Annotated in this window: 107 protein-coding genes (1 of these 107 cut by a window edge); 91 read left to right on the top strand and 16 right to left on the bottom strand. The window is 46.5% G+C overall.

What is annotated here, in order from left to right; translation table 11 throughout:
* From AB4Z29_RS08410 to AB4Z29_RS08330, 17 genes are all read left to right on the top strand, one after another.
* On the top strand, nt 1–300 hold the 3' portion of the coding sequence (locus tag AB4Z29_RS08410) for a cyclic-phosphate processing receiver domain-containing protein (RefSeq protein WP_441942616.1). 39 nt of this gene lie to the left of the window's left edge; only the last 300 of its 339 coding nucleotides appear in the window; the start codon falls outside the window, past its left edge; it ends in the stop codon at nt 298–300.
* A gap of 83 nt (nt 301–383) precedes the next feature.
* Nucleotides 384–1,400: an SAM-dependent methyltransferase gene (locus AB4Z29_RS08405; RefSeq protein ID WP_441942615.1), complete on the top strand. Its 1,017-nt coding sequence runs from the start codon at nt 384–386 to the stop codon at nt 1,398–1,400.
* A gap of 95 nt (nt 1,401–1,495) precedes the next feature.
* Complete coding sequence (locus tag AB4Z29_RS08400) at nt 1,496–3,250, top strand: sensor histidine kinase (protein ID WP_441942614.1); 1,755 nt, start codon at nt 1,496–1,498, stop codon at nt 3,248–3,250.
* Entirely contained in the window at nt 3,243–4,799 is a 1,557-nt protein-coding gene (locus AB4Z29_RS08395) for a response regulator transcription factor (RefSeq protein ID WP_441942613.1), read from the top strand. Before AB4Z29_RS08400 ends, AB4Z29_RS08395 begins: the two co-directional genes overlap by 8 nt.
* Nucleotides 4,800–4,915: 116 nt before the next feature.
* Nucleotides 4,916–6,250: an ABC transporter substrate-binding protein gene (locus tag AB4Z29_RS08390; protein ID WP_441942612.1), complete on the top strand. Its 1,335-nt coding sequence runs from the start codon at nt 4,916–4,918 to the stop codon at nt 6,248–6,250.
* 150 nt (nt 6,251–6,400) lie between these two features.
* Nucleotides 6,401–7,309, top strand: coding sequence for a carbohydrate ABC transporter permease (locus tag AB4Z29_RS08385; protein WP_441942611.1), 909 nt, complete (start codon nt 6,401–6,403; stop codon nt 7,307–7,309).
* 2 nt (nt 7,310–7,311) lie between these two features.
* Nucleotides 7,312–8,148, top strand: coding sequence for a carbohydrate ABC transporter permease (locus AB4Z29_RS08380; protein WP_441942610.1), 837 nt, complete (start codon nt 7,312–7,314; stop codon nt 8,146–8,148).
* Between the two features lie 35 nt (nt 8,149–8,183).
* Nucleotides 8,184–9,215 carry a glycoside hydrolase family 88/105 protein gene (locus tag AB4Z29_RS08375; RefSeq protein WP_441942815.1) on the top strand — a complete coding sequence of 344 codons (1,032 nt, stop codon included), beginning with the start codon at nt 8,184–8,186 and terminating at the stop codon, nt 9,213–9,215.
* A 128-nt stretch (nt 9,216–9,343) separates the two neighbouring features.
* A complete protein-coding gene (locus AB4Z29_RS08370) occupies nt 9,344–10,960 on the top strand; it encodes a serine/threonine-protein kinase (protein ID WP_441942609.1) in 1,617 nt (538 codons plus the stop codon).
* An 86-nt stretch (nt 10,961–11,046) separates the two neighbouring features.
* Nucleotides 11,047–12,606 carry an ABC-F family ATP-binding cassette domain-containing protein gene (locus tag AB4Z29_RS08365; protein WP_441942608.1) on the top strand — a complete coding sequence of 520 codons (1,560 nt, stop codon included), beginning with the start codon at nt 11,047–11,049 and terminating at the stop codon, nt 12,604–12,606.
* Between the two features lie 201 nt (nt 12,607–12,807).
* The gene (locus AB4Z29_RS08360) at nt 12,808–13,506 is read left to right on the top strand and encodes a response regulator transcription factor (protein ID WP_183560806.1); all 699 of its coding nucleotides are present in this window, start codon (nt 12,808–12,810) and stop codon (nt 13,504–13,506) included.
* Nucleotides 13,503–14,861, top strand: coding sequence for a HAMP domain-containing sensor histidine kinase (locus AB4Z29_RS08355; protein ID WP_183560804.1), 1,359 nt, complete (start codon nt 13,503–13,505; stop codon nt 14,859–14,861). The genes AB4Z29_RS08360 and AB4Z29_RS08355 overlap by 4 nt, the downstream gene beginning before the upstream one ends.
* Before the next feature lie 23 nt (nt 14,862–14,884).
* Nucleotides 14,885–15,745: a carbon-nitrogen hydrolase family protein gene (locus AB4Z29_RS08350; RefSeq protein WP_441942607.1), complete on the top strand. Its 861-nt coding sequence runs from the start codon at nt 14,885–14,887 to the stop codon at nt 15,743–15,745.
* 36 nt (nt 15,746–15,781) lie between these two features.
* On the top strand, nt 15,782–16,462 hold the full coding sequence (locus tag AB4Z29_RS08345; protein WP_441942606.1) for a GNAT family N-acetyltransferase: 681 nt from the start codon (nt 15,782–15,784) through the stop codon (nt 16,460–16,462).
* Entirely contained in the window at nt 16,459–17,130 is a 672-nt protein-coding gene (locus AB4Z29_RS08340) for a GNAT family N-acetyltransferase (RefSeq protein ID WP_441942814.1), read from the top strand. The genes AB4Z29_RS08345 and AB4Z29_RS08340 overlap by 4 nt, the downstream gene beginning before the upstream one ends.
* The gene (locus AB4Z29_RS08335; protein ID WP_441942605.1) at nt 17,127–17,903 is read left to right on the top strand and encodes an MBL fold metallo-hydrolase; all 777 of its coding nucleotides are present in this window, start codon (nt 17,127–17,129) and stop codon (nt 17,901–17,903) included. Before AB4Z29_RS08340 ends, AB4Z29_RS08335 begins: the two co-directional genes overlap by 4 nt.
* Before the next feature lie 438 nt (nt 17,904–18,341).
* A complete protein-coding gene (locus AB4Z29_RS08330; protein WP_441942604.1) occupies nt 18,342–20,315 on the top strand; it encodes an endonuclease MutS2 in 1,974 nt (657 codons plus the stop codon).
* Nucleotides 20,316–20,396: 81 nt separating this feature from the next.
* Here AB4Z29_RS08330 and AB4Z29_RS08325 read toward each other — a convergent pair whose 3' ends face one another.
* On the bottom strand, nt 20,397–21,035 hold the full coding sequence (locus AB4Z29_RS08325) for a thiamine diphosphokinase (RefSeq protein WP_441942603.1): 639 nt from the start codon (nt 21,033–21,035) through the stop codon (nt 20,397–20,399).
* Nucleotides 21,036–21,261: 226 nt separating this feature from the next.
* On the opposite strand from AB4Z29_RS08325, the gene AB4Z29_RS08320 reads away from it, so the two are divergent.
* Nucleotides 21,262–21,903, top strand: coding sequence for a trimeric intracellular cation channel family protein (locus tag AB4Z29_RS08320; protein WP_441942813.1), 642 nt, complete (start codon nt 21,262–21,264; stop codon nt 21,901–21,903).
* Nucleotides 21,900–22,391, top strand: coding sequence for a low molecular weight protein-tyrosine-phosphatase (locus AB4Z29_RS08315; protein WP_441942602.1), 492 nt, complete (start codon nt 21,900–21,902; stop codon nt 22,389–22,391). The genes AB4Z29_RS08320 and AB4Z29_RS08315 overlap by 4 nt, the downstream gene beginning before the upstream one ends.
* 151 nt (nt 22,392–22,542) lie before the next feature.
* Here AB4Z29_RS08315 and AB4Z29_RS08310 read toward each other — a convergent pair whose 3' ends face one another.
* Nucleotides 22,543–23,280, bottom strand: a complete 738-nt coding sequence (locus AB4Z29_RS08310) for an alpha/beta hydrolase (RefSeq protein WP_441942601.1) — start codon at nt 23,278–23,280, stop codon at nt 22,543–22,545.
* A gap of 290 nt (nt 23,281–23,570) precedes the next feature.
* Between AB4Z29_RS08310 and pdhA the strand changes: the two genes are divergently transcribed.
* The 10 genes from pdhA (at nt 23,571) to AB4Z29_RS08260 (ending at nt 36,128) form a co-directional block, all read left to right on the top strand.
* Nucleotides 23,571–24,638 carry a pyruvate dehydrogenase (acetyl-transferring) E1 component subunit alpha gene (gene pdhA, locus AB4Z29_RS08305; RefSeq protein ID WP_441942600.1) on the top strand — a complete coding sequence of 356 codons (1,068 nt, stop codon included), beginning with the start codon at nt 23,571–23,573 and terminating at the stop codon, nt 24,636–24,638.
* Nucleotides 24,639–24,658: 20 nt separating this feature from the next.
* Nucleotides 24,659–25,636: an alpha-ketoacid dehydrogenase subunit beta gene (locus tag AB4Z29_RS08300; RefSeq protein WP_441942599.1), complete on the top strand. Its 978-nt coding sequence runs from the start codon at nt 24,659–24,661 to the stop codon at nt 25,634–25,636.
* 15 nt (nt 25,637–25,651) lie between these two features.
* Entirely contained in the window at nt 25,652–26,986 is a 1,335-nt protein-coding gene (locus AB4Z29_RS08295) for a dihydrolipoamide acetyltransferase family protein (RefSeq protein WP_441942598.1), read from the top strand.
* Between the two features lie 3 nt (nt 26,987–26,989).
* Entirely contained in the window at nt 26,990–28,405 is a 1,416-nt protein-coding gene (gene lpdA / locus AB4Z29_RS08290) for a dihydrolipoyl dehydrogenase (protein ID WP_441942597.1), read from the top strand.
* Between the two features lie 100 nt (nt 28,406–28,505).
* The gene (locus AB4Z29_RS08285) at nt 28,506–28,994 is read left to right on the top strand and encodes an acyl-CoA thioesterase (protein WP_441942596.1); all 489 of its coding nucleotides are present in this window, start codon (nt 28,506–28,508) and stop codon (nt 28,992–28,994) included.
* Between the two features lie 56 nt (nt 28,995–29,050).
* Nucleotides 29,051–30,010, top strand: coding sequence for a thymidylate synthase (locus AB4Z29_RS08280; RefSeq protein WP_441942595.1), 960 nt, complete (start codon nt 29,051–29,053; stop codon nt 30,008–30,010).
* Nucleotides 30,011–30,046: 36 nt separating this feature from the next.
* Nucleotides 30,047–30,538, top strand: coding sequence for a dihydrofolate reductase (locus AB4Z29_RS08275; protein ID WP_441942594.1), 492 nt, complete (start codon nt 30,047–30,049; stop codon nt 30,536–30,538).
* Nucleotides 30,539–30,782: 244 nt separating this feature from the next.
* The gene (locus AB4Z29_RS08270; RefSeq protein ID WP_441942593.1) at nt 30,783–32,270 is read left to right on the top strand and encodes a glutamate synthase subunit beta; all 1,488 of its coding nucleotides are present in this window, start codon (nt 30,783–30,785) and stop codon (nt 32,268–32,270) included.
* Nucleotides 32,271–32,484: 214 nt separating this feature from the next.
* On the top strand, nt 32,485–33,633 hold the full coding sequence (locus AB4Z29_RS08265; protein WP_441942592.1) for a hypothetical protein: 1,149 nt from the start codon (nt 32,485–32,487) through the stop codon (nt 33,631–33,633).
* Between the two features lie 236 nt (nt 33,634–33,869).
* Entirely contained in the window at nt 33,870–36,128 is a 2,259-nt protein-coding gene (locus tag AB4Z29_RS08260) for a DNA topoisomerase 3 (protein WP_441942591.1), read from the top strand.
* Nucleotides 36,129–36,217: 89 nt separating this feature from the next.
* On the opposite strand, the gene AB4Z29_RS08255 is transcribed toward AB4Z29_RS08260, so the two are convergent.
* Entirely contained in the window at nt 36,218–36,952 is a 735-nt protein-coding gene (locus AB4Z29_RS08255) for an HAD family hydrolase (RefSeq protein WP_441942590.1), read from the bottom strand.
* Nucleotides 36,953–37,096: 144 nt separating this feature from the next.
* Here AB4Z29_RS08255 and AB4Z29_RS08250 point away from each other — a divergent pair, with 144 nt between their 5' ends.
* Nucleotides 37,097–37,234, top strand: coding sequence for a hypothetical protein (locus AB4Z29_RS08250; RefSeq protein WP_441942589.1), 138 nt, complete (start codon nt 37,097–37,099; stop codon nt 37,232–37,234).
* Between the two features lie 64 nt (nt 37,235–37,298).
* Here the strand turns inward: AB4Z29_RS08250 and AB4Z29_RS08245 are convergent, their stop codons facing one another.
* On the bottom strand, nt 37,299–37,523 hold the full coding sequence (locus tag AB4Z29_RS08245) for a hypothetical protein (protein ID WP_441942588.1): 225 nt from the start codon (nt 37,521–37,523) through the stop codon (nt 37,299–37,301).
* Nucleotides 37,524–37,681: 158 nt separating this feature from the next.
* Between AB4Z29_RS08245 and AB4Z29_RS08240 the strand changes: the two genes are divergently transcribed.
* The 10 genes from AB4Z29_RS08240 (at nt 37,682) to AB4Z29_RS08195 (ending at nt 46,701) form a co-directional block, all read left to right on the top strand.
* On the top strand, nt 37,682–38,407 hold the full coding sequence (locus tag AB4Z29_RS08240; RefSeq protein ID WP_441942587.1) for a phosphonate ABC transporter ATP-binding protein: 726 nt from the start codon (nt 37,682–37,684) through the stop codon (nt 38,405–38,407).
* Complete coding sequence (locus AB4Z29_RS08235) at nt 38,404–38,916, top strand: GNAT family N-acetyltransferase (RefSeq protein WP_441942586.1); 513 nt, start codon at nt 38,404–38,406, stop codon at nt 38,914–38,916. Before AB4Z29_RS08240 ends, AB4Z29_RS08235 begins: the two co-directional genes overlap by 4 nt.
* 15 nt (nt 38,917–38,931) lie before the next feature.
* Nucleotides 38,932–39,543: a DUF3298 and DUF4163 domain-containing protein gene (locus AB4Z29_RS08230; protein WP_441942585.1), complete on the top strand. Its 612-nt coding sequence runs from the start codon at nt 38,932–38,934 to the stop codon at nt 39,541–39,543.
* Between the two features lie 64 nt (nt 39,544–39,607).
* On the top strand, nt 39,608–40,204 hold the full coding sequence (locus AB4Z29_RS08225; RefSeq protein WP_441942584.1) for a response regulator: 597 nt from the start codon (nt 39,608–39,610) through the stop codon (nt 40,202–40,204).
* 451 nt (nt 40,205–40,655) lie between these two features.
* Nucleotides 40,656–41,336, top strand: coding sequence for an MOSC domain-containing protein (locus tag AB4Z29_RS08220; RefSeq protein ID WP_441942583.1), 681 nt, complete (start codon nt 40,656–40,658; stop codon nt 41,334–41,336).
* A gap of 5 nt (nt 41,337–41,341) precedes the next feature.
* The gene (locus AB4Z29_RS08215) at nt 41,342–42,325 is read left to right on the top strand and encodes a phosphotransferase (RefSeq protein ID WP_441942582.1); all 984 of its coding nucleotides are present in this window, start codon (nt 41,342–41,344) and stop codon (nt 42,323–42,325) included.
* The gene (locus AB4Z29_RS08210) at nt 42,322–43,245 is read left to right on the top strand and encodes a polysaccharide deacetylase family protein (RefSeq protein ID WP_441942581.1); all 924 of its coding nucleotides are present in this window, start codon (nt 42,322–42,324) and stop codon (nt 43,243–43,245) included. The genes AB4Z29_RS08215 and AB4Z29_RS08210 overlap by 4 nt, the downstream gene beginning before the upstream one ends.
* A gap of 15 nt (nt 43,246–43,260) precedes the next feature.
* Complete coding sequence (locus AB4Z29_RS08205) at nt 43,261–44,220, top strand: AAA family ATPase (RefSeq protein ID WP_441942580.1); 960 nt, start codon at nt 43,261–43,263, stop codon at nt 44,218–44,220.
* Between the two features lie 10 nt (nt 44,221–44,230).
* Complete coding sequence (locus AB4Z29_RS08200) at nt 44,231–45,373, top strand: DUF58 domain-containing protein (RefSeq protein ID WP_441942579.1); 1,143 nt, start codon at nt 44,231–44,233, stop codon at nt 45,371–45,373.
* Nucleotides 45,374–45,573: 200 nt separating this feature from the next.
* The gene (locus AB4Z29_RS08195; RefSeq protein ID WP_441942578.1) at nt 45,574–46,701 is read left to right on the top strand and encodes a DUF4129 domain-containing protein; all 1,128 of its coding nucleotides are present in this window, start codon (nt 45,574–45,576) and stop codon (nt 46,699–46,701) included.
* A gap of 128 nt (nt 46,702–46,829) precedes the next feature.
* Here AB4Z29_RS08195 and AB4Z29_RS08190 read toward each other — a convergent pair whose 3' ends face one another.
* Both AB4Z29_RS08190 and AB4Z29_RS08185 read right to left on the bottom strand, forming a co-directional pair.
* Nucleotides 46,830–48,194 (bottom strand): NtaA/DmoA family FMN-dependent monooxygenase, encoded by a 1,365-nt coding sequence (locus AB4Z29_RS08190; protein ID WP_441942577.1) that lies wholly within the window; start codon nt 48,192–48,194, stop codon nt 46,830–46,832.
* Between the two features lie 135 nt (nt 48,195–48,329).
* Nucleotides 48,330–49,220: a LysR family transcriptional regulator gene (locus tag AB4Z29_RS08185; RefSeq protein ID WP_441942576.1), complete on the bottom strand. Its 891-nt coding sequence runs from the start codon at nt 49,218–49,220 to the stop codon at nt 48,330–48,332.
* Nucleotides 49,221–49,373: 153 nt separating this feature from the next.
* On the opposite strand from AB4Z29_RS08185, the gene AB4Z29_RS08180 reads away from it, so the two are divergent.
* The 9 genes from AB4Z29_RS08180 to AB4Z29_RS08140 all read left to right on the top strand — a co-directional run bounded on the left by AB4Z29_RS08180 (nt 49,374) and on the right by AB4Z29_RS08140 (nt 59,533).
* A complete protein-coding gene (locus AB4Z29_RS08180; protein WP_441942575.1) occupies nt 49,374–50,036 on the top strand; it encodes a carboxymuconolactone decarboxylase family protein in 663 nt (220 codons plus the stop codon).
* A 23-nt stretch (nt 50,037–50,059) separates the two neighbouring features.
* Nucleotides 50,060–51,250, top strand: coding sequence for an amidohydrolase (locus AB4Z29_RS08175; RefSeq protein WP_441942574.1), 1,191 nt, complete (start codon nt 50,060–50,062; stop codon nt 51,248–51,250).
* Nucleotides 51,251–51,391: 141 nt separating this feature from the next.
* Entirely contained in the window at nt 51,392–53,002 is a 1,611-nt protein-coding gene (locus AB4Z29_RS08170) for an ABC transporter substrate-binding protein (protein ID WP_441942573.1), read from the top strand.
* Nucleotides 53,003–53,947 carry an ABC transporter permease gene (locus AB4Z29_RS08165; protein WP_441942572.1) on the top strand — a complete coding sequence of 315 codons (945 nt, stop codon included), beginning with the start codon at nt 53,003–53,005 and terminating at the stop codon, nt 53,945–53,947. It abuts the gene before it with no gap.
* A gap of 21 nt (nt 53,948–53,968) precedes the next feature.
* Complete coding sequence (locus tag AB4Z29_RS08160) at nt 53,969–54,907, top strand: ABC transporter permease (RefSeq protein WP_441942571.1); 939 nt, start codon at nt 53,969–53,971, stop codon at nt 54,905–54,907.
* A gap of 14 nt (nt 54,908–54,921) precedes the next feature.
* Nucleotides 54,922–55,920, top strand: a complete 999-nt coding sequence (locus AB4Z29_RS08155; protein WP_441942570.1) for an ABC transporter ATP-binding protein — start codon at nt 54,922–54,924, stop codon at nt 55,918–55,920.
* Nucleotides 55,921–55,944: 24 nt separating this feature from the next.
* Nucleotides 55,945–56,910, top strand: coding sequence for an ABC transporter ATP-binding protein (locus AB4Z29_RS08150; RefSeq protein WP_441942812.1), 966 nt, complete (start codon nt 55,945–55,947; stop codon nt 56,908–56,910).
* Nucleotides 56,911–56,931: 21 nt separating this feature from the next.
* The gene (locus AB4Z29_RS08145; RefSeq protein ID WP_441942569.1) at nt 56,932–58,293 is read left to right on the top strand and encodes an LLM class flavin-dependent oxidoreductase; all 1,362 of its coding nucleotides are present in this window, start codon (nt 56,932–56,934) and stop codon (nt 58,291–58,293) included.
* Nucleotides 58,274–59,533, top strand: coding sequence for an acyl-CoA dehydrogenase family protein (locus AB4Z29_RS08140; RefSeq protein ID WP_441942568.1), 1,260 nt, complete (start codon nt 58,274–58,276; stop codon nt 59,531–59,533). The genes AB4Z29_RS08145 and AB4Z29_RS08140 overlap by 20 nt, the downstream gene beginning before the upstream one ends.
* 54 nt (nt 59,534–59,587) lie before the next feature.
* Here the strand turns inward: AB4Z29_RS08140 and AB4Z29_RS08135 are convergent, their stop codons facing one another.
* Nucleotides 59,588–60,562 carry a YpdA family putative bacillithiol disulfide reductase gene (locus tag AB4Z29_RS08135; RefSeq protein ID WP_441942567.1) on the bottom strand — a complete coding sequence of 325 codons (975 nt, stop codon included), beginning with the start codon at nt 60,560–60,562 and terminating at the stop codon, nt 59,588–59,590.
* A gap of 214 nt (nt 60,563–60,776) precedes the next feature.
* Between AB4Z29_RS08135 and AB4Z29_RS08130 the strand changes: the two genes are divergently transcribed.
* From AB4Z29_RS08130 to AB4Z29_RS08120, 3 genes are all read left to right on the top strand, one after another.
* Nucleotides 60,777–61,319 (top strand): ADP-heptose synthase, encoded by a 543-nt coding sequence (locus AB4Z29_RS08130; protein ID WP_441942566.1) that lies wholly within the window; start codon nt 60,777–60,779, stop codon nt 61,317–61,319.
* A gap of 313 nt (nt 61,320–61,632) precedes the next feature.
* Nucleotides 61,633–63,378 carry an ABC transporter ATP-binding protein gene (locus AB4Z29_RS08125; RefSeq protein WP_441942565.1) on the top strand — a complete coding sequence of 582 codons (1,746 nt, stop codon included), beginning with the start codon at nt 61,633–61,635 and terminating at the stop codon, nt 63,376–63,378.
* 15 nt (nt 63,379–63,393) lie between these two features.
* Nucleotides 63,394–65,214, top strand: coding sequence for an ABC transporter ATP-binding protein (locus tag AB4Z29_RS08120; RefSeq protein ID WP_441942564.1), 1,821 nt, complete (start codon nt 63,394–63,396; stop codon nt 65,212–65,214).
* 16 nt (nt 65,215–65,230) lie between these two features.
* Here AB4Z29_RS08120 and xerS read toward each other — a convergent pair whose 3' ends face one another.
* Nucleotides 65,231–66,325, bottom strand: a complete 1,095-nt coding sequence (gene xerS / locus AB4Z29_RS08115) for a tyrosine recombinase XerS (protein WP_441942563.1) — start codon at nt 66,323–66,325, stop codon at nt 65,231–65,233.
* A 218-nt stretch (nt 66,326–66,543) separates the two neighbouring features.
* A complete protein-coding gene (locus tag AB4Z29_RS08110) occupies nt 66,544–67,173 on the bottom strand; it encodes an NAD(P)-dependent oxidoreductase (protein ID WP_441942811.1) in 630 nt (209 codons plus the stop codon).
* Between the two features lie 317 nt (nt 67,174–67,490).
* On the opposite strand from AB4Z29_RS08110, the gene AB4Z29_RS08105 reads away from it, so the two are divergent.
* The 13 genes from AB4Z29_RS08105 to AB4Z29_RS08045 all read left to right on the top strand — a co-directional run bounded on the left by AB4Z29_RS08105 (nt 67,491) and on the right by AB4Z29_RS08045 (nt 77,536).
* Nucleotides 67,491–68,147 (top strand): cell wall hydrolase, encoded by a 657-nt coding sequence (locus AB4Z29_RS08105; RefSeq protein WP_441942562.1) that lies wholly within the window; start codon nt 67,491–67,493, stop codon nt 68,145–68,147.
* 169 nt (nt 68,148–68,316) lie between these two features.
* A complete protein-coding gene (locus AB4Z29_RS08100) occupies nt 68,317–69,036 on the top strand; it encodes a DsbA family oxidoreductase (protein ID WP_441942561.1) in 720 nt (239 codons plus the stop codon).
* Nucleotides 69,037–69,058: 22 nt separating this feature from the next.
* A complete protein-coding gene (locus AB4Z29_RS08095) occupies nt 69,059–69,274 on the top strand; it encodes a hypothetical protein (RefSeq protein ID WP_441942560.1) in 216 nt (71 codons plus the stop codon).
* 3 nt (nt 69,275–69,277) lie between these two features.
* On the top strand, nt 69,278–69,691 hold the full coding sequence (locus AB4Z29_RS08090) for a VOC family protein (RefSeq protein ID WP_441942559.1): 414 nt from the start codon (nt 69,278–69,280) through the stop codon (nt 69,689–69,691).
* Nucleotides 69,692–69,799: 108 nt separating this feature from the next.
* The gene (locus AB4Z29_RS08085) at nt 69,800–70,885 is read left to right on the top strand and encodes a lactonase family protein (RefSeq protein ID WP_441942558.1); all 1,086 of its coding nucleotides are present in this window, start codon (nt 69,800–69,802) and stop codon (nt 70,883–70,885) included.
* Nucleotides 70,886–70,931: 46 nt separating this feature from the next.
* Nucleotides 70,932–71,147 carry a cold-inducible protein YdjO-related protein gene (locus tag AB4Z29_RS08080; RefSeq protein ID WP_441942557.1) on the top strand — a complete coding sequence of 72 codons (216 nt, stop codon included), beginning with the start codon at nt 70,932–70,934 and terminating at the stop codon, nt 71,145–71,147.
* A gap of 142 nt (nt 71,148–71,289) precedes the next feature.
* Nucleotides 71,290–72,630, top strand: a complete 1,341-nt coding sequence (locus tag AB4Z29_RS08075) for an ATP-binding protein (RefSeq protein WP_441942556.1) — start codon at nt 71,290–71,292, stop codon at nt 72,628–72,630.
* On the top strand, nt 72,627–73,259 hold the full coding sequence (locus AB4Z29_RS08070) for a response regulator (RefSeq protein ID WP_441942555.1): 633 nt from the start codon (nt 72,627–72,629) through the stop codon (nt 73,257–73,259). Before AB4Z29_RS08075 ends, AB4Z29_RS08070 begins: the two co-directional genes overlap by 4 nt.
* A 137-nt stretch (nt 73,260–73,396) precedes the next feature.
* Nucleotides 73,397–73,858: a thiol-disulfide oxidoreductase DCC family protein gene (locus tag AB4Z29_RS08065; protein WP_441942554.1), complete on the top strand. Its 462-nt coding sequence runs from the start codon at nt 73,397–73,399 to the stop codon at nt 73,856–73,858.
* Nucleotides 73,855–74,754, top strand: a complete 900-nt coding sequence (locus AB4Z29_RS08060) for a DoxX-like family protein (RefSeq protein WP_441942553.1) — start codon at nt 73,855–73,857, stop codon at nt 74,752–74,754. The genes AB4Z29_RS08065 and AB4Z29_RS08060 overlap by 4 nt, the downstream gene beginning before the upstream one ends.
* 30 nt (nt 74,755–74,784) lie before the next feature.
* The gene (locus AB4Z29_RS08055; RefSeq protein WP_441942552.1) at nt 74,785–75,462 is read left to right on the top strand and encodes a DUF4166 domain-containing protein; all 678 of its coding nucleotides are present in this window, start codon (nt 74,785–74,787) and stop codon (nt 75,460–75,462) included.
* Between the two features lie 132 nt (nt 75,463–75,594).
* Entirely contained in the window at nt 75,595–76,470 is an 876-nt protein-coding gene (locus tag AB4Z29_RS08050) for a radical SAM/SPASM domain-containing protein (RefSeq protein WP_441942551.1), read from the top strand.
* A 223-nt stretch (nt 76,471–76,693) separates the two neighbouring features.
* On the top strand, nt 76,694–77,536 hold the full coding sequence (locus AB4Z29_RS08045) for an undecaprenyl-diphosphate phosphatase (RefSeq protein ID WP_441942550.1): 843 nt from the start codon (nt 76,694–76,696) through the stop codon (nt 77,534–77,536).
* Nucleotides 77,537–77,576: 40 nt separating this feature from the next.
* On the opposite strand, the gene AB4Z29_RS08040 is transcribed toward AB4Z29_RS08045, so the two are convergent.
* Both AB4Z29_RS08040 and AB4Z29_RS08035 read right to left on the bottom strand, forming a co-directional pair.
* Nucleotides 77,577–78,806: a voltage-gated chloride channel family protein gene (locus tag AB4Z29_RS08040; protein ID WP_441942549.1), complete on the bottom strand. Its 1,230-nt coding sequence runs from the start codon at nt 78,804–78,806 to the stop codon at nt 77,577–77,579.
* Nucleotides 78,807–78,888: 82 nt separating this feature from the next.
* Nucleotides 78,889–79,239, bottom strand: a complete 351-nt coding sequence (locus AB4Z29_RS08035) for a DUF5658 family protein (protein ID WP_441942548.1) — start codon at nt 79,237–79,239, stop codon at nt 78,889–78,891.
* 100 nt (nt 79,240–79,339) lie between these two features.
* On the opposite strand from AB4Z29_RS08035, the gene AB4Z29_RS08030 reads away from it, so the two are divergent.
* The 7 genes from AB4Z29_RS08030 (at nt 79,340) to AB4Z29_RS08000 (ending at nt 88,243) form a co-directional block, all read left to right on the top strand.
* Nucleotides 79,340–80,950, top strand: coding sequence for a glycosyltransferase family 2 protein (locus AB4Z29_RS08030; RefSeq protein WP_441942547.1), 1,611 nt, complete (start codon nt 79,340–79,342; stop codon nt 80,948–80,950).
* A gap of 141 nt (nt 80,951–81,091) precedes the next feature.
* Nucleotides 81,092–83,032, top strand: coding sequence for an ATP-dependent DNA helicase (locus AB4Z29_RS08025; protein ID WP_441942546.1), 1,941 nt, complete (start codon nt 81,092–81,094; stop codon nt 83,030–83,032).
* A 200-nt stretch (nt 83,033–83,232) separates the two neighbouring features.
* Nucleotides 83,233–83,370 (top strand): hypothetical protein, encoded by a 138-nt coding sequence (locus AB4Z29_RS08020; protein WP_441942545.1) that lies wholly within the window; start codon nt 83,233–83,235, stop codon nt 83,368–83,370.
* Nucleotides 83,367–84,821: a spore germination protein gene (locus AB4Z29_RS08015; RefSeq protein ID WP_441942544.1), complete on the top strand. Its 1,455-nt coding sequence runs from the start codon at nt 83,367–83,369 to the stop codon at nt 84,819–84,821. Before AB4Z29_RS08020 ends, AB4Z29_RS08015 begins: the two co-directional genes overlap by 4 nt.
* A 19-nt stretch (nt 84,822–84,840) precedes the next feature.
* On the top strand, nt 84,841–85,959 hold the full coding sequence (locus tag AB4Z29_RS08010; RefSeq protein WP_441942543.1) for a spore germination protein: 1,119 nt from the start codon (nt 84,841–84,843) through the stop codon (nt 85,957–85,959).
* Nucleotides 85,934–87,148, top strand: coding sequence for a Ger(x)C family spore germination protein (locus AB4Z29_RS08005; RefSeq protein ID WP_441942542.1), 1,215 nt, complete (start codon nt 85,934–85,936; stop codon nt 87,146–87,148). Before AB4Z29_RS08010 ends, AB4Z29_RS08005 begins: the two co-directional genes overlap by 26 nt.
* A gap of 165 nt (nt 87,149–87,313) precedes the next feature.
* On the top strand, nt 87,314–88,243 hold the full coding sequence (locus AB4Z29_RS08000) for a tyrosine-type recombinase/integrase (protein ID WP_441942541.1): 930 nt from the start codon (nt 87,314–87,316) through the stop codon (nt 88,241–88,243).
* Between the two features lie 95 nt (nt 88,244–88,338).
* Here AB4Z29_RS08000 and AB4Z29_RS07995 read toward each other — a convergent pair whose 3' ends face one another.
* Nucleotides 88,339–89,139 (bottom strand): hypothetical protein, encoded by an 801-nt coding sequence (locus AB4Z29_RS07995; protein WP_441942540.1) that lies wholly within the window; start codon nt 89,137–89,139, stop codon nt 88,339–88,341.
* A 101-nt stretch (nt 89,140–89,240) separates the two neighbouring features.
* Nucleotides 89,241–90,080 carry a sugar phosphate isomerase/epimerase family protein gene (locus tag AB4Z29_RS07990; RefSeq protein WP_441942539.1) on the bottom strand — a complete coding sequence of 280 codons (840 nt, stop codon included), beginning with the start codon at nt 90,078–90,080 and terminating at the stop codon, nt 89,241–89,243.
* 223 nt (nt 90,081–90,303) lie between these two features.
* Here AB4Z29_RS07990 and AB4Z29_RS07985 point away from each other — a divergent pair, with 223 nt between their 5' ends.
* Nucleotides 90,304–90,726: a GNAT family N-acetyltransferase gene (locus tag AB4Z29_RS07985; RefSeq protein WP_441942538.1), complete on the top strand. Its 423-nt coding sequence runs from the start codon at nt 90,304–90,306 to the stop codon at nt 90,724–90,726.
* A 44-nt stretch (nt 90,727–90,770) separates the two neighbouring features.
* Here AB4Z29_RS07985 and AB4Z29_RS07980 read toward each other — a convergent pair whose 3' ends face one another.
* Nucleotides 90,771–91,571, bottom strand: coding sequence for an AraC family transcriptional regulator (locus tag AB4Z29_RS07980; protein ID WP_441942537.1), 801 nt, complete (start codon nt 91,569–91,571; stop codon nt 90,771–90,773).
* 180 nt (nt 91,572–91,751) lie between these two features.
* On the opposite strand from AB4Z29_RS07980, the gene AB4Z29_RS07975 reads away from it, so the two are divergent.
* From AB4Z29_RS07975 to AB4Z29_RS07920, 12 genes are all read left to right on the top strand, one after another.
* On the top strand, nt 91,752–92,756 hold the full coding sequence (locus AB4Z29_RS07975) for an aldo/keto reductase (protein ID WP_441942536.1): 1,005 nt from the start codon (nt 91,752–91,754) through the stop codon (nt 92,754–92,756).
* Between the two features lie 225 nt (nt 92,757–92,981).
* The gene (locus tag AB4Z29_RS07970) at nt 92,982–94,421 is read left to right on the top strand and encodes an SWIM zinc finger family protein (protein ID WP_441942535.1); all 1,440 of its coding nucleotides are present in this window, start codon (nt 92,982–92,984) and stop codon (nt 94,419–94,421) included.
* A gap of 21 nt (nt 94,422–94,442) precedes the next feature.
* Nucleotides 94,443–96,251: a hypothetical protein gene (locus tag AB4Z29_RS07965; protein WP_441942534.1), complete on the top strand. Its 1,809-nt coding sequence runs from the start codon at nt 94,443–94,445 to the stop codon at nt 96,249–96,251.
* Nucleotides 96,227–97,318, top strand: a complete 1,092-nt coding sequence (locus tag AB4Z29_RS07960) for an ATP-binding protein (protein ID WP_441942533.1) — start codon at nt 96,227–96,229, stop codon at nt 97,316–97,318. Before AB4Z29_RS07965 ends, AB4Z29_RS07960 begins: the two co-directional genes overlap by 25 nt.
* Complete coding sequence (locus AB4Z29_RS07955) at nt 97,315–99,639, top strand: DUF5682 family protein (RefSeq protein ID WP_441942532.1); 2,325 nt, start codon at nt 97,315–97,317, stop codon at nt 99,637–99,639. Before AB4Z29_RS07960 ends, AB4Z29_RS07955 begins: the two co-directional genes overlap by 4 nt.
* 1 nt (nt 99,640) lies before the next feature.
* Nucleotides 99,641–100,858 carry a VWA domain-containing protein gene (locus AB4Z29_RS07950; protein WP_441942531.1) on the top strand — a complete coding sequence of 406 codons (1,218 nt, stop codon included), beginning with the start codon at nt 99,641–99,643 and terminating at the stop codon, nt 100,856–100,858.
* A 108-nt stretch (nt 100,859–100,966) separates the two neighbouring features.
* Nucleotides 100,967–102,043, top strand: a complete 1,077-nt coding sequence (locus AB4Z29_RS07945) for a D-alanine--D-alanine ligase family protein (protein WP_441942530.1) — start codon at nt 100,967–100,969, stop codon at nt 102,041–102,043.
* 6 nt (nt 102,044–102,049) lie between these two features.
* The gene (gene alr, locus AB4Z29_RS07940; RefSeq protein WP_441942529.1) at nt 102,050–103,222 is read left to right on the top strand and encodes an alanine racemase; all 1,173 of its coding nucleotides are present in this window, start codon (nt 102,050–102,052) and stop codon (nt 103,220–103,222) included.
* A complete protein-coding gene (locus tag AB4Z29_RS07935) occupies nt 103,174–104,022 on the top strand; it encodes a D-alanyl-D-alanine carboxypeptidase family protein (protein ID WP_441942528.1) in 849 nt (282 codons plus the stop codon). Before alr ends, AB4Z29_RS07935 begins: the two co-directional genes overlap by 49 nt.
* Nucleotides 104,015–105,040: an acyltransferase family protein gene (locus AB4Z29_RS07930; RefSeq protein WP_441942527.1), complete on the top strand. Its 1,026-nt coding sequence runs from the start codon at nt 104,015–104,017 to the stop codon at nt 105,038–105,040. Before AB4Z29_RS07935 ends, AB4Z29_RS07930 begins: the two co-directional genes overlap by 8 nt.
* A 312-nt stretch (nt 105,041–105,352) precedes the next feature.
* Nucleotides 105,353–105,736 carry a zinc ribbon domain-containing protein gene (locus tag AB4Z29_RS07925; RefSeq protein ID WP_441942526.1) on the top strand — a complete coding sequence of 128 codons (384 nt, stop codon included), beginning with the start codon at nt 105,353–105,355 and terminating at the stop codon, nt 105,734–105,736.
* A 10-nt stretch (nt 105,737–105,746) separates the two neighbouring features.
* A complete protein-coding gene (locus AB4Z29_RS07920) occupies nt 105,747–106,187 on the top strand; it encodes a DUF1801 domain-containing protein (protein WP_441942525.1) in 441 nt (146 codons plus the stop codon).
* Between the two features lie 94 nt (nt 106,188–106,281).
* On the opposite strand, the gene AB4Z29_RS07915 is transcribed toward AB4Z29_RS07920, so the two are convergent.
* Nucleotides 106,282–107,469, bottom strand: a complete 1,188-nt coding sequence (locus AB4Z29_RS07915; RefSeq protein ID WP_441942524.1) for an ROK family protein — start codon at nt 107,467–107,469, stop codon at nt 106,282–106,284.
* Nucleotides 107,470–107,817: 348 nt separating this feature from the next.
* Between AB4Z29_RS07915 and AB4Z29_RS07910 the strand changes: the two genes are divergently transcribed.
* Together AB4Z29_RS07910 and AB4Z29_RS07905 are read left to right on the top strand one after the other, a co-directional pair.
* Nucleotides 107,818–108,465: a GntR family transcriptional regulator gene (locus AB4Z29_RS07910; protein ID WP_441942523.1), complete on the top strand. Its 648-nt coding sequence runs from the start codon at nt 107,818–107,820 to the stop codon at nt 108,463–108,465.
* A 45-nt stretch (nt 108,466–108,510) separates the two neighbouring features.
* Nucleotides 108,511–109,680 carry a helix-turn-helix domain-containing protein gene (locus AB4Z29_RS07905; protein ID WP_441942522.1) on the top strand — a complete coding sequence of 390 codons (1,170 nt, stop codon included), beginning with the start codon at nt 108,511–108,513 and terminating at the stop codon, nt 109,678–109,680.
* 169 nt (nt 109,681–109,849) lie between these two features.
* Here the strand turns inward: AB4Z29_RS07905 and AB4Z29_RS07900 are convergent, their stop codons facing one another.
* Nucleotides 109,850–110,755 (bottom strand): RraA family protein, encoded by a 906-nt coding sequence (locus AB4Z29_RS07900; RefSeq protein ID WP_441942521.1) that lies wholly within the window; start codon nt 110,753–110,755, stop codon nt 109,850–109,852.
* A 231-nt stretch (nt 110,756–110,986) separates the two neighbouring features.
* Between AB4Z29_RS07900 and AB4Z29_RS07895 the strand changes: the two genes are divergently transcribed.
* From AB4Z29_RS07895 to AB4Z29_RS07880, 4 genes are all read left to right on the top strand, one after another.
* The gene (locus AB4Z29_RS07895) at nt 110,987–111,949 is read left to right on the top strand and encodes a carbohydrate ABC transporter permease (protein ID WP_441942810.1); all 963 of its coding nucleotides are present in this window, start codon (nt 110,987–110,989) and stop codon (nt 111,947–111,949) included.
* The gene (locus tag AB4Z29_RS07890; protein WP_183560658.1) at nt 111,946–112,776 is read left to right on the top strand and encodes a carbohydrate ABC transporter permease; all 831 of its coding nucleotides are present in this window, start codon (nt 111,946–111,948) and stop codon (nt 112,774–112,776) included. The genes AB4Z29_RS07895 and AB4Z29_RS07890 overlap by 4 nt, the downstream gene beginning before the upstream one ends.
* A gap of 69 nt (nt 112,777–112,845) precedes the next feature.
* Nucleotides 112,846–114,162: an ABC transporter substrate-binding protein gene (locus AB4Z29_RS07885; protein ID WP_441942520.1), complete on the top strand. Its 1,317-nt coding sequence runs from the start codon at nt 112,846–112,848 to the stop codon at nt 114,160–114,162.
* A 26-nt stretch (nt 114,163–114,188) separates the two neighbouring features.
* On the top strand, nt 114,189–115,187 hold the full coding sequence (locus tag AB4Z29_RS07880; RefSeq protein WP_441942519.1) for a mannonate dehydratase: 999 nt from the start codon (nt 114,189–114,191) through the stop codon (nt 115,185–115,187).
* Nucleotides 115,188–115,343: the final 156 nt, after the last annotated feature.

Below are 115,343 nucleotides of genomic sequence, written 5' to 3'. Positions count from 1 at the left end.
AAAGGATTCGTTCTGGCCATAAATGCCGAGGAATGCAAGCAGCTTCTTGATCTTGAGCAAGTTGGCATTCTATCGCTTGATTACGATCTAGGCTGGGCGCAGCCAACAGGCTATGAAGTGGTTCGCCACATCGTGGAAACTGGCCGTTACCCGGAGCAAATCTACTTACACACTTCAAGCAGCGCTGGTCGGATGCAGATGTATGACATGCTCATGAACAGTGCTCCTATTGATACGAAGCTGCATAACGGTCCGATGCCTGATACTTTGTTAAATCAAATTGCCGGACGATTATCGTAACATACCCGGGGAGTCGGGAGAGAAAAGCTCCCTTCCTTTCCCAAGGTAATGAGTAATTCATAAATGAAAGAGGTTTAACATACGTGAGTCAATGGATCGGAACAGCCAATCAAACTTATGCACCTTATGCGATGGAGGAGCTTCGTCGAATTGTTGATGGAGTAACCTTCGCGCAGCTTGCGGCAGGAGAGGTTTTTTTATGGACGAGCCCGCTCGACCGTGATGAAACTCTGCAAGCTATCCTCCAGCAGGAGCCGATCTTTCTACGCCATATGCAGCCTGTTGATCGTACAATCGATATTACAGGCAATGCGAACGACCTTGAGGATTTGTCCAACATGGTGCGGAATGCCGTCTTGTCCTTTGAGAACAAGCGGGTTGCCGTTCATATTAGACGCACCTCCAAAACAACGTTTATGTATACAGCCGCTGATACGAAGGCCGTTTTGGATGCTGTCCTTGAAGAAATTGACGCAGAGCCTGTCGTACAGCAGCCAGATATTATTATTGCTATTTATGCTGCTGCTGAAAAGCTGTATGTAGGTTTTGGCGCTCCTGCTGACATGCTTTCGGATTGGCCAGGCGGTGCGGTGCGTTTCCAGCGCGAAGAGGGACAAGTATCCCGCGCGAAGTTCAAGCTGCTTGAGGCAGAGCGGGAATTCAACCTAAATTACGCCGGCTTTCAAAATGCGCTTGATGTAGGCGCGGCACCAGGCGGGTGGACATCACTCCTTTTGGAGCGTGGCTTACGGGTAACAGCCATAGACCCAGCCGAATTGCACCCCTCATTAATGGCGTATCCAACACTTACCTATTTGAAGCGAAATGCCTCAGAGGTGAAATTCAATCCTGGTTCATTCGATCTGTTAGTCTGTGATATGAGCTGGAGCCCGATGCTGATGTGCAAGCTCGTTCTGGATCTGGAGCCTGCGCTTAAAAGCGGGGCAACTGCGATCATTACGGTGAAGCTCATGCATCGCAAGCCGTTGCAAACCATCAGAGATGTGATTTCAAGACTATCAACGGAATTTAGACTTCAGAAGGCAAAGCAGCTGTTCCATAACCGTGAAGAAATTACATTATATTTAATCAAGAAATAATAAGCCGCGCCCGCCAACAGGCAGGGCGCTGTTTTTTAACGAAATTGCTGATCCTATGAACAGGACTTGAGGATGCTGGAAGGAGGAATTACAGCTTGTTATATTTGAAAGCGCTTTATATGAATCTTCGAATTAAGTATAAAATGTTTGTGCTAATCTCTGTTATTATGCTGGTTGTTGCCGTCTTAGCAATCATCATTCAACAATATGCATTTGACTTCTATGACCGGGAGATCTACAAGCAATCCTCCAAAGCGTTGAGTTTGTCATCAATCAGCATAGAGAATGAGCTTAAAAAGATGGAAAAACTTACATTTATGCTATCAACCGATTCGACGATCCAGCATTATTTGCGATCCATCAAGAGCGGTTTATCGGATTACGACAATTATGTGGTGAAGTTGACAGTCAAGGAACGAATGGTCAATATAGGCGCATTGGATAAATACGTTTTGTCTGCACAGCTTTATGACGTTAATGATAACGAATATGCGGTTGGCGCTAATTCGGTTACGGTATTTCAAGATAGACTCAATGAATTCAAGCAATTAACGACCGTCAATAAGGGCGGGAACACATGGATAGCCCCTTACAGCTTTGATAAGTCTTTAATTGCTGCTCGTGAGGTCAGATCCTTTGAGCAGCTAAAGTTGGATTACATTGGCACACTAGCGCTGCGCATCGATATGAATAAGCTATTCCGCGATTTAGCGAAAGGAATGAACAGCAATGATGCTCAGCTGATCATTATGAATCATAATGAAGCCGTTTACCCGGACGCATCCGAGTTCCCAATCGATTCTTTAGCGGCCTTGTCGGGGAAAGAAGGCTATAAGGTGATCAAATACGAGGGCAGGCAATATTTTGTAACGTTTATTGCGTCCACCTATACCGATTGGACCTACTATACGCTCATCCCATTCGATGATATTTTTGACCGGGTAGTTAAGGTGAAAAATACGATCATAATTATTTTTGCAGTTCTTTTTATTGCCATTCTATTTATTGCTGTCAGCTTTGCGAAAGGGATAACGGAACCAATTGAACGCTTGAATGCGAAAATGAAGCGCGTACAGCTCGGTCACTTTGAATATATAGAGGAACCAAACGAAAGAGCGCTGGCCATGGACGAGGCTGGACAAATGCACCGAAATTTCCGTATTATGGTTGAACGGATTAACGAGCTCATACATGAAAACTACGTGAAGCAATTGACCATACGCGACACGGAGTTCAAAGCGCTTCAGGCTCAGATCAATCCGCATTTCCTGTACAACACGTTAGAATCGATCAATTGGTCGGCTAAGCTGAGCAACCAAACGCATATTTCACAGATGGTAGAGGCGCTTGGCTCACTTCTACGAACCTCAATCAATCTGAAGGAGCCGCTGATTCCGCTAAGCAAGGAGCTCGACATTATCAATCATTATGTAACGATACAGAAATACAGGTTCGAGGAACGTTTGGACTTTCAGGTTAATGTCTCAGATACGCTGCTGCATTGCAGTATTCCTAAGCTTTCGCTGCAGCCGCTGGTCGAGAATGCCATTAATTATGGCCTTGAACAGATGATTGACACTTGCAGTATCAGAATCGCGGCATATGCCGAGGACAATTGGCTGTTTATTACGGTCGAGGACAATGGACCAGGCATGGAGGAAGCCTTTGTTGCACAATTGCTGAGCGGACAAGTGCAAACGAAGGGCTCGGGGTTGGGTCTCAAAAATATTGAAGATCGCATCAAGCTTTTATACGGTGAAGCTTACGGATTAATGGTTGAAAGTGAGCCAAACGGAGGTACAAGAGTCAAGATAATGCTTCCTTATGAAATGAGGGGTTCCCATGTATAAGGTATTGCTGGTAGATGACGAAAGAATAATAGTAGAAGGTATTTCGCTTACGGTCAAATGGGAGGAGTATCAGACGGAGTTGGCTGGAACAGCGCGCAACGGACTTGAAGCAATGGCTTTCATTGAAAGCCATATGCCGGATATCGTCATTTCCGATATTAAGATGCCGGGAATGAATGGTCTTCAGCTAGTGGAAAAGGTACATGAGAAATACCCGCATATTGCCTTTATTTTGTTATCAGGCTTCAGTGAGTTTGATTATGCAAGAACGGCGATGCAATTCGGCGTTAAACATTATTTGCTTAAGCCATGCAACGAAAATACGATTACGGATGCGCTAACCGAAGTGATTGCTGAGCTTGAAGAGCAGCAGTCGCAGCAAATGTTCATGACCAATATCCAGAAAGAGCTTTCCAAAGTGCTTCCTCATGCCAAGGAGCAATTTCTAAAAGAGCTTGTTACGAATAAAACCTATGGGCAGAGGGATTGGGACGACTATGGAAATCTGTTTCATATTACCGTTGAGAATGACAAGGTACAGCTGCTCTTATTCCAATTAGACGGAAAGTTCGAGTTCGAGCATATGTTTGCCGTAAAAAACATTGCCCAAGACGTGCTTGGCAAATCCATTGTTCTATTAAGCACGACAATTGGCAAGCATGTTCTGCTTTTAATTAAGGAGATTAGTGATAAAGATATTTTGTTCCCGATGCTTATTGCCATCAAACAAACATTTTCGACCTATTATAAACTCGATGCCACCGTCGCCGTTAGCGATGCAGGCCCAATAACCGATGCCCGCAAAATGTACCGTGAAACGTTGGAATGCTTGAACTACCAGTTCTATTTGGGTGAGGGCAGCATCATCACTCAGATGGATGTCGAGCGCGGTGATGACAACATTCTGAATTCATTCATCTACGACGAAGAGCCGCTATGCATGCATGTCAAATCAGGTGATTGGGCTTTTGTTCAATCCGAGCTTCAGCACTATTTTTCTTTGCTGGCTGATAGCCGCATGGATACCCATTTATCGAAATCTTATGTGATTCCGCTATATATTTCGATTGTGCGGCAGGGCAGACCTGAGGAGATTAACGATTACTTAACGCAAATCACGCGATTCGACAGCTACTGTACGCTAAGGACGATCGAACAATTCGTAACTGAAAGCGCAGAAAAGATTTGCATGCAAAATTATCATACGCATTCAAAAAAGCACTCTATTATTATTCATAAGATGATTAGCGTGATCGAAGAGCAAATTTCAAATCCTGATTTGTCGCTAAATTGGGTTGCAAGCGAAATTTTATATATGAATGCTGATTATTTGGGCAAGCTCTTTAAGAAAGAAACGGGAGAGAAGTTTTCTAACTACGTTGTTCGTCTGAGAATGGAACGGGCAATGGTAGAGATCGAAATGACCGGCGATGTTAAAGTGTTCGAGCTGGCAGAAAAATTCGGTTTCGGTGATAATCCGCAATATTTTAGCCAGGTTTTTAAAAAGCATACCGGATTTACGCCATCCGAATTCAAAAGGTCGCCATGATGGCGACCTCTGTTTTTTTAACAAAGAAAGCGGTTTTTTTAATTCCGATGCTTCCGTATTCGACCTATAATAAGGCTTGTAAACAACATTAAAGAGTTTGGAAGGGGCGTAACACAATGAAAGCACCAAAGAAAATGCTTTTGACTCTCATGACTGCTGCAATGGTTCTCGTAAGCGCTTGCGGAGGGAATAATGGCAATGGTAACGCAACGAACTCCACGAATTCACCTACAACAGGAACTGAAGCAACAGAAACAGCCGAAGCAAAACCAGTAACACTTCGAATTGCATGGTGGGGCGGTCAGCCTCGACATGATTACACGATGAAGGTTATCGAAATGTATAAAACGAAAAATCCGCATGTAACAATTGAGATGGAATATGCGAACTATGATGATTACTGGAAGAAGCTAGCGCCTCAAGCGGCTGCAAACGAGCTTCCAGACATTATTCAAATCGATACACAAAACTATTCTCAATATGCAGGCAGAAACCAATTGGCAGATTTGACTCCTTTCCTAGGCAATCAAATCGATGTGACTGACATTAGCCAAAATGCGATTGACGGCGGCAAGCTAGGCGATGGTCTATACGGCATGAACCTAGGTGTTAATGCGCTTGGACTCAACTATGATCCTGCTCTTTTGAAAAAAGCCGGAATTGACTCCATTCCAGAAAACTTCACATGGGATCAATACATCGAAATGGCTGCCAAAGCCAAAGCAGCAGGGCTTTACTTCGATAACGGCATGCGTCCAGAAGTATTCTTTGGATACTATCTCCGTACGTTAGACAAAACATTGTTTAACGCGGAAGGTACGGGCCTTGGCTATGACGACGATAAAATGTTTACTGATTTCTTCGGTATGCTGGCTAAGCTGGTGATCGACGGCGCAGTTCCTTCTCCGGACGTACTTGCTCAAATCAAAGGTGCTGAGGATAGCCACCTTGTACTTAACCAAGGCATTGGCGTATGGCAATGGTCGAACCAATACGTAGGCTTGCAGCAAGTAGCGAACCGTCCGCTTGCCATTGCACCTATGGCTGGTCCTAACATGGAGAAAGGCTTGTTCCTGAAGCCAAGTATGTTCTTCTCCGTTTCTGAGAATTCAAAAGTAAAAGAAGAAGCAGCTAAATTCATCAACTTCTTCGTAAATGACATCGAAGCCAACAAATTGATCTTAGGTGACCGCGGCGTTCCGGTTTCATCGAAAGTAAAAGAAGCGTTGAAAGAAGTTTCCACTGAAGCTCAAATTCAAGTATACGACTATGTAGCATGGGCAGAGGCAAACAGCTCCCCAATGGATCCAGCTGATCCAATCGGATCCGCAGAAGTATTCAAATCGTTGACAAGCCTTGCAGAGCAAATGAACTACAACAAAATCAAGCCCGAAGAAGCGGCTAAGAAATTTAGAGACGAAGCAACCTCTATTCTTAAGAAAAACAAGTAATATTGTTTGAGTAGATGCGATGGTTGGTCGGTAGATCGGCCATCGCATTTTCTACTTCTAGTAAAAACATCGGTTTGTTTGTGCCACTAAGCGGAGCTAAGCCGTTTCGCTTGGATACAAAAAAAAGGCAAGCTAGACTTCGTATAGGAGTTGGATAAGATGAAATCGCTATCATTTAAAAACAACCTGATCGGATACACGTTTATTGGACCCTTTGTCATCGGTTTTCTATTGTTCACGCTAATTCCTGCTGCAGCATCGTTATACTTTTCCGTTACGGATTACGATCTTCTCTCAACACCATCCTTTATTGGATTAGAGAATTACTCGACGATGTTTACGGATGACTCCAAGTTTTGGGCATCGCTAAAGGTTACTTTTTTATACGTGTTTATCGGCGTACCGCTTAGATTGGCTTTTGCCTTGTTTATCGCAATGATCTTGAATACAGCCTCGAAAGCAATCGGGTTATATCGGACCGTTTATTATCTTCCTTCCATTATCGGTGGCAGCGTCGCTGTATCAATCATGTGGCGCAACCTGTACGGTGACGAAGGCGTTATAAACATATTTCTGAATGCACTCGGTTTAGATAGCGTGAGATGGTTTGCTGAACCTGCTGCGGCACTTTGGATGCTTATTACTTTGTCCGTTTGGCAATTCGGGTCTTCCATGCTTATTTTCCTAGCGGGCCTCAAAAATATCCCGCCTGAATTGTACGAAGCATCGAATGTCGATGGCGCAGGACCTGTAATCCGCTTCTTCAAAATTACCATTCCCATGCTTAGCCCAATTATTTTGTTCAATACGATTATGCAAACCATTGGCGCATTTATGACTTTTGTTCCGGCATACATTATTTCAAAAGGCGAAGGCGGCCCGCTCGACGGCACGCTGCTTTACTCCTTGTACTTGTTCCGCCAAGCATTCGTTTATTTTGATATGGGTTATGCGTCCGCAATGGCTTGGATCATGCTGATCATCATCGCCATTCTGACAGGTATTTTGTTCTATACCTCCAAAAAATGGGTACATTACGAGTCGAAAGGTGGCCATTAATCATGACGTTAAAAAAACTGAAGTGGCCGATCTACCACATATTTGTCGCAGCACTCGCATTAATCATGGTTTATCCTGTATTATGGCTGCTAATGAGCTCGTTCAAGCCAAGCAATCTCATATTCGCTACAGCTGATTCACTTATCCCGCAGCCTTGGATTTGGGAAAACTATAAAATTGGCTGGGTCGGAATTGCCGGCCAATCATTTGGGACGTTCATCTTGAATTCACTTGAAATCGTGATTATCGCGACAATAGGAGCCGTATTGTCTTCCGCTTTTATTGCATTCGGTTTTGCTAGACTGAATTTCACCGGAAAAACGTTCTGGTTTGGCATTATGATGGTTACGCTGATGCTTCCACATGACGTAGTGCTCGTCCCGCAATATATTTTGTTCGCTAAATTAAGCTGGCTCAATTCCATAAAGCCAATCGTTATCCCGCAATATTTTGGAATTCCGTTTTTTATCTTTTTGCTTATTCAGTTCATCCGTACGATCCCGAATGAGCTGGATGAAGCGGCTACTATCGATGGCTGCGGGAAGTTCCGCTTGTTTTTCCGAATTATTCTGCCGTTAGTCGTTCCTGCGCTAGCTACGGCGTCTATCTTTTCCTTTTACTGGCGCTGGGAAGATCTGCTCGGTCCGGTACTCTACTTGAACCGTCCAAGCCTGTACCCAGTTTCCATKGGACTCAAAATGTTTTTGGACAGTGATACCGTTTCCAACTGGGGCGCGATGTTCGCCATGTCTATCGTTAGCTTGATCCCAGTGCTAGCTATATTCTTTGCTTTTCAGAAATACATTGTTGAAGGTATCAGTACAAGCGGCTTGAAGTAGGGGTTAGACATGAATGAGGAGAGAGGAAGATGGAGATGCCACAGCTGCAATTTGACGAAAATCACATTCGGGAAGTGATTGACCGCGTAGTGGAACGTACGTTCAGAATGGATTTTAGCTGGGATTGGCCGGGCGGAGTCGCTTTCTATGGCGTGGCGGAAGCATATGAAGCAACCGGTAACAAACGGTATAGGACATTGCTGCAAGCATGGGTGGACGAGAAGCTTGAGGATGGACTCCCTAAGCTATCCGTTAACGGTGTTTCGATCGGACATGCGCTCATTTCCCTTTATAAAGCAACTGACAATGAGAAATATTTGGAAGTGGCCATTCAGATGGCTGAGTACTTAAAGAACGATGCCGTTCGTTTTGCTGACGGAGTATTTCAACATACCGTAAATTCAGAATCTTACAATTTCCCAGAGCAAGCATGGGTAGATACGATGATGATGGCAGGCTACTTCCTCGTGCGAATGGGGCATTTGCTTGATCGAGCCGATTATTTGGAGGATGGTCTTAAACAATATCATGGACATGAGCATTTCCTTCAAGATCCTGTCTCAAATTTGTATTATCATGGGTGGGACCATATTGCTCAGAATCACATGTCCTCCATCTTTTGGGCGAGGGGCAATTCATGGGCGGCTCTGACGATGGCTAAGGCCTTGCCGCATATCGCGGTACAGCATCCATCCTTCATGATTATCGAAGGCTCGATGAGAGACCAGCTTAGCACACTCGTACGACTTCAAGCCGAAAATGGCTTATGGCATACCGTGCTTAATGACGAAACCTCTTATCATGAGACTTCGGGATCAGCTGGTATTGCAACCGGTCTGTTCGCCTTTGGCACGTTGTATAACAAGTATATACAGCGTTCAATCGAGGGGATCTTAAGTCAAATTACCGAGGATGGCTCGGTAATGAACGTTTCAGCGGGCACGGCGGTTATGAACGATCAGCAAGGTTATCGTGATGTTGCGCATAAGCGAGTGCAAGGCTGGGGGCAAGGACTTACACTCGCGTTTCTTGCCGAGCTTCTTAACGCCAAAAAACGCCTATTCTAAACGCAGCTTGCTCCCGCTAATGCTCTATGATAGAGTTGATTTTATAAAAAAAGTTCAGGAAAGCATCCTGATGCCGTTTGTTTCTACAAGCCGCATTGGGATGCTTTTTTGTTATGGAGGAGGAAAAAATGGGAAATAATGCTGCTTGGTTTGATCCATATGCTACAGGGAGTGTGCTCGATGGTCGATATCGGATTGCAGGCATTCTAGGAAGCGGGGGAATGGGAATTGTATATGCAGCAGATGATCTGCGGCTAGGTAACAAGCTCACTGCAATCAAGGTCCTTGCACCTCGCCTCGGCGCAGCCTTATTAGCCGAGGAAGCTAAGCTGCTTATGATGGTGGATCATCCGCATTTGCCTACTATATTGAATTATTATCCCGCTACGGGAGATCTGCATGAGACTTGCGTCATGACTTATATAGATGGACATACCGTGGCTGATTACTACCGCGCAAATGGAAGTGGATTTACATTTAAGCAAATCATGCATGTAGTAAAGCAGCTCTGTTCAGCTTTGCATTATTTGCATACGCATGCCCCGCCTATTATACATAGAGATTTGAAGCCGTCAAACGTCATGATCGATGCCAAATGGCAGGTAAAGCTTATTGATTTCGGTATTTCCAGGCGCTATAGGCCAGATAGGGAGCAAGATACCGAACAGCTTGGCACGAAGGGCTTTGCTGCGCCAGAGCAGGCTGGCAGYGGACAAAGCGACAAACGAACGGACATATATGGATTAGGCGCTTTATTGTATTTTATGGCAAGCGGCGGTCTGATTTATCATTCGGTATCACATCATGCAAACCGAGACGATTTATTTTCCTTATTGAAAAGGGATACGCCTGCAGCTTTCAAAACGGTATTAAGAGGACTGCTGCAGTCTGATCCCCGGCTGCGTTATCAATCCATAAAGGATGTTGAGACAGCGTTAGCTCCTTTTATGTATCGATCATATTCTTCAGATGAGTATATAGCTGCAGTTGGAAATGAGATTCGCGGATCAAAGTCACCTCTCTCCGTATGCGTGCTATCCTTGTCTTCTGGTGCAGGTGCGACGTTTTTGACTCATGCATTAGCCAATCTGCTCGGTAAAAAAGGCATTTCTGTATCTGCTGCGGAATATGAACATGCGAGACCGGAATGGCATGCTTGGCTTAATGGGATACGCAAATGGGATGATCCCGATGAACGGAAAGCGGTTGCGCTAGATCCGCGTTACATGCTTTATAAGCAGAAAATTCCCGCAATGAATTGGTTCGCGCTTCAGGCTGTACAGGAAAAGGAAATTACGCTTGCAGATAACCGTTTTACGCAGATGCTCAGACAAACGGAAGCTCCGGTTCATTTGATCGATTTATCACAACGATGGACCGACTCACATGCACAGCAATTAATGCGTAGTGCACGCTTTGTTATTGCTGTTGGCGATCCCGCCGTGGCCAAGTGGCGAGCGTGCGATCTTAAACAGCTTCATGATCTGAGCTTGGAGATCGAAGCGGCAGGCTCACAGCTCTTATTTGTCGCCAATAAAGATGTGTCTTTCGACGCAAGGCGAGCATGGTTGGTTTTGTTTCCCGCAAAACCAAACGCAATTGTACCAAGATTGCCTGACGAAATACTGCTGTCACAGCAGTGGAGAGGTCATTGGGCTACGGATAACAAGAGGTTAGCAAGCAAACTAAATCAAGCGCTAGCGCCTATTTTAAAGCTTCTCTGCAATGAATTGAACACAGAATGACCGATTATGTGGTACAATGATACGGGTAAAAACGTGAAACAGCAATTTTTGAATATGGTCTATAGATGAATGGAGATAAAAAGAAAATGAGTTTGTTAACAGTTGAGCAATTATCGCATACGTTTGGCGATCGTGTTTTATTCAGAAACGTTTCTTTCCGCTTATTGGCTGGCGAGCATGTTGGCCTTGTTGGCGCTAACGGAACAGGCAAGTCTACTCTGATGAATATTCTGACGGGCAAGCTGCTGAAGGACGAAGGCAAGGTAGAATGGACGCCGCGCGTTCGATATGGCTATTTAGATCAGCATACGAAGCTGGAAGCAGGAAAAACGATTAGAGATGTGCTGAAGGACGCATTCCTTCCGATGCTGCTTTTGGAAGAAGAATTGAATACGATCGCAGCGCAAATGGGTGAAGCAGATGCTGAAACATTAGATGCATTGCTCATTCGTATGGGGGAGATACAAGAAGAGCTGGAGATTGGAGATTTCTACCTGATTGATGTAAAAGTAGACGAGATGGCGAATGGGCTTGGTCTTAATGCCATTGGGCTTGATCGTGACGTTACTGCACTAAGCGGCGGACAGCGCACCAAGGTTCTGCTAGCCAAGCTGCTGCTCGAGAAACCAGGCGTGCTGCTGCTCGACGAGCCTACGAACTATTTGGACGAAGAGCATATCAATTGGCTGACCAATTATTTGAAAAACTATCCGCACGCATTTGTACTCATCTCTCATGAAACTGGCTTTATGAATCAGGTTGTCAACGTGATCTATCACCTTGAGTTTACGAAGATGACACGTTATTCAGCGAATTATGATAAGTTTCTTGAAATGGCTGATTTGAATAAAGCTCAGCATATCGATGCTTATGAGAAGCAGAAGGATTTCATCAAGAAACAAGAAGATTTTATTAATAAAAACAAAGCCCGTGCTTCTACTTCAGGCCGTGCCAAGAGTAGGGAGAAGCAGCTTGACCGCATCGACCGCATCGACAAGCCGGAGGAAGCGGCGAAACCGACCTTTACCTTCAAGGAGTCGAGAACTAGCGGGAAAACTGTGTTTGAAGCAGAGGGTATGGTCATCGGCTACAACAAGCCGCTATTGCCGGAGATGAATATGGTCATTGAACGTGGCGACAAAATCGCGATCGTTGGGTGCAACGGCGTCGGCAAGTCGACGCTTCTCCGTACGATATTAGGGGTAATTCCCCCGCTTGACGGAAAGACCTATCTTGGCGATTATTTAAACCCGGCTTATTTTGAACAGGAGGCAAAAGCGCCTACCATGACACCGCTTGAGGATGTGTGGGATGAATTTTCCTTCATGAGCCAAAGCGAAGTACGGGGAGCTCTCGCAAGGTGCGGGTTGAAAAACGAGCATATTACGCGTGCCTTGAATCAATTGAGCGGCGGCGAACAAGCGAAGGTTCGACTCTGCAAGCTCATGATGCGAGACAGCAACTGGATCTTGTTCGATGAGCCGACAAACCATTTGGATGTCGTTGCCAAAGCTGAGTTGAAACGTGCACTGAAGGCTTATAAAGGCACAGTGGTTCTCGTATCTCATGAGCCTGAATTCTATGAGGATTGGGTAACCAAGACGTGGGATGTAGAAGCTTGGTCTATGCAGAAGCAAAGCAGCTAAGGCTATAAGCCGAATTACCCGGCTTTTCCAGATAGGAACCGCATGACTTGCGGCAAGTGCCGGTCTACTCTCTCTGTAGATCGGCTTACTTGCATTTGTGAAACGTCTTCATTATGATAAATTTAATCCTTGTTGCTAGCGATACAGCATGAAGGCTGATTATATCGATTATTTTCAATTGGAAGCAGGTGCACCGACAACATGAAGGAACGAATTCTTGTCGTAGAGGATGAAGCGGGCATTTCCCGCATATTGCAGCTTGAATTAGAGCATGAGGGCTACACAGTTGGATCGGCTGCCGATGGTCGGACAGGCTATGAAATGGCGTCAACGGGTGAGTGGGAGCTTGTGCTGCTTGATGTGATGCTGCCAGAAATGAGCGGAATTGAAGTATTGCGGTTACTGCGTCAAGCAGGAAATCCGGTACCTATCATATTATTAACTGCACGCGATACGGTGCCGGATAAGGTAAGCGGCTTCGAGCACGGCGCTAATGATTATATTACGAAACCATTCGCGATGGAGGAGCTGCTCGCACGCGTCCGTAACATTCTACGCATATTCCAGCAGTATCCAAAGGAAGCGGAAGGCTCGGATATGATTAAGGTTGGAGATTTAACGATAGAGCTGCGTACACGCAAGGTTTATCGCAAGGATATTCTCATTGAATTGACGCCGCGTGAATTTGAGCTGCTCGTATATCTGGTCGAGAACAAAAACGATGAAAAGTCTCGCGAGGACATTTTATCCGAGGTGTGGGGCTATGATTTCATTGGAGAGACCAATTTGGTCGACGTGTATATTCGTTATTTGCGCCAAAAGCTGGACAAGGGCTATCGCCACAAGCTCATTCATACCGTTCGCGGAGTTGGCTACATGGTTAAGGAGCCGGATGCATGACACTGCGCAAACGGTTTACGCTCTTTACGATTTTTTGGCTTATTTTCATATTGATTCTCTTTAACATATTCGTATACTTCTACGTCATCAAGATCACGACCGAAAGCGAAGAAGAGGTCATTGCGAATAAAGTGAATCTCATGCTGGAAAATCCCCGAATTCAGAGCGGCCGCGGGCTTAATTATCCGGAGCTGCTCAACGAATATTACAATGTAAATGAAATGATTAGGATCATTGCCCCGAACAACAGAGTCGTTAACATCACGGGCTCAGATGAGCTGCTGCAGGAGCTGCCCGCAGCGTTCGAGACGCATCACCATACAGGGATGATAACGAAAGGCGGAGAGCGAATCTTATTTATGCGCGTTCCGCTCTATGACGGCAATCGCGTCATTGCGATGCTTGAGATCAACCGTATCCTCGATGAGCTCGATGATTATTTGCAGGTGCTGGTTGCCGCGCTTAGCGTGACGAGCGGAGGGGCCATCTTGTTCGCCATATTCGGAACCTATTGGTTTACGTCTAGATTAACGGCGCCGATCCAGCAGATGGTAAATACGATGAGAGAAATTGACCGCAGCGGCAAGCTTAGACAGATCGAGCTGAGCAGCAGGGAAGAATCAGCAGAATTGCTGCAGCTTGTCAGGGCGTTCAATCAAATGATTGAACGCCTTGACCGCACCTTTGCGAAGCAAAAGCAATTCGTAGCGGACGCGTCTCATGAGCTCAAAACGCCGCTTACCGTTATTAGCAGCTATGCAGGCATGCTGAAGCGGTGGGGGCGAGATGACGTGAACCTGCGGGACGAGGCAATTGAGGCAATCGATAAAGAAGCGAACCGCTTGCAGAATTTAACGAAATCGATGCTGATGCTTGCAGAAGCCGAGCAAGAGGATTGGCTTAAGCAAGAGCTTTTTGATGTTGTTCATGTGGTTGATGAGATCGCAACGATGCTGCAAACGACATTCGGACGACCGATAAGAGTGAAAGCGATGTCCAAAGTCGTTCGGATGGTTGGCGACAAGGACAAAATTAGGCAGCTTCTCGTAATCCTGCTGGACAATGCCATCAAATATTCGAAAGAACCGATTGATATTACGATTACGCTCGTCAGGAATATCGTAAAAATCGAGGTCAAAGATAAAGGGATGGGCATCCCGGAGAATGAAATTCCGCATTTGTTTGAGCGCTTCTATCGTGTGGATGGCGCCAGAAGCCGCGCAACCGGAGGTGTCGGCCTTGGGCTTTCAATTGCCAAGCGGATTATTGACTTGCATGAAGGTAAGGTAGATGTGTTCAGCTTGCCAGATTTAGGCACGACAATTACGTTGCAATTCAAGCAGCGTAAATCATAAGCGAAGATGGAGGTTATGGCCATATGAAATTCCGTACGGCAGCTGTTCAATATAAGCTATCGGATATTGACTCATTCGAGCAATTTGCCGAGCAGGTTACGCATTATGTGCGAAATGCAGCCGAATATGGCGTTCAGTTTCTGCTGTTTCCAGAATTTTTAACGACGCAGCTTATGTCAATCGGTGATGGTGACGGCGCTGCGCTTACCATTGACCGCCTGCCTGACTTCACGGATAGTTATGTGGAGTTGTTCCGATCTCTGGCCAATGAATATGCGATATACATTGTAGGCGGAACGCATGTCATCCTGACTGCAGACGGAAGCCTGCGCAATGCGGCACATCTGTTTCATCCAGATGGCAAGGTTGACGTACAGCACAAAATTCATATTACGCCATCAGAGGTTGACGGCTGGAATATGTCAGCTGGTGAAGGGCTAGAGGTGTTCGAGACCGCTTTCGGAACGATAGCCATGTTAACCTGTTATGATATTGAATTTCCGGAGATCGTACGCATGGCGCGTGCTAAAGGTGCTGACGTCATATTCTGCCCGTCCTGTACCGATGACCGTCACGGTTTCTACCGTGTGCGTTATTGCTGCCATGCAAGGGCCGTTGAAAACCAAGTATATATCGTGACTACAGGCACGGTCGGTTCACTGCGCAAGGTAGATCTAATGCGTGCGAATTTCGGCCAGGCGGCGATCATCGCGCCTAACGATATTCCGTTCCCGCCAGCCGGTATTCTAAGTGAAGGGATCATTAATGATGATATGCTCATCGTTGCCGATCTGGATCTGGCGCTGCTCGAAGAGGTAAGAGCAAAGGGCTCCGTAACGACGTGGAGGGACCGCAGAACGGATCTATATACGGATTGGAATTAACTTTAATCTGCGCAGGCGAGAGGAGCGAATCCCGCATTGCATAAAGAAGTATACATATTTCAGGATGATAAGCCGGTCAAATCCATCATTCGCCCTTATAACGATACAGACTTTGATGCACTTATTGAGGTTCAGCGGTTAAGCTTTCCTCCCCCATTCCCAGCGGAGCTTTTATGGAATCGCGAGCAGCTCTCCGAGCATATCGAACGTTTTCCAGCAGGAGCTCTGTGCGCAGAGGTGGATGGCAGCATTGTCGGATCAATGACTGCTCTACTAGTGAATATGGATGATTATAGCCATGTTCACAGCTGGGAAAACATGACCGATAGCGGATATATTCGCAACCACAATAGAGACGGCGATACGCTATACGTAGTCGATATTTGCGTCGTGCCGAAATTTCGGAAAACAGGAATTGGCAAATGGCTCATGCAATCCATGTATGAGACAGTGGTTCAGCTTGGATTAACGCGCCTCTTAGGAGGCGGAAGGATGCCAGGCTACGGGAAGCATCAACAAGAATGTTCACCGGAAGTCTATCTGGAAAAAGTATTGACTGGGGAATGGAAGGATCCCGTCATCACCTTTTTATTGAGATGTGGGCGAATACCAGTAGGGATTGCGCGCGATTATTTGGAAGACGAGCAATCGAATCATTGTGCAGTCATTATGGAGTGGCGCAATCCATTTAATCAAAGGAGAGAGCAATCATGTTGATATATCATCGGATTACATCTATAGAAGATCAATATTTCGGATCGCTTCATAAGCTATTGCAGACGATCTTCCCCCCAGAGGAAGTTTTGGCTTATGAATTATGGCGCGAGCCGCTCGAAGACAAGGGAATCCATGTCTATGTAGCCATTCATGAAGGAGAAGTTGTCGGTTCGACCGAGTACCGTTATTACCCGGCTTTACGCGTCGCAATGACAGACTTTACAATCATCGGCAAGCCATCGCTTGGTATAGGCAGATTTCTGCTTCGCAATCGTGAACGAGATTTGGTAGAGCTCGCAGAACAGTCCGGTACAACGCCGATTGGCATGTTTGCCGAGGTGTATGATCCTTACCGCGCGGAAGAGCATGCTTTCGGAGGCGTTTCGCCAATGAATCCTTTTGTTCGCCGTGAGGTATTGTCACATATAGGCTACAAACGAATTGATTTGGCCTATGTGCACCCCTCCTGGGATCATGAAGGTCATGCTGTGGCAGAGCTCGACTTATGCTTTCTCCCGCAGAATGAAGAATTAGACAGCATAGATGCTGCATTGGTAGCCGAATTTCTCAATGGCTACTATTCAGCTTTACCCAATAAGCCAGAGCAATGGGTTCGTATGATGGAACATATTCAAGCTTCCGAAACATTAGCTTTATTGCCGTTATGACAAAGATTATCTTCAGGGGTACCGGCGATTCCATGGGCGTTCCCCGCATTTATTGTAAGTGTAAGGTATGCAATGAGGCGCGAACCACTGGACTTAACCGCAGGCTGCGATCTTCCGTTCAGCTTAAGATTGCAGATGCTGGAGAGGTATGGATCGATTGCGGTCCTGATTTCGCCAAACAATTGGAAGCAGCAGATTTGCGGGCAATTGATATTTTATTGATTACTCACGCACATTTTGATCATATCGGCGGGTTAGTGGAATGGGCCGATGCTTGCCGCTGGACGCAAAAGAAGGGCATTGCTTATGCGCCAACCGAGGTTATTGCGGAAATTAATGATAGGTTTCCTTGGCTTAAAAACCAGATTCATTTTCATACTTTCGACCAACCGATAACGATTGGCCAATGGCAAGTTACAAGCTGGCGAGTGAATCATGGCAAGAACGGATATGCGTATGCTTTTGCATTTTTGAATAGCGAAACGAATTATAAGTGGGTATACTGCTCTGATTCGATTGGTTTAACTGATGAGCAGCAGCAACCTCTGGTAGAGCTTGACCTGCTTATCATCGGCACAAGCTTTTTTAAAGAGCCATTTGCCTATGAAACGAGGTCCGTCTATGATGTGGTTGAAGCGATGGACCTCATTGCCAAGTGGCAGCCCAAACAAACGTTGCTAACACATATGTCACATGATATAGATCTTGCAAATGACTATATGCTGCCTGCAAACATCCAGTTCGCACGTACGGGCCTTGAGCTAAACCTATAGTGTTCTTTTTTAATCTTGAAGCTTGACAAGCAGCTTGTCTATTTTGTACATTAGAGACGTAAGCTCATGAATGTGATTGTTAATATGCTTAAAGGGGAAATTTTAATGTTTGCTGGTGTCCTTAACTCATAAATTGGATATTGTTGGAGAGTAAGATGGTCTTGCTGCATTTGTATGGTTTTTTGTGCCATACAGCAAGGCTCTATTTCGCTATCTGACGCCAAGAGTTATGGACATGAGGATTTCCGCCTGAAGCAATTCGACAGCGGCCCAATCACCGTGCTATCCAGCGCGGTTTTTTTGTACCCATTTATTTCCTTACGTTTCTAATAAGGCATAAATGAGGTACTTGGAGCTTAGTCAATTGAGACAGAAATGGAACGCGCCCGCGTTCTGTTTCTGTCTTTTTTTTTGTTTAAAAAAGAGGAGGCCACAAAAATGAATGAAGCGTCATGGAAAAGATTAGAGTTCGATAAAGTAAAGGCTGCTGTTATCAGCAATACAGTATCCCCTGCTGGACGGCAATTGGCAGAACGTCATGCGCCAAGCGTCAAGCATCGTCAGGTGGAAGCGTGGCTGCAGGAAACACAGGAAGCTGCGTTGCTGCTTGGAAGCGGGGCAAGCATTCCGTTATCTGCGATGGACGGCATAGATCCTTTCCTTGCTTTGCTTGGAAAAGGCCGCATTTATAACGAACAGGAATTGGAGCAATTAGCCGTATGGCTGACATCAGTCGTACAAATGAAAAAGTATATGAACAGCAAACGGGAAATTGCGCCTACGATCGCATCTTATGCGGAATCCATGTATGATTGCCCGGCTTTGCGGGAGGAATTGAATCGTTGTATCCGTTATGGACTCATAACAGATCAAGCAAGTGCGGATCTTGCGTTTATTCGCAGGCATATCTATGCAACCGAAGATAAAATCCAGAAAAAAATGGAGCATGCTTTGGGCAAATATCGAACGGCACTTCAGGATCCCGTCATCAGCAAGCGCCGTGATCGCTTTGTCATTGCAGTCAAAAGAGAGCTTCGCAAGCAGGTTCCCGGAACCGTGTGGGATGAATCATCGAGCGGACAAACATTATTTGTTGAGCCGCATGACGTCGCAGACTTGCAAGTGGAGCTTCAGCAATGGAAAGCCGAGGAAGATAGGGAACGGACAGTTATATTGGCTCGTTTATCCGAGCAAGCGGAAACGTTCTCCGCGGAGCTGTTTCAGAACGTCGAAGCAATGGCATCATTTGATTTCATAACCGCTCGCGCCAAGCTTTCACGCTCTTATAACGGCCAAAGAATTAAATTGTCTGAGCAGCCGGTAATTCGTTTGATTGGCGCACGGCATCCTCTGATTGGTTCATCGAGCGTACCGCTTCATGTTGAACTTGGTATTCGGTGGAAGCAGCTTATCATAACAGGTCCAAATACAGGCGGGAAGACGGTGACTTTAAAAACGATCGGCTTGTTCGTGCTGATGGTGCAATCAGGGCTGCTAGTACCCGTAGAGGAGGGTAGTGAGCTTGGTATTTTCCATCATGTTATCGCAGACGTTGGGGATGGACAAAGTTTAGAGCAATCGTTGAGTACTTTCTCTTCCCATATAACCGTGTTGAAGGAGATGCTGGAAGCAGCAACCCCAAGATCATTGCTCTTGTTGGATGAACTTGCAGCAGGTACAGACCCTACAGAAGGAATTGCTCTTTCTATCGCTTTATTGGAGCAGTTGCTTAAACGCGGAGCATTGGCTGTGGCAACTACACATTTCAATGAAATCAAAGCCTTTGCAGCACGAACGATAGGATGCCAGAACGGAAAGATGGCTTTTGATGCGGATACGTTAAAGCCGCTCTACCAGCTAGAGATTGGCGAAGCAGGAGAGAGCCACGCATTTGCTATTGCAAGACGCTTCGGTTTGCCGGAGGATGTCATGCAGCGAGCAGAGCAGCTGCTTGAGATGAAAAAGAATTCAGCAGCAGAGCCGATCGACAGCGGAATGAAGCAAAAGGAAGAGGATAAGGCGGGCAGCCTGCTATTAACCAAGCATGAAGGAGATCTGATTCGCAAAACTTTGGAGAAAAAGGAAGAGGATAAGGGAGAAGATTCAGCAAAAACAGCAGCTCAGCCTTTTGTGAAAGGCGATGCCGTCTGGATTTATCCGCTGAAGCGAATGGGGGTTGTTTACCGACCAGCAGATGAACGAGGAAACGTTATCGTTCAAGTGCAAGGACAGAAGCTGACGTTCAACCAAAAGCGAATGAAGCTCTATATCCCGAAAACAAAGCTATATCCGGATGAGCAATACGATCTCGACATCGTTTTCGAATCGAAAGCGAACAGAAAATCCCGCAAGCTGATGAGCCGAAAGCATGTGGATGGACTGATGATTGTTACGCCAGAAGAGGATAGCTGATCTATGGCTCGAATAGGACGAGGAGAAGCGCTAAAGAATCCGTGCAGCAATCTCCTCGCCAATGCCTGCCGTTTCCCTCAGCTAGTCTCGGCTTTGGATGACGAGCAGCAGTCCGCTAGCAATTGCAATGTGGCCGCTCTCTGACAAAAGAACGTTGCTGATTCCGAGTGATTGGCCGATGGTCAGAGTAGCATCGTCAAGCGGGTATTGGAAGCCGGCTAGCGTTATTCCCGTTACCTTCATGGAAAGAGGAAGCAAAGAGACATTGGGATAGCCCTGGTGACTAATGAAAGCCGTATTCGTCAAAAGTGATATTTTGTTATGATTGTCGATTATAGAAGCGGGTACTTGTACTTCAGAAGCTAAGGCGAGCAAGTGGACATTAGCCAAGGAATGGTCGAATCTTGTTCCTAAAGCGCCGATCAATATGATCTCGCGGGGCTGCAGGTCAAGTGCAAGCCTCATAGCCATCTCAGTATCGGTATAATCCTTGTCAATCGGATCACAAGCGATCGTCTGGCTGCTGCTGGTCCGGATAGCTAGCAATTCTTGCTCGGAGACGGAATCAAAATCGCCAATTGAAATATCGGGCCGATATCCATGGTTTATTAAAAAGCGGGCGCCACTGTCTGCTCCGATTAGCAGATCAGCGGAATCTATGTGCTCAAGAGCAAAGGGGCCCAGCTGGCCGCCCGTACAAATGACAATGCGTGGCTGCATAACGTATGTTCCTCTCTTTTTAACAGAATGTACAATAAGCCAATAATAGTATATAGCCTTTTGCCGCTTAAAAACTAGAGGCACGACTATGGCAGGTAAATGTACGCGCTTCTTGTTGCAAAATTTGTCGTTGCGAAACCGTTTGCTCCCAGCTAAAATGGTTTAGGAAAGAACCGATGAAACAGGTCGGTTCATGGACGGGAAGCGAGGAGCTATTGCAGTGAGCATGGACATTTTTGGGATTTTCAGTATCATTGGCACGATAGCCTTTGCTGTCAGCGGAGCGATAGTCGCCATGGAGGAAGAGTACGATATATTAGGCGTATTCGTGCTTGGCTTAGTTACTGCATTCGGCGGCGGTGTTGTTCGCAACCTGCTTATCGGAATGCCGGTAACATCGCTATGGAGCCAAGGCTATTTGTTCAAAATCGCGATGATCGCGATGACGATCGCGTTTCTGCTGCCAGTCGTTTGGATTCAGAGATGGCGGAAAAGCGAAGCTTTTTTTGATGCGATTGGATTATCGGCCTTCGCTATTCAAGGTGCGCTGTACGCCACGCAAATGAAGCATCCGCTAAGCGCAGTGCTTGTTGCAGCCATGCTGACTGGTATCGGCGGCGGCATTATCCGCGATGTGCTAGCGGGTCGCAAGCCGCTTGTCCTCAAGGATGAGATTTATGCGGTATGGGCGATGCTTGGAGGCCTCGTCATTGGACTGGGCTGGCTAAAATCGACTTTAGAGCTGTTGTTTTTATTCGTTGTTATTATCAGCTTCAGGATGCTGTCGGTGTATTACAAGTGGAAGCTGCCGAGAAGGTCGCTGCATATCGATACTTCCCAAGAGCAGCAGAAAAGAGGTCGTTCATGAAAGCCAAGGTTTTGTTTGTTTGCTTAGGCAATATTTGCCGTTCGCCGATGGCTGAAGCGGTCATGCGCCATCAGATTGAAAAAGCTGAGTTATCTGCTGTCATTGCAGTGGATTCTGCGGGTACAGGGGATTGGCATCTTGGACATCCCCCACATGAGGGCACGCGAAAGCTGCTTGATCAACACCAGATTTCGTATCAAGGCATGAAGGCGCGTCTAGTAACAGGTAAAGACTATGAAGACTTTGATTATCTGGTATGCATGGATACGAAAAACTTGCGCGACGTGCGCCAGATGCTTGAGAATGATGGTATTAGCTTTGACGAGTCAAAACTATTTACATTTATGGAGTTAGTACAAGGACATACGTTGCTTGATGTTCCGGATCCCTATTACGACGGAAATTTTGAATTTGTTTATGAGCTTGTGGAGAGCGGCTGCAAGGAGCTTCTGCGACGGGTGCAATCCGATATCAATCAATCGCATTGAGATAAAAAAAGCTGTTTAGGCGCTCGGTTGAGAGCGGTCTAAACAGCTTTTTCAAAATATAGGAATGTATATCAATTTGCCAACTTTCTCTATATTTCTACGCGAAACGTTAGAATAGCCGCCAGAGGACGGCTTCAGCCGTTTACGTTTGTTATTCTACCTCGATAAAATAGCATAGCGCCTTGTCGAGCTCTTTCTGCCAGAAGCCCCATTGATGCTTGCCGTCCTTCTCTTCGTAGAACACCGTTGCTTGCTTGTGCTCTAACAATGCTCTCGTGTTTCGGTTCAGTGCCACGAAATCGAATACGCCGCGATCTGTTTCGTATGCGTCCTCCTKAAGCCCTACGATCATATAGATCGATAACCAGCTTAGGTCGTCTGCTTCTGAGATAATGTGCTGCGAAACGCCGTAATATGCGCCGGATAATGACATAACGCGAGTAAACAACTGCGGATATGCCAGAGCCAAATGCAGCGATACGGAGCCACCTAAAGAATCCCCTGCAAGCAAGCGATGCTCCGGGTCCTGCCTTGCGGAGTACCTCTCTTCAACGAATGGAAGCAGTTCTTCTGCGAAAAAACGAATGTAATTGGCATGCCGCTCACCGTCAGGCGCATATTCATCGGTCCGAAGCTTTTTGTCCACATCGACGCCTACAATAATGAAAGGCTCCAAGCCCTCGTCTAAGATTAATTTAGTAGCGGTTGTGGCGATTCGTCCGAAATTGAAGAAGTCTTCGCCGTCTTGACAATATACGACAGGGTAGCTCAATACCTCGTTGTAGCCTGGCGGCAAAAATATGCGCAGGTTGCGGGCTTGTTCAGGCAAGTACCGGCTAGGCACGGTTTCTTTTACGATCGTTCTTTTTAAATATCGTTCATCGGTCATGACTTTCTCTCCTTATGACTTGGAATTATTGAATGGAAAACTACGGTTGTGGGTAAACAATAGAAAGGCATACAGGGAATCACATCTATTTCTGTCTTGTTGTATTATGCTGTTATATAGAAAAAATAAGTCTGTAGCATATACAATTTCTTAACAGAATGATGAGAATCAGCGAAAAAACAAAGGTTTTTTTGTTTTTTGCTTTGACCATTTTCGTTAAACAGGTTTATAATAATTCTATAACAGAGGTAAACGATTTTCAAATATTTCGATTGAGGTGAGCGTTCAAAATGAGCAAATTGCCATACGAAGTTCAAACGGAACCGGTAACTCCACTTTCTGTCTTGTCACTCGACGGGGATGTTGTTAACCCGGATTTAATGCCGGCATTGTCTGATGATCAATTAAAAGAAGTTATGTACCGCATGGTATTTACACGTACTTGGGATGAGCGCGCAGTCAATCTTGGACGTCAAGGAAGACTTGGCTTCTATGCACCAGTATCCGGCCAAGAAGCGTCAATGATCGGCAGCGAATACGCACTGAATAAAGATGATTTCATTTGTCCTGGCTACCGCGATATGCCACAAATCGTATGGCATGGTCTGCCCATGTATAAAGCATTCTTGTACTCCCGCGGTCACCAAGAGGGCGGCCGTATTCCTGACGACGTGCATGTTCTTATGCCGCAAATTATTATCGGCGCACAGATTTTGCATGCGACTGGCGTAGCCATGGCTTTCAAAAAGAAAAATGAAAAGCGCGTAGCTATTACCTATACAGGCGATGGCGGTTCCTCGGAAGGCGATTTCTACGAAGGCATGAACTTTGCCGGTGCGTATAAGCTTCCGGTTATCTATGCCGTTCAAAATAACGGTTACGCCATTACGACTCCTTACGCTAAACAAACAGGCGCGCTGTCGATTGCTCACAAAGCAGTTGCTGCTGGAATCAAAGGCGTACAGGTAGACGGCATGGACGTGCTGGCTGTTATCAAAGCCGTTCAAGAAGCAGCGGAACGCGGTCGCAATGGCGAAGGCGCAACGTTGATCGAAATGCTTACTTACCGTTTCCGCCCACATTCCATGGCGGATGACACGACGAAGTACCGTACAAAAGAAGAAGAAGCGGAATGGGCGCTTAAGGATCCGCTCGTTCGTTTCGGCAAGTTTTTGGAGAAAAAGGGCTTATGGTCGGATGAAGACACAAACCGCGTGAAAGAAGAAGCAAAAGCAACGGTAAACGAGCAAATTAAAAAGACCGAAGCAGTTGAAAAAATGACTGTTGCAGGCTTGATCGATAGCATGTTCGAAACAACACCGAAACACCTGGAAGAGCAAAAGGCCGATTTTCAATAGTAGAGGAGGATCAGACGATCATGGCTCAAATGAATATGTTGGAAGCAATTCGCGATGCGATGCGCGTAGAACTTAAACGCGACTCAAACGTTGTCATTTTCGGTGAGGACGTAGGTAAGGTCGGCGGTGTATTCCGCGTAACGGAAGGATTGCAAGGAGAGTTCGGCGAGGATCGCGTATTTGATACGCCGCTTGCTGAGTCCGCGCTTGCAGGTATGGCAGTGGGTATGGGCCTTCAAGGCTTCCGCCCAATCGCAGAAATTCAATTCGTTGGTTTTATTTATGAAGCGCTTGACCAAATGTTTGTACAAGCAGCGCGCATGCGCTACCGTTCAGGCGGTCGCTACAATTCACCAATCGTTTTCCGTACGCCATTCGGCGGCGGCGTAAAAGCAGCTGAGCTGCACACGGATTCCCTAGAGGGTCTGGCTATTCAAACGCCAGGTATTAAAGTCGTCATTCCTTCAAATCCTTATGATGCGAAAGGTTTGATGATCTCAGCAATCCGCGATAATGATCCTGTCTTTTTCATGGAGCATCTAAACCTTTACCGTGCGTTTAAAGCAGATGTGCCAGAAGGTGAATATACCGTTGAAATCGGCAAAGCAAACGTTGTTCGTGAAGGTACTGATGTAACGATCCTCACTTACGGGATGATGGTTCATACTTCGGTAAAAGCGGCGGAAGAGTTTGAAAAAACAGGCGTAAGCGTAGAGGTTATCGACCTTCGTACGCTTGTACCGCTTGATATTGAAACGATCGTAGCGTCCATTCAAAAGACAAACCGTGCGATTGTCGTTCAAGAAGCGCAAAAAACGTCAGGCGCGGCAGCGGAAATTATCGCTCAAATCAACGAGCATGCCATTCTTCATTTGGAAGCTCCAGTACTTCGCGTAGCCGGACCGGATACGGTTTATCCGTTTGCGCTTGTTGAGGATGCGTGGCTTCCTTCGGTAGCTCGCGTTTCTGCAGCGGTTCAAAAAGTATTGAACTTTTAAAGGAGGTTACCAGCATTGGCTAAATTCGAATATCGTTTCCCAGAGCTCGGCGAAGGCTTGCACGAAGGCGAAATCGTGAAAGTGAACATCAAAGTCGGCGATACGGTTACAGATGATGATATTATTATGGAAGTCCAAAACGATAAAGCGATCGTAGAAGTACCTTGTCCGGTTAACGGCAAAGTATTGGAAGTGCTTGTGAAAGACGGTCAAGTATGTCACGTTGGCGAAATCGTTGCAATCATTGACGCTGAAGGCGAGCTTCCAGAGCAAGCAGCTCCAGCAGCCGAAGCACCAAAAGAAGAAGCACCGGCACCAAAAGCAGAGGCTGCTCCAGCGGCTGAAGCGCCGAAAGCGGAAGCACCTGCAGCTGCAGCGACTGCTCCTAAAGCAACTGGCGGTCTTGTTCTAGCGACTCCTAGCGTCCGCAAGTTCGCTCGTGAGAAAGGTGTAGACCTAACACAGGTTGGCGGTACGGGCAAAAACGGCCGGATCACTCGTGATGACGTAACAGGCTTTGGCGGTACGCCAGCTGTTGCGGCTGCTGATACTGCGGCACCTGCTGCTGAGCAACCTAGCAATGCTGAAGTAGCGGCAAAAGGCGCTGGCGAAGCGAAGCCTGCACATACAGCTTCGGGCACAGCATACCGTCCTGAAGAGCGCGTTCCATTCAAAGGTATTCGCAAAATTATTGCAAACGCGATGTCCAAATCCGTTTACACAGCTCCTCATGTTACCATTATGGATGAGGTTGACGTAACGGAATTGGTAGCACTTCGTGCGAAATATAAGCCTTATGCCGAGAAAAAAGGCTCCAAGCTTACGTACTTGCCATTTATCGTGAAGGCTCTTGTCGCAGCTTGCCGCGAATTCCCGATCTTAAATGCTACGCTTGACGAGGCTAACCAAGAAATCGTGCTTCGCAAATACTACAACATCGGTATTGCTACAGATACGGATAACGGTCTTATCGTTCCGGTAATCGAGGATGCAGACCGTAAAAACCTATTCAAAATTGCGGATTCCATCCGTGATCTAGCTGCACGCGGCCGTGACGGCAAGCTTGCTGCTAGCGAGTTGAAAGGAAGTACGATTTCCATCTCGAACATCGGTTCGGCAGGCGGCATGTTCTTCACGCCGGTTATCAACTTCCCAGAGGTTGCTATCTTGGGTACAGGCAGAATTACAGAGAAAGCGATTGTTCGCAACGGCGAAATTGTAGCAGCTCCTGTAATGGCTCTTTCACTCAGCTTTGACCACCGATTAATTGATGGCGCAACGGCACAAAACTTTATGAATTACATCAAAACACTTCTGGGACAACCGGAATTGTTCATAATGGAGGTATAAGACATGGTCGTAGGTGATGCTTCCCTAGATATTGACACTCTAGTCATTGGTGCGGGTCCAGGTGGATATGTTGCAGCGATTCGCGCAGCTCAGCTTGGTCAAAACGTTCTCATCGTGGATAAAGAATATGTAGGCGGCGTATGCTTGAACGTGGGCTGTATTCCATCGAAAGCTTTGATTTCCGCTTCTCATCAATATGAATCAATCAGCCATGCTTCCGCTTTCGGTATCGAGGTTGGCGAAGCAAAGGTTGACTTTACTAAAGTGCAAGAGTTCAAAGCAGGAATCGTCAAAAAATTGACAGGCGGCGTTGCTTCGCTTCTGAAAGCAAACAAAGTCCAATATTTCCAAGGCGAAGTCATGTTCATCAATGAAAACGAAGCGCGTGTATTCAACGATCAAGAAGCACCGCGCTACCGTTTCAAAAACTGTATTATTGCTACTGGCTCACGTCCAATCGAGCTGAAAGCATTCCCTTACGGCGGCCGTATCGTATCATCGACTGGCGCTTTGTCCCTGCCTGAAATTCCGAAAAGCCTTGTCGTTATCGGCGGCGGCTATATTGGTATTGAGCTTGGTCAAATGTACTCCAAATTTGGTACGAAGGTAACCGTAATCGAGGGTTCTGATGCGATCCTTCCTGGCTTTGACAAAGATATGTCTTCGATCGTTGCGAAGAAGCTAAAAAGCACGAATGTAGATATTATCACCGGCGCACAAGCGAAAGGCGCTGAGCAAACGGATAAAGACGTTACGGTTACGTATACCGTTGGCGATAAAGAAGAAAAAGTAACGGCAGATTACTTGCTTGTAACCGTTGGACGTCGTCCAAACACGGATGGCGAGCTTGGGCTTGACCTGATCAATGTGAAGCTTTCGGATCGTGGTCTGGTTGAAGTCGATGAGCAATGCCGTACAAACATTCCGCACATCTTCGCAATCGGCGACATTATTGCTGGACCTGCACTTGCGCATAAAGCAATGTATGAAGGTCGCGTTGCTGCTGAGGTCATTTCCGGCCAATCAAGCGTAATTGACTACAAATGTGTGCCTGCTGTTTGTTTCTCTGATCCCGAATGCGCAAGCGTTGGATACAGCGAGAAGGAAGCAAAAGATAAAGGCCACAACGTTAAAGTCGGCAAATTCCCGTTCGCTATCAATGGACGCGCAATGTCTCTTAATGCAAACGAAGGTTTTGTTAAGCTTGTAGCTGATGCAGACTCCGGTCTTGTACTAGGTGCGCAAATTATCGGTATTGAAGCTTCCAACATGATTGCTGAGCTTGCGCTTGGTATCGAGATGGGTGCTACACTTGAAGATATCGCACTAACGATCCATGCACATCCTACACTAGGTGAAATCGTATTGGATGCAGCTGAAGTTGCACTGGGCCATCCTATCCATACTTTCATTAAATAAATTGCATTCTATTTGCACCATTAGAGGTCACGCGGCTCCCCAGCCGACGGGGCCTCTTTGTGTATCTATCGCATTTGATTCTTGCAAAGAGGTGTTCATAATGAGGGAAGAGACGATGAAACCGGCAAGCGAATCCAGGACGATTATGACCCAGTTGATTTTCCCGCTGGATACGAACCCATACGAGACGATGTTCGGCGGCAAGGTGATGGAATATATGGATAAGGTTGCTGCCATAGCTGCAATGCGGCATGCCCGGATGCAGGCTGTTACAGCGTCTACGGATAGCTTGGATTTTTTGGCACCCATTCGGGTTGGTGAAGTCATTGAGGTTGAAGCATTCGTTACCTGGACAAACAGAAGCTCCATGGAGGTTTATGTTTCCGTTAGCTCTGAGAATTTGTACAGCGGCTTGAGAAAAACGACAGTTACCGCCTTTTTTACGTTTGTCGGAATAGACGTGAACGGCAAGCCTGCCACCGTGCCCACCGTTATTCCAATGACAGACGAAGAAAAAAAGCTGCATGCTTCGGCACCAGAACGCTATGCGCTGAGAAAGAAACGAAAGCAGGACAGACGAGTAGAATAGTGGTATAATAATTGTTATTTTTACGATTTTCGTTTAGAATCGGGGGCGGTAATGTAATGAGCAACAGCGAGCAAACCTACTTGCAATTGTTAAAATATGTGTTGGAGCATGGCACCAAAAAGGAAGATCGAACAGGTACGGGCACAATCTCTGTTTTTGGTTATCAAATGCGGTTTGATCTTAGCGAGGGATTTCCACTGCTAACGACAAAACGTGTTCCTTTTCGCCTCATAGCGAGCGAACTGATTTGGTTCATCCAAGGGGATACCAATATTCGCTATTTGCTGCAGCATAACAATAACATCTGGAATGAATGGGCTTTCAAAAGATGGGTGGAGAGCACGGCTTACACGGGTCCGGACATGACGAATTTTGGTTTGCGTTCGCAAACAGATGCTGCTTTTGCCGCGGATTACAATGAACAGATGGAGCTCTTCAAGCAGAAAGTCCTTTCGGATGATACATTTGCGAAGGAGTTCGGCGAGCTTGGCAATGTTTATGGCAAGCAGTGGCGGGAGTGGAAAACGTCACAGGGTGATACGATCGATCAATTAAAAGATGTTATTGCTTCGATTAAGCAAAACCCTGACTCGAGAAGATTGATTGTGTCAGCTTGGAATCCGGAAGACGTGCCAAGCAATATGGCGCTTCCGCCATGTCATACGATGTTTCAATTCTATGTAACAAACGGGAAGCTGTTTTGTCAGCTATACCAACGCAGCGCTGATATTTTTCTAGGTATCCCGTTTAACATCGCAAGCTATGCGCTGCTTACTCATTTGGTCGCGCATGAATGCGGACTTGAGGTTGGGGAGTTCATCCATACGCTGGGAGATGCCCATATTTATACGAATCATTTGGAGCAAATCACAACCCAACTAAACCGTGAGCCTGGCATTTTGCCAACGCTTTCGCTCAATGCGGATAAGAAGTCCATTTTTGACGTTGCAATGGAGGATCTGAGCATTGAGAACTACAATCCGCAGCCAGCGATCAAAGCGCCGGTAGCTGTTTAGAACGGCAAACTTTAATGATAGAAAGGTGCTGCCTTCATGTCAATTACACTAATTGCCGCAATGGATCGTAACCGGACAATCGGCGTAGATAACAAGCTGCCATGGCGCTTGCCAGCCGAGATGGCTTTTTTCAAAAAAACAACCTTAGGCAAAACGGTCGTGATGGGGCGGAAGACGTTTGAGTCGCTCCCAAAACCGCTTGTCGATCGCCTCAACGTTGTCTTGACACGCCAAAAGGATTACAAGCCAGCGGGCTGTGAGATTGTTTACTCCGTCGCTGAAGCGATTGAGCGCTTTAAGGGTGAAGAGCTGATCGTAATAGGCGGCGCGGATATCTACGCACAGTTTCTTCCGCTCGCTGACACGCTGCTGCTGACGGCAGTAGATGTCGAAATTGAAGGCGGAGATGCATTCTTTCCATTGTTCGCTGAATCGGACTGGAAGCTTGTGGGAAGCGAGCTGCATGAGAGTGACGAGAAGAATAAGCATGCCTTTACTTTTCAGACCTTCATTCGTCGCACCAACTAGCAATTATGGCTAAAACCGAACGTTTGACGAACGATATGTCATAAAGTGCAAATGATTGTACGTATAATCCATTAACGATCTGAACACATGAATGCTAGGATATTGTAAAATAGTAATCGAGTGCTTTAGACAAAATATTCGTTTTTAAGAAAGTTTGTTATTGAATATTTGATGGATTCCCGATATAGTTTGAAGAGAATCGTAGCATTGGTTAACGGGAAATATGGATGGAGGAAATGCGATCATGTCTACACCTACTGGTTTTATGGAATATCAACGCGAACTGCCGGCCGATCGCGACCCGCTGGAGCGTATTAAGGACTGGCAAGAGTTTCATAAGCATTTTTCGGATGAACAGCTTAAGACACAGGGAGCTCGCTGCATGGACTGCGGCACGCCTTATTGCCATACAGGCATAGAGCTCGCAGGCTCTGTTTCGGGTTGTCCGGTTAACAACTTGATTCCTGAATGGAATAACCTGATTTATCGTGGGTTGTGGCGCGAAGCGCTTGACCGTCTGCATAAAACAAATAACTTCCCTGAGTTTACTGGCCGTGTGTGCCCAGCTCCGTGCGAAGGATCATGTACGGTTGGCTTGATCGGCGATGCTGTAACGATCAAGACGATTGAGCAAGCGATTATTGACCGTGGTTTTGATGAGGGTTGGGTTGTTCCTCAACCTCCTAAGGTTCGCACTGGCAAACGCGTTGCAGTCGTAGGTTCCGGTCCTGCCGGCATGGCAACCGCTGCCCAGCTTAACAAAGCGGGACACACCGTTACGGTCTATGAACGCGCGGACCGCATTGGCGGATTGCTCACCTATGGCATTCCGACAATGAAGCTAGAGAAGCATGTCGTACAGCGCCGCGTAGATTTGATGGAAGCTGAAGGCATTGAGTTCGTTACGAACACCGAGATCGGGAAAGACATTACGGCAAATGAGCTTGTTGAGAACTTCGACGCTGTTGTGCTTTGCGGCGGATCAACAAGAGCACGCGACGTACAAATGGAAGGCCGCGATTTGAACGGCGTTCATATGGCAATGGATTATTTGAACGGTACAATTAAAAGCTATCTGGATTCCAACTTGGAAGACGGCAATTATATTTCGGCGAAAGACAAAAATGTTATCGTAATCGGCGGCGGCGATACAGGTTCTGACTGCGTTGCTACCGCGCTGCGCCATGGCTGCAAATCTGTTACACAATTCGGTACGCATGCCAAAGCGCCTCTAGAGCGTGACAGCATCAATAATCCTTGGCCGCAATTTCCGAATGTTTACACGCTTGATTATGCGCATGAGGAAGCGAAGGCACTATTCGGCGAAGATCCGCGAGCATTCTCCGTTCTTACGAAGAAGTTTGTAGGAGATGGCAATGGCAACTTGAAGGAGCTTCACACCGTTCAAATTGAACGTACGGTCGATGAGACTGGACGCAAAATATATAGCGAAATTCCAGGCACCGAAAAAGTTTGGCCAGCGGATCTTGTATTTATCGCTGTTGGCTTCGAAGGTCCGGAAACGCCTATTATTGAACAGCTTGGTCTTGCTCAGGACAAACGTTCAAATGTAAAAGCGAGATACGGCAAATACGTAACGAGCGTGGATAAAGTTTTTGCTGCAGGCGATATGCGTCGTGGACAAAGCTTGGTCGTTTGGGCTATCAACGAAGGTCGTGAGGCTGCCCGCGAGGTAGATAAATATTTGATGGGTTCTTCGATGCTTCCTTAATGTAAGCAATAGATCGTGTCAAACCAATCACAGAAACAGCAAGTGGAGCGCCTTCGGGCGCTTTTTTTGCTTTTTGAGCGTATAGTGAACGGAGGGATTGTTAATAGGATTAAATACGGTAGAGTATACAGGAAAAGATTAGTTGGGGAAGTTCCCAATTCTAAGGAAAGTTGTGGTAAAATCGGGGTGAGATGACGTGAAGGGGCGATTCGTCATGCCAGCAGAAGAAGCTTATATTCTGTCACCAACCGACGTTAGTAATATTCGAAGCTATGTACAACGTAAATATGCGGCGATGCCGCATGACCAGCGCGCAGAAATCGTAGCGGATGCAGTCAAACGCATTATACATAAGCAATTGCCGCAATTCGGTATTGCACTGAGACATGGCGTCACGGAAATGTTAATAAGGACTTCTGTTTTGGAGAAGCAGCGGCCAGTGCGAGCAGAAGATATTTTTGAAGCTTGCTTGTCTCTGGATCGATCGGATTCTGATGTATACGACCCGTTGCATGATTGGGTGGAGCAGCAGCTTGCCATAAGCTGTGAGAAGCCTCTCATGCAGCGTCTAATGGACGAGCTGCAAATTACGGAAGAGCAATCGGGTACACTTATGAAAGACGCTGAGAATGGCATTCTGGCTCAACTGAAGGCAAGGCTGGCTGCTGAAGGCATCGTGGGAGGCAAAGCGCAAGGATCTCAGGGACAAGCCCAATTGATCAGCATGCCTCATTCCGGCTGGAGAAGGCATTTTGCAAGCAGTACACGCTGGAAAAGTGCAATTTATCTGTTTCTGTCTTTTTGCTTGATAACGGCTACACTCCTCTACGGCTGGTCATTGGGCAGGCCATCCACCAATAAGCTGCAGCCGCCAGCTGCCATATTGCCGGCTAAGCCAATACCGCTTCAGATTGATGGATTGCCTGCCGAGCTTCGTTACCATGAGATCGATCAGAAGCGCCTGATCCAGTTTTTACAGTCCAAATCATCCATACTGGCTGAGCAGCCTTATTTCGGAGCCATCCTAACAGCTGCTGAATCGTTCGATATACATCCTGTTATTTTGTTTGCAATTACTGGCCAAGAGCAGGGTTTTGTGCCTACATCCAATAAACGGCATAAAGAAATTGCCAATAATCCGTTTAATGTATTTCATAGCTGGCAGGAATTCAATACAAATATTAAGCAGTCTGCGGAAATTGCCGCACGGACCGTATATCATTTAAGCCTGGATCGTCCGGACGAGATCGATTCGTTCAAATGGATTAATCGGAAATATGCGGAAGACCCTAAATGGTCTGATGGGGTTCGCTCTATTTTTTATACGATTTTGTCATATCTAGATGATCCTAAGAAACCATAAAGCAAGTTGCCTTTTTAATATTAATGGCATTAATAACAACCCGACGGGGCTTATCATCCCGTTGGGTTTTATTTTGTTTCTTGCATTTCGTTTCCTGATTCGGATAAAAGGATTCCATTTTGACACGGAAGTCTGTAAAATGTTTAAGAGGAAATCCAGAATCGAGCGAACAGATGCCGAGTTGGCGTGAGCGGGAAGCTTGATTTGCGAATTGCGTATGAAGGAGCGAATCACTTTTGAAGACATTAATCATTGCGGAAAAGCCTGATATGGGGCGGAATATTGCAGCCGCAATCGATCCGAAAGCAAAAAATCACCGTTCCTACATAGAAGGCGAGCACTACATCATAACATGGGCAATTGGGCATTTAATTGGGTTGGCGGAGCCTGATGCGTACGATGAAAAATATAAAAAATGGAATATAAATGATCTGCCGATTATTCCAACGCAATTTAAGCTCGTACCGAACAAAAAAACGATCGATCAGCTTAAAGTAATCGGCGATCTTGCGAAACGGAGCAATCTGCTGGTTAACTCTTGCGATGCGGGACGCGAGGGACAATATATTTTTTCCTTAATCCAGCGGCATCTGAAGCTAAGTCAACCCGTTAAGCGGCTTTGGATATCCGATCTGACGCCTGAGACGATTCGGAAGGGCTTCGATGAGCTTAAAGAAGGAGCAGAATACGAAAATTTGACTAGAGCGGCAACGGCAAGAAGTGAAGCTGACTGGCTTATCGGCATGAACGGTTCACGTGCTTTTACGACCAAACACAACGTTCTGCTGTCAGTTGGACGCGTTCAGACCCCCGTGCTTGCGCTTATTTATGATCGGCAAAAGCAGATCGAGGCGTTCTCTTCATTGAAGTTCTTTGAACTGGAGGGACATTTTACACAATTGGATATGTCCTATAAAGGCATGTGGCAGGGTGAGCGGGCAACGGATCAAGCTAAGGTCGAAGCGATTGCCGCAAAGGTAAAGGGTAAGGAAGGCCGCATCGCTTCCTACGAGGTGAAAGAAACAAAGGAATATCCGTTCAAGCTATATGATCTTACGTTATTGCAGAGGGAAGCGAACGGGAAATATGCATTTTCTGCTAAAAAAACGCTGGATACCGCTCAGGCGCTCTATGAGAAGCATAAGGTAATTTCGTATCCGAGAACGAATTCCAACTATGTAACGGAGCAGAATATACCCGAGATGCACAAAACGCTTAATGCGCTTCAAGGAACAGCCTATGACGACCTCGTCAAAGGAGCAAACCGAGCATTGGTGCACAAGGGAAATAAATTTATTTGCAACCCGACTAAGGTTGAGGATCACCATGCGATATTGCCAACGAACCGCAAGGCGAACGGGCTAAGTCCTGATGAACAGAAGCTGTACGACCTCATCGTCAGACGATTCCTGTCTCAATTCTATCCGCCCGCTGAGTATAAGGTGCATACCGTCTTGACAGAGGTAGAGAACGAGCATTTCAAAACGACGGTAAAAGAGCTTCTGCATTTAGGCTGGAAGGTTATTTATGCCGATCAGAAGAAGGAAAAGGCAAAACCATCCGCGAAAGGCAAAGATAAAGAGGATACGGAAGAAGAGGAAATTGAAGTAAGCGAGCCGTTCTCGATTAATGCAGACGAAGGAATCGTATGCTCGGATGCAATCGTGAAGGAAAAAGATACGCAGCCTCCCAAGCACTATACCGAAGGAACGCTGCTTAAAGCGATGGAAAGCGCCGGCAAACAGATCGAGGATGAAGACGTACGTGATGCGATGAAGGACTCTGGCTTAGGTACGCCGGCCACGAGGGCAGCGACCATTGAACGCTTGAAAAATGTCGGATATGTCGAAATGCAAGGGAAGAAGATCCTAGTTGCCCAAAAAGGGAGAACCGCAATCGAGTTGATACGCGGCGCAGGCATAGACCTGTTGACATCACCGGAAATGACCGGTTTATGGGAGCGGCGTTTAAACGAAATATCGAGAGGAACCGCTTCAGACGGACAATTCATGGAAAATGTTAAAAAATTCGCAACCATGATCGTGGATAAAGTTCGTGTCCAATCCCGTGCCGCCAAAACGTCATTTGAAAGTGAAGCTCCGAGCGCTGGAAGAGGGGCTGCCGGCAAGTCGGCAGCAGCTTCCAAGACTCGAGCCGTTAACCCTAAAGCAACCGGAACCGCCAGAAAAAGCACTTCAGCAACAGCAGCGGCGCCGGGCACCATAACGATGATCACGAATTGTCCGAGCCCTGGCTGCGGCGGTTCCATCTTTATGGGACGAAAGGGCTATGGCTGCTCCCATTATAAAGAAGGCTGCAAATTCGTTATATGGAAAGAGAGCTATGGCCGCAGCTTGACTGATTCACAGGTGAAATCGCTTGTCGAGAAAGGGAAGACGACGAAGCTGAAGCTGCAGCTAGCAGACGGTACGCCTGCAGAAGGTAGAATTGTCATCCGCAATCTTGCAACAGGCGAATTATCCATTGAGCAATAATCCCGACATGCACGTAAATAAAGACCCGGCTCGTTCTCGTAAGCGTATGAGAACAAGCCGGGTCTATTTATTTGAATAACAATTGTAAATTATCGGTTAACGTAGCCGTGAATCGCATCAGGTACATCCTTCAGGTGATCCAATGTCAAGAAAGCACCTTTCGGTTCAACCTCGATCTGAATGACGTTATACTCCCATTCGGAAACAGCGCGCATATGGATAGCATGTATACCTGCAGTCAATGCGGGCACAACATCTGTGCGAATCGAATTGCCGACCATCCAAGTGCTATTCCTGTCAAATACGCCGGCAGACAGGATGTTTTCGAGCGCATCGCTGTTTTTGAGACGGCGGATATAGATACGCGATTCAAAATAGCGCTCCAGGTTCATTTTCTCAATCTTGCGGCGTTGGATAGGCAGCTCGCCACCCGTATACAAATGCAGCTCATGACCTGCTTCTGCCAATGAAAACAAAGTTTGCTCCATATTGGGATAAGGCTCAGTATCATGTTCATATACGCTTAAACCAAGCTTCCATAATAGATTCTCTTCATTGGTTGAGCGCTTGCGGCCAGTCAAATGGGAGAAATGAATGTACGTGTCGACAAAAGATTGCGGGAAATGCTCGCTCTTAAAGCCGAACACGGCAACTCCTGCAATATCGATCTCCATCTGCTTGTCACGGATCGCTTGGGCTGATACGAGCGGTGAGCTTCCGAACCAGGTCGTCATCGCATCGATGAACTGGTCGATGACCAAATAGAAGTATTTGTTACAGTGAATGAGTGTATCGTCGAGGTCAAACATAATTTGTTGTTTCATAATATGCGATCTCCTTTGCGGGACTTGAAACTGTATGACCAATCTACCGCAAGTGGAGAGTAGAGTCAATGTATGGGAAAAGGTTGCAAGGATCTCACATCAATATCCAGTAAATTTGGCATGCTATACGTGGAGGTGATTGAGATGGTCAACATCAGAAACAACAAAGGCGATAATTTCCAAAATCATTCCAACATGCGCGGGCAATCAGGCAAGCTTAAAACAGACAAAGTCGCTAAGCGTCCACCAAGTCTTAATGGCATTAACAAACAGCTTCCATAGAAAAACATCAATAAAACACGAAGAGGAGAGCAGGGTGGATTCCCGGCTCTCCTCTTACGCAACATTATGCATATTTGAGCTGCGAGGCTCTTAATTGATTTTTAATAAAAGCAATTCGCCTGCGAACATAAAAATCTTTGCTTGCGCCTTTCAAGTCCTTGGGAGTGATCACCTCCTCTGCAACATTATCGATGATGATAAGCCGTCCATCGGCGTAAAACTTAAAAGTTAAGTCACGTCCAGGGCGTTCATTCTCTACATAACGGAAATTTTCGCAGATGTTATTCATGGTGATCAGGCCTCCTCCAAATGGTTGAATTCGATGATCAATGGAACGTTTGTTCTTGTTTTTATTATACCAAACATTTGTTCGTATGGAAACTGTTTTTTGTTTAACGTAAACTAGATTCATAGAAGCAGTTGCTGCAAACAGAAGGAGAGCGGAAAATGATTAGAATAAAGAATCTATCCAGACGAATACCCGGCGGGCCTAAGGTGCTGGACGACATTAGCTTTGAGGCGTATCCTGGTGATTTTATTGCGATAAAAGGAGATAGCGGAAGCGGCAAATCAACCTTGCTCCGCTGCCTCGCTCTCCAAGAGAAATGGACGGAAGGAACGTATCAATTCGACGGCAAGGATATTTTCAAGCAAGGCTTTTCCGGAAAAATGAAAGTGAAGCAAGAGGTAGCTTATGTGGAGGAGAAGCCATTCTTGTTTCCCAACAAAACGGCACTCAAGAATGTTATCATTGGCTCGGTATCACAAACTCCGGCTTGGCGCAGGTGGACAGGCATGGTCAGGAGCGATGATTACATGGGCGCTATGGACATGATCGAAAAACGCGGGCTTATAGATAAAGCACATCAGAAGGCGAGCACGCTAAGCGGCGGCGAACGCCAGCGGATGGCTATCGCAAGAGCGCTCGTTCATGGCGCGAAGGTTATTGCGGCTGATGAGCCCGTATCGGGTCTTGATCCGCATACAGCGGATCAAGTGCTGACGGATTTGAAAGCGCTATGCAAAGAGCAAGGCGTAATCGTCATCGCTGTTATGCACCAAGGGGATTGGGCAGAGCGTTTTGCCGACCGGATCCTAGGCCTGAAAGGCGGCAAGCTCGTGCTTGACGTCAGCGGCAGACGACTGACAGAACGCGAGAAATCACTGCTGTGAACGAAATCAACCTGCGTCTTATTAGAAGAGAAGAGCTGGATGAAGCTATTAGGCTAGAACGCCGCTGCTATTCGCCCGAGGCAGCAGCTACGCTCGAAGGATTTCAATTCCGTTTTGACCATTATCATCCGTTTTTTTGGACGGCATGGATGGGCAATCGGTTAGTCGGAATAACAAATGGCATTCGCACGACTGAGTCCTCATGCGGAGATGAGATGAAAGGCGATCAAGCAGATGAACGGGAGGGCAGAAACTTCTGCGTCCTTACCGTTGCAGTCGATGAGAACCAGAGAAGGCAAGGGATAGGAGCAAAACTGCTGCGCAAGCTGATCGAACATTGCGAGGCTACGGATATAGAGAAAGTGATATTGATGTGCGAAGAGCATCTTATTCCGTTCTATGAGGCGGAGCAATTCGAGCTGAAAGGTGTTTCTGCATCTACGCATGGCGGGATTACGTGGCATGAGATGAGCCGTGAGCTGCATAAACTGAAGCATCTAACCGAATAGGAAGGTGTCTTTCACATGTCATTTCAATCACCTGTCGTCATTCAAACCGCCAACGCCGAGTTTCCAAAAGCAGAGCTGTCCATTCCTTATGTGAGCGGTGGTAAAAACGAGGCTGCTGACAAAAAAATAAATCATACCATTCATCAAACCGTTCAGCAGTTGGTCCACAGCCAAGGAGAGCTGGACGATCCGAACGCCCAGATGCTTGGCTACTTCGAACAGAAGAACAACCAGAAGGATTACTTAAGCCTTTCCTTGTATAATTATGCCTTTACCGGCGGGGCGCACGGCATGACCTTGCAGCATTCGTTGACCTTTAAACAATCGACAGGTCAAACGTATACGTTGTCCCAGCTTTTCAAGCCAGGTTCAGATTATGTGGGTCGTATTAGCAAAATCGTAAGCGCTCAAATTAAGGAAAGAAAGATTGAGACACTTGAGCCCTTCAAATCGATCCGCCCCGATCAAGACTATTATGTAGCGGACAGATCACTTGTCGTTTATTTTCAATTGTACGAACTCTCAGCGTATGTGTACGGCTTTATTTATTTTCCGATTTCAGTATACGACCTACAGGACATCATAAACGAAGATGGACCGCTTGGGGTGATGCTTGTAAATGATTGAATGCTAGCACGCCCACTTTTGCAAAGCTGCTGTTCGGCAGCACAGCTTCCAAGGAGATACGAAATTGTCTTATTTTCTTATTCTAATTGCTGCTGCACTGCTTGTTGCTGTATCGTTCGTTTTCTATCAGCAGCGTAAAATAGAAAAGGAGCACCGCGACAGCAAAAATAGGTCTGCCCCGCAGACGTTCGCTCCGACAGTATCAATGTCTACGCCTTTAAAAAAACCAAAAGCAGTCGTTGATTCCGAAAAGAAGGAGCACCATATGAAGGATGGGCATTCCGTCAATTTGCTTATTGTGGATGATCAGTACCCGATTCGCCTTATGCTCTCTGAATTGTTCACTGCGTCAGGTATGCGTGTATTTGAAGCAGAAACTGGTGTTGTCGCATTGGAAATCTGCTCGACTGAATCGATCGATTGTATATTGCTGGATTTAAAATTACCAGACATGGACGGCATTGAGATTTTACAAGGCATAAGAGCAATTGCAAGCGAGGTCCCGGTTGTTCTCATTTCGGCTTATGCTTCACCTGAGAAGCTGGAGGATGCGGTAGCGCTTGGCATCAGTCATTGCTTCACAAAACCGTTTGATATTATTGAATTGAAAAACGTAGTCCTGCAGTTGAGCGATCCAAATTCAAGAAAATCCATAACTTAATTTCGGAGCTAAAGGAGCCTCTCATCTGCATGGGTGAGAGGCTTTTTTTGCATATTGAAAACAGCTTCTCCTGCATGCTGCCAAGCGAAGCAATACGTAGTTCTTCATGTAGGAACATAACAGATTCATATTGGCTTGGACTGAAGCGAAGGTTGGAGAGTGCTGCTAGCTATTGATCACGGAGGAAATGTACAACGTATAGCGGGAAATGATACGATTGTAATGTAGGAAATATTCGGACAATTCAAAAATCATTTCCCGGGCTAACGCAAGATGCTACACAAAAGAGTGGATTTCGACATGCCGATAGGCTAATGGCATAGGACTTGTCGAAAGCGATTTCATCTTTTATTACATGTTATATATAATTAATGATATGATATCTCTTTGCCAACATCTGCCGATGAAGATTATAATAGTCAAATACGAAAAACATAGGAGGCAAGAGGGTATGTTGCAACAAACGGATCGTGCAACGCTCGTTTCACTAAACGTTGGCGAGCCTGTGGCCATCGCTCATGGTTCCAAGGTCATTCAATCTGGGATCTATAAGGTTCCTTCTCTGGACGCGCATCATTTATCGAGCATGGGATTAAATGGCGATGGTCAAGGGGACTTGATTAATCATGGAGGACCGGACAAAGCAGTCTGTGTATATTTTGAGCGAAGATTTGCGAGTTGGAAAGAAGAAGCGGATCTTTCGTTTACTAGTGGAGCATTCGGTGAAAATTTCACCTTATCGGATTGGACGGAGGAGGACTTGTGCATTGGCGATATTATCCATGCCGGAGAAACCATTCTTCAAGTAAGCCAACCGAGACAGCCTTGTTTTAAGCTAGGATTAAGGCATTCCTTACCTGAATTGCCTGCACGCGTTCTGAAGAACGGCTATACGGGCTGTTACTTCCGAGTGCTCAAAGAGGGACAAATTGCTACCGGCACAAAATTCACTGTGGAGAGCCGTCATCCGGCAAGGAAAACAATTGCAGAAGCCAATCGTGTCATGTATCGCAATAAAGATGATATCCAAGGCATCCGCGAGCTGCTGGACGTTAAGGAGCTTGCGGCAAGCTGGCAGGAGCAGTTAGGTGCAAGGCTGGAGAAGCTGTTGAAGGAAAAGCAAGGAGGATAAGCAGCTTGAATGACGACATCGATTTTACCGTCTACTTGGATGAATATCAATTCCTAGCACCGTATGAGGTTAAACAGCGCGATAGCGGAATGAATAATACGACTCGGGTTATTTTGTCGGGCAATGAAAGATATGCATTCAGAATTTATAACAACCATAAAGATGTAGAGATCGTGAGGCTGGAGCAAGAGGTGCTATTTGCTCTGGCACAGCAATCTCTTCCGTTTCAAATTCCCATTCCTGTTCGCAATAAGCGGGGAGACACATTAAGCATAGCAGGGGATGGCACGCTGTCTGCATTGTTTCATTATATAGATGGAGACAGACCGACTGCTTCCAATCCTGAACACGTCTATGCGCTTGGACAAATCGCTGCTCAGCTTGCTAATGCGCTAGGAACAATCAAGCCTGACCGACTCCCCCTTTATAGCCCGTATTTTGAGCTCGAAAAAACATATGCGGCGATGGGTGAAGCTGCCTTCCTCTCCATGGCTGATCGATCAGAGGCGTTAAGTGCTAGACGTATCAGCTTTGAATATTTGCAGCGGGAGCGGAACTTGCTAAAAGAAGTGAGCGCCGAGCTCGAATGCTGGCCCCAACAATGGATTCATGGTGATTTGGTATTCAACAATACCGTTTCACAGGAGAATGCCATAATCGGAGTGCTCGATTTTGAATTTGCTACCATGGATGTTAGGGCAATGGAGCTTGCGGTTATTATTGTGGACCTGCTCAAACCGGAAGATGCTGAGATGAAAATGAACATACAGCTCCTTGTCAATGGCTATAAGAGCATTTGCCCGTTAACTGCGGAGGAGCTGCAGCTTCTGCCTCGATTAATGAAGCTTAGGCTGCTGGATGTTGCTTTGCACTTCGCGGTTCGGTTTAGAGACGAGCTGGATAAAGATGATGTCTTTTGCCAGATTGTTGACCAATCGGCATTCGGATGCAAATGGATTAATGAAAATTGGGAGGATGGGATCGCATGAGTTTGGCAAAAGCGCTCGGGTATGGCGAGGATGAGAAGCTGCTGCTCGTAAATGCAGACGACTTTGGTTTGTGCCATTCGGCAAACAAAGGCATTCAGCAGCTATTGCTGGAAGAAACGGTAAGCTCGGCAACGCTGATGATGCCATGTGCTTGGGCGAGAGAAGCAGCGCTTTGGAGCGCAAGGCATCCGCATCTAGACGTAGGCGTTCACTTCACACTTACAAGCGAATGGGATTCGTATCGGTGGGGTCCGGTTAATCGCAAAGGCTCAACAGATTCCTTAGTAACGAATGAAAACTATTTCCCAAAGGATTGCAAAACCTTTGAGCAGCACGCAGATGCCCAGCAAGTACAGGCTGAGCTAATCGCTCAAATAGAGATGGCATTGGCAATGGGGATGAAGCCTTCGCACGCTGACAATCATATGGGCAGCTTGTACGGACTCGCAACTGGCCGGCATTTTCTGCCTGATGTATTAGATGTATGCGCTTCCTATGGTCTACCCTTCCGGCTGCCAAGGTATTTGCTCCAGGAGAACGGTCAGATCGCTCCACCAGAGCTTGCCGAGCAGGCGAAGCAGCTTGCACAGCTTGCAGATTCAAAAGGAGTCGTCATTCTAGACTATTTAGTCGGTCTCCCTTTTCAGTTGCAGGATGGAGAAGATTTCGATTCGCTGAAGTCCAGCATGCAGCAGCTATTGCGAAGTCTTCACGCTGGGGTAACCGAGCTGATTATACACCCGTCTTTGGTTACGGAGGAGCTGAATGCTTTTCACGGGCAGCCGACAAAGAGGGGAATGGAGCTGGAGTTGTTCCGTGACCCAGCGATCAAGCAGACGCTTCAAGTTGAAGGAATTCGTATGATTCGCTGGCGTGAGCTACAGAAGCTGCAGCGCGAACGCACTGGATTTATAACATAATAAGGGAGCTGAACCATGTCATTCCATGCAATCAAACAACTTGCTGAACAGGTGAAGATAAACATCGGGCGTGTAATCATAGGAAAAGAGGACGTTGTCGATTTATTGCTCATTGGACTCATAACCTCGGGACATGTTTTGCTGGAAGACGTGCCTGGCACAGGAAAAACACTGCTTGCCAAATCCCTTTCTAAGTCGCTTGATCTTACGTTTAGACGTATTCAGTTTACGCCCGATTTGCTGCCTTCCGATTTGAGCGGCATCCATTTCTATAATCAAAAACTTAGTGAATTTGAATTCCGGGCCGGGCCCTTGTTCACGAATTTGCTGCTAGCTGATGAAATTAACCGGGCAACGCCGCGTACGCAGTCCAGCTTGCTTGAATGCATGGAAGAGAGACAAATTAGCATCGATGGGGAGACGAAGCTGCTCTCGCGTCCATTTATGGTTATCGCCACGCAGAATCCGATCGAGAACCAAGGCACCTTCCCGTTGCCGGAAGCACAGCTCGACCGTTTCTTGTTCAAAATAAAAATGGGTTATCCGACTACCGAGGAGGGCCTGCAGCTGCTTAAACGCTTTAAGTCGAATGACCCGCTTGCTGAGCTCAAGCCCGTCGCAGGTATAGACCTGATTCAGCAAGCGCAGCAAGCTTATACCGCGGTTAAGGTAACCGATGATGTGCTCCACTATTTGCTGCAAATCGTGGAGCACACACGCAAGAGGGATGAGGTCACGGTAGGCGTTAGCCCAAGGGGTAGCCAGGCGCTGCTTCGCGCTTCCCAGGTTCATGCGATTCTCCGCGGACGCGACTTTGTTACGCCTGATGATATCAAAGCAATGGCGAAGCCCGTACTGGCACATCGCTTGGCTATTCGCGGGATGCAGCGCGGAGCGAATCAAGCAGACCTGATTATCGACGATATTATTCGTTTGACCGCGGTGCCTGCGGAAGCCGGCGTTGCGGCAAATTAGGCGGAGCTAGATGATTTTATTTTGGTTCATTGTAGCTGCCCTATTCATTCTCGGCCTGCAAAGCCGTTTATTTCAACGGTTTGTCCTGCGTCATATGAAATATGAACGTCGCTTCACCTCAAAGACTTGTTATAGCGGCGAACAGGTAGAATTGGTTGAAGAGATGGCCAATGCGAAGTGGCTCCCGGTTCCATGGCTTCGCGTCGAATCGCAGCTGTCCACGCACCTGCACTTCAAGCAGCAAGAAAATTTAACGGTAAGCAGCGGCCAGCTTTATCAGAATCATAAAAGCTTCTTCACTCTTCCGCCTTACACGAAGATTAAGCGAACTCACCGCATTACGTGCGCAAAGCGCGGGTGGTATAAGCTTCAGACGGTAACGCTCACCGGGGGAGATCTGCTTGGTATATCGCATACTTCCGAGCAAATTGCGCTTCATGGCGAGCTACTTGTATATCCGAAGCCAGCAGAGGTACCTGTCCATGAGCTGCCATACCACAGCTGGCAAGGAGATCAATCGGTCAGCCGCTGGATTATCAATGACCCTTTTATAGTGGCTGGCGTTCGTAGTTATCAAGCAGGCGATACTTTTAAGCAAATCAATTGGAAAGCAACCGCCAAGACAGGCGATCTGCAGGTGCATCAATATGATTTCACGGCAGATCGCAGGCTAATGATCTATTTAAACGTTGATGATGCCGAAGGAATGTGGCGCAGCGTGACGGATCTCGTGCTTATCGAGCATGGCATTGAATGGGCAGCAGGCGCAGCAGAAGCCGTTATTCATCAAGGCATGGAGGTTGGCTTTGCAGCGAACATGCCAGTAAAGGGAACAAATGAGAGCATTCATATTGAGCCAAGAGGCGGGAACGAGCATTTGCTCGGTATTTTCGAAGGCATGGCCAAGCTGGAAATTGAACGTACAGAGCTATTCCATCATTTGATAGAGCGCGAAGCACGGAGCGGGTACAGTGAACGGGATGTTCTGATGATTACCGCTTATTGGAATGATGAGCTTGAGCTACAAGCAGACCAGCTCCGATATAATGGAAATGCGGTTGCGATATGGCTGTTGACCGACCAAGCCATTCACGAAAGTAAGAACGATGGACAAGCGGCATCTACAGCCGAGCGGGAAGAGGTGCCTGCTTGAGGACTTCCCATACCTTTAAAATTTTAGGGCAAGGCATAGTAGAATTATTATTCTATTTCCCGTTCTTACTTATTGCTGCGGTCTATCTATTACCGGAACCGACGATGTGGCTTTGGGTAATGACGCTCCCATTATGTTACCTTGCAGGCTCTTTGGCCACTAAGAAACGTGCAAGCATGCGATATGGAGCAAGGCTCCTGATGGCTGTTGCGATAGGCTGCGTGCATGGCACGCTGGCTATATCAGCTACACGAGATGCTGCCATAATTGCGTTTGTGGTAGCTGCGATCCTTTCTTCCGTTATGGTGACCAGAGGCATGAGCAGCCAACTGAAAGGCTGGACGGCTTCGTTTCCCAATACGCAAATGCTGATAGGCGTAATCATGTATGTTGCCATACAGCCTTTAAAGCTCATGGTTTTCAAAAAGCTTATACCTTTTAACGGTTTATTAATCGTCTGCGGCATCGTTTGCGTTATTCTTTTTTTCTTCTTTGCGAATGAACGCCATCTGAATAGCGAGACCTCCGAAATGGGCAAAACTTCGGCAACGCTTACGTTTAAGCGCCAAAATAGGATTATGATGATTGTCATTGTCTTATTAATCGCCATCATCGCGTTGTTCAGGCAAATCCAGCAATCAATCGAGCGATTCTTTCATCGGATTGCCGATATCATCATGAGCTGGCTTAACCGTCCGAAGGAAGAAACGGCTCCAGCAGAGCAGCTGCCTGATGCGCCACCTCCACAGATGCCCGCCGAAGAGATGAAGCCGCCTTCCGATTGGATGCTGCTATTAGAGCAAATTGCCAAAATAGTAGGGATTGTGCTTGCCATTGCGGCTGCTTGCATTCTGATCTATTTTATTGCGAAAAAAGTGATGAAATGGCTCCGGCTGCTGATCGCCAAGCTGCAAGAGCGTGGAGCTGAAAATCGCAGCAATAATGGAGGCTACATCGATGAGGTTGAGAAGTTAACGTCATTAAACAATTGGCGGGAGCAGCTGGGAAGCGAGCTGAAGAAACGATTCCAGAAAAAACGAAAATTTGCCGAGGAGTGGGATGAACTGTCCACCAATGCGGAAAAAATCAGATTTCTGTATGCTCGTTATGTACGGGCAGTTACAAAGCAAGGATATGTAGCAAAAGAGCATCTAACGCCTAGGGAAACGATCGAGGAGCTCGCTGAGTGGCAGGCTGGAAAGCTGAATGCAGGCGAATTGTCGCAGCTCGTTGAGGTGTATGAAGAGGTGCGTTATGGTGATAAAAGCGCAAAGGACGAGTTGGTTGACCGATTAAAGCGGCCATTCATTAAAAACAATAAAGAATAAAAAGGCGATGCAGTAACAATAGCGGGTCGACCGTTAAAACAGCTTTGCGTTAAAAACGGCAAGGAATCAAAAAGCGAACCAGCAACGACAGCTGGTTCGCTTTTTTTATGGGGAGATGGAAAAAATGTTTACTCGCTGTCTTTCTTTCGGAAATGGGCACCTGGATGCGTGTGTGGCAATTTGGTTTTCCCAGCACCGAACAAACGCTCGCGCAAGCTTTCTTCCTCATACGCCGTACGAAACATGCTTCTCCGCTGCAGCTCAGGCACGACGTAGTCAACGAAATCTGTAATGGTTCCAGGCAATAGGTACCGTTCAAGATTAAACCCATCAATGCCCGTGTGCTCAACCCATTGCTGCATCTGGTCGACAATTGTGGCCGCATCGCCGCATAATGTTATTCCGCGAAATTCCTTCTCCGCGAATTGATCCGCTACTTCCCGAACGGTCAACGTTTTTTCTTGATGCTTCGTAAAACGCTCAGTGTGTGTACGCCCCTGCTCGGAATTGAAGTCTCCAAAAGCGGACTCCGGATCGAGCGCAGTTAGATCGATCCCAGTAGCATTCTCGTAGGTAAGCAGTGCAGCTTCCCGGCTTCTATAAGCTTTGAAAGACTCTAGCTTCTCGATAGCTTGCTCGGTTGTCTCGCCGACAATGGCTGATAAGCCTGTAAATATCTTAATGTCATCCGCTTGGCGGCCATAACTCACAGCACGGCGGCGTATATCCTCAACCTGCTTTTTCAACGCATCCATGGTAGGCGCTTTGAGAAATACGCCTTCCGCATGCTTAGCGGCAAAATCCCGTCCCCGATCAGAGCTTCCAGCTTGGAAAAGAACAGGGGTACGCTGTATGGAAGGCTCACAGGCATGGGAAGCCGTAACGTTGAAATATTTCCCTTCATGTGAAATAAGCTTTACCTTGGAATAATCGGCGTAACGGCGTTGCTCGCGATTGGCAAGAACAGCCTCGTCCTCCCAGCTTTCTTCGAAAAGTCGGTAGCTAATTTCAAGAAATTCCTCGGCTTGATCATACCGCTCATCATGCGAGAGAGTCGCATCCCTTCCGAAGCATGCCGCTCCCGCATTCCCGCCGGCAGCCACTACATTCCAGCCGATTCGCCCATTAGTCAAATGATCGAGCGTGGAGAAGCGACGAGCATTCGCATAAGGCGCCTCATAGGTAGGTGAAGCCGTAGAAATGAAAGCAAGATGCTTTGTGACGGCCGAGAGGGCAGAGATGCTTAACATTGGATCAAGCACAGGCGTATAAACGGCTTCACGGTAGGCAAGCTCATGCTTATTCGTAGGATAACCATAGGAATCCGCGAAAAAAATAAAATCGAACAATCCGCGTTCGCATAGCTGTGCAATCTCGATCCAGAACGAAAGATCTTTATAACGCGTCGATTGGTTCTCTGGGTGTGCCCAGGCGCCTTGGGTCATTTGGTTAGGGGTTTGAATATCAAAGATGCCGATATGAATCTTTTTCATTATCTACCACTCCTGAACTGTTGGCTTTTGTTACAGCGTAGTGTTCAGATCATATCGGAAAATAACAGCCTTGTATAATTGATAAATGTAATAGATAAATTTAATAAATGTAATCGCACGGATAGTAATAGGTGTTTAAACCCCAACGTATAGACGGCGTTTTATTTCATCCTTCAAATCGAGTGAGATTCGGCTCTGTGCATCAATGTTCCGCTTTGTCAGTAAGCCAAGCGGAGGTCCGCTGAGCAAATCCTTGACTGTTTTGACGACCGTGCCGGGTATTGGCGGCGTAACCGCGACCTCTGGAGATAGCGCAATGCCCATGCCGGCTTGCACGAAATATTTGATCGCGTTGATTCCGGTAACTTCCATGCCTGCGTGGCGCAATTGACCAATCTGACTGGTAATCATCTCTTCGATACGGATACGGAAAGGGCATGTCCCGGGCGTAAATAGCATTTTTTCGTTTTTGAGATCCTGCAGACGGATCTCCTCTTTATTCGCGAGCGGATGATGGGCAGGAAGCAGCAAAGTAAACGTTTCTCGGAGAAGCGAATCGAATGCAAGCTCGATATGAGGCTCTGGCTGATTGCATAATGCAAAATCAATCTGATCCTCCAGCAGCATTCTAATCATATCGCGAGTGGAGCCGATTGAAACATTGACTTGTACCTTAGGTTTGGCAAGTGCGTATTCCGCTAGAATGGCGGGCAGCCGATTGCTTGCCGAGGGCTCCGTAGCGCCTAACCGTACGCTTCCCGCATCACCGTTTATAAAATCGCTCAATGTGTTGTTAAGCACATCGTATTCCTGAAGCAAGGAATCAGCACGTTCAAGAAACAAACGCCCCGCATTGGTCAACGTAATTGTTTTGCCTCTCTCGAACAATCGAACGCCGAGTTCCTCTTCGAGTTTTTTTATTTGGATGGTAATGGTAGGCTGCGAATATTGCAGGGCTTCCGCTGCGCGCTGAAAGCTGCCCAATTTCACGATGGTCTGAAATGCTTTGATTAGGCRTATTTCCACTCAGGTGCCCTCCGTCTCTTTAATAAACATAATCTGCCGGTTTACTATTTTCAATTATACAACGAGGCTAATATCTATTATGATAACAGAAGTTTCATAACTATTGAAAGAGGAATACTTGGTATTCCAATAAAACGTGGAGGTTTTTTAAAAATGTCTAACGAAAGTTTGTATGTCCGCCATAATCAAGCGTATTCCGCCAAGCTGTTTGCGTATGCGCCAGAAGCTTTCAAGGCATTCGGAGAATTCAATAAGCAGGCGCTGGCTGCCGGGAAGCTCACTGTAAAAACAAAAGAACTGATTGCTGTAGCGGTCGCCCATATTACCGGCTGCCCATATTGCATAGAAGCCCATGTGACCAAAGCAAAGGATCAGAATGCGTCCCTTGAGGAATTGGTAGAATCAATTGTTGTAGCAACTGCGGTAAATGCGCATTCCGTATTCTACAATGCGATTAACGCTTTGAATGCCTATCACAGCACTGGCGCAGAGGAAGACTTATTCGCACGCAGCAACCTTGAGAAAATAGAGGATATAGAGAAGCTGAATGAAGCGCAATACACTTCCTTTACCGGATTTGTACACAGTGCCCTCCAGCCTGGCCTGCTTACTGGGAAAGAAAAAATTCTCATCGCACTCGCTTCGGCACATATTACCGGGAATGCGTACAGCATCGAAATATTCGCAAAACAAGCCAAAGAAGCGGGAACGACGCTTGAAGAGCTTTCAGAGACGATATTGGTCGCGACGGCGCTCAAAGCCGGATCCGCTCTCGCACATCGCGTTAATGCGCAGCAAGCGTTCGATCATAACTAATTCAGGTTAAGGAGGTTCTCCATATGATTGATAAGCGTTTCGCATTCGAGCAGCTGCCGGACTGGGTTGAGGATCAGGTCATTGCTTGGAGGAGATATTTGCATCAGCATCCAGAGCTGTCGTTTCACGAGCATGAAACAGCTGCCTTTGTTGAGAATACATTGCGGGAGATGGAAGGGCTTACGATTAGCAGGCCTACGCCAACAAGCGTTGTAGCCGTACTTAAAGGCGATCAGTTAGGACCGGTTATCGCATTTCGCGCGGATATGGATGCTCTTCCGATTCATGAGGAGAATACATTCGACTTTGTATCCAGTACGCCAGGAGTCATGCACGCCTGTGGACACGACGGCCATACGGCGATGCTTCTCGCTGCAGCTAAATTACTGACTGAGAAGCGGGACTATTTGCGGGGAGAAATCCGTTTTATATTCCAGCATGCTGAGGAGCTTCCGCCTGGAGGCGCCATTGAGCTGGTCGAAGCTGGTGTAATGGATGGAGTCGACTATGTGTTCGGTGTCCATTTGGCATCGTTGCTGCCGGTTGGGCAAATTGGAATCAGGCATGGCGAGATGATGGCTTCGCCTGATAATTTTACAATTGTCATTAAAGGTTATGGCGGACATGCGGGATATCCGCATAGAGCAGTCGATGTCATTACAGTCGGCACACAGCTAGTCGGTCATTTGCAGCACATCGTGTCCAGATTAACCGATCCGCTGGAGCGGCTGGTCGTTTCCGTCACGCAGTTCACAGCGGGTTCGTCCCATAATGTAATCCCTCATTCTGCTACGCTGAAAGGAACGGTTCGGAGCTTTAAACCTTCTGTGCGCCAAGAGGTGCCGGAGATCATTCGTAAAATGTCAGAGGGAATTGCTGCCTTATATGGCGCCACGGTGGAGGTTAACTTCGTGTATGGCTACGAGCCTGTCATTAATGATGAATGGCTGACGAATCTGGTGCACGAAGCAGCGGTTGAGGTGGTTGGGGCAGATCTCGTCATCGCAACACCGCCAGGTATGGGAGGAGAAGACTTCTCTGCGTACCAGCAGCGGGTGCGGGGAACTTTCGTCAACATCGGAGCTGGAAACGAAGCAGAGGGCATCATTTTTCCTCATCACCATCCCAAATTCACAATTGACGAATCATCGTTGTTGACCGGAGTCAAATTATTCCTGCAGGTGGCAGATAAGCTTCTGACAACGAAGAGCTAACAATTGTTGATTATTAAAAAAAGTAAATTGACTTATTAAAACGTTGCAATGTACATTTCATTGTCAATCGTTTATGATGGTTAAATATTATTCCGATAAAAACTATCGGATATATGAGGATTTGGACTAAGGGGGATTCATATGACAAAATTACGTCAATCAACAGCCATTATTTTATTGCTTAGCGCCTTGCTGTTCGTTTACGGATGCTCTAACAATAGCGGGGCATCCGACTCGAACAAGCCAGCTGACGGCAATGCGCAAGCGAGTAGCCAAACCGCAGAGGCGGCAGGCGAGAAGGAGCTGAAGTACGCGTTAGGACAAGCGGTATCGACACTTGATCCGCATCTATCGGTAGGCGGAAGCAACGGTGCGGTCATTCTTAACATTTTTGAAGGATTGTATGCCTTTAACGCTAAGCTTGAGCCCGTTCCCATGCTTGCGGAATCGACCGATGTTAGCGACGACGGAAAAACTTATACGTTTCATTTGCGACAAGGCATCAAATTCCATAATGGCAAGGAGATGAAAGCCGAGGATGCCGCCTCTTCATTGAACCGATGGAAGGAGAAAGCGCCGCGCGCGAAAAATTCCTTCGGAGACTCTTCATTTGAGGTCGTTGACGATTACACGGTTACGTTAAAATTGAGTGCTCCCCAGAATGATACGCTCGCTCAACTGAGCCATGTACTTAATTTTGCAGCCATTATGCCAAAAGAAGCTGTCGATAGTGCCGCACCGGAAGGCATAACCGAATTTATCGGGACAGGCCCTTATAAATTCGTGGAATGGAAGAAGGATCAATATATCGATGTTGAAACCTTCGCCGATTATCAATCGGTTGCTGGTGAGCCGGACGGCTTCTCTGGGAAAAAGGAGCCGCAGATCGAGAAGCTGCGCTTCTCTCTGGTGACGGATACCGCTACACGGTTTAATTCATTTCTCACTGGCGAATATAGCTTTGTGGATATCAGCCTAGACGACCTGCCTCAGGTTGAGGGCCAAGCGGGCATCGAAGTAATCAAGTCCATTTCAAGTGATTACAACGTAGTTTATAACAAAAAATCACCGGTGTTTTCCAATTTGACAAATCGCCAGGCTGTTAATACTGCATTAAACGTCGAAGAAATTTTATTGGGCACTGTCTCAACGCCAGAGCTGTTTGAATTGAATTCAAGCTATATGTTCAAGGATAACGTTACTTGGCATTCCGAGGCTGGAGCCGACCAATATAATCTAAATAACCCGGAAAAGGCGAAAGAGCTTCTGCAGGAGTCAGGCTATGATGGACGGGAGATTGTCTTTCTGACTACGAAGGATCTAGGCGGGAAATTTTACAATGCGACGCTCGTCGTGCAATCGCAATTGGAGAAGATCGGATTCAAAACTAGGGTCGACACGTACGATTACGCGACAATGCTGACAAAACGAGCGGATCAAGGCGTGTGGGACCTATATGTAGGGGGCTTTACCGTACCGACGACACCGTCTCAATTGCTTTATTTTAACCCTACCTACGGTTTTGCGGACGACGCAAAGCTGGCTGAATTGCTCAAAGCTTCAACAGCCGCAATTTCACCCGAAGAGATTAAAGCAGCCAATGACGCGCTGCAGCAATATGCTTGGGAGTATTTGGCGGTATCCAAAATCGGAGACACCTTCACGTATTATGCCATTCGCGATGAGCTGCAAGGCTTGGTTCTTTATGCAGGATATCCGAATCTTGGCAATGTGAAAGTATTGAAATCTTAAATGCTTATCTTTATATCGAGACGGCTTCTTGCCTTGATTCCAGTTGTCCTGGTGATGTCCATCGTCGTTTTTTTGATTATTTATTTGATTCCGGGAGATCCCGCGCGAGTCATGCTGGGTGACGGCGCTGATGAATCGACGATACAAGAGCTGAGAGAGCAGATGGGACTAGGTTATCCGCTAGCAGAACAATACGGACGATGGATATGGAGTGCGGTTCAAGGAGATTTAGGCAGATCCTTTTTTCTGCAGCAGCCCGTGTCTGCAGCTATTGCCGAACATTTGGCACCGACGCTGTCACTTGCGCTTTTCGCTCAATTTATTGCGATCGTAATTGCTATTCCGCTAGGTGTAAGGGCAGCCGTAAACCGAGGCGGTGCTGCGGATAAAGTGTTAAACGCCTATTCATTGCTTGGCATTTCCGTTCCTGGCTTTCTGCTTAGCTTGTTTTTCGTGCTGATCTTTGCGGTCAAACTCAAATGGCTTCCGGTTTCAGGTTATGTACCCTTGCAGGATGGATTTGGCGATTTCTTAAGCTACATGTTTCTTCCTTCACTCTCGATAGGGATCGTTATGTCTTCGTTGACAGCGCGCATCGTGAAGGCATCCATGCTCGAGGTTTTAAACGAAGGATTCGTGAAAACGGCTTGGTCGAAGGGTCTTAGCCCGAATAAAATTATTTACAAACATGTGTTTCGCAACGCACTTATCCCCGTATTGACCGTCATTGGCGGCTCATTCGGGACGCTGGTCGCTGGCGCGGCTGTCATAGAGTCTATTTTTAATATACCTGGTTTGGGACAAATGCTCGTACACGCTGTGGAACGGAGGGATTATGCCGTCATACAGGGCATGGTACTCTTTATTGCCATCGTCTACGTAGCCGTAAATCTGATCGTGGATTTGATGTATGCGGTTGTTGATCCACGCATCCGATTGCAATAAATAGGGCAACAGGAGGAATATATGTTGGCAGATACAGCATGGGGTGTAAGAAAGCAGGACGCTCGCTTGAGGAGAATCATGCAATCCAAGCCGGTAAGGCGATTTACTGCGAACCGTACCGCAGTCGTTGGCGGCTCGCTAATGTTTCTGCTCATAATGGCAAGTTTACTGTCGCCGTGGCTTGCCCGCTTCGAGCCTCAGGCTGTCGATGTCATTCAGCGGCTCAAGCCGCCCAGTCTCACGCATTGGTTTGGTACGGACAATTTGGGCCGCGATGTATTCAGCAGAACGCTTAGCGGAATGGGGATTTCGATTCAAGTCGGATTAACGGTTGCGATAATCAGCTCCTCCGCCGGTTTAGCCATTGGCTTGTACTCCGCTTATTATCGACGGCTCGACCAAGTTCTGATGCGAATCATGGACGGAATATTTGCCTTTCCTGCAGTGCTATTGGCTATGGCGATGATGGCAGCACTCGGACCGAATGTTTCTAATTTAATCATTTGCCTGAGCATTGTTTTTATTCCGGCCGTTGCCCGAATCGTCCGCTCGTCCGCATTGGTCGTGAAAGAACAAACCTATATTGAGGCGATGCGGGCAATTGGCGCTTCTCGCATGCGGATTGTATGGCTGCACATTATGCCTGGCACGCTGCCTGCACTAATTGTTCAAGGCTCTTTCGTATTCGCGGAATCCATCATCGTGGAAGCGGCACTCAGCTTTCTGGGAGCGGGCATTCCAGCACCGATGCCGAGTCTTGGCAATCTGCTCTCGGAAGGGAAAGCCTTCATTTACAATTCATGGTGGATGACCTTGTTTCCGGGGTTTGCCCTAATCATATCGGTGCTTGCAATGAATTGGTTCGGTGATGGCCTCCGTGACATGCTAGATCCTTATGGCAAGACGAAGCGCAATCACAGTGCCAAAAAAAGAAAAAATCGTGCTCATGCAGCATCTTGAAGGAGGCAGGTCCGTTGGCAAACGACAGCTTGCTGGACATTGATTCATTGAAAACAAGTTTTCATACTGAAGCTGGCACAGTCACGGCAGTCGATGGCGTCTCCCTAAAGATCGCAGCGGGAGAAATCGTTGGCATTGTAGGAGAGTCAGGCTGCGGGAAAAGCGTCACCGCGCAGTCCATATTAAGACTGCTTGATGAGAAATCGTTAACGAGCTACGCAGGTGAAGTTAAATTTGACGGAGTTGACCTGCTCAAGCTGAGTCAGCGTCAAATGAGAAGCGTGCGCGGAAATGACATCTCCATGATCTTTCAAGATCCGTTAAGCTCATTGAATCCGCTCTTGACGATTGGCGAGCAAATTACCGAGACGATACGCACGCATCGCAAAACGAGCAGGAAAGCTGCTTTACTTGAAGCGGTTGGCCTGCTTCAGTTGACAGGGATTCCCTCACCGGAGCGTCGCGTGCATGAATATCCGCATCAGCTCTCCGGCGGTATGCGACAACGCGTCATGATTGCGATAGCTTTGGCATGCGAACCCAAGCTGCTCATTGCCGATGAGCCAACAACGGCACTTGACGTCACGATACAAGCGCAAATCATGGATTTACTGGTCAAGCTGAACAAAGAACTCGGAATGAGCGTGCTTCTGATCACACATGATCTTGGTGTCGTTGCCGAGGTATGTCACAAAGTGGCTGTCATGTACGCCGGTCAGATCGTCGAAACAGCGGATGTCGCAACGTTATTCAGCAATCCCCAACATCCGTATACAGCAGGTTTATTGCACTCCATTCCTCATATTGACCGCGATCGTTCTAAGCCGCTCGAGGCTGTACGAGGATTTGTGCCTGCGCTGCATCAGCTGCCGAAGGGCTGCCGCTTTGCTCCGCGCTGTCAGCTTGCGGATGAACGATGCAAGACTGACTTGCCTGGGTTGGAGCCAAAGCCCGGCATAACCACTTTGGCACGCTGCTGGCACTCGGAAGCGCTAGTAAGGAAGGAGGCATGAGCCGTGACTGACCACGTTGTTGAAATGCGATCGTTGCCTATGCTCAAGGTAAGCGGTCTTCGCAAGTATTATCCCTCGAAGCAGCAGGGAACATGGCGTTCTAAGCAGGTGAAGGCAGTTGATGATGTTTCCTTTCTGTTATATGAGGGAGAAACCTATGGTCTCGTCGGAGAATCCGGTTGCGGCAAAAGCACGCTGGGAAGGACGCTGCTCAGACTGACCGAGCCCACGGAAGGATCCGCGGTTTACCAAGGGGAAGAATTGTTCGCCTTATCAGGCAAATCTCTCCAAGCTTACCGTAAGCAGCTGCAGATGGTATTTCAAGATCCTTTTGCGTCGCTGCATCCGCGTAAAACCATCGGTTCCGCACTCACCGAACCATTAATCATTCACCGAATTGGAACACAAGAAGATCGTTATGCGCGCGTGTTAGACATGCTGCAGATCGTTGGTCTACAGGCTGATCATTATAACCGGCTTCCTCATGAGCTGTCCGGCGGGCAAAGGCAGCGCGTCGTATTGGCGCGAGCATTGATTCTTGAGCCGAAGCTGGTTATTTGCGATGAGCCGGTTTCGGCTTTGGATGTCATTATCCAAGCCCAAATACTAAATCTGATGAAGCAGCTGCAGCAGGATCTCAAGCTTACGTATCTATTTATCGCGCATGACTTAGGCGTCGTTCGCCATATATCGGATCGGATCGGCGTCATGTATTTAGGGAAGCTCGTAGAAGAGGCGCCAACCGACGAGTTGTTCGCAAATCCGTTACATCCTTATACGAGAGCACTGCTCTCCGCCGTTCCGAATCCGGATCCAAGCTCAAAACGGGAACGGGTATTGCTGGAGGGGGACATTCCATCTCTGCTGAATCCTCCGACAGGCTGTTCCTTTCATCCGCGCTGCCCGCTTGCGACTGAACGCTGCGGCAATGAGCTTCCGCTAAAACGGCAGGTAGCGGCCACCCATTATGTGGCTTGTCATTTAGTCTGAATTTGAGAGGGGATATCATTTATGAAACAGATTCATTTAGGCGTATTTGAAGTGAACAGCGTCAATCATTTGACACAAGGGATATGGACACATCCTGCGCAAAACCGCATTCATTTCAATAGCCTGGATTACTGGATAAGCATTGCTCAACTATTGGAAAAAGGAAAAATAGATTTTATGTTTTTTGCTGATTCTTACGGCTCTCCAGGCAAAAATGCGGAGCTGGCTTTCCGGGAAGCCTCGGGCCCTCCCGGCAATGATCCGATGCTGTTACTGCCTGCATTAGCAGCAGCTACCAAACATCTCTCTTTCGCAATGACTACTTCGACGACTTATGAAGCACCCTACGCAAACGCTAGAAGGTTTGCTACGCTCGATCACCTGTCAAAAGGCCGCATCGGATGGAATGTAGTAACGACAAGCACGCCAACTGCGGCAGCATTGTTCGGGCGCAGCGAGTTTGTTCCGCATGACGAACGATATGATATTGCGGATGAGTTCCTCGACGTTAGCTATAAGTATTGGGAAGGCAGCTGGGAAGAGGACGCCTTGCAAATCGATCGTGAGAAGAGAGTATTTACGGATCCGGATAAAGTTCATCGAGTTGAGCACGCAGGCAAATATTTCAAATCGGAAGGCTACTTCTCCAGCTCGCCTTCGCCGCAGCGCACGCCGGTGATCTTCCAAGCAGGCAGCTCGGAACGAGGGCGTGCCTTTGCCGCAAAGCATGCGGAGGGCGTTTTTCTGAAAGCTCCCACCCTTGAGGTGCTGCGCAATCAAATCGCCGACATTCGGCGGCGTGCGGTTGAATACGGCAGAACCGCGGATTCCGTTAAAGTATTTACGGGATTATCAGTCATCACGGCGACAACCAGCAAAGAAGCGCAGCGGAAGCATAAGGAGTACCTCAGCTACCAAAGCGCCGAGGCCACTCTTGCAAGCTATGCTTCCGTAACTGGAATTGATTTGACCAAGCTTGATCCGGATTCTTATTTCGAGAATATCCATACGGAAATGGGTCAGACGCATACGGATCGATTTACGAAACATGTGAAGAACAAAAAGACGGTTGGCGAAGTACGTGACGATTTCTTGGAAAAGGGATTTCGCGGTGTAACGATTGTCGGTTCGCCGGAGGAAGTCGCAGACCGTATTGCAGAGGTGGTTGCCCTTACTGATGTTGACGGTTTTAATTTAGAGCCGTATGTCCTCCCCGATTCCTATACCGATTTCATAGAGTTGGTTATTCCGATTCTGCAGGAACGCGGTTTGTTCAAAAGGGATTATGAAGCTGGCACCTTCCGAGAAAAGCTGTTCGGAAGCGCAAGACTGCGTGGAGGTCATCCTGGCGCTGCTTACCATCATGCAAAGGATAAAGCATAACCTCATGAAGTATGCGGAGAGGCTTGTCGGTTATGAGAATGTCCGTGATGCTTCGATACGTGCGGAGCTGACAGAGCGGCAATGGACGCTGTTGATGCAAGCACGTGAAGCAGGAGAGCAGGTAATCGGACCAGCAGCTTGGCTGGTGGATCATGAAGCTCGCTACCCGCAGAAAGCGATGGAAGCGATTATTGCAGCCGGACTTGTTGGTTTAGCAGTGCCGGAAGCTGCTGGTGGGCATGGGGCAGGTTATGGCGGGGATGTAACGCTGCTGCCGCTCGTGCTAATGGAGCTCGCAGCATGGTGTTCTTCCGCCTCACAAGTATTTGCACTGCATAACACAGGCGTTCAGTTGGTGCATGCACTCGGAAGCCGGAAACAGCAGCACTTTTTTTTCAGAGAAGTTATATACAAGAATCAGCTGTTTGCTAGCTTTGGGAGTGAAGCAAATGCGGACCGCTATAAGCTTAGCAGCGAGCTATCCGCAACAGAGGGCGGCTATTTTCTCCAGGGTAACAAAATATTTGCAACGGGTTCCCCTGCTTCGAAATGGGCCATTTGGCGCTCTAATCTCTCTGAGGAGGAAGGATCAGGCAGCCAAGAAGAACGTTTTAGAATGCCGATTGTAGATTTGGAAGCACCGGGGATAACGATTAATGATAACTGGGATGGTATTGGCCAGCGTGGGACGGGCAGCGGTACGGTTGAAGCCTTAAAGGTTTTTGTTCCATATGAACAGGTTATTGGCAATCCTACTGCATATAGCAGGGTACAGCCATTTTTTAATACTCAATTTCATATTCATTTTGCCGCGCAATACGTTGGAATCGCTGATGGTGCAATGCGGGAGGCCATTCAATATTTGAAGGAGAAAAGCAGAAGTATAAGTTCTGGCATCCCCGTGGTAGAGGATTCACTCATAAAAGTCAGATTAGGAGAGATGGATGCTAAGTTAGAGTCTGCACGGCAGCTTGTGCTGCGCGCGGCTAGGCTGCTGCATGCTGCCCAAACAGTTCCTGATCTATATCCTAGTGCAGCGATTGCCGGCTCACAGGCGAAGGTCATAGCAACGTCTGTTTCACTTGAAATTACATCTGATGTCTTTCAATTAATGGGTGCAAGAGCCGCGGCGCGCAAATATGGATTTGACCGGTATTGGAGAAACGCACGAACCTTAACGCTGCATGATCCCGTTGACAAACAGAGCGAGTGGCTCGGTCAATCCATGTTAAGCCGCTAAGAAACGCAAAAAGGGGAATTAGCCGGAATATAGCTAATTCCCTTTTTTTGGTATCTAGACGCGGCTTTTGATATGTTCAGCAATCTTGCAGCCATGATATCTTCCTGATTCAATAAATATTTCGTTTGCTTCGTGTCGGGAAGCTACCACTCCAGCCAAATAAATGCCAGAAATATTGGTTTCCATCGTTTCTTCATTAAAAGTTGGGAAACCTTCGTCCTCCATCGTTACGCCAGCTGCATTCAGAAACTGGCGATCAGGGTGAAAGCCGGTCAGCGCAAGTACAAAATCATTGTCGATGCTCATTTCGCCTTCAGGTCCGTTTACCGTAATTGAATGATTGTCGATGGCAGTAACCGTTGATAGAAACAGCATGCGTATCGAGCCCTTTGTAATCTTAGCTTGAAGGCCTGGCTTAACCCAAGGCTTAATACTTCTCGAATAGTCCTCACCGCGATAAATGATCGTTACATCAGCTCCAACACGCTCGAGCTCAAGAGCTGCATCAATCGCCGAGTTGCTGCCGCCAATGATTGCAACCTTCATCCCCACGTAAGGATGGGATTCTCGAAAGAAATGACTTACCTTATCCAGCTGTTCACCTGGAATTCCTAGCTCGTTAGGATGATCAAAATAACCGGTCGCGATAATCACATAGGGGCTGCTATAGAGCGTTTTCTCTCCAAAACGATTTTCTCCATGCAATTTAAAAGTATCCTTGTCAGGTGTAATCGCTGTAATGGATTCATAAGCTTTAATACGCAGCTGTTTCCGCTGGGCTGCTGTCCGGTAATAATTCAGCGCTTCAAGCCTAGATGGCTTGTCATTGGCGGTCGTGAAAGGGATCTCGCCGATCTCAAGCTTATCCGGTGTGCTGAAAAAATGCATGTAAGTTGGATATTGGGAAATGGAGTGAACGATATTTCTTTTCTCTATGACAAGTGGATTTAAACCTATGCGTCCAAGCTCAATGGCCGCTGCCAATCCACAAGGGCCTGCTCCGATAATAATGGCGTCTTCGTATTGCATCGATGGAACCCTCCCCAAAATAATCTTGCTGTCTTTCTATTGAATAGATGGCTTAACGATCATTTTACTTCTCCGCACATATATTGTGCAAATTTGGATGAATGGCTATCTTGTACAGGCATGCGAATATTGTATAATAATGTGGAAGCGTTCATAATAAGTAAGTTAATTGCTATGATGATAGTTTAATCGATTGAATATAGGAGGAGATCACATGCGGAGGCGTTTTGTAATAGAGGCAGTTTTGGTGGCAACGTATGGGCATCTTCTAGTTCCAAGCCGTCCCATCGAATATGTCATACCTTATTCTTCCATTGCCGAGCTGTACGAAATGAGAGATGGTGCCGATCCTGTTATGGATGATCCTGACGATGATGGGCATGTGAAAAATAAAATTAATGAGCTGATCGCTTTTTTTGAAGATTCGCTCAACCGTAAAAAAATTGAAAAAGCGATGCAGGTCCCGTGGAGGGAAAGCTCTCCGCTGCTTCTTAATGATTCGATTCAATTTACGGTCGTTCACGCAGTTGATAATGCGCATTATGGCGAGTTGTTTGATCCAATTGAAACGGAATTGCTGCTGACGAGCTTGAAGTTTAACGTTCCTTTACTCTCAGACCAGTTTGAGTTCCAAGATAAGCTGATCGAAGCGGAAGTACCTGTCCAGATTTACGATATTGAGGATTTTGAGTTTGCCGTTGAAGAAGGTATTTCCGCGAGTGATTTGGATATGCCGATTGAGTCGGATCGATTTTAATTTTTTTTGCAAGACCTATTGCACAAATCAGGAATTCGATGTTAAGATTTGGATGGGTTAGGAAGTTATGATCAATACGGAAGCTAAAGGGGGGCTAAGGTATGTTTAACATTTGGACTGGGATGAATGTCGCTAATGAGCAGAATAGCAACTTATTCCAAAGTGTCAAACAAACATGCCTGCTGGCCAGCCTTCGTTCAATAGTGTGTTAGCGTAGTTCGTCTAATTGCCGCTTCGCACTGTCATACGGAGATCTCAAGCCATTATTGGCTTGAGATCTTTTTTTGTTTCCAAATGAAGGAGGGGTTGTCTGATGAAAACGCTTTTAAGAATTATGATTTATGTCAGACCGAATGCCAAATGGGTATTCATTGCCATTGCAATCATGATTTTGGCCACTTTTTTTGATTTGGCAGCACCTTGGATATTGGGTCGGATTTTTGATGAAGGAATCGGAAAGAGCGACATGTCAGTCGTCATTGGTCTCACGCTCGCGCTCGCCGGTATCCAAGCTTTGAAGAGCATAGGGATGTTCGTTCAAGGCTATTCGCAAGAGCTGGTAGGGCAGAATGTCGTGTTCAAGCTTCGTAAGGAGCTTTACGGTCATTTGCAGCGTCTGTCGTTTTCATACTTCGACCGCGCACAGACTGGCCAGCTAATGTCCAGAATGACCGGAGATATCGAAGCGGTAAAAAACTTTGTCGGCTTTGGAGCCATGAATTTGATTACCGGCATGCTTACATTTGTGGGTACGACCATCTTCATGATGACGATGCAGTGGAAAGTCACGCTTATCAGCTTGATTACAATTCCGTTTATCTTGTTTGTTTTATTCCGTTTCAATCACCGGGTTGGACCAGCGTGGTCTAAAATTCGGGAGCAGATGGGTCGTTTAACAACGACGCTTCAAGAAAACATTTCCGGTATCCGTGTAGTAAAAGCCTTTGCTACGGAGTCTGTCGAGCAGCGGAAATTCGCTGAACGAAATGAGCAAAACTTTGAGACCAATATGGACCGCGCAAGCCTGGAAGCCAAAGCATTTCCGTTGATGAACTTTTATGGCGGCCTTACTTTTGTGTTGATGATCTGGATCGGTGCTGTATTTGTAGTACGCGACGAAATGTCAATCGGAACGTTTATGGCGTTTCAATGGTACACATGGGGAATTATTTGGCCGCTTAATATGCTTGGCTGGCAAATCAATATTTTACAGCAGGCGATTAAGGCTGCCCCGCGCGTGTTTGAGGTGCTTGATACGCCGGTCGATATCGACAATCCCCCAAATGGGAATGATTCAACGCATATGTCAGGCCATGTTGCCTTTGATCATGTCGTTTTTCATTTCGCAGATCAAAACAAGGAGTTGGATAAACCGATATTAGATCAGGTTTCGTTTCAGGTGAAGCAGGGTGAGGTCATTGGCGTTCTTGGGTCAACGGGTTCAGGAAAAAGCAGCTTAATTGGCCTGCTGTCCCGATATTACGACGTGACCAGCGGAAGCGTACGAATTGATGGCATTGACGTTAGGGAGTATGAGCTGGACGGCTTGCGCAGGAACATAGGGATCGTGCCGCAAGAAACCTTCCTTTTCTCGGCGACAATAAGGGAAAATATCGCTTACGGATTTCCGGAAGCGACGCAGGAGCAGATCGAGGATGCCGCTCAGAAAGCGCAAATTCACAGCTTTATTCAGAGTATGCCAAATGGCTACGATACACGCATCGGTGAACGCGGAGTGGGCTTATCCGGCGGCCAAAGACAGCGGGTGGCTCTTGCAAGAGCCATACTGATGAACCCGCCGATCCTTGTACTGGACGAAGCAACGGCAAGCGTGGACACAGCAACCGAGTCTGCGATCCATGAAGCCCTGCTGGAGGTTATGAAAGGACGTACAACGTTCATTATCGCGCAGCGCTTATCTTCGATTCAGCACGCGGACCGTATTCTTGTTCTAGAGAACGGGAGATTGATTGAAGAGGGCACGCATAAGGAGTTGAACGAGGGAAGCGGGTTTTTCCGACAGCTGTTCGATAGACAGAACCAATTCGCGAAGCAATAGAAAAGAGGTGGGAGCATGAGCCAAACCGAGTGGGACCTTGACGAGGATCAGGAAGAGAAGCCGTTTAACGGCAAATATATGAAGCGCATGCTGCACTATTTGCTGCCATATCGCAAACTAATGACTCTTGTCGTTGTTGTCGTTTTTATCAATATGCTATTAAGCCTGTCTGAACCGATCATTCTTGCTTATCTCATCGACAAAGGGATCGGAATGAAGGACTTTACCGTTATTCATATATTAGCTGGTGTGCTGCTTGGCGTGAAGCTAATCGGATGGCTCCTAAGCTGGATGCATACGAGATGGATCAATTTTACGGGACAACGGATATTATTTGATCTGCGCCAGCAGCTGTTCAATCATTTGCAAACCTTGTCGTTTCGTTTTTTTGACGGAAGACCGGCCGGAAAGATCATGTCCAGAATTACAAACGATACGAATGCCATTGGTGAGTTGATTAACGGCGGGTTAATTACAATGGTCATGGAATTCACTCATTTGCTTGGCATCGTCATTATCCTCGTTTGGATGGATTGGCAGCTTGCGCTGCTCTCCTTTATCATGATGCCGCTGCTGTACCTGATCGTATCGAAGCTGAGGCCCAAAATAGAAGGCTCATGGTCTCGTTCACGCTCAACGATGTCAGCCATCAACGGAAATTTGAACGAGACGATACAAGGTATTCGCGTTATTCAAGCATTTTCTCGCCAACAGACGAATAACGATCGATTTAATGGCATTAACCTTCGTAACAAGCAAGCTTTTATGCGAGCCATTACATTGGAATCCACCGTGTATCCCTTAGTTGAGATGATTGGAATGCTGGGAACATGCATCGTCGTTTGGTATGGTGCAATGCGGGTAATAGATGGGGCTATTACGCTTGGTTTTATTATGGCGTTCATCAACTATTTATGGCGCTTCTGGGGACCGCTAAGCGCGTTGTCCAAAGTGTACAGCCAGCTTCTGTCCGCGATGGCTTCCGCGGAGCGAATTTTTGAAATATTGGATACAGAGCCAGAGGTGAAAAATGAGGTTAAGGCTCGTGAAATGCCTCAAGTGCGTGGCGACGTATCGTTCAAAAACGTATCATTCCGTTACGAGGAGAATAAACCAGACGTACTGAAAAACGTTTCATTTGAAGTAAAGGCAGGGCAGCGTGTTGCCCTCGTGGGTCCAACCGGTGCCGGGAAGAGCACGATCGTTAATTTATTGATGCGGTTTTATGATGCGAGCGAAGGCTCGGTGCATATAGACGGTATGGATATCAAGCAGGCAACTCTTGAGTCGTTAAGGAAGCAGATGGGAATTGTACTGCAGGATTCGTTCATATTCGCAGGTACCGTGGAAGACAATATGCGTTATGGTAACGAAGAGGCAAGCGATGAGGAGCTGCTTCGTGCCGGAGAAAGCGTCAGGCTTGACCGAATCGTAAGCAAGCTGTCTGACGGCTATCAAACAGAGTTAGAGGAGCGCGGTTCCAAGCTTTCTGTTGGACAAAGGCAATTGCTTGCATTCGGCAGGGTTCTGCTCTCCGATCCAAGAATACTCATTCTTGATGAAGCTACTTCAAGCGTAGATACGGAGACGGAACAGCATATTCAAGAAGCTCTGCAGAAGTTATTGGCAGGCAGAACTGCATTCGTCATTGCCCACCGTTTATCGACGATCAAGGATGCTGACCTTATTCTTGTCATTGAGAATGGAGAGGTTGCCGAGCAAGGCTCTCATTTGGAATTAATGAAGCTGGGCGGTTTATATGCGAATTTGGTCCTTACCCAGCTGTCCATGCAGGAATCAGTCATGCTGCAGACGAACACGAATGGAGGAAAGTGAAAGAGGAAGCACCGCATCACTGCGGCGCTTCCTCTTTTTTTGCTTGATCGATAGCTTTGGCCATCGTTTTATCCGTAAGATGGGCATAAATCTGCGTCGTTTCCGGTGAAGCATGACCGAGCTGTTCTTGTGTTTTATATATATCGTTGCGCAAATAGTAGTCGGTCGCGAAGCTGTGCCTAAGCTTATGTACAGATAAGTAAGGTTTGCCGAATCGCTTCGCATACTTAATGACCATTTCTTGAATGGCGCGTTTTGTCATGCGGGAGCCTTCATTTCTACCGTTGGCGATAGCCAGAAACAGTGCCTTCTCGCGCTTTGGCGCCTTGTAGCGTACGTCTCGCAGCGTTAAATATGCTTGCAAATCCTCAACCGCCTCTTGTCGGAAGTACACGGGGGTCTTGAACGTATCGTCATTTTTACCTTTGCGATAGACGTAAGAGAGCTTTTTTTTCAAATCAATATCGTCCACGTTTAAATTGACAAGCTCTGAGACACGCAAGCCGGAATGCAGGATAAAACTGATGATACAGGCGTCCCTTGTCATATTAAGCTCGTAAGCATATAAAGCCTGTTTGTTTGTCGCTACTTCGATTCCGTAATGCTGTTTGATATAGGCCATGAATTCCGTAATTTCTTCCTCCTGCAGCAGCTTGCCCTCAAGCTTTGCGGCAGTATCCTTAGGTTTATGCGTCCGTTTTATCGTTACCTTGGCCATAACGTTTCGTTTGAGAAGCGGGTAAAATTCCTCGTCTTCTGCAATTTGGCTCAAATAATGAAATAACGATCGAAGGGAGGACAATTTACGGGATATTGTGGTTTTACTGTTTCGTTCTGCTTTGTAGGTGGAGAGGTACATGCGGAAGCCGTCTATGCTGTCCATATGAAGCTTCTCCAGCTCCAACAATGTTACATCCCGCATAAGTTGAGCTTGTGATAATCCTTCGGCCATTAACCAATTCAGAAAAGTCTCATAATCGCGTATGTACTCCACTAAGGAGGAAGGTGATAAATCAGGTAGCTTATAGCTGATGAATTTCTCTATATACCATGGCATAGCAGGGAGCTTCTTATCAAGCTCCAGACGATCCTTTTGTTTAAGTATATTCATGCTCGTCCAGCCCCTATAATTAATGTATTAAATTATACATGTGATTAACATAACATAATAGATATTATGTAAACTGATTTCAGTGCTTGAAAACTAGCTCATGATAATTGTACCAATTCTAGCAAAAGGAAGACAACACTTTGATGAATAGCGCATAAAAAAACTGCCCTGTATCATCAAAGATGATGAGAGGACAGTCTGAGGGAGGCAGAAGCAGCTTAAACGTTAATCGCTGTAAATCTGCGGTTGAGAAATTGAGGATTTTCGATTTCATCGAGCAGCACAGCTGCATAATCCTCCATACTGATTTTGCTTTGATGCTGTTCATTCATTATGAAATGATCTTGTCCCAGCTGTACCTTGCCCGTTTTTTCACCTGGTTCAAAGAGGGCTGCTGGACTTAAATAAGTCCATTTGAGTTCTTTTTCGCCGCGAAGCGCATCCAATTGATCGCTTTGCGCTTTTGCGGTCGGGTAAAATAATGGTGGGAATTTTGGCGTATCCAGAAGCCTGGTACCATTCTCATCGACTAGCAAGCTGCCTGCACCGCCGACATTATACAAGATCGTATCGCTGCTTTGCTTAAGTATGCTAATCAAATGGTTGATCAGTTCAACATGCTGTTGCTCAAAACCTGGCCTGGCAGAGAAAGCATTTACGACTGCATCAAATGTGTTAAGTTCGGTACCAAGCTCAAATACGTCTTTTACAAGAACACTAATTCCGTCAGCACTAGAAAGTTTAGCTGCATCTCTCACGATCGCGGTAACTTCATGACCACGATTTTTCGCTTCCGTTACAATTCGGCTTCCGGCACGTCCAGTAGCGCCAATAACAGCTATTTTCATCATAATAACCCCTTTTAGATTCATTTTTTATTACTAAATTGAAATGTAATGGAGATGGTTGCGACAGCTTATAAAAGAATAGTGACGATCGCTCGCTGATGTAACAATTATAGTTACAACTTAGGTGAAATGTCAACGATTCGTTTCAGATTTTTGGATGATTGTAAATTAGTAAATGTATGTAATTCCGATATCACGGTTACATTTCCATAGTAACTGTGCTAAACTCGAACGAGCCAGTCGACAGGTTGCCAAACTTATTCCAATTTGCGAAGGAACGTGCACGCGCAAATGAAAAGGGAGGTTCATTCCACACAATGAACATAAAATTTATCACATATAGTATGTCGCTTATTCTCGTCTTTATGATGGTGTTTAGCGCTCCACTAGAAGCAGCTTATGCTGCTCAGCCGGCTACCTTGAAGATAGGAAGTTCCGGCTCTGATGTTCCGGATCTTCAATATCGGTTAAAAACAATCGGATATTTCAATAAAGACGTAACGACTTACTTCGGAACGACCACTCTGCAGTCGCTTAAACGGTTCCAGAAGGAATACGGATTAGCAGCCGATGGCATTGCCGGGAAGCGTACCTGGGAAACGCTGAAAAAAGTATCCGTGAACAAATCTGAGCTTGATTTGCTTGCAAGGATCATTTATGCGGAAGCACGCGGTGAATCTTACAAGGGACAGGTTGCCGTTGGTGCGGTCGTGATGAACAGGTTAGGAAGCTCCAGTTTCCCGAATTCCATCAAGGAAGTCATTGAGCAGCCACAGGCGTTTACGGCAGTAGACGACGGACAATATAAGCTAACGCCTAATAAGCTTGCTTACCAGGCAGCACAGGAAGCTGTGAAGGGTTATGATCCAACAAACGGCGCTCTGTATTATTTCAATCCCGAAACAGCTACGTCGGATTGGATTTGGTCGAGAAAGCAGACGCTAAAGATCGGCCGTCATATATTTGCTATATAGTTCAAAACGGATTCTTATGAATAAGTCGCTGCATGCGGCTTGTCATGAGAATCTTTTTTATTTCCGGACTAAATCATGCACACTTGTTATCAAAGTTGAAAACAATCATGTTACAATAGCAAAGATAGCATCAACCTTTTTTTCAACTATTATCGGAGGTGTTTTTTTAGTGAAAGTGGAAATTTGGTCGGATTATGTGTGTCCGTTCTGTTATATAGGGAAAAGAAAGTTCGAGCTTGCGCTTGAGAAATTTGCTCACAAAGACAAAATCGAAGTGGCATTCAAAAGCTTTGAGCTCGATCCAAGCGCAGATCCGAATTCGAATGTAAGCACATATAGCATGCTTGCCGCCAAATATGGGATGAGCGTTGAAAAGGCGAAAGAAACGACGCGGAGTGTTGCCGAGCAGGCAGCAGCAGTCGGTTTGAGCTTTCATTTCGAGCTGACCGTATCAACCAATACGTTTGATGCGCATCGCCTCATGCAATATGCGGCACAGCAGGGCAAGGACAAAGCACTGTCGGAACGTTTATTCAGAGCTTACTTCACAGAAGGAGAGAACATTGGCAATCGCGAACAATTGGCAGAACTGGCAGCGGAAGCCGGTCTTGTTGCGAGTGAGGCATTGGCGATGCTGCAAACGGATCAATATTCCGCTAATGTTAGGGAAGAAGAAATGGAAGGAAGCCAACTAGGCATTAAGGGAGTTCCCTTCTATGTCATTGATCGAAAGTATGCCGTGTCAGGTGCCCAATCGCCTGCTGTGTTCTTAGATACGCTCAATAAAGCATGGGAAGAAAAGCATCCTGCGTTCATCCAAGTGGAAGAATCCGATCCGGATGTTTTATGCACGGATGGTTATTGCGTACCGGACTCTTCCAAATCTTAATTCCGAATGGATGGAGCTAGGCATGAAGGATAAGAGTCAGGGAGAGACGCATTGTCAGATTAAAAGATCCGGCAAAATAATCGAACATGATCATATTACGGCAACTATTTCGATTAATGGGAAAGCAATCAAGGTTCCAGCATCAAAGGTCGCTGCAGAAGTTGAAATCGGCGACCTTGTTGAATGGACAGGAAGTATCTGGTCCACAGAATCAAAAACACAAACAAAGGAGCTATGAACTATGGGCATGAACACAAAAATTGGCGGCGGCGGGTTTCATCATATTGCGATTCGCGTGTATGATTTCGAGAAGACGGTTGCATTCTATACGGAAGTTCTAGGCTTCACGGAAAAAGTTCGTTGGGGCGAAGGAGACGGGCGAGCAATTATGCTCGATACAGGCGACGGCAACTACTTGGAAGTATTCGCTGGCGGCAAGCAAGGGCAAAAAGAGGAAGGCGCATTCCTGCACCTTGCACTTCGCTCTAACAATGTAACCGAGGCAATCGAGCATGCAAGAGCTGCCGGGATGGAGATTACGGTTGAGCCGAAGGATGCCGTGCTAGGCGGTATTCCTGTTCGAATCGCCTTTTTCAAGGGGCCTGATGGAGAGATTATCGAGTTATTTGAGAGTACTGGCGAGGATCGGCTTTAAGAAATAATCCATTTGTCGGATGGGCAATCAAGTCTTATAATAGATTACGGTATGAATATGTATCGTTGATTAAGCAATGAATTGCAATTGTTAAGGAGGGGAATCAATTTGTCATCTACATCACAACGATTGCTAGTATTCGCCGGTTCTTATGCGGAGGCAGAAGATAACGGCGTCTATGTGTATGCATTCGATGAGGAATCGGGCACATTACATTTAACGGACTCCGTTGCAGGACTCAAAAATCCGACATTTCTTAATGTGGATGCGGGGCGCAACCTGTTGTACGCAATCGCCGAAACGGTTAACGATGCCGGGCAAAAGGTAGGGGAGGCAGCTGCGTTTGCTATCGAACCTGCAAAAGGTGCAATTAAGCTGTTGAATCGTGAAATCACAGTAGATTCCACAACCTGTCACATTCAACGCGACGCGGAAAGCCGCTTCTTGACCGTCACCAGCTATCACGGCGGAATGATTGGACTATTCAGCATTCAAGATGATGGCACGATCGGACAAAAACTCGATGTGAAGCAGCATGAAGGACGCAGCCTGCATCCAGAGCGTCAGGATCGTCCGCATCCGCACTCCTCCTTTTATAGTCCAGATGGCCGGTTTTTACTCGTTTCCGATTTGGGCCTTGACCGCATTGTCACGTATAAGCTGGACGCAGCCGACCAGAAGCTGGTCTACCAAAGCGAGGTGGCATTGCATCCCGGTGCGGGTCCTCGCCATTTGACTTTCCACCCGAACGGAAAATTTGTCTTTGTCATTAATGAAGTGGATTCGACCGTTACTTCTTTTACATATGATAATGAGACGGGCCAATTACATGAATTGGAAACAGTAAGCACGCTGCCAATTGGCTTTGACGGCGACAATTCCTGTGCAGAAATAACGATATCTGCTGATGGCAGCTATCTGTATGGCTCAAATCGGGGGCACGACAGCATCGTGGTATTTGCGGTTAGTGCGTCAGGCCAGCTTTCGCTCCTCCAGCACATTTCAGTAGAAGGCGGTCATCCGCGTCATTTTGCATTAACGCCAAACGGACGTTATTTGCTTGCGGCTAACCGAGATTCAGACAATATCGTGACGTTTCGCGTGGATTCAACCAGCGGTGAGCTGACGTTTACCGGAAACCGTATAGAGGTTTCTAAGCCTGTTTGCGTCGTTCCTGTTTATTTAACGATATAAATAATTAATGCTATAAGTACAGAGATGAAAAGGGGAATACCTAAGCGTGGCTACAACCGAAGACGATAAACCGAAATTAAAAGCGACGAAAATTTTTAAATGCAAAAATCCAGACTGCAAAGCATGGGTTAGAGACGAATTCGCGGCATCAGAGCAAGCTTGCCCCATTTGCAAAGGACCGATGCTTAGAAGCATGCGTCATCTACCAGCAGTTCAAAACAAGCCAAAACCGCAGCCGCGCAAACCTAAATCAGATTATTAAAGACATGCTTTACATAAATCCCAATCCAGCGTTTCTCAACGCGGTTGGGATTTTTTTATTTTAAGAAAGAACAGTTTGAGCGTATGGGCCTCTCCTTATGTTAGGATATACATAGCAAATTATGATAGGAAGGTAAAAAAACATGTTCTTTTATTTCATCGCACTATTTACCGCTGGCGCAATTGTTTTTGCCAACCGTCCGAGGAGCGAGTCGAATCGATGGGCTTCTTATTTCTTGATTGCTGCTTCAATTGGAGGGCTTGCCTCACGATTGGATGAAAGCGGTTTTTCCCAAATCGCGTATGGACTGCAATTTTTTAATTATACGGTTACGCCTTATTGCGTCCTTATTTTCAGTCTTGTTTATGCGAATAAAACACAATTGCTCGGTATAAAAAGTATGCCTAAACTTTACGCTGCATTACCCATTCTATTGATGCTCGTATTTACATTTCTGTCAAATAACCAACAATGGTTTTTTAACCTGCTTTTGTTATGGAGTGCTCCGTATTATCTCGTTTCCTGTTATTTATTGGTCAATTCGTTCTGGAAAGAACAAGATTCACGGTTACGACGGAACCGATTCATTACGGCTGTTATCGTAGTACCGACACTTCTAGCCGTATTATTTTTTATCTATGTTGCCAAAGTGGTATCGCCTGCATTCGAGTTTTTCAATTACATTTCGGTGTTTATTATCTATTCGCTCGTTGTGGCCCTCCTATGTACGTTTATGTATGGGGTGCTTGGTGTGAGGCTGCGAATTGAGCATGATCCGATGGAGGGCAAAATGCGTGCGGTAAGCTCTGGCGCATCGATGCTCAATCACACGATTAAGAACGAAATCGGAAAGATTGCGATTAGCTCCGAAAATTTGCAAAGCTCGCTGACTGATTTGAATGAGCATTCTAAACAGCATATCCAAATTATTATGAACGCCTCGAATCATATGCTGGCTATGATGGATAGAATTCATAGCCAAATCAAGGATATTGTATTGAAAGAGGAGTCTGTTTCATTAGCCAATTTAGTTGAAGATACGCTCAAGCAGCATGAAGCACTAATGTTGAAGAAAAACATTATTTTGCATGCTGAATATACATTAAAACCGGTGATTATTTGCGATGCTACACACGTAAGCGAGGCAATCGGGAATCTGTTATTGAATGCAGGCGAAGCCATGCAAGCAGGCGGCATCATCACCGTCAAATTGTCAGATCATAAGTATGGGATTGAGCTCTCCGTACAAGACAGCGGCATAGGCATCTCCGAGGAGCTGCTTGGCCAAGTATTTGATCCGTTTTGCAGCAGTGGCAAAAGCAGCAGAAATTTCGGGCTTGGTCTCTCCTATGTATATAATGTGATCAATAAAAGCGGTGCTAAGATTACACTGACAAGCAAAGCTGGAGAAGGAACAAGGGCGGCTATTATTTGGCCAAAGCGGAAAGTTATTGAGGCTTGTAAAGGAGGTTCATCCGTGTGAGTCCGATAAAGGTTTTTATTGTTGAGGATGATGAGGATTGGATAAAAGCGTTGTCTTCCTTCTTAAACCGTGAAGCTGACCTGCTTATAGTCGGTACGGCAACAAATTCAACAGATGCGCTCAACATAGCGAGGTCTATACCTATAGATGTAGTACTAATGGATATCCAGCTAGAAGGAAGCGAATATGATGGCATTCAAACCGCGATATTAATGCATGAGCATACGCAGGCAAAGCTAATCATGTTAACCTCTGTAAATGACGAGAGCTCAATGACACAAGCATTTACGGCTGGTGCTGTACACTATCTGGAGAAAACTCGTTATCAGGAATTGCCGCAAGCGATACGAGGCGCGATAAATCATCCTGCACCAATGGAAGCATTGCTCAAAGAGCTGGCTCGTCTGAAGCGCGAGGAGCAGCTGCAGATGCTCACACATGCTGAGCGTGAAGTATTCGAGCTTATAGAAGCTGGCTATACACAGTCACAGATTGAAAAGAGGCTTTACAAGGCAGAGAGCACACTCAAAAACCAAGTGAATAAAATGCTGAAAAAATTCGGCGTCCGCAGCAGCAAGGAAGCTGTTGAGAAGGTCAGACGAAGAGGGCTCTTCCAAAAAGATGAGTAGGGATTGCGAAAAACATGTCTCTAAACAGGGTGGTACTACGATACGTAGTACCACCCTGTTTGTTGTACTAAAAAAGATGGCACTGCCGAAATACTAGGTAATATCGATACAATATAAGCAGAGAGGACGGCGAACAGATGCATACAGCTTCGAAAGATACAGCCTTGCCAATTATTCTTCTTATAGACGGACAATGCCTGTTATGCAATAACATTACTCGGTTCGTGGTCAAGCATGATAGAAGAAAACAATTTCGATTTGCCGCTCTACAGTCTCATGCGGGGAAAAAGCTGCTGCGAGAAGGAAACTTGCCTCTTGAGGATATGGATACATTCGTCATGATTCACAATGGCCAGTACTTCACGAAATCAGATGCGGCATTGCTTGTATTACGAAAACTTAACCGCTCGTGGAGCCTCTGTTACCTGTTCATCGCTGTTCCGCAAACACTGCGAAACCGAATCTATGATGGCGTGGCTCGCAATCGGTTCCGTTACTTTGGAAAGACGGATACATGCCTTATACCGACGCCAGAACTAATGGGAAGGTTTGTTCAAGATGGCGTATATGAGGCCAACGAGGAGGCAGCTGCAACATGAAAAACAATCCGGTTTATGTTGAACTTAATATTCACTCTTCATTGGATGAATTATGGAGACATACGCAAATACCACAGCTTCATGAGCAATGGGATTTAAGATTTTCTGAAATCGAATACCTTCCCCGGAGCGGAGATTCAACGAAACAAATGTTCCGATACACGACTAGAATCGGATTTGGTTTGAAAATAAAAGGCATAGGAGAAACAAGCAGTCAATCACACGATCAAAAGAAAGAACGTCTATCCACCTTATTGTTCTCCTCCTCGCAGCCTATTTCGCTCATTTCGACGGGTGGCGGCTACTGGAAGTATAAGGAGAACAATGGAATGTTAACGTTCAGTACACGATTTGATTATAAAACAAGGTTCGGAGCAGTCGGAAGCTTCATTGACCGCATATTGTTTCGGCCCGTGTTCGGTTATGCAACGGCATGGAGCTTCGATCGTCTGCGCATTTGGCTGGAGGAGAAAGTTCCGCCATCCATCGTTGCGGAAAGAGCTTTCATTCATTATTTGAGTGTTTTACTCCTAATGCTGCTATGGTGCTTTGAAGGTTTGGTTCCAAAGCTTCTCTCTCCTGCAGCGGGAGAATTAAAGCTGATGCGATCATTCGGTTTATTTGAAGGTCAAGAAATAACAATGATATATTTGATCGGCATCACTGAAATCGTCATCGGACTCTTAACCGTATATGGGCATCGGAATAAATGGACGTTCTATATTCAGATCCTTTTATTGCTGACCTTGACTGTCCCAATGCTTGCGGCTGCTCCGGATTTAATGACTATGCCGTTTAATCCGGTTACATTAGCGGCACCTATGATTGGATTAAGCTTAATCGCTATTTGGAGCAGCAGGCATCTCCCACAGCCAAAACGCTGCAAAAGAAAATAAAAAATGGCATTGAAAAGGAAGTGTATTAGAATGCGTTCGATCTATGAACAAGCACTCGGCTCTGACTTTCTGAGGCTCCATCCACGCATTCAGCAGCGTTTTGGCTTTAATAGTCATAGCGAAACCGCTTCAATCGGGCACGGTGTTATGCAGCGGATCTGGTACAATAAAGCCGTTGCTATTCCGCTTCTTCTCGGGACAGCTCGTCATATTATGTTTCCGCAAGGAGGCACAAACATACCATTTACGATTGAAAACTATGCATACGTAGATCGATTTGGCAGAGAGACCGTTACATGGGTACGCAAATTCCAATTTCGTCGTCAAATTAGGCATTTCGATGCGACGATGATTTTTAGCCGTGAAAGGAAAAAAATTGTTGATTATTTGGGCAACAAGCAGCATTTGGCAGTGGATCTTGAACTTACCGTTTCTTCGATTGGGGGAATACGAATTCGCTCCGGTGATCAGCGGTTTTATGAAGGCCTGCTGCAATTTGGCTTTCCGAAATGGCTAACAGGAGCTGCAGAAGTACATGAGTGGTATGATGACGCCGAGGGCTGCTATCAAATCACGGTAGATGTCCGCCATCCATGGCTCGGCTCGCTGTTTCAGTATAAAGGCTCGTTTCAAGCCGAATTTATTAAGCTAAAGCCGGATGCGGCACCCGTGGGGATTAGGCCAATTCGTGAGGAAAGAAGGGAATAGATGGCGGAAGCCGTTTATTCCTTTTTGTCACTTGCTTGCATGGCGTTGTATAATAGCTGTAGACTAGATAAGAAGATTCAGGCTGACAAGACTCAGGCTGCTGAGTCCGAAGGAAACGGAGCATATACCCACATGAAAAAGTTTAAAAAATTCTACATTGAGACGACAAGCATATGCAACCTATCATGCAGCTTTTGCCCGCCAACTTTGCGCGCAAAGGGCTTTATAAAAGTAGAAGATTTCCGAAAGACGCTAGAGCAGATTAAGCCTCATACCGACTACATTTATTTCCACGTAAAGGGTGAACCGATGCTGCATCCCAAGATGGATGAGCTGCTCGATATTAGCCACGAGATGGGTTTCAAAGTTAACATAACGTCCAATGGTACATTGATTACGAAAAATAAAGACAAGCTGCTCAATAAACCTGCTTTGCGCCAAATTAATTTCTCGCTGCATAGTTTTGATGGGCATGCGGGCTCAACCAACAAGGAAGGCTATCTTGCTGAGATTTTATCCTTCGTGAAGGAAGCGGTCGCATCCAGCAATATTATCATATCTTTCCGGCTATGGAATTTGGAAATGGACAATGAAACGAACCAGCAGAAAAATAAAAATCGCGAGCTGCTTGGGATGATCGAGAAGGCATTCCAATTGGACTATAAAATTGAAGAAAAATTCATCCCAGGCTCTGGCGTCAAAATTGCGGAACGCATTTATTTGAATCAAGATCCGGAGTTTAAATGGCCAGATTTGAAAGAGCCAGAGTATAACGGGAAGGGATTTTGTCACGCGCTGCGCAATCAAGCTGGAATTCTTATTGACGGGACAGTTATCCCTTGCTGCTTGGACGGGGAAGGCGTCATTAATCTAGGTAACATTCATGAGACTCCTTTCTCGGACATTATCGAAAATGAGCGTTCGACTAAGCTTTATGAAGGATTCTCAAGACGAGAAGCAGTGGAAGAGCTTTGCCGGAAATGCGGCTACCGTCAACGATTTGGGTGATCATGCGCCAATACGTTCACAATAAGCTTTCGGCTCCTGCGAAGGCTTATTTGCATCGTTTCCGAGCAAGATCGAAATCTCTAAGCATCCCGGAAATCTATCAAAGAGAGCAGCATAATTGCAACGTGAATTGTTGGATAGGGCTGTTTTATGTTATGATTTGTTCCATGCCGTTCTATTTCATCATGCTATTAATTAAAAGAGTTAGGAGATTCAACGACAAATGGACTTTTTTACAATTTTAAAAGCGATTATTCTGGGTATTGTGGAAGGTTTGACGGAGTTTGCTCCGGTATCCTCGACGGGGCATATGGTTATCGTCGACGATATGTGGCTCCAATCGGAGCAGTATTTAACGAAGTACGTTGCGAACACATTCAAGATTGTCATTCAGTTGGGATCGATTCTAGCAGTAGTCATCATCTTCAGAAATCGGTTTATTGATTTATTAGGATTGCGGCGCGGCGCTCAAGCAGAAAACAAAGACGCATCGCAGCCTCAACGTAAGCTAAAGCTTACGCATGTAATCGTTGGCCTCATTCCCGCTGGTGTGTTCGGGCTATTGTTCGATGATTACATTGATGAGTATTTATTTTCCATTGAAACTGTATTGGTTGGTCTCGTCATCGGTGCGATATTTATGATTATTGCCGATCGCTTCCGACCCGCCAAAACCAAAGTGGACACCGTTGATCAAATTACATATAAGCAGGCGCTCTCCGTCGGCTTAATTCAATGCTTGTCCTTATGGCCAGGCTTCTCGCGCTCCGGATCAACGATATCGGGCGGGGTGCTTCTCGGAATGAGCCATCGCGCCGCTGCGGACTTCACTTTCATCATGGCGGTTCCGATTATGGCAGGTGCCAGCTTGCTGTCCTTGGCGAAGAACTGGGAATATTTCACGCTTGATTCATTGCCGTTTTTCATTGCAGGCTTCCTTAGCGCATTTGTATTCGCTCTTCTTTCTATCCGTTTTTTCTTGAAGCTGATTAATCGAATCAAGCTGGTGCCGTTTGCGATTTACCGAATCGTGCTGGCAGCTGTCATCTATATCGTTTATTTCTAAAAAAATGGCTTGCCCCCGTAGAAGGGAGCAAGCCATTTTTTTATTCGTTTAACGGAAAAGCATGCGGTTTTTGCGCCTCGTAAATCCCAATACGCCCCGAACAGAGAAAAGCAATGACACATCCAATAAATAGATAAACGGCTGCATCCGAGCCGAAAAGCTCAATGCCCATAATAAAGCACGCAAGTGGTGTTTTTGCCGCGCCGCTGAACACGGACACAAAGCCTATCGCTGCCAGTAAGGGAATGGAAACATGCAGAAGCCCACCGAGCGAGCTGCCAAGCGTGGCGCCGATAACAAACAGAGGAGTAACCTCGCCTCCTTGAAAGCCTGTCCCGAGCGTTAGCGCGGTAAAAAAAGTTTTGAGCAGAAATGTCAGCGGAGACGCCGCTTCTTGAAAGGCTTGCTGAATAAGCGGGAGGCTAAGTCCCAAATAATCGCGCGTGCCAAGAGCATAGACCAGCACAATGATGATAAGGCCGCCAACGGCGCTTTTGAGCACAGGATTTTTCAGCCATGCACTGAAAACCTGCTTGCATGCGCGCGTGAGCTGCGTGAAGAGAAACGCGGCCAATCCGAACATGACGGCAGCGAAGAATATTTTTGCAACGAGCAGCCAGCTGAGATCCGGAATCTCACCAATTGCATAGTGAATATGCTTGATCCCCCAAGCGCTTGTAACTAAATGTCCCGCAAAGCTAGCGATAAAACAAGGCAGCAGCGCTTCATAGCTAATGACGCCAATAGCGAGCACCTCCAAGCCAAAAACGGCGCCTGCTAAAGGTGTACCGAATACAGCTCCAAATCCGCTGCTGATGCCGCACATGAGAATGATTTTACGATCCAATGGCTTCAGTCTGATGAGCTTGCCGAACCATTCGGATAAACTGCCGCCTATTTGAACAGCAGTCCCTTCACGGCCAGCTGAACCGCCGAACAAATGCGTGACAAGCGTGCCCAAAAGCACGAGCGGAGCCATTCGGAGCGGGATAGCTCCTTCTCCGGAGTGAATTTGTTCGATGATTAAATTATTGCCTCGTCCTGCTTCTTTCCCGAACCTCAAGTAGAGAAAGCTGATGAAGGCGCCTCCCGCGGGCAGCAGCCAAAGCAGCCAGGGCTGTTTGCTGCGGGTGTCCGTTACCCAGTCGAGGGAAGCAAGAAACAGTGCGGCTGCCGAGCCGGTCAGAATGCCAACAGCGCCAGCAATCAGCAGCCATTTGAACATGTATTTCGCGATCCTCAGCGGGGATAGCTTCCGAGCTTCTACCATGCCGATTATCTCCTTGTTCACCTATGTAATAAATATGTATCTATTAGCTATTATACAGCTCTCATTATATAGGTAAAGCACATTATAGAAGAGAGCGAAAGGAGAACCAGCCGTCATGAACACCGAAAGAGACCCAAATCAGATGATAAATATTCACTAAAAAGTAAAACGCCACAGTAGCTAAAATGAAAGGATTTATCCATTTTCTATTTTTCAATTGATAGTAAATAAGAATAAGCAGTAGGGGAAGCACCAGCTTCACGCCATAATAGCTAACAATATTCCATTCATAAATGTGCCTGACAATGGGATTCATTTCTTCAATCAGAAAAAAACGTAATCCGATATCTGTAAAAGCGGCATCGGAAAAGCAAAGCAGCAATAGTCCGAGCAGCAATGCCTTCATGTCCCATTTTTGGATCGTTGCGATCACGGAATCACTCCATTCAAAAGAAATTTGCATATTAGATGCATATGCCTCATATGGATTATCATTCCTGTGCCCATTCCGTTGGAACAAAGGAGGCGTACTGTTGAAGCGAATCTTAATTGGAAGCCCCATTCGCCAGAAACCGGCTATTTTGCGCTATTTTTTATCCTCGCTTGAGCGAATGCTCACCGATTCGCTAGCGATCGATTTTTATTTTATTGATGACAATGATAATGAGGAATCTTCACAGCTGATAGAGGATTTCATGACAAAGCAGCAATCGAATGGCATTCAAGTAACCATAAAAAGAAGCGATTCGATAACGCCATACGCAAGAGACGAGTTTACCCATTACTGGAGCAATGATCTCATTGATAAAGTAGCGAATTGGAAGGATGACATGATCCAATCGGCGAGAGAGCAGCATTATGATGGATTATTTCTAATCGATTCGGATCTGCTGCTGCATCCGCAAGCGTTGCAATCTTTAGCTTCATCAAACAAAGAAATCATTTCGACCATTTTTTGGACGCAGTGGCAGCCTAACACGATGGAGCTTCCTCAAGTTTGGCTCAAGGACACCTATTGGCCCTTTCAATCCGATGGCACAATAAAGGATGGATTCGGCGCGGAGGTGGCTGCCAATTTCATCATCATGCTGCGGAAGCCGGGCATTTATGAGGTAGGCGGGCTGGGCGCGTGTACTTTCATTAACCGATCAGCGCTAGAAAAGCCCATTTCCTTCCGAACGATAATGAATTTGTCCATGTGGGGAGAGGATCGGCACTTCTGTATCCGTGCAGCTGCGATAGGCATTAAACTTCATGTTGATACGCATTTCCCGGCATTTCATGTTTATCGTGATTCAGATCTGGCGAGGGCGAAGCTGTTTATGGAAACAACGCAAGCCCTGGTCGAAGAAGGTGCAGCTGCACCCGCACCCGCACCTACGCTCACACCTAAACCCGCACCTACTCAAGCGCCTGCAAATGGCTTAACCATTCATATTGCAAATGCCGGTCCGAAGCTTGTGCTCTCCATGATCGTCAAAAATGAAGCAGACCGGTATTTGCGAGAAACTCTTGAGCATCACCGGGTTTATATTGACCATGCGGTCATTATTGACGATGGAAGCACGGATCATACCGGTGATATCGTGCATGAATATCTAGCAGGCATTCCTTTAACCTATATCAGGAATGAAAGCTCACAGTTTCATAACGAAGTTAAGCTTCGAACGCAGCAATGGCAGGAGACGATCCGAAAGAGGCCGCAGTGGATACTTAATATGGATGCGGATGAGTATTTCGAAGAAAAATTCAAGGATGAGCTGCCGGCACTTCTGAACGAGGCGCATACCTTTGCATACTTGTTCCGGCTCTATGATTTCTGGTCAGAGGATCATTACCGCGAGGATCATTATTGGAACGCGCATGCCGTCTATCGGCCTTTTCTGTTGAAATATGTCGAAGGCTACTCTTATGAATGGAAGCAAACTCCGCAGCATTGCGGTAGATTCCCGCAAAACATTTATTCGGTGCCTCATAAAACGTCTGATCTACGCGTCAAGCATATGGGCTGGGCGAGGCCGCAGGACCGATTATACAAATATGAACGCTACAAGCTGTTGGATCCGGATGCCGCCTATGGTTGGAAGGAGCAGTATGAATCCATTCTGGATGAAGCTCCGAATTTGGTCAAATGGCTGGAATAGGCATGCATATGGATAATATATACTTTGACTATGATTACAATCTAATGATATATTTGAATGTACGTTAAGTGCAGGAGATTTCACAGCCGACTGCTAATCATGCGCAGTCGGCTGTGCCTACTATATGGAGGCAAACGACCCTTGAACAAATATCCGTTTGATTTTGACCCGAAACAATCTTTTATTTCGCAAGCGAGTGATTGGATCGCAGATGTGTTCTACGAAAAACTGCCCGAGGCTGGTTTTGAAATACGAGACGAGCAAATTTATATGGCCTTTCAGCTTGAACGCGCGTATGCCGACAAACAAACTATTTTTGCCGAAGCAGGAGTTGGAACCGGTAAAACGTTCGTGTATTTGCTATATGCGATCACTTATGCAAGATATACGAGAAAACCGGCTATTATTGCATGCGCGGATGAATCGTTAATCGAGCAGCTCGTGAAGCCAGAAGGGGATATTGCGAAGCTGGCCCGTTACTTGGATCTTACGATTGATGCCAGGTTAGGTAAATCCGCCGATCAATATATTTGCTTGAAAAAGCTGGATCAAGCTCGGTCCGGGCAAGACGATGCCGAGTTGTTTGACAACATCTACCGCGAGCTCCCAAGCTTTGTGCACAAGCAGGATTCGATGCAGAGCTTCCACCCGTACGGAAACCGCAAGGATTATCCGAACCTGAATGACGAGCAGTGGAACCAGCTTGGCTGGGATGTATTTCAAGATTGCTTGGTCTGCGATGTACGCCACCGCTGCGGTCAGACGTTATCGCGAGATCATTACCGAAAAGCGGCCGATGTCGTGATATGCTCCCATGACTTTTATATGGAGCATGTATGGACTTATGAAGCCCGCAAGCGCGAAGGTCAGCTGCCATTGCTTCCAGAGCATAGCTCTATCGTATTCGATGAAGGGCATCTATTGGAGACGGCAGCACAGCAAGCGTTAACCTACAAACTGAATCATGCGGTGTTCGAAGGTATCGTAACGCGGCTGCTGCAAGAGGAGATACGTGAATCTTTGGCGGTTGCCGTCGAGGACGCGATCACGCAAAGCGAATTTTTATTCAAAATGATGAATAAGCATAGTCAAAAAGTACAAGCTTCGGACCGTCGTGAAATCATTTGGAACGCTGAGCTTATTCGTGAAATCAATCGCCTGCAGGATACGCTATCCGTCATCGAAGAGGAGCTTGTATTCGAGAGTGGTTTATATACAATCGATACGTATCAGCTCAAAATCGTTGAAGAGCATTTGGAGATGATCCAATTCGCGCTTTCTCTATTCAAAAAGGAAGACAAGCCCATTAGCTGGGTATCGGAAGACAAAGAAGGAACATCCCTTGTCATCATGCCCAAATGGGTAAAGGAAGTGTTGAAGGAGCAGGTATTCTCGCGTAAAATGCCGATCGTTTTTTCTTCTGCTACGCTTTCGGTAAACGGCTCTTTTGACTATATGACGGATATTCTGGGGATGGATAACGCATTATCCTTCTCCGTTCCTTCACCTTACGATTATGAGCAGCAAATGACAGTCGCGACTCCTGCTAATGGTTTACTTCCGAATATAAATGAAAAGATGGCGGAAACCTTTCGATTGCTTACGAGAAGCGGCGGCAGAACGCTGCTGCTATTCCCATCTATGGAGCAGCTTGAACAGTTTAAAACGGAAGCTGCTAAGCACACTGCAACTGCATCATTTACCTTTTATTATGAAGGGTCCAGCGAAATTAGTTATCTGATCCAGCAATTCCAACATGATGAAGCTAGCATTTTATGTGCGGTAACCCTTTGGGAAGGGCTTGATATTCCGGGACCATCGCTTTCCCAGGTCATCGTCTGGGAGCTGCCGTTTCCTCCGAACGATCCATTGTTCGCCGCGAGGAGAAACGATGCCGAGCTGCCTTTCGAGCAGGTAGACATGCCATATATGCTGCTGCGTTTGAGGCAAGGAATCGGACGATTGATACGGAGACGCGAAGACAGCGGTTCAATCATCATATTCGGCGAGAAGATGAATGAAAGCTATGTACGTGAACAGGTGGAGCAAATCCTGCCCAAAGGCGTAGCGCTTAGCCATTAATTCAGATATATGTTGAATGTAGGAGAAGGGGCAACCCTTCTTCTTTTTTATGCGGTCATCCGATCAAGCTGGTTCAACGGAGCATTCGTCTGTGAGCCAGCTTTTATTATTTTTACATTCGATCGTAAATGGGTTTATAAAGGGGAATATACGGCGAAAATATGGATTATTCGACATTTTCCGACAGAGGGAGAGACAGCATGATGGCAGCAAGCATAGAACTCAATAGGCCAGAAATGTTTGTGTATATAGAGGCTGCAGTTGTGCTTATTGTCCCATTATTGATTTCCATGATTTACAAAAGGCTGCGCCAAATGAAGGATGATCAACTGAAATGAGCAGTCAGCTAAACGACAAATTATTTGAAATGCGTGAACGGACGTCGTTTCATTCGGATGTCTGCATTCGGGAAATTACCCTTGGCGCAACTGAAATAAAAGGAGCGATCGTGTTCGTAAACGGTCTAGCCGACCGTGATTTGATTGATCTGCATATCCTCAAAGCATTAATGACGTTAAGCCAAGACTGTTCGCCGCTAACAAAATCATATGTGATGGAACGGGTATTAACGATCAGCCAGCTTTCCGAGGTGCCGAACATAGAAGAGACGGTTGCCAAAGTGCTTATGGGCGCAACCGCGATTCTCATTGATGGCATTCCGGAAATTCTTTTGGCAGGGACCACGAAAAATAAATCAAGAAGCATTGAGGAGCCGATATCAGAAGCATTGGTAAGAGGACCAAGAATGGGCTTCAATGAGTGCTTATCGGACAATACGGCCATGCTTCGAAGGCATGGAGAGAATGACAGCATGGTTTTTACGACTATGCAGGTAGGTTCACGTGCCAAAAAGGATCTCGTTATTGCCTATATGAAGGGGATTGCTGAACCCGAGCTGGTCGAAGAGGTAGAAGCGCGGATACGCAAAATCAATATTGATAATTTACCGGAGTCGGGCTATGTCGAGCAGCTCATTGAGGATGATTTTCTTAGCCCATTCCCGCAGATCCAGAGTACGGAAAGACCTGACAGAGTGATAGGCGCCATGATGGAAGGTCGAGTAGCGATTCTACTGGACGGTACGCCGTTCGCCCTCATTGCGCCTGTCACCTTCAGCATGCTGCTTCAATCTCCAGAGGATTATTATGAGCGCTGGTTAGCCGGATCCTTGCTAAGACTGCTTCGTTTTTTTGCCGCAATGATTGCATTGCTTACGCCAGCCATGTATATCTCATTTATCTCTTTCCATCCAGGATTGATACCGACAAAGCTTGCCATATCCATAGTTGGCTCTAGAATTGGCGTACCCTTCTCCTCGCTCATTGAAGCCTTGATTATGGAGGTTGCCATTGAAATACTGAGGGAAGCAGGTCTGCGACTGCCCAAGCCAATCGGACCTGCAATGGGAATTGTGGGAGGCTTGATCATAGGTGAAGCTGCGGTACAAGCAGGCATTGTAAGCCCGATTCTGGTTATCGTTGTAGCTGTAACAGCGATTTCATCCTTCTCCATCCCACAGTATAGCGCTGGAATTGCGCTGCGCATGCTTCGGTTCGCAGCTATGTTCTGCGCGGCAGCATTCGGGTTATACGGTGTCGTATTATTTGTTCTGCTGTTAAGCGCGCATGTATGCCGGATTAAAAGCTTTGGTGTACCATATGCAAGTCCAGGAGCTCCTTATCGGTTAGGGGATTGGAAAGATTTTTTTGTACGGGCACCTATATTTATGATGAGAAAAAGGCCAGAAATGATGCACCAGCAAAGTAAACGCCGGCAAAAGAATGAATGACAGACGGAAGGAGTAGACCATGACACAAAAGGCTCAAGATCGTATTACGACCGTGCAAGCAGCCGTTATCGTTTCTAATTTTTTGCTCGGTTCGGGAATTCTGACGCTGCCTAGAGCTTCTGCGGAAGTGGTCGGAACGCCTGACGTCTGGCTCTCTGTGCTGCTTGGAGGTTTTGTAGCCATTGGAGCGGGCATACTTATGGCGGTTTTATCGAAATGGCATAAAGGGAAAACCGTCTTTCAATATAATCAAACATTACTTGGCAAATGGATCGGAGGGACAATCGGCCTTGCATTTGTAATCTATTTCTTTATGACGTCTGCCTATCAGGTGCGTGCGCTCTCGGAAGTTACTCAGCTTTTTTTACTTGAAGGAACGCCATCTTGGGCGATCGTCATGGTGTTCATGTGGGTAAGTCTTTACTTAATGTTTGGGGGTATTAACCCGATTGCACGATTATTTGAGCTTATCCTGCCGGTAACGATCGTCATTTACCTATTAGTTATGTTAATGTCACTTAAGTTATTCGATTATGATCACCTGCGCCCATTTCTCGGACAGGGCATTTGGCCAGTTCTGGATGGCGTACGTTCAACGGCACTCTCGTTTCTTGGTGTGGAAATCATATTGGTTATTACGGCTTTCATGAGTAATCCTAATAAATCTGTAAAAGCGGTAGTCATCGGCACGAGCATCCCGCTTGTCATCTATATGTTTACGGTCATCATTGTTATAGGGGGGTTATCCCTAGATGGCGTGCTTTCAAGAACGTGGCCGACACTCGACCTTATTCGAAGCTATGAATATACAGGGCTAATATTCGAAAGATTTGAATCATTGCTATTGGTCATTTGGATCATGCAAATCTATTCGACATTTACGATCACTTATTATGCTTCAGCTTTAGGGTTTTCGCAAATATTTCATTTCGATGTTAAAACTTGTCTTTATGGTCTGCTGCCTATTGTATTCACACTTTCAACACTGCCTCAAAATATAGATGTATTGTTTACTTTGGGCGATTTTTTGGGTAAATCCGCTTTTTTCTTATTTGTTCCCATTCCATTATTATTGTTGATCATAACAAAGTGGAGGAAAGGAGCCAATAAAAATGCGGCAGAGAAAACTGGACCATAAACGTTGGATAACAGGTTGTATGGCCGCCTTGATTCTTTTTCTTCAAACGGGATGCTGGAGTAAAGACGAAATAGAAGATCTCAGTATTTATGTGGGAATGGCCCTTGATCTTCCATATGAAACCGTACTGGAACGAAAGATGGATCAGCTTGGCTCCGACTATCGCAAAAGAAACCATATCTCCTTTACGCTGCAAATTGTAGATAAGCAATCGGAGGCAAAAAGCGGAGATACAAAAGACGATCCGACTTCTAAACCTTATTTGAATATATCGGAAACGGGCGATTCGCTATTCGAAATGATCCGTGAATTTGCCGCAAGGCTGGAAAGACCGGTTATCGGACATCATTTGAAGGTGATTGTCATCAATGAATCGTTGTCGAGGCGATACAGCATGAATAACTTACTTAGCTTTATGCTGCGAGATAATGACATAAGGCTTAACTGTCTCGTTATGATGAGCAGCGGTACAGCAAGAAAAGTAATGGAGGCGAAAGGTAATGCGATTATTCCTTCTTTTAGATTAAACGGAATGGTGGACAATCGTTATCGTACGTTAAAAATCATTCCACCTGTTTCGTTATCCAAACTGGAGAGTCAAATGAATGCACACGCAAGCTATTTGCTGCAAAACGTTATTGCGGTCAATGGTGAGGTGAAATTCTCTGGAGCTGCAGTCATCCTCGGGAAGACGCAGAAATTTATTGGTCGATTAACGGAAGAGGAATTACTGGGAACCATATGGCTTACAGGTGAGGGAAAGGGAGGAGTCGTCAAAAGCTACGATCCCAAGACGAAGCAAGTGATCACTTATGAGCTTAAATCCATGAAAAGTAAAATAAAGTCTCGTGTGGTCAATGGAAAGATTAGTTTTCATGTAAGCATAGAATCGGAAGGCCGGCTCATCGAGGAGTGGATGGAACGAAACGAGCCGATCGATGACGAGTTTATTATTCGGGCAGAAAACGCGGCATCCAAAGAAGTACAACGTTTGATTAAGCTCGGATTAAATAAAATCCAAAATAGATACAAAGCGGATGTAGTCGGGTTCGGTACACGCTTATCCATCGAGCATCCAAAAGTATGGAAGCAAGTGAAGGGGAATTGGGATGAAACGTTTAGTCAAGTGCCTATCACTTATGATGTAAAGCTGAAAATATCGGAAACGGGCTCAAAGCAAGGACATTAGCTCGTTTGATGCACTTCATTTTAGGCAAAAAGGAAGCAAAAAAACTGCGTGAAATACATATTTCACGCAGTTTGCTTTTATATCGACTTTTAAGCTGATATACTAGACTAGTGATCACATAAATTGAGTTAGAATTATGGATATATATGGGGGATATGAACGAGAATGGGACAACATGAGGTTGCCGACTGTTATGGACTCGAAATGGAGCTATTCTCTATTTGGATGAAAAATAAAGGGATGACGAAATCTACCCATCGTGCCTACATGAGCGATGTAAGCTTTTTTCTTCAGACGGTGTATCCTACTGAAACCAAAAAAATTTCCAAGATGGAAATCATGCGATACATGGCTGCTTGCCGCGAGAAGGGAGCGGGGGATGAAGCACGTAATCGAAAGCTGTCGTCTTTACGCTCTTTTTTCAGAGCGTTAATCGAGATGGAGCATATGGATAGCAATCCAGCAGCACTTATCGCGAAATCGAAGCAGGAGAAAAACCGGATACCAGTGTATTTGGAAGAAAATGAGTTAGAAGCGCTCTTGCAGGCTATGAAAGGGAAATATTATATCCGTAATGTATCCATCGTATTGTTGATGGCGTACGCAGGATTAAGGGTAGGCGAGATCCATCGAATGAACGTACAGGATTTGCAACAGGACGGGTCAATACATATATTGGGAAAGGGGAGGAAATGGCGTGTCGTACCGCTTCCAGATGCACTTAGGCAAATGCTGAATGAAGCGCTCGCTGACCGACGTGAATCGAAACAGGGCAAGGAGCAGCCTTTTTTTGTCTCGCAATTCGGACGGAGGCTGTCTATTCGGATGATTCAGACGGTTGCCGATGAAACGATCAAACAGCTCAAGCTAACGATGCCTGCTCTTGCAGATAAGCGTATATCCAGTCACAAGCTTCGACACTCCTTTGCGACGATGCAAATTCGCAGCGGTACCGATATACGCACGCTCCAGGAGCTGCTCGGTCATGCCAGCATTGAAACGACCCAAATTTATACACACATCGATAATAAACAGCTTCGAAGTGCAATGAATAATATTTCCGGCAAAATACCAGTCCAATTCCAAAATAGATAACGGAATTATAATTATGTTAACTTATATAAAAAATGAAATATACAAAAAGAACGCTTGACAAATACTTTGAGAGTATCTGTCAAGCGTTCTTTTTGTTAATGAGCGCCGGCCATGATCAACTGTCTTCTTTCGTCTCTTTCTTCAGGGAGCATTCGCGGGCAGGTATAGCATTTTTGGCCATCGACTCTGCAATCATACATGCAGCAAGAAGAACGAAGCATGAGCTGACCGCCTTCAGGTGACCAAGGGTTATCAATAAACCGCGGTTTGTGGATAAATGGGTTGCGCTTGCGATTAAAAACCTCGGCTGGAAGGCTAAGAATGATATCCAGGTCCCTTAGAAAAGCTTCGACCAGTGCGGGATCTTTAATTTGCTCGTGTACATAATGACGCACCTCATTTATTTGCCCGCCGACTTGGCTCCAGATCATGCCCGATTTCACATCAGCGCCGACAGCAACCGCTTCAACGATTTCATTGATTTCGTTCTGAAAGGAGGAGCTGAATGCGTTTTCCAAAAAAGCTTTGCGTTCATCGACAGCAAGAGGCACCTCTGTCCAGCGAAGCTCTTTAATTTTGAAGCCTAGATGTGCGTGATCATCATGGGATTCAAGCTGATACGTTAAATTATCCAGTGATAAATCCAAATATCGGTTGTATTGCACGGCAAAAATAAGGTTTGTGATACAAAGGTTGAAAAAGGATATGCCAACAAACGATGCCGCTAATTGAATGCTAGTCGCTTGAACCATATTTCCTGCTGTAATAAGCGTATTATACGCAATCTCCCGGTCTCGGAAATCGGTGGCAGGAAGCTCGAGCAACGGATGCTCCGCACCTTTCGGTGAAATATGAAAGAAGGTATCGACGAGCGTAAAGTCCATTTGATTCGGCATTAGCTTGCTCCTCATTTATCATAATGATATCAACTATAATTATGTATATGAATTAACGATAATGATTATCATTATATTCACTATTTCAGTATAGGAGGGAGCTAGTGTGCTGTCAATACAAATGGCGTTACAATCGATTTCACTCGGTCAAGACCTGCCCACATATCTCCCGGTCCATCGTAAATAAGAACATAAGCACCATTAAAACCATTGGAATCAACCTTGCGAAGATAGCTGATAAGCTCATCTTTATCGGGGATCCCATTAGAATCGTAGGTTGGCTTCACGTGGATAGAAACGCTAAAGGGAGTAGTTGCACCGATTTCTTCCGTTTTTTCTGATCCGTGATAATTGCCGAAATCAGTAATGAAACCAACTTTATGGTTCGTTTGCTCGAGTAATTTGATGCTGCTAGCGGCAGTTGAAGTGAGCGATCTGAAGTTTTCCGTTATGACATGAACCGAAATAGATTGCCCGTAAAGTGCCAAATCAGTCAAGGCTGCAGCAGATAACCGGATTGCCGCATCATTGGTAGGAGAGGCTTCACCTGCCACGACTCTGATTTGTTTTGCTCCGCAGAGCGAAGCGATATCGATCCATTTCTTGATGTAATGAATATCAGCTGCGCGCTTTATCTCGTCCTCGGATGTTAAATCGCCATAGTCGACAAGCAAAGTATCAAACTTCATATTAGCTGCTTCAAAAGCCGCTTTGAGCTGTTCTAAATAGGCAGCTTCCGTTGACGGGAAATGAAAGTGGCAAATCTCAAGTGCTTGATAACCTCTTGCAGCAGCTTCTCCTGGCAAATCCAGCAAAGAGTGGACCAACGGCTGTTCTTGCTCGTTAATGATATGGTTGTTCGATTCGGAATCCCACGCGGTCATACGAAGTGGGCCGAGCAGTCTATGCAAACTCCACGTGCTAATCGATAGGTATGACATGATTTATCCCGCCTTTTATATGGATGGTTCAACTACTATTAGCATACCATTAAAAAAAAGATAAAAACGCTCCGATATTGGTCTATAATTCCACGGGATAGTGTTTTTTTAAGCTGATCATTTTGACTGTATTTTTGCTTAATAACCATTATGCTTTATAATAAGAGGTATAGTCTGCTCATAGGCAGAGATAAAGAGTTTTGATTGGGAAGGAAAGAGACGCATGGAAACCAAACGCATTACGAATGAAGAACAACTAGAAGAAGCCTTTCGCATTCGCAAAACCGTATTTGTAAAGGAGCAGGGGGTAGCTGAGGAAGTAGAGCTTGACGAATTCGAAGATGCTGCTGAGCATGTGCTTGTTTATTTCGAGAATGAACCGGTTGGAACAGGTCGTGTAAGAATCGTTGACGGCTATGCAAAGCTGGAGCGGATTTGTGTACTAGCCAGCCATCGGATGCATAAGCTGGGCAAAGCGATCATGGATGAGCTAGAAGCGATCGCTCGCGACAAGGGTGTTAAACAAGCTAAGCTGCATGGACAGGTACAAGCAGCTCCATTTTATGAAAAACAAGGGTATGAAGTGGCTTCAACCGTGTTTATGGAAGAGAACATCCCTCATGTTAAGATGGTTAAAGATTTATAGCATTAAATAAAAAAAAGCCTGTGCATACAGGCTTTTTTCTTTGTTTAAATGAGCTTCCGGCGATAAAGGGAAGGTGACTCGCCCTTCACTTTTTTGAACATTTTCGAGAATAGCAGCGGATCCGCGTAACCTACGGAATGAGAGATATCGGAGACTGTCAGCTGTTGATTACGCATTAAATCACATGCCTTATCCATTCGGTATTGCAATAGATACATTTGCGGTGAAAGCTGTTCTACCTCCTTGAACAAAGAGGAGAAATAGATACGGTCAATACCGATTCGTTTGGCTAGCTCGGTGATGCTTATTTTGGTGTAGTAATTAGCTTTTATGAATTCGACGGCTTTGCGTACATATTCATCCTTCTGTCTCGGGATGTAACCTATTTGATGCGGGGCCGTTAACATATCAATCCACTCCGGGAAAAGCCGGAACAACAGGCTATGCAGAATAAGCTCACTATTTTTCTCTAGCGCCTCTGCGTTGGATAATAGATCGAGCCAAGGGTCGAACCAAGATGCAGGAGAGTATGTGAAAGAAGGCTTCTCTTTGCTGAGATGCACCTGCTCAAGCAGGCTGTCCACGCATGTCCCTTGAAAGGCGATCCAAGAATAGACCCATGGGTCATGCTCATCCGCTTTCATATGGCAGATGACATTCGGGAAAACCATGAAGCCTTGACCCTTTTTCAGATGGTACGTCATGCCATTAATGAGATAGCTGCCTTTGCCTTCATGAATGAATAAAATTTTATAATGGTCCTTTACACCGGGTCCCCAGCTGTAATTAGGCTCACAAAATTGTTTTCCGTGATAATAGTAGGTCAAGTCGATTGGTTCGCACATGCTGCTCAGCTCCTATAACTCGTTTTAGTACAACTTACATTATGACATATAAATCTTGCTTACGGACATTCCTTCTTCAACTATTTATTACTATACTGTGTAAGCAAGCATATTAGTGAACAAACATCATTGCATGTCGTTCACATGAATAAATACCATTTGAATAGGGGAATAAATGAGATGCCATACGCTGCGAGTCAATCACGTTATACCGATATGCAATACAAACGTGCCGGGAATAGCGGAATTAAGCTGCCGGCCATATCACTTGGACTTTGGCAAAACTTTGGAGGCAACCAGCCGCTTGAAAATTCAAGGGCGATGATATTGAAAGCATTTGATCTCGGCATTAACCATTTCGACCTTGCGAACAATTACGGACCGCCTGCAGGTTCCGCAGAAGAAACCTTTGGCGCTGTGTACAAAAAGGACCTTATTCCATACCGTGACGAGCTGCTCATCTCAACTAAGGCAGGATATTACATGTGGGAGGGGCCTTACGGCGAATGGGGTTCCCGTAAAAATCTGCTGTCCAGCTTAGACCGCAGCTTAACGCGAATGGGTCTTGAATACGTAGATATTTTTTATTCTCACCGCCCAGACCCGGAAACTCCGATGGAAGAGACGATGGGAGCGCTCGACCATGCGGTAAGACAAGGAAAAGCGCTATATGTCGGATTATCTAATTACAGCGCAGAGCAAACATTAGAAGCCGTTACCATTCTGAAGAAGCTTGGCACGCCATGCCTCATTCACCAGCCTAATTACTCGATGCTCAATCGCTGGATCGAAGACGGGTTGCAGGATGTGTTAACCGAGCATGGCGTTGGCTCCATCGCATATTGTCCACTTGGAAGAGGTCAATTGACTAATAAATACGTAGATAAAATTGAAGCAGAATCCAAGCTGACAAGCAGCACGATGAAGCCTGAAGCGATTACCGCGCAAAGAGTTCAAAAGTTTCGCAGTCTTGAAGCCTTTGCTGCTGGAAGAGGGCAAACCTTGTCACAGCTCGCCTTGTCATGGGCACTCCGCGAAGGAGGCGTTACCTCTGCTCTTATCGGCGTAAGCCGCGTCAGCCAAATTGAGGAAAATGTGAAGGCACTCGAAGGTGCACCGTTAACGAAGCAAGAAATAACCGAGATCGACGCGATTATGCATCAAATCGGAGATATTCCATGGTAATACAAAGCCCAGGCGCTGCTGCCTGGGCTTTTCTTTAAATTTTAGGAAAACATATCCCCAGGCTATATATTCTCTATATTTCCCTTAATGAAACGCGCCGCGCCGCCAAAGGACGGCAATAGCCGTTTCACCTTGAAAAATGCTTAATATCTTCCTAAAAGCAGGAAATGAAGCATATTTCGTGGAAATATGAATTGAAAAACAACATAGTAGGTGAGGGAAACGATGACTGAATTAACAGCAGCTTATATTGATTCTCTCGCGTTGAACGCGGGAGCCATTAAAAACGGAAATGATCTCGTTCGGAAAAACAGTTTTCAAAAATTGTGCCGCACGGAGGACGGAACGCTGCTTTTTGGGGAATGCAAAGGCAGTGGAAAGGAGCCTTACAGCTGTTCGGCGGATTTCATCAAACCTGAGCTGCCTATTTTCCGGTGCTCTTGTCCGAGCCGCCAGTTCCCATGTAAGCATATTCTAGCATTGATGTACGCTTTTGCAGCCGATAAACCATTTGCCGTAGAGGCGCTGCCCACAGATATTGCTGACAAACGGGAAAAGGCAGACAAGCGCGAAGAAAAAAAGAATGAAACGATAGCTGCCCCGGCAAGCTCGGAGAGCAAGAAGAAAGTCAATAAAAATGCGTTGGCCAAAAAGCTTAACGCTCAATTAGAAGGTGTCGAGCTTGCACACAAGCTGGTTCTGCAAATCGTGCAAACCGGGCTTGCGGCATTGGATAAACGTTCCATTCGTATGTATGAGGATCAAGCAAAGCAGCTCGGCAATCATTATGTGCCGGGGCTTCAAGCAGCAGTACGTGAAATACTCATTCTGGCAGGCTCTGCTGAGTCAATCGAATCTATTTATTCGGAAGCAGCTGAGAAGCTAGCTTCCATACACGGATTAATTAAACGGAGCAGAGACCATTTGACAGCTAGGCTGGGGGACCCTGAAAAACCGATGGATACCATGTCGGTACTGGAGGAGAAGATTGGACATGCTTGGCAGCTCAGCGAGCTGCGTGAGGTTGAACGCGTTCGAAACGACGTAGAGCTCATCCAACTATCATTCCATTCCTATACGGATGAAGCACGGGGAGAATATGTAGATGAGGGCTTCTGGGTACAGCTTCAGGACGGTGAAATCGTCATCACCCGAAACTATCGTCCTTTCCGCGCAGCTAAGCATATGAAGGAAGAGGATAGCTGCTTTCTTGTCGTTCAGACGAGAGAACTCTATGCCTATCCCGGCGATATGAACGTTCGCGTACGTTGGGAAGAAATGTTGATGAGGGAGCCTCATCCTTCCGACCGGGCTGCTGTGCGCTCCTTCGCGGAGCCAAGCTTTGCGGCAGCGATAAAGGCGGTAAAAAATCAGCTCAAAAGTCCATTGGCAGATAAAAACCCTGTGTTGCTTCTTCATGCCGCACAGCTTGCTCAGACGGATAACGGGTATGTTCTGATCGATGGACAAGGTGATCGGCTTCCGCTAGCAACGATTAGCAGGTTAAAGGATGCGACGTTGCAGCTCCTTTCTCTTTTGGATCACGAAAGCTTGATAGATACTGCTGTGCTGGTCATGTTCGAGGATCGTATCGCGGAGGGCAAGCTGGTAGCTCAGCCGTTAGCACTTATTAACGAGAGGGAAACGATCCGATTATTCTATTAATTTATGTTGAGGGAGCAGATTATGAGTATTCCACTTTTGCGAGAACTGCATGAGGATGTACGCAGATTAATGGTTGCAGGCGCAAGTATGGCAATAGACGACAGCCGTCTGAAAAGAATGCTGCCGCAGCTTCAGCTGCTAGGCGAGAAAGCGCCAATCTTCAAACGGGTTGCTGAAGAAGTGAGCAGCACGACCGAAGCACGGCCGGAGCAAGCCGCTGGCAAGCTTTTAGATCTGGCGGTTCTGCTACAAGCGGTGCTGCACACGCAAAGCTCGACTGACGCTCCAGGGGATCTTGTTTCCGTTGGAACTACGCAAAGAAATCAGTCAGGAACATCGATTACGTACCGCAAGCTTAAACCGTTACTGGATGCGTTAACGCAGCGCGGACCTGGACGTCTTGAAATGATCAGGCAGGGAAAGGAAGAGGGCTCTTTCGCCGATTTAAGAACGTATGTTCCAGCTGTCCATGCCTTGCGAGATAGTTATGCAGAAATTGCCGATTATGTTGCGGAGCATGTTATGCCAACCTTAGGAAAAGCAGTGATTTCCATTCTTCATCAAGCATTCAACCGTGATGGAAACAGTGGAGATGCAAGAATTTTGATTGTACAATTCAAGCTCAGCGATAACCCAGAAGCGCTATGGCCATTGCTCTCATCGGTTGCTAAAGAGGCAGCGCTTCCCGTGCGCTTGTCGGCCATTTCGTTGATGGCGGACTCGCCTCATTTCCAGAAGGAGCTGCTTGAGCTTTCTTATTCAAGGAAAAAAGAAATACGTGAAGCATCGCTGAACACATTATCCAACTGGACATCGCCTGAGATCGATGATCGCTTCATGGAAGCTTTAATGGGTAAGGATGCTGAGTTAGTCTTATGGCCCATTCAAGTGAGTCATTCCGTACCGCTGACTGAGAAGCTGCTGGACTATGGTCGTTCCCTCATTGAAAAATCGGTGCTAGATCGGAATGTAATTGGTATACGCGAGAATCTCGCTCGCGTGCTGCATTGCTTAAAACCTAGGGCTGAACAGCCGTCGGTTATCGCATTTTTATTGAAAGCGATGGACAATAATGAGCTAGAGTTCAAAGGGACAGAATCTTTATCTGGCGAAGCCGCTCATTTACTGCTGCACTCTAGCGACGAGAACGCGCTATTATTCTTACACGAGCTGAGAGATAAGAAGGCTTACTTCATTGGTTACTCCCTAAAAGCAGCTCTACATATCTATGATTCAGATCAAATTTATAACATGTATGAAGGATATTTCACTACGAAAAAGGGCAAGTACGTCAGTGATCTTCTTCAGGCAGTCTATCAGTATGCCGCGAATCCGCTTATCCCCATTTCTTTCGATAATCATATAGCCAAGACGTTCACATGGGACGAGCGGTGGGTGGATCGTTTTATAGATTTAAACGAAGAGGAATTGGTATGTCGCATTGTGAAAACGCCGAATGAAAAAGTGATCGCCTATTTACTTGAAAAGGCTAAGGTTTCGCCACAGCTTTTGAAGCCGCGCACGATTCAAATTTTTTATGCTTTATTTAGACTTGGGCATAGAGACACACCGGAATTAGTACTGTCCGCCCTTGAGCTTGCTACGAAGAAATCCTATTATTACTTGGATCGTGATTCACAATTTATCGTAGCCATGCTCCCAAACAGGTATGCTGAACAGGTATCCATGATCGCAGACAAAATCACTTATGAATACGGTAAAAACCAGCTTAAGCAGCTAGCCGAGCATATCGCCTCAAAACCTGCAGAATTCGAGCAGAAACAAGAAGGAGCGGAATTTCTATCATGGATAAAAAGCAAACTATCTTAAGGCAGCCGGCCGAGCTGCTGTACGCACATGAATTAGAAGCGCTAAAAGCACATGACAAAGGAGAGAAACCGGCTGGCTGGCAGCTTTCACCGCGGTCCGTGCTCACTTTCATCATAGGCGGTCAAGCAGGCGATGTTGCCATTACTCCCAAATATATTGGACATACCCGTCTGGTTGAAATCGCAATCGCTACTTTATTAACGGATCGCGCATTGCTGCTGATCGGTGAACCCGGGACGGCAAAGTCTTGGCTATCAGAAAACTTGACTGCTGCTATTCACGGGGATTCCTCCAAAGTCATTCAAGGAACGGCGGGGACAAGCGAGGAGCAGGTTCGGTATTCCTGGAATTACGCGATGTTATTGGCGAATGGACCGACCGAGGAAGCTCTGGTGAAAAGCCCGATCTACCGTGCTATGGAGGCAGGAGGCATTTCAAGGTTTGAAGAAATATCCCGTTGTGCCTCTGAGGTTCAGGATGCGCTTATTTCCATCCTGTCCGAGAAAACGATCTCCGTCCCGGAGCTGGGCAGAGATGTTCCAGCTGAAAGAGGCTTCTCCATCATTGCGACTGCGAACACAAGAGACCGAGGAGTCAACGATATGTCGGCAGCCCTTAAGCGCCGCTTTAACATCGTAGTGCTCCCAGCTCCGTCGGATTTGGAGACAGAGGTCTCGATCGTTCGCAAGCGCGTAAGCGAGATCGCAGCCAATTACCGGCTTGGGGAAGCGGTTCCGGAGGAGGAGGCAATCCGTAAAATCGTGACTATTTTTCGAGAGCTGCGCAGCGGCATGACGCTCGACGGAAAGGAAAAGCTGAAGCAGCCTTCCGGTGCGATATCCACGGCAGAGGCTATATCTTTGTTAATAAACAGCATGGCGCTTGCAAGCAGCTTCGGGGACGGGCTGGTGGCTGAGGAGGATCTTGCTGCAGGACTGCTTGGCGCCGTCGTCAAGGACGAAGCGAAGGATGACTCCGTCTGGAAAGAGTATTTGGAAAACGTGATGAAGAAACGGGGAGCCGAGTGGAGAGGGCTATATCGAGCTTGCCGTGAGCTGAGTTCGTGAGCGTAGGTGCCGCAGCAAAGTGCGGCGTTCACATTTTTGGCATTCGCCATCTATCGCCAGCCGGAGCCGTGCATTTGATTCGATTTTTGAATGAAACGCAGCCGCAGCTCGTCCTAGTCGAGGGTCCGTCAGACGCGACGAGGCTAATCAATCAAATTACGCTAAGCGGTGTGAAACCGCCGATTGCCATACTTGCCTATACCGAGCAGCTTCCGATTCGAACCGTTGTTTTCCCGCTGGCTGAATATTCTCCCGAATATCAAGCTTTTCATTGGGCAGCAGCCCATGGCGTTGAAGCGAGGTTCATCGATTTACCGTCTGATGTATCTGTCAGTCTTTATGCCGGCAGAAGAGCCGCGATACGTGAAGGGAATGAAGAAGGTGCCCGCGAGTACTACAGGCGAACGAATAAACGATATGAGCAGGTAGCGGAGCTTGCGGGGGAGCCAGATTACGAGACCTATTGGGAACGGCATTTCGAGCAAATTACAGGGCACGATACGTACCGGAATGCCATACATGCCTTCTCTCATGAAATGCGCCAGCTCTCGGAATCAGAAGAACGGACGCATACGCCCCTTGAATCGGCTCATAATGAAATCCGTGAAGCTTATATGCGATCTCAAATCGCCGAAGCGATTGCTAGCGGAGTTCCGGCAGACCGCATCGTCGTCGTTACTGGTGCTTATCACGCAGCAGCATTGCAGGCAGATAACGATTTGATGTCGAAGTCGGAAGCAGCTTCATTGCCTTCCATCACAACGAAGCTCACTTTGATGCCTTATTCGTATTATAAGCTTTCTACTCATTCTGGATATGGAGCGGGAAATGCGGCACCGTCATACTTCGAGCTGGCATGGCAATGCGCAAAAGAACATGACCCCAAGAAGCTTCCTACCCTTTACTTATCGTCGATTGCCGGACATATGCGAGATAGCGGCACCTTTCGTTCGGCAGCATCTGTGATTGAAGCCGTTCGCCTAGCTGAATCGCTAGCTTCCTTGCACGGCGGCAGATTGCCAGCGCTTAAGGATCTTCATGACGCTGCAATTACCTGCCTCGGATACGGCGAGCTTTCAAACGTTGCGGATGCGCTTGCAAGAACGGACGTAGGTACAGCCATCGGGGTTTTGCCCGAAGGGATCAGCCAAACACCGATCCAGGATGATTTGAATCGGAATTTGAAAATGCTGAAGCTGGAGAAATATAAAACGACGGTTGCCACTGATCTCGAACTGGATCTGCGGGAAAACCGCAGAGTGAAATCCGAGGATGCGGCATTCCTTGATCTGAGAAGATCTTTTTTTCTGGAAAGACTTCAATTGCTTGCAATAAGCTTTGCCCAAAAACGGGCAGTTAAGCAGGACGGCGCAACCTGGGCTGAGAAATGGGTGCTGCGATGGACGCCTGAAGCTGAAATCGAAGTTGTTGAATCCATCATCAAGGGCGAGACGATAGAGCTGGCCGCAGCTTACTTCATTAAAGAATCACTTTCGCAATGTACGAATACGCTTCAAGCGGCTGAGCTTGTAAAAGCAGCTTGGAACTGCGGGCTTCCATCCTCGATGGAGGATGCGCGCCAGATGCTGCAGGAGCTAGCGGTTGAAGCAGGCGATTATGCGCAGGTTGCCGGGACACTGAGGGAGCTTTCACTGCTGGTGCAATTTGGCGATGTACGCAAAATGGACACCGCCATTTTGGTACCACTGCTTGAGCAGCTGTTTCTGAGAGGAGCGCTGCTGCTCGTTGATTCTGCTGCATGCAGCGACGATGCTGCTGCGGATATGTCGAGTGCGATCATTGATATGCATGCGGTAGCACAGCAGCACTATGACGTTGTGGATGATGTAAGATGGGTTACGCAGCTGGAGGAGCTCGCTTACCGCGATGATCGGAATGCCAAGTTGTCCGGCATTGCCTTCGCTCTGCTTCTTGAGCGAAGCCTTATTGATAATGAACGGTTAGCGAGGGAGGTGTCCCGAAGATTATCGCCAGGCATACCAGCGGATATCGGAGCCGGTTGGTTTGAAGGTTTATCTCTAAGAAACCGATACGTGCTGTTGTCTCGCAGGCAGCTCTGGGAGCAGCTCAATCTTTACACTGCCTCACTGGATGATGAGCAATTCCGTCGATCCTTAGTCTTTCTTAGAAGAGCGCTAGCTTCCTTCGAGCCAAGGGAGAAGAACGCGATCGCCGAATTGCTTGGCGATGTATGGGGATTTGGAAGCCTAGAAGCTGCGGATGTATTGCAGCGCCCGCTTAGCGGCGAGGAGCAACAAAAATTGGACGAGCTCAATGAGTTCGACTTTGGAGACCTATGATATGAGCGATAACGAGCAATTCGAGCAATTAAAGCGGTGGCGGCTTATACTCGGACATGCAGCGAATGATAAGCTGATGGGAATGGGTAATGGCCGGCAGCTGCTTGATGAAGAACAAACGTTGATGGATGAAGCTCTTGCCGCCATTTATGACGATACGACGGATGACATATCCAACAACAACGGGAGAAATTCGGCAAGGTCGGCTGGCCTTGGTTCATCGTCGCCTAAGCTTTCAAAGTGGCTTGGTGATGTCCGCAGCTTCTTTCCTTCTGATATCGTGTCGGTCATTCAAGCCGATGCCATTGATCGAAAGGGATTGACGCAGCTTTTTTTCGAGCCAGAAACATTAAGTCAGGTAAAACCGGACATCAGAATGGTGGCAACTCTGCTATCGTTAAAGGGAAGAATTCCAGAGAAAACGAAGGAAACAGCGAGAATACTTGTCCGTCAGGTCGTCGATGAGATTATAGCACGGCTTGCGCATGAAATCCGCCGTGCAGTCACCGGCGCCCTCAATCGTCGCAAGCATTCACCGCTGCCATCTATAACCGGCTTGGATTGGAAAACGACGATACGGCGCAATCTTAAACATTATGACCCAGATCGGCAGCTGCTCATTCCGGATAAGTTTTATTTTTTCGAACGCGCAAAGCGCAGCAAGGAATGGACCGTAATCCTCGATATTGACCAAAGCGGATCTATGGCTGATTCCGTAATCTATGCTTCGATCATTGGTACTATATTTGCCAGCTTGCCGTCGCTTGATACGCATGTCATTGCTTTCGATACGGAAGTAGCAGATCTAAGCGAGCAGTGCGCAAACGATCCTGTCGATATGCTGTTCGGCATTCAGCTCGGCGGGGGTACGGATATTAATAAGTCTGTTCAGTATTGCGAGCAGTTCATCCATGATCCGAAGAAATCACTCTTCATTTTAATATCTGATCTGTACGAAGGCGGTAACCAATCCGCACTCATTCGGCGAATGGAAAATATGCGTCAATCCGGCGTTAGCGTTATATGCTTGCTTGCTTTGTCTGATGGCGGCGTGCCTTCCTATGATGCAGAGCTTGCAAAGCGGTTTTCCAGCTTAGGTATTCCATGCTTCGGCTGTACACCGGATCGGCTTCCTGAGCTTATTGCTGGAGCGCTTCAAGGACAGGATTTGCTTGCGCTTGCTGGTGCTATTACAGATACGGGTAGAAAAAGCATATAAACAATTTAAGGATTCTTAAGACTTATTTAAACTTTACTTACAAGCCTCTTAAACGTTGAAGGTTATCTTTAGTAATAGATAACGAGTCAACTATAGGAGGTTTTTTTTGTGAGAACAAAACTATATGTCYTATACGGCGGCAAATCCGTCGAGCATGAGGTTTCRYTGAAAACAGCATAYACCGTYATTCAATCCATAGATGAATCCAAATTCGAGGTATTTCCTATTTATATTACACGGGAGGGGATTTGGTCTGTTCCTGAAACGTTGAATCTTGGCAGCCTGCAGCCAACCGATCTAATCGCAAAGCCAAACGCAGCCGAAATTCCAGAATCGATGGGACGAATTCTCATGAATCAATTGTCTTTGCCGGGGCGAAAGGTCGTCATGCCGCTGCTGCACGGCTCGAACGGGGAGGATGGGACCGTACAAGGATTGTTAGAGCTTCTTGGCATTCCTTATGTAGGCAATAACGTACTGTCATCCGCGCTTACAATGGACAAAGCGATTTCCAAGCGGCTGCTCGCTGAAGCTGGCATTCGGCAAACCGATTATCTCGTCTATCGCTATGACCAGTGGCTTGAGGATCGTGAGCAGCTGCTTCAAGAGGTGGAAGAGGATCTAGGATTTCCTTGTTATGTGAAGCCGGCTTCACTTGGTTCAAGCATTGGCATAAGCAGATGCATGGATAAGCAGCAGTTGGCAGCAGGAATAGTGGAGGCTTTCAAATATGACAATAAGCTCGTGCTTGAGAAAGAGATAAAAGGCAGGGAGATTCAAGTAGCAGTAATGGGCAATGAGAAGCCGTTAGCCTCGCTGCCTGGTGAATTTATACATGAACATATGTTTTTTGATTTTGATTCCAAATATTTGGACAAGCAGCTGGTCATGTCGATTCCGGCACAAATCTCAGAAGAATTGACCACGCAAATAAGAAAAATAGCCATCCAAGCCTATCAGCTTCATGGCTGCTGCGGTCTTGCACGTGTAGATTGTTTTCTTGATGACGAAGGTCTTTTATACGTAAACGAAATTAATGCACTGCCCGGATTCACGAATCAAAGCATGTATCCCGTCATGTGGGAGCGAACGGACGGCACGCCTTATTCAGCATTGGTAGAAAGGTTAATCGACTATGCTTTCACGCGTCATGCGGAAAAAGAATCTATTCTTTATACGAGGTGAATCCCTATGTACAGAGATACTTGGGCTGAGATCAACCTGAATCATATCCGTACAAATTTGTCCGTTATCCGCCAAACGCTGTCTGCGCAGGTTAAGCTCATGGCCGTCGTGAAAGCAAATGGTTATGGCCACGGCGATGTTGAGACTGCCCGCAGCGCAGAGCTTGCAGGTGCAGATTATCTAGCCGTTGCTTATTTGGACGAAGCGATTCACCTGCGTACTAAAGGAATTAAGCTCCCGATTCTTATTCTGACTCCGATAAAGCCAGATGATGTACAGCTGGCCATCGCATTTGATTTGATGCTGACGGTTACGAGCGCTGCTTGGTTCGAAGAAATGAGAGTTTTTAAAGAGGAAGCCTACTGCTCGAAGCTGAAGGTGCATGTGAAAATGGATACGGGTCTCGGCAGAATCGGCATTAAAACAAAAGAAGAATGGGATGAAATCGTTCCTTGGCTCCGTGCTGCAGACATTGTGGTCGATGGTTTTTACACACATTTTGCAACAGCAGGCATGGCGGATACTACTTATCTTGATCAGCAAGCACAGCGGTTTATGACCATGATGGGATGGAGTGAGACCTCAAGCATCCGGGTTAATCATTTTCACTGTGCAGGCAGCGCCGCTGCTCTGCGTTTCCCGCATTTAGCGATGGATATGGTGCGCATCGGTGCAGCGATGTACGGCTTTTATCCACAAAATCTAATTTCACACTTACAGCTTGAACCGGCGCTTAGCCTGCATAGCCGACTGATTCAGGTGAAAAAGCTGATGAAAGGCGAATTTCTAGGTTATGACAATTTGTACCAAGCTGAAGCGGATGAATGGATCGGTACCATACCGATTGGTTATGCGGACGGGTGGTCGCAGCGCATGCAGCATACCGAGCTGCTCATTGAAGGGCAGCGTGCTCCGATTGTCGGAAAGATCTGCATGGATCAGCTGATGGTGAGATTGCCGGAATATTGCGAAGAAGGCACGCTTGTAACCTTGATAGGCAAGCAAGGGGATGAGGAAATAACGTTCAATGAGCTAGCTGCCCATATCGGTTCGGTCTCACAGGAAATTTCAACATCATTAACGGCAAGGGTTGCAAGAGAGTATACAGGCAAAAAGGAGGCGGGAGCCAAATGGGTCAAACAAACTCTTCCATTCACATCGAGCAGCGTCAAAATGTAAAGCATGCTGCCGTGCAAGCTAGCCGCAGCGAAATYTATGAAGGGCCGCTCGTCTTGGTGAATCGCTCCAATCCGATTCAACAGCCTCTTTCACCAGACAAGCTGCAACCGCTAAGCATATATCCACTTCTCAACGAGCTACAGGATGGCATGCTGCTAGAGAAGAGCTGCCTCCAGCAATTAGTCGCGCTACTTGAAGCATGCGAAGGCATAGATGACATCGTAGCGGTAAGCGGCTACCGATCGAAGGATGAACAAGAACAGATATACGCCAGCTCATTATTGGAGAACGGTCCTGAATACACGGCTTGTTATGTAGCCAAACCGGGCCAAAGCGAGCATCAGACCGGTCTCGCCATCGACGTTGGCAAACGTGACAGCTTTGTTGATTTCATCGCGCCATCGTTCCCAGACAACGGAGTTTATCAGAATTTCAAGCAATTAGCGGCACAATACGGTTTTATCCAACGCTACAAACAAGGAAAAGAATCCATAACGAACATTTCCTGCGAGCCCTGGCATTTTCGTTACGTTGGTTTTCCGCATGCGGAAATCATGGAGGAAATGGATTTTTGCTTGGAGGAGTACATCGATTGGATTAGACGCTACTCTTATTCCGGTGAACGCTTCACCTATGAGAATGATACGCTTCAGGTTTCCATCTATTACGTGCCCGCGGAAGCTGCTCCCTCGACGACGGTTCCGATTGTGAATTGTGATTTATACCGGATATCCGGCAATAACAGTGATGGCTTTATCATTTCAGCGTATACGGGAAAAGGACATCAAGTCTGTGAATAATAAGCGAGGTGAAAGCGGGCTTGACTGGTTAAAATTCGCCGCAGCCGTATTCGTTATCGCGAATCATACTGGCCCGTTGCTGTCTTACAACGAATATGCTGATTTTCTTATAAGCGGAATTTTATCTCGCATAGCCGTGCCCGTTTTTTTCATGTCCTCCGGTTATTTTTTCTTTCGAAAGCTAACCGGTGATCCAGTAGTCGACCAGAGAGCACTCCAGAAATATGTTAAAAAAATTGCTTATTTATATGGCGTTTCGATTTTGTTATATGTACCATTGAACGTATATACCGGATACTTTTCAGAGGATTTCACGGTTTATTCTTTTATGAAGGATCTAGTATTTGACGGTACTTTCTATCATTTGTGGTATTTGCCAGCGCTTATCATCGGACTGTGCCTGACATATGTTCTGTACCAAAAGCTCACAATAAAATGGTTGGTCGGCTCTGCTATCTTATTATTTATGATTGGTTTGTTAGGTGATAGCTATTATGCAATAACTGAAAATGCAACGAGTTTGAAGCTGATGTATGACGGCTTATTCCAAGTGTTCGATTATACTCGTAATGGCTTATTTTATGCACCTATATTTCTTGTTCTAGGTGCATGGGCAGCCAAGCATCCGAAGCCAGAAAGAAAGCCGATGAATTTTGCAGCATTGTTTCTTTTGTTTCTCGGGTTATTGTTTGCCGAAGCCATTCTGCTGCATGAAGCCAAATTCCCTCGCCATGACAGTATGTATATCTTTGCGATACCGGCAACTTATTATTTGTTTTATTGGGCGCAGACTTTGAGTTGGAGCTTTAACAAGGAATACCGTGAATGGCGTGTATGGATATATATCCTGCACCCGTTAGCGATTGTGCTGATCCGTGGAGCAGCGGAGGCGGTAAACCTTGAAAGATGGCTTATAGCCAATCATTTGATTCATTTTGCCGCAGTATGTGTGGTGTCGATTATGATGGCTGCAGCCGCAGTTCGAATTTCCGTCATAAAATTCAAATTTCGACCATAGACATGATAGTGGGAGATGTTCGTTAAGCAAGATAAACGAGAGGAGAAGCCGAAGCGAAGGAGCATTACTTGCAGCTGGGAGGGATTGCAATGAGTATCGATCTGCTCATTCAACTGCTCATGCTTATCGTAATGATCATCGATATGGCTAACCGATCAAAGGATTCGTAATGAGTAATGATGAAAGGCAAAGCATCCTAACGGGTGTTTTGCCTTTTTGCATAGACAGATCAATCATGAAGGAAATGATTGTCATTTAGCGAATAAGATAGGACAAGCTATAAAAATAGGGATACACGAAAGGAGCTGCCTTATGATCGAGTGCCCATGGTGCAGCAGTCAAGTCATTCTGGATGGAACGATATGTCCGGTGTGCAAGCATGAAGTGATGCCCGAGCATTTGAATAATTCAAACGCAAGTGATCAAGAACAATCTGATCATCAGCCTGATGTCCATCTTCTAGATCTAGGCAAAGAGACCATCATCGCGAATCATTACAGCTGCGTCAAATGTCGGCACAATGAATGCGACATCGATGAAATTGCAACGACCGGTGCTGGTTTAAGCAAATTGTTCAATGTACAATATCATCATTATTTATTTGTGTCCTGTACGCAATGCGGTTATGTCGAAATCTATAATCCGATATATTTATCCCAGCTTACCGGCGGCAGCCATGATAACGAGGAGGATTAAACGAAAGCATATGCCTGCAAAACGATTTGATCCGGAAAAAGAAAGCAAAAAAATACAAACTGGCCATCAGCAAGTCGTCGATTTTTTGAGTACGCTCGAGCATCCTCTTAAGAAAGAAGTAGAGGAGGTACGGAGGATCATATTGAGTGTGAATGAATCTATAACCGAACATATCAAATGGAATGCGCCAAGCTTCTGCTACAATCAGGATGACCGCATAACGCTTAATTTGCAAGGTAAAGGCTTCTTCCGAATTATTTTCCATTGCGGGGCGAAAGTGAAGGCGATTTCAGAAAACGAACGCATCATAAACGACAAAACAGGCTTATTGGACTGGGCTACAAACGATAGGGCTATTATAAAGCTAACGGATTGGAATGATTTGCAGACGAAAAAAGAGCAGCTAAAGGAAGTGGCTGCCGCGTGGCTAGCCGCTACTAGCAAGAGATAAAAGAGGACCTATTACTGCTCCGGTTAGCTCGTGCGTTTCTAATACAAACCAAATAACGATGCAATCCAATGCATCGTTATTTGACTTGCCAATATTAAGTTAGATCCCATTCCTGAAGAAGCATCAGTGCAGCTCCAGCCGTTACGGCATCCTCCGTCAACTGGCCTTGCGTAAACTTTGGCTCATATTGAGGGGAGTAATAAATGTTGCTTCTGGCTACCTGTATAACGGTATCGTAGATGGACTTGTGAGCATTTACTAACGGGCCGCCCAGAATCACTGCTTCGGGATGCAAAATATTGATAAGATTAGCGATTCCGATTCCTAAATAAGTGGCAGTCTGCAGAAACTGCTCTGTAATGAAAGCATCCTTTGCACGGTACGCTTTCTGTAATAAATCGAACTGAACTTCCTCCGGCGGGATGCCGGAAAGAGAGCTTGCACGGCCTAACTTGAGCTGTGAACGTATTTTCTTCTCAAGCGCGGGGATGGAGACAAGCGCCTCAAGGGCGCCATAGTTGCCCTCATCTCCCAGCCTCGGCCCATCAGTCTGTATGATCATCTGGCCGAATGAGCCTTCCATATCTACGGCACCTCGCACGATCTGACCACTCGCGATCATTGCCGTTCGGAGGCCGACACCAGCGTGAACGTAGAGCATATGTTTAACTTCCTCATTGCGAAGCGCCCAATGCTCCCCGATAATGGCGGTATTCGCACCATTATCGAGCAGGGCAGTCATCCCTAAACGCTGCTCGAGCCACTCGCAAATCGGAACATTGCTCCATCCCTCCGCTGGAAAATAGCGAGGCTTTAGCATAATGCCGTCTTCGCGGCTAAGCGGACCAACTGCGCCAATGCCAATGCCGATGACCTTTTCCCGGTCAATTCCGCAATCCATGAGCATTTGTTCGGCAAGCTTCGTAATTTTGACAACAAGTGCTTCGGGAGTCATGCGCTCGTCCATCTTCCAGCGTTCGAAGGAGAGCGGCTTAAGATTCAAGTCATACAAGCCGATGGACGAGGAGAATCGTGAAATCTCCAGTCCGAACACTGCGCGATGATCTGGATTTACGCGGTATAGAATCGGCTTCCTCCCACCGGTAGAGAGTCCTAACTCAGATGCGAGAATCAAGCCGTCGGTCAATAGCTCTTCAAGCAGGCGGGACAAGCTGGTGCTCGTGAAGGTCATCTTGTCCATTAATGCTGCCTTGGATACCGAACCATTGCGAATAATAAAATCAAAAACCTGCTTCTTTATTGTAGGATGCTTCATATTCATTCTATTATCTCCATTTTGTCCAAGTAATTATATCGGATATAGATCATTCTCTATTATATGCTTTTGACGGTGGCATGACTAGTTAAGGAGCGAATTTTCAAGAAAGAAACGGTTACGAAGCAGGCATTACGGTGAACAACGGTTCTTCATAAGATAACTTCCTAAATTTCGACAATTAATTCCGTTGTCATATGGACAAAGAAGTTCTATAATGACGGTATGAGCCACATTATCGATAATCCGTAGCAAGGAGGGAAATGACGTTTTTTTTATTTTATAATGATAACGCTTTCTTTTTTTAATAGACATTATCGATAATCGATAATATCAAATGAGGACGTGAGCGCAATGTTCAGCGATATTCCGATCACATCAGTAAGCTCCATCAGCGAGCAGGTGTTTACCGCGCTCAAGAAAGACATTCTTGCTGGAGATCTTCAGCCAGGCGCAAGATTGCTCGTACTCGAAATTGCAAAAAAGTTCAATATTAGTCAAGCACCCGTTCGAGAAGCGCTTGAGCGATTGAAATCTGCCGGCTACATAACGAGTATACCGAACAAAGGATCCATCGTATCTACGATAACCTCCAAGGAAATTAAGGATATTTTTGAGCTGCGAGAAATAATGGAAGGCTTCGCGGTGAGAAAGTCTATGCAATTTCTAGAGGAGGACGACTTTTGTTATTTGGAACGCCTTATTCGTCACATGCATCTGGCACACGAGCAGAAGGATATTCTAAACATTTTGGAATTGGATATGGAGTTTCACGGTTTTTTTTATAAGCGCTGCGATAATCATATGCTCCTAGAGCTCTGGACACGAATGAGAATGAAGGTTATGCGGTTCATGGCGATCTCCAACCGTCATTACTCAACGGAAGGCCTTGCTGATTGGCATCTGAGGCTTGTCGAGGTGCTTCGAACAGGCAATGCGGAGCTGGCGGAGAAAACGTTTATCGAGCACATGCATTCTTACAAAAGCATTCATCTGAATTAGTGTCATGCATCTCGCAAGTTAACCTTACAAAAGGGGAAGTGGAGTATGCGCAGCGAGGGATTGCTATTCAAAGAAGATGTGATTTTGACTTGGATGAGGGATCGTTTTTTCCGGAATTTAGTGGCTTCAGCAAGCCCGGTTAAAATGGATTTGAAGGACAGCTTGTCTCAGCTTCAGTTAAATCCTTATTATACGTTTCCCGCAATGGCACTGTTAGAACCCACAGCCCATTTCACCGACGAGCATGAGAAGGTATTGTACTTGGAGCGGATGCGCGATCACTTGCAAAAAAACATTTCTAACGGCAGCGTTGTGTTCGTGGATGAAGAAGGACGAGTAGGGCTGCTGTTTTCCTGGGTTTCAAAGGACCAAATTCAGTTGATTCAAAGCATGCTGAAGGAGCAATTGCACCTTCAGGTCAACATTGGAGTCGGAAAGCCCTGCAGTCATTTATGCGATGTAGTCCATTCCTACCGGCAAGCGGCAAGAGCTTTGCAATTCAAATTTTACCGCGGTACAGGTGCGATTATTTATTATGGCGAGCTTGGGCGGTTGGAATCGCTCAAGCAGTATCCGTCTGAGCATGAGAAGGAATTGTATGATGCATTCAAAGCTTCGGAGACAATAGAGGAAATTCAGAGCTGCGTAGAGCAGTTTTATGGTCGAATCCTGCAGAAGGGTCCGCTGGACGCCCAAAGCGTCTATGATCTGACGGTCAGGCTTCTCGTTGGCATTGAGAAGCGTGTGCTCACCGAAACGGAAAATGTGATTGCGTATGAGCGCTTCGACGTTATGTCGATCGTTAAGCTTGAAACATTGGAGGACACGAAGAATTATGTGATTCATTTCTTGGTTGGTTTAAGGGAAGTGCTTTCACACAGCCAGAAAGAGAGTCATCGCAGCATCATAAAAAAAACCATTCATCATATGGAACAGGAGTGTCAGTATGCTTCTCTGCAAAGTGTTGCACAGAAGGTGTATATGACCCCCACGTACTTGAGCCTTCTGTTCAAGTTAAACACGGGGAAAACCTTTATCGAGCATCTGACTGATATACGGATCGATAAGGCGAAGGATATGCTAAGAAGCACGCATTTCAAAAATTATGAGGTCGCCGAGAAGGTCGGTTACCAGGATCCGCGATATTTCAGTCAAATCTTCAAGAAAAAGGTGGGACTCTCGCCAAGCGAATACAGGGAATCCATCGGAAGATAACGGGAAGAAAATGAGAAAGCAAGTGAGAAAGTAAGTAAGTAAGTAAGTAAGTAAGTAAGTAAGTAAGTAAGAAGGACTCTATCGGCTAGCGGTTCACAGCTGCCATTTAGAGTCCTTTTTTATTGCTAATTATGTTTTTGTTTTATAGTTTTGCTTTTATTGTTTCAAGTTATAGACGCACATCGCTTTGCGGTCCATTTCGCTCATTCTTTTTCGCATCAGCAAGCTCAGCCTCCCACGTGAGATGACGGTAGTCGCTTGCGGCTTCATCGTTCTCGAACCAGTTCAAGAAATCGGTCCACAACGCCGTATCCCAGGCCGCATCGATTTGTGCCGTCGAGTATACGCTATCGCGGAGGCGAACGAAGCCGAAGACGTCTCGAACCTGCGATTTTTCCGCCTGCACAACCGTTAATTCGGCCAAATGGGGAGGAATGAATATTACGCCTGCAGGCGTGCCGAGTACTACGTCGCCCGGCATGCAAATCGCTTTTCCGATCCGTGTCGGTACGTTCATGCCAACCATAGTCACGTCTGCGATGGCTGTCGGATCACTTCCCCGGTAAAATACGTTAATGTTATCAATCTCAACGACCTGCTGATTGTCGCGTATGCCGCCCCAGATGACCGCTCCGCCGCGCTTGGTGCGGGTAGAGATTGCCGTCGACAAATTCCCGCCAACATAGGTGCCCAAATGAACCTTATCAAACATATCGACAACGGCAACGTCATCCTCCACGAGCTCATCAATTACCCATTGATTAAAAAATCCTTTTCTGCCTTCCTGCTCATGGCCATGTTTGAGCAATGTTTCATGAAGATCCGGACGTTTGGGGACCATGACGGCGGTAACGGCGCGTCCGACCATTACTTTTTGCGGGTGTATGATTTTGAAATCGCCTTCAAATTGGAACGCATAACCTCTATTCCATAAGGGTCCCCAAGCTTCCTCGAGCGTAATTTTGCGCATACGGCGAAGAACGTCCTCGGATACTTTGGGACGACCGTTGGGGAAGCGTTCACCATCCCACTGGGGAGTAAGCTGAATAATGTCTTCTGGATTATCAAATTTCATCGAGAGCACCTCTTTCGCAAAGTAGAGTGGAAGTCCAATATGACTTGCATCATACGTCTATTGTTAAGGACAATCGATTTTTTGTCGATGCGACTTTCTTTAGGCATTTTTTTGATGGAGTATGAATTTTTCACCCTATATAAAATCAAACGAATTCATAATATATTCCCCTTCAACCATGTAACCGCTTTCGTTTAAAGTAAGGGAACGTTATCCATGAAAGGGGAGGAGATGATTCGGGTGAAAACAGAAACCGCGATTCCTTCATTGCAAGCAACGAAACCAACGAAACCTAAGCAAAAGCAGAAAGGGACACACCATGTTGCCGGCTATTTATTTATTTCGCCATGGCTGATCGGTTTCTTGCTGCTTACGCTTTGGCCAATCGCACAATCGTTTTATTTGTCCTTTACCGAGTACTCTTTGCTAGAGGATCCCGTATGGACGGGAGCAGACAACTATACCAAAATTTTCGCAAGCGACACGACATTTACGAAATCGCTCAGTGTTACGTTCATGTTCGTACTGTTTTCCGTGCCGCTGAAGCTATTTTTCTCGTTGATGGTCGCCTTGGCATTGAACAAAAGCATTAGAGGGATGAACCTTTATCGCACGGCTATTTACTTCCCGTCTTTGATTGGCGGGAGCATTGCCGTTGCCGCGTTATGGCGCAATATGTTCGGGATTGACGGCTATATCAACCAAGTGCTCGCTTGGTTTGGGGTAGAAGGCGTCGGCTGGATATCGAATCCCGATACGTCGCTAGGTACGTTGATTCTGCTCAACACTTGGCAATTCGGGTCAACGATGGTTATCTTTCTAGCCGGCCTCAAGCAGGTGCCGCAGGAGCTGTACGAATCCGCATCCGTTGACGGGGCGGGCAAGGTACGGAAGTTTATTAGCATCACGCTGCCAATGCTATCGCCTGTCATGTTTTTCAATCTTGTGCTGGGAGTTATCGGATCCTTCCAAACCTTTACATCTGCTTTTATTATCACGAAGGGCGGACCGATCAACTCCACATACATGTATGCCATGTTCCTCTACGAAAAAGCATTTAAGCATTACCAAATGGGTTATGCCTCGGCTCTTGCCTGGATCTTGCTTACAATTGTCGCCGTACTCACAATCATTAATTTCATGGCATCGAAATACTGGGTGTTCTATGAGTCGGATGGAGGGAAGACCAAATGAATTCGGTGCGCGCAAGACTGTCGAGCCATTTGTATTTAACCGTGTTCTCCTTCCTCATGCTGTATCCCATCATTTGGTGGGTAGGGGCATCGCTCAAAAAAACAGAGGAGCTTAGTCTGCCGACGCTGTGGCCATCGAAGCCGATGTGGAGCAATTACTGGAATGGCTGGCATTTCTCATCGGAGTATACCTTCGCTCATTTCTTCGGCAACACTCTGCTGATGGAGCTTGGAAATGTACTCGGCGGGGTAGCTACGGCTGCAATCGTCGCTTACGGGTTCGGGAGATTGAACTTCAAATTTCGCGGTGTCTGGTTCTCCATCCTGCTGCTGACGATGATGCTTCCCAATCAGGTTACCGTCGTTCCCCAATATATTTTGTTTAATAAGCTAGGTTTTGTAGACAGCTATGTTCCGCTTGTACTTCCGCATTTCTTCGGAGGAGGGGCTTTCTTCATTTTCCTTCTGGTGCAATTCATAAGGGGCATTCCGCGAGATCTGGACGAAGCGGCAACGATTGATGGAGCGAGCGTTTATGGCATCTTTTTACGTGTCATCCTTCCGCTGCTGAAGCCAGCACTTGTGACAGTTGCGATTTTTACATTCATTTGGAGCTGGGATGATTTTTTCGCTCAAGTGCTTTATTTAAGCTCCGTCGACAAATTCACGGTAGGACTCGCGCTGCGGATGTTCATTGACCAGTTCGATATTCAATGGGGGCAGCTGCTTGCTATGTCATTGCTGTCTATCCTGCCGTCAGTAGTTATTTTCTTCTTGGCGCAGAAGCACTTTGTCGAAGGCATCGCGACGACTGGCTTAAAGGGATGATGGTTTCACAGTTCAACCATATAAAGGGGATGAATGCGAATGAGCAAAGGTTGGTCAAAGAGTTTTGGAATGTTGATGTTGGTTTTGCTGTTAGTGTTGACAGCTTGCAGCAGCGGAGGAAGCAATACCAATAAGCCTGCAAATGAAGGTGAAGAAAGCACGGATAAGCCGAGTAACGAGGGCGATAAAGGGGCAGGCGCTGCAACGACGCTCAGCATCATGTGGTGGGGGCCTGACGCCCGTCACGAGGCTACAAAAAAAGCGCTGGATATTTATACGAAGCAAAATTCAAGCGTAACGTTCAAGCCGGAATTCATGGCATGGGACGCCTTCTGGCAGAAGCTCCCAACGCTCGCGGCATCCAAATCGATCACGGATGTGCTGCAAATGGATGCGGCTTATCTCCAAGAATACGTGTCACGCGGTCAATTGGAGGATCTCTCTGATATCGATTTAAGCGGCATAGTTGATCCTACGGTCATTACCAACCTGCAAATTGACGGGAAGCTCTATGGTATACCGCTTAGCCAGAACGCGCAAGGCCTTGCATTCAACAAAACGGAGCTGGAGCAATATGGCATCCCGCTTCCGCATAAGGATTGGACCTATGACGAGTTTTTCCAATGGGCCAGAGACGCAAGAGCAAAGCTTCCGGAAGGCAAATACCCGATCGGCGATACAACAACCTGGGATAGCTTCAACTATTATCAAACATCAATGGGGAAACCCGCGGTCATGTCGGATGGCGGCAAGACGTTTACGCTCGACAAAGAGCTATTCATGACGTTCTACCAAACCTACGAGGAATTCCGCAAAGCCAAAATCGTTCCGCCAGCCGAGAAAGCAGCCGCTTTCCTCGAAAACGATCCCCAAGCAGATCCAATGGCTTCCGGTGTCGTCATGACGCGCGGCGCAACAACGGGCTCGGTCAGTGCCTTGGAGCAGCTAATGCCAGGCAAAGTCGGCGTCGTTAACCTGCCGGTTGGACCTTCAGGCGGCGGCTGGGCACAATCGACGATTTTTCTAAGCGTTAGCGCCAATTCCAAGAACAAGGACGAAGCGAAAAAGTTCCTTCGATGGTTTATTACGGACAAAGAAGCCGGTCAAGCACTTGGCTTAACGCGAGGCATTCCTATTAATCCAGACATTTATAAGGAGCTTGAGCCGACCCTCGAGAACAAAGATAAGCTGGGCAAAGAACTTTATGATCTGTCGCTTGATAAGGCGCTGCCATTCTATCCGCCAGCAGCTGGCTTCTCGGAATGGGTCGACACATACAAGAAAGAGATGGAGGCTGTTACTTTCGGTCAACAATCCATTGAAGATGCATTTAAGAAGATCGAAAAAATGGGCCAGGAGCTTGCCTCGAAGGCTGGCAGCAATTAATACAAATTGAAAGAGGTGCTCATAGCATGCAGCTTGCAGAATTTTTCTCATCCCAGCCCAATCGATTATGGACGCTTGCCAAGCAGCTTGGCGTCAACCATGCAGTGGGAGGATTACCATGGGAGGAGAAGCATGAAAAACCTTGGGATCTTATGCCGCTTATTCGCATGAAGCAGCGTTACGCCGACGCAGGCCTTACTCTTTCGGTCATTGAATCCATGCCGCCAAGCAATGAGATCAAGCTCGGTACGGCGGGGCGCGATCAGGAAATCGAAGTGTTCGAGCAATTCATTACAAATATGGGAGCTGCGGGTATCCCCGTACTTTGCTATAACTTTATGGCGCAGTTCAACTGGTTCCGTACCTCGACGACGACTCGTACGCGCGGCGGAGCGCTCGTCTCTAGCTATGACCACAGTCTGATGAAGGATGCTCCATTGACGGATGCGGGGCTGGTAAGCGAGGAGCTGCTGTGGGAGAACCTCCAATATTTTATGGAGAGAATCGTTCCAGCAGCGGAGAAAGCAGGAGTAAGACTGGCGCTTCATCCGGATGATCCGCCGATTACACCGATTCGCGGCATATCTCGTATTCTTACGAGCGCAGCGGCGCTGCAGCGAGCCATTGACCTTGTCCCAAGCGAGTATAATGGCATTACCTTATGCCAAGGCACGCTTGCTACAGCAGGGGAGGACATTCCAAGTGTCATTCGTTCATTCTCCAAACAGAACAAAATGTTCTTCGTTCACTTCCGGGATGTGCTAGGCACTCCCGAAAAGTTCGAGGAGACCTTTCATGATGACGGTAAAACCGATATGCTGCAAGCTATGCGTACTTATTACGACGTCGGTTTCAATGGTCCTGCTAGACCGGATCATGTCCCTACGATGGAAGGCGAGGATAACGCAAACCCGGGCTACGAGCTGCTTGGCCGGCTGTATGGCATCGGATATATTCGAGGCTTAATGGAGGCTGCTTCGTCTGATAAGGCCATGAAAGTAGTCGCAGGAAGCCATTCGCTCTAACGCTTTGCTGAATAATGGATTTCGACTGAGCATCTTCTGCTTCGCTGCAAGCGAGGCGGAAGATGCTCTTTTCGATTTTATAGATCATGAACAAAATAAATAGAATTGTCATTCCAGATTAAATCATTTGTCAGGATATCAGAGCTTATCGGCATA

The sequence above is a fragment of the Paenibacillus sp. 2TAB23 genome (assembly GCF_052115165.1).
GTDB lineage: Bacteria > Bacillota > Bacilli > Paenibacillales > Paenibacillaceae > Pristimantibacillus.
Note: the sequence above shows the minus strand (reverse complement) of the source record. Positions and strands in the feature narration are given on the sequence as shown.

What these genes read in the sequence shown, in the direction of transcription:
- AB4Z29_RS08395 (WP_441942613.1), top strand. Translation starts at nt 3,243, where the DNA reads ATGTATAAGGTATTGCTGGTAGATGACGAAAGAATAATAGTAGAAGGT.
- AB4Z29_RS08390 (WP_441942612.1), top strand. Translation starts at nt 4,916, where the DNA reads ATGAAAGCACCAAAGAAAATGCTTTTGACTCTCATGACTGCTGCAATG.
- AB4Z29_RS08375 (WP_441942815.1), top strand. Translation starts at nt 8,184, where the DNA reads ATGCCACAGCTGCAATTTGACGAAAATCACATTCGGGAAGTGATTGAC.
- AB4Z29_RS08365 (WP_441942608.1), top strand. Translation starts at nt 11,047, where the DNA reads ATGAGTTTGTTAACAGTTGAGCAATTATCGCATACGTTTGGCGATCGT.
- AB4Z29_RS08360 (WP_183560806.1), top strand. Translation starts at nt 12,808, where the DNA reads ATGAAGGAACGAATTCTTGTCGTAGAGGATGAAGCGGGCATTTCCCGC.
- AB4Z29_RS08355 (WP_183560804.1), top strand. Translation starts at nt 13,503, where the DNA reads ATGACACTGCGCAAACGGTTTACGCTCTTTACGATTTTTTGGCTTATT.
- AB4Z29_RS08350 (WP_441942607.1), top strand. Translation starts at nt 14,885, where the DNA reads ATGAAATTCCGTACGGCAGCTGTTCAATATAAGCTATCGGATATTGAC.
- AB4Z29_RS08335 (WP_441942605.1), top strand. Translation starts at nt 17,127, where the DNA reads ATGACAAAGATTATCTTCAGGGGTACCGGCGATTCCATGGGCGTTCCC.
- AB4Z29_RS08330 (WP_441942604.1), top strand. Translation starts at nt 18,342, where the DNA reads ATGAATGAAGCGTCATGGAAAAGATTAGAGTTCGATAAAGTAAAGGCT.
- AB4Z29_RS08325 (WP_441942603.1), bottom strand. Translation starts at nt 21,035, where the DNA reads ATGCAGCCACGCATTGTCATTTGTACGGGCGGCCAGCTGGGCCCCTTT.
- AB4Z29_RS08320 (WP_441942813.1), top strand. Translation starts at nt 21,262, where the DNA reads ATGGACATTTTTGGGATTTTCAGTATCATTGGCACGATAGCCTTTGCT.
- AB4Z29_RS08315 (WP_441942602.1), top strand. Translation starts at nt 21,900, where the DNA reads ATGAAAGCCAAGGTTTTGTTTGTTTGCTTAGGCAATATTTGCCGTTCG.
- pdhA (WP_441942600.1), top strand. Translation starts at nt 23,571, where the DNA reads ATGAGCAAATTGCCATACGAAGTTCAAACGGAACCGGTAACTCCACTT.
- AB4Z29_RS08300 (WP_441942599.1), top strand. Translation starts at nt 24,659, where the DNA reads ATGGCTCAAATGAATATGTTGGAAGCAATTCGCGATGCGATGCGCGTA.
- lpdA (WP_441942597.1), top strand. Translation starts at nt 26,990, where the DNA reads ATGGTCGTAGGTGATGCTTCCCTAGATATTGACACTCTAGTCATTGGT.
- AB4Z29_RS08285 (WP_441942596.1), top strand. Translation starts at nt 28,506, where the DNA reads ATGAGGGAAGAGACGATGAAACCGGCAAGCGAATCCAGGACGATTATG.
- AB4Z29_RS08280 (WP_441942595.1), top strand. Translation starts at nt 29,051, where the DNA reads ATGAGCAACAGCGAGCAAACCTACTTGCAATTGTTAAAATATGTGTTG.
- AB4Z29_RS08275 (WP_441942594.1), top strand. Translation starts at nt 30,047, where the DNA reads ATGTCAATTACACTAATTGCCGCAATGGATCGTAACCGGACAATCGGC.
- AB4Z29_RS08270 (WP_441942593.1), top strand. Translation starts at nt 30,783, where the DNA reads ATGTCTACACCTACTGGTTTTATGGAATATCAACGCGAACTGCCGGCC.
- AB4Z29_RS08265 (WP_441942592.1), top strand. Translation starts at nt 32,485, where the DNA reads ATGCCAGCAGAAGAAGCTTATATTCTGTCACCAACCGACGTTAGTAAT.
- AB4Z29_RS08255 (WP_441942590.1), bottom strand. Translation starts at nt 36,952, where the DNA reads ATGAAACAACAAATTATGTTTGACCTCGACGATACACTCATTCACTGT.
- AB4Z29_RS08250 (WP_441942589.1), top strand. Translation starts at nt 37,097, where the DNA reads ATGGTCAACATCAGAAACAACAAAGGCGATAATTTCCAAAATCATTCC.
- AB4Z29_RS08245 (WP_441942588.1), bottom strand. Translation starts at nt 37,523, where the DNA reads ATGAATAACATCTGCGAAAATTTCCGTTATGTAGAGAATGAACGCCCT.
- AB4Z29_RS08240 (WP_441942587.1), top strand. Translation starts at nt 37,682, where the DNA reads ATGATTAGAATAAAGAATCTATCCAGACGAATACCCGGCGGGCCTAAG.
- AB4Z29_RS08230 (WP_441942585.1), top strand. Translation starts at nt 38,932, where the DNA reads ATGTCATTTCAATCACCTGTCGTCATTCAAACCGCCAACGCCGAGTTT.
- AB4Z29_RS08220 (WP_441942583.1), top strand. Translation starts at nt 40,656, where the DNA reads ATGTTGCAACAAACGGATCGTGCAACGCTCGTTTCACTAAACGTTGGC.
- AB4Z29_RS08210 (WP_441942581.1), top strand. Translation starts at nt 42,322, where the DNA reads ATGAGTTTGGCAAAAGCGCTCGGGTATGGCGAGGATGAGAAGCTGCTG.
- AB4Z29_RS08205 (WP_441942580.1), top strand. Translation starts at nt 43,261, where the DNA reads ATGTCATTCCATGCAATCAAACAACTTGCTGAACAGGTGAAGATAAAC.
- AB4Z29_RS08200 (WP_441942579.1), top strand. Translation starts at nt 44,231, where the DNA reads ATGATTTTATTTTGGTTCATTGTAGCTGCCCTATTCATTCTCGGCCTG.
- AB4Z29_RS08195 (WP_441942578.1), top strand. Translation starts at nt 45,574, where the DNA reads ATGGCTGTTGCGATAGGCTGCGTGCATGGCACGCTGGCTATATCAGCT.
- AB4Z29_RS08190 (WP_441942577.1), bottom strand. Translation starts at nt 48,194, where the DNA reads ATGAAAAAGATTCATATCGGCATCTTTGATATTCAAACCCCTAACCAA.
- AB4Z29_RS08180 (WP_441942575.1), top strand. Translation starts at nt 49,374, where the DNA reads ATGTCTAACGAAAGTTTGTATGTCCGCCATAATCAAGCGTATTCCGCC.
- AB4Z29_RS08175 (WP_441942574.1), top strand. Translation starts at nt 50,060, where the DNA reads ATGATTGATAAGCGTTTCGCATTCGAGCAGCTGCCGGACTGGGTTGAG.
- AB4Z29_RS08170 (WP_441942573.1), top strand. Translation starts at nt 51,392, where the DNA reads ATGACAAAATTACGTCAATCAACAGCCATTATTTTATTGCTTAGCGCC.
- AB4Z29_RS08165 (WP_441942572.1), top strand. Translation starts at nt 53,003, where the DNA reads ATGCTTATCTTTATATCGAGACGGCTTCTTGCCTTGATTCCAGTTGTC.
- AB4Z29_RS08160 (WP_441942571.1), top strand. Translation starts at nt 53,969, where the DNA reads ATGTTGGCAGATACAGCATGGGGTGTAAGAAAGCAGGACGCTCGCTTG.
- AB4Z29_RS08150 (WP_441942812.1), top strand. Translation starts at nt 55,945, where the DNA reads ATGCGATCGTTGCCTATGCTCAAGGTAAGCGGTCTTCGCAAGTATTAT.
- AB4Z29_RS08145 (WP_441942569.1), top strand. Translation starts at nt 56,932, where the DNA reads ATGAAACAGATTCATTTAGGCGTATTTGAAGTGAACAGCGTCAATCAT.
- AB4Z29_RS08140 (WP_441942568.1), top strand. Translation starts at nt 58,274, where the DNA reads ATGCAAAGGATAAAGCATAACCTCATGAAGTATGCGGAGAGGCTTGTC.
- AB4Z29_RS08135 (WP_441942567.1), bottom strand. Translation starts at nt 60,562, where the DNA reads ATGCAATACGAAGACGCCATTATTATCGGAGCAGGCCCTTGTGGATTG.
- AB4Z29_RS08130 (WP_441942566.1), top strand. Translation starts at nt 60,777, where the DNA reads ATGCGGAGGCGTTTTGTAATAGAGGCAGTTTTGGTGGCAACGTATGGG.
- AB4Z29_RS08125 (WP_441942565.1), top strand. Translation starts at nt 61,633, where the DNA reads ATGAAAACGCTTTTAAGAATTATGATTTATGTCAGACCGAATGCCAAA.
- AB4Z29_RS08120 (WP_441942564.1), top strand. Translation starts at nt 63,394, where the DNA reads ATGAGCCAAACCGAGTGGGACCTTGACGAGGATCAGGAAGAGAAGCCG.
- xerS (WP_441942563.1), bottom strand. Translation starts at nt 66,325, where the DNA reads ATGAATATACTTAAACAAAAGGATCGTCTGGAGCTTGATAAGAAGCTC.
- AB4Z29_RS08110 (WP_441942811.1), bottom strand. Translation starts at nt 67,173, where the DNA reads ATGAAAATAGCTGTTATTGGCGCTACTGGACGTGCCGGAAGCCGAATT.
- AB4Z29_RS08105 (WP_441942562.1), top strand. Translation starts at nt 67,491, where the DNA reads ATGAACATAAAATTTATCACATATAGTATGTCGCTTATTCTCGTCTTT.
- AB4Z29_RS08095 (WP_441942560.1), top strand. Translation starts at nt 69,059, where the DNA reads ATGAAGGATAAGAGTCAGGGAGAGACGCATTGTCAGATTAAAAGATCC.
- AB4Z29_RS08090 (WP_441942559.1), top strand. Translation starts at nt 69,278, where the DNA reads ATGGGCATGAACACAAAAATTGGCGGCGGCGGGTTTCATCATATTGCG.
- AB4Z29_RS08075 (WP_441942556.1), top strand. Translation starts at nt 71,290, where the DNA reads ATGTTCTTTTATTTCATCGCACTATTTACCGCTGGCGCAATTGTTTTT.
- AB4Z29_RS08065 (WP_441942554.1), top strand. Translation starts at nt 73,397, where the DNA reads ATGCATACAGCTTCGAAAGATACAGCCTTGCCAATTATTCTTCTTATA.
- AB4Z29_RS08060 (WP_441942553.1), top strand. Translation starts at nt 73,855, where the DNA reads ATGAAAAACAATCCGGTTTATGTTGAACTTAATATTCACTCTTCATTG.
- AB4Z29_RS08055 (WP_441942552.1), top strand. Translation starts at nt 74,785, where the DNA reads ATGCGTTCGATCTATGAACAAGCACTCGGCTCTGACTTTCTGAGGCTC.
- AB4Z29_RS08050 (WP_441942551.1), top strand. Translation starts at nt 75,595, where the DNA reads ATGAAAAAGTTTAAAAAATTCTACATTGAGACGACAAGCATATGCAAC.
- AB4Z29_RS08045 (WP_441942550.1), top strand. Translation starts at nt 76,694, where the DNA reads ATGGACTTTTTTACAATTTTAAAAGCGATTATTCTGGGTATTGTGGAA.
- AB4Z29_RS08040 (WP_441942549.1), bottom strand. Translation starts at nt 78,806, where the DNA reads ATGGTAGAAGCTCGGAAGCTATCCCCGCTGAGGATCGCGAAATACATG.
- AB4Z29_RS08020 (WP_441942545.1), top strand. Translation starts at nt 83,233, where the DNA reads ATGATGGCAGCAAGCATAGAACTCAATAGGCCAGAAATGTTTGTGTAT.
- AB4Z29_RS08015 (WP_441942544.1), top strand. Translation starts at nt 83,367, where the DNA reads ATGAGCAGTCAGCTAAACGACAAATTATTTGAAATGCGTGAACGGACG.
- AB4Z29_RS08010 (WP_441942543.1), top strand. Translation starts at nt 84,841, where the DNA reads ATGACACAAAAGGCTCAAGATCGTATTACGACCGTGCAAGCAGCCGTT.
- AB4Z29_RS08005 (WP_441942542.1), top strand. Translation starts at nt 85,934, where the DNA reads ATGCGGCAGAGAAAACTGGACCATAAACGTTGGATAACAGGTTGTATG.
- AB4Z29_RS08000 (WP_441942541.1), top strand. Translation starts at nt 87,314, where the DNA reads ATGGGACAACATGAGGTTGCCGACTGTTATGGACTCGAAATGGAGCTA.
- AB4Z29_RS07995 (WP_441942540.1), bottom strand. Translation starts at nt 89,139, where the DNA reads ATGCCGAATCAAATGGACTTTACGCTCGTCGATACCTTCTTTCATATT.
- AB4Z29_RS07990 (WP_441942539.1), bottom strand. Translation starts at nt 90,080, where the DNA reads ATGTCATACCTATCGATTAGCACGTGGAGTTTGCATAGACTGCTCGGC.
- AB4Z29_RS07985 (WP_441942538.1), top strand. Translation starts at nt 90,304, where the DNA reads ATGGAAACCAAACGCATTACGAATGAAGAACAACTAGAAGAAGCCTTT.
- AB4Z29_RS07980 (WP_441942537.1), bottom strand. Translation starts at nt 91,571, where the DNA reads ATGTGCGAACCAATCGACTTGACCTACTATTATCACGGAAAACAATTT.
- AB4Z29_RS07975 (WP_441942536.1), top strand. Translation starts at nt 91,752, where the DNA reads ATGCCATACGCTGCGAGTCAATCACGTTATACCGATATGCAATACAAA.
- AB4Z29_RS07970 (WP_441942535.1), top strand. Translation starts at nt 92,982, where the DNA reads ATGACTGAATTAACAGCAGCTTATATTGATTCTCTCGCGTTGAACGCG.
- AB4Z29_RS07965 (WP_441942534.1), top strand. Translation starts at nt 94,443, where the DNA reads ATGAGTATTCCACTTTTGCGAGAACTGCATGAGGATGTACGCAGATTA.
- AB4Z29_RS07960 (WP_441942533.1), top strand. Translation starts at nt 96,227, where the DNA reads ATGGATAAAAAGCAAACTATCTTAAGGCAGCCGGCCGAGCTGCTGTAC.
- AB4Z29_RS07950 (WP_441942531.1), top strand. Translation starts at nt 99,641, where the DNA reads ATGAGCGATAACGAGCAATTCGAGCAATTAAAGCGGTGGCGGCTTATA.
- alr (WP_441942529.1), top strand. Translation starts at nt 102,050, where the DNA reads ATGTACAGAGATACTTGGGCTGAGATCAACCTGAATCATATCCGTACA.
- AB4Z29_RS07925 (WP_441942526.1), top strand. Translation starts at nt 105,353, where the DNA reads ATGATCGAGTGCCCATGGTGCAGCAGTCAAGTCATTCTGGATGGAACG.
- AB4Z29_RS07920 (WP_441942525.1), top strand. Translation starts at nt 105,747, where the DNA reads ATGCCTGCAAAACGATTTGATCCGGAAAAAGAAAGCAAAAAAATACAA.
- AB4Z29_RS07915 (WP_441942524.1), bottom strand. Translation starts at nt 107,469, where the DNA reads ATGAATATGAAGCATCCTACAATAAAGAAGCAGGTTTTTGATTTTATT.
- AB4Z29_RS07910 (WP_441942523.1), top strand. Translation starts at nt 107,818, where the DNA reads ATGTTCAGCGATATTCCGATCACATCAGTAAGCTCCATCAGCGAGCAG.
- AB4Z29_RS07905 (WP_441942522.1), top strand. Translation starts at nt 108,511, where the DNA reads ATGCGCAGCGAGGGATTGCTATTCAAAGAAGATGTGATTTTGACTTGG.
- AB4Z29_RS07900 (WP_441942521.1), bottom strand. Translation starts at nt 110,755, where the DNA reads ATGAAATTTGATAATCCAGAAGACATTATTCAGCTTACTCCCCAGTGG.
- AB4Z29_RS07895 (WP_441942810.1), top strand. Translation starts at nt 110,987, where the DNA reads ATGATTCGGGTGAAAACAGAAACCGCGATTCCTTCATTGCAAGCAACG.
- AB4Z29_RS07890 (WP_183560658.1), top strand. Translation starts at nt 111,946, where the DNA reads ATGAATTCGGTGCGCGCAAGACTGTCGAGCCATTTGTATTTAACCGTG.
- AB4Z29_RS07885 (WP_441942520.1), top strand. Translation starts at nt 112,846, where the DNA reads ATGTTGATGTTGGTTTTGCTGTTAGTGTTGACAGCTTGCAGCAGCGGA.
- AB4Z29_RS07880 (WP_441942519.1), top strand. Translation starts at nt 114,189, where the DNA reads ATGCAGCTTGCAGAATTTTTCTCATCCCAGCCCAATCGATTATGGACG.